99 protein-coding genes (1 of these 99 running past the window's edge) are annotated in these 115,343 nt (G+C 59.4%); 58 read left to right on the forward strand and 41 right to left on the reverse strand.

The genetic code is table 11. The annotated features are described in order from the left end of the window. Nucleotides 1-60: 60 nt before the first annotated feature. The 4 genes from gyrB to dnaA are packed head-to-tail and all read right to left on the reverse strand — an operon-like array spanning nt 61 to nt 6,271. Complete coding sequence (gene gyrB, locus VC35_RS07035; RefSeq protein ID WP_046039531.1) at nt 61-2,478, reverse strand: DNA topoisomerase (ATP-hydrolyzing) subunit B; 2,418 nt, start codon at nt 2,476-2,478, stop codon at nt 61-63. Nucleotides 2,479-2,483: 5 nt separating this feature from the next. Continuing rightward, entirely contained in the window at nt 2,484-3,587 is a 1,104-nt protein-coding gene (gene recF, locus VC35_RS07040) for a DNA replication/repair protein RecF (protein ID WP_046038769.1), read from the reverse strand. Nucleotides 3,588-3,607: 20 nt separating this feature from the next. Next, nucleotides 3,608-4,711: a DNA polymerase III subunit beta gene (gene dnaN, locus VC35_RS07045; protein ID WP_007969885.1), complete on the reverse strand. Its 1,104-nt coding sequence runs from the start codon at nt 4,709-4,711 to the stop codon at nt 3,608-3,610. Between the two features lie 39 nt (nt 4,712-4,750). Continuing rightward, nucleotides 4,751-6,271 (reverse strand): chromosomal replication initiator protein DnaA, encoded by a 1,521-nt coding sequence (gene dnaA, locus VC35_RS07050; protein ID WP_046038773.1) that lies wholly within the window; start codon nt 6,269-6,271, stop codon nt 4,751-4,753. Nucleotides 6,272-6,837: 566 nt separating this feature from the next. Between dnaA and rpmH the strand changes: the two genes are divergently transcribed. From rpmH to glmS, 21 genes are all read left to right on the forward strand, one after another. After that, nucleotides 6,838-6,972: a 50S ribosomal protein L34 gene (rpmH, locus tag VC35_RS28700; RefSeq protein ID WP_003213577.1), complete on the forward strand. Its 135-nt coding sequence runs from the start codon at nt 6,838-6,840 to the stop codon at nt 6,970-6,972. Nucleotides 6,973-6,988: 16 nt separating this feature from the next. After that, on the forward strand, nt 6,989-7,390 hold the full coding sequence (rnpA, locus tag VC35_RS28705; protein ID WP_056727027.1) for a ribonuclease P protein component: 402 nt from the start codon (nt 6,989-6,991) through the stop codon (nt 7,388-7,390). Next, complete coding sequence (gene yidD / locus VC35_RS28710) at nt 7,383-7,628, forward strand: membrane protein insertion efficiency factor YidD (protein ID WP_010207715.1); 246 nt, start codon at nt 7,383-7,385, stop codon at nt 7,626-7,628. The genes rnpA and yidD overlap by 8 nt, the downstream gene beginning before the upstream one ends. Before the next feature lie 2 nt (nt 7,629-7,630). Continuing rightward, nucleotides 7,631-9,310, forward strand: a complete 1,680-nt coding sequence (yidC, locus tag VC35_RS07060; RefSeq protein WP_046038776.1) for a membrane protein insertase YidC — start codon at nt 7,631-7,633, stop codon at nt 9,308-9,310. 79 nt (nt 9,311-9,389) lie between these two features. Then, complete coding sequence (gene mnmE, locus VC35_RS07065) at nt 9,390-10,760, forward strand: tRNA uridine-5-carboxymethylaminomethyl(34) synthesis GTPase MnmE (protein ID WP_046038778.1); 1,371 nt, start codon at nt 9,390-9,392, stop codon at nt 10,758-10,760. Nucleotides 10,761-11,310: 550 nt separating this feature from the next. Continuing rightward, nucleotides 11,311-13,209: a tRNA uridine-5-carboxymethylaminomethyl(34) synthesis enzyme MnmG gene (mnmG, locus tag VC35_RS07070; protein WP_046038780.1), complete on the forward strand. Its 1,899-nt coding sequence runs from the start codon at nt 11,311-11,313 to the stop codon at nt 13,207-13,209. Next, on the forward strand, nt 13,206-13,850 hold the full coding sequence (gene rsmG, locus VC35_RS07075; protein ID WP_046038781.1) for a 16S rRNA (guanine(527)-N(7))-methyltransferase RsmG: 645 nt from the start codon (nt 13,206-13,208) through the stop codon (nt 13,848-13,850). The genes mnmG and rsmG overlap by 4 nt, the downstream gene beginning before the upstream one ends. An 18-nt stretch (nt 13,851-13,868) precedes the next feature. After that, nucleotides 13,869-14,666 carry a ParA family protein gene (locus VC35_RS07080; RefSeq protein WP_046038783.1) on the forward strand — a complete coding sequence of 266 codons (798 nt, stop codon included), beginning with the start codon at nt 13,869-13,871 and terminating at the stop codon, nt 14,664-14,666. 9 nt (nt 14,667-14,675) lie between these two features. Next, nucleotides 14,676-15,548 (forward strand): ParB/RepB/Spo0J family partition protein, encoded by an 873-nt coding sequence (locus VC35_RS07085; protein WP_046038784.1) that lies wholly within the window; start codon nt 14,676-14,678, stop codon nt 15,546-15,548. A 148-nt stretch (nt 15,549-15,696) separates the two neighbouring features. After that, on the forward strand, nt 15,697-16,104 hold the full coding sequence (locus tag VC35_RS07090; protein ID WP_008045685.1) for a F0F1 ATP synthase subunit I: 408 nt from the start codon (nt 15,697-15,699) through the stop codon (nt 16,102-16,104). Between the two features lie 16 nt (nt 16,105-16,120). Beyond that, nucleotides 16,121-16,990, forward strand: coding sequence for a F0F1 ATP synthase subunit A (gene atpB, locus VC35_RS07095; RefSeq protein WP_046038787.1), 870 nt, complete (start codon nt 16,121-16,123; stop codon nt 16,988-16,990). A 133-nt stretch (nt 16,991-17,123) separates the two neighbouring features. Then, on the forward strand, nt 17,124-17,381 hold the full coding sequence (atpE, locus tag VC35_RS07100) for a F0F1 ATP synthase subunit C (RefSeq protein ID WP_003097235.1): 258 nt from the start codon (nt 17,124-17,126) through the stop codon (nt 17,379-17,381). Nucleotides 17,382-17,439: 58 nt separating this feature from the next. Continuing rightward, nucleotides 17,440-17,910, forward strand: a complete 471-nt coding sequence (locus tag VC35_RS07105; protein WP_008064601.1) for a F0F1 ATP synthase subunit B — start codon at nt 17,440-17,442, stop codon at nt 17,908-17,910. 12 nt (nt 17,911-17,922) lie between these two features. Beyond that, nucleotides 17,923-18,459 (forward strand): F0F1 ATP synthase subunit delta, encoded by a 537-nt coding sequence (locus tag VC35_RS07110; protein ID WP_008045680.1) that lies wholly within the window; start codon nt 17,923-17,925, stop codon nt 18,457-18,459. A gap of 21 nt (nt 18,460-18,480) precedes the next feature. Beyond that, a complete protein-coding gene (atpA, locus tag VC35_RS07115) occupies nt 18,481-20,025 on the forward strand; it encodes a F0F1 ATP synthase subunit alpha (RefSeq protein WP_030132553.1) in 1,545 nt (514 codons plus the stop codon). Nucleotides 20,026-20,075: 50 nt separating this feature from the next. Then, entirely contained in the window at nt 20,076-20,936 is an 861-nt protein-coding gene (gene atpG, locus VC35_RS07120; protein WP_008045673.1) for a F0F1 ATP synthase subunit gamma, read from the forward strand. Nucleotides 20,937-20,963: 27 nt separating this feature from the next. Then, nucleotides 20,964-22,343 (forward strand): F0F1 ATP synthase subunit beta, encoded by a 1,380-nt coding sequence (atpD, locus tag VC35_RS07125; protein ID WP_008045671.1) that lies wholly within the window; start codon nt 20,964-20,966, stop codon nt 22,341-22,343. A 45-nt stretch (nt 22,344-22,388) separates the two neighbouring features. Then, a complete protein-coding gene (locus tag VC35_RS07130) occupies nt 22,389-22,814 on the forward strand; it encodes a F0F1 ATP synthase subunit epsilon (RefSeq protein ID WP_007969909.1) in 426 nt (141 codons plus the stop codon). A gap of 113 nt (nt 22,815-22,927) precedes the next feature. Next, entirely contained in the window at nt 22,928-24,295 is a 1,368-nt protein-coding gene (gene glmU, locus VC35_RS07135; RefSeq protein WP_046038797.1) for a bifunctional UDP-N-acetylglucosamine diphosphorylase/glucosamine-1-phosphate N-acetyltransferase GlmU, read from the forward strand. 217 nt (nt 24,296-24,512) lie between these two features. Beyond that, a complete protein-coding gene (locus VC35_RS07140) occupies nt 24,513-25,289 on the forward strand; it encodes a DeoR/GlpR family DNA-binding transcription regulator (RefSeq protein WP_046038798.1) in 777 nt (258 codons plus the stop codon). A 1-nt stretch (nt 25,290) separates the two neighbouring features. Beyond that, a complete protein-coding gene (glmS, locus tag VC35_RS07145; RefSeq protein ID WP_046038800.1) occupies nt 25,291-27,123 on the forward strand; it encodes a glutamine--fructose-6-phosphate transaminase (isomerizing) in 1,833 nt (610 codons plus the stop codon). Nucleotides 27,124-27,169: 46 nt separating this feature from the next. Here glmS and VC35_RS07150 read toward each other — a convergent pair whose 3' ends face one another. The 4 genes from VC35_RS07150 to VC35_RS07165 are packed head-to-tail and all read right to left on the reverse strand — an operon-like array spanning nt 27,170 to nt 31,979. Beyond that, complete coding sequence (locus VC35_RS07150) at nt 27,170-28,195, reverse strand: DUF2955 domain-containing protein (protein ID WP_046038802.1); 1,026 nt, start codon at nt 28,193-28,195, stop codon at nt 27,170-27,172. Next, nucleotides 28,185-29,303, reverse strand: coding sequence for an HlyD family secretion protein (locus VC35_RS07155; protein WP_046038804.1), 1,119 nt, complete (start codon nt 29,301-29,303; stop codon nt 28,185-28,187). Before VC35_RS07155 ends, VC35_RS07150 begins: the two co-directional genes overlap by 11 nt. Continuing rightward, nucleotides 29,296-30,807: an efflux transporter outer membrane subunit gene (locus VC35_RS07160; protein ID WP_046038805.1), complete on the reverse strand. Its 1,512-nt coding sequence runs from the start codon at nt 30,805-30,807 to the stop codon at nt 29,296-29,298. Before VC35_RS07160 ends, VC35_RS07155 begins: the two co-directional genes overlap by 8 nt. Before the next feature lie 14 nt (nt 30,808-30,821). Further along, nucleotides 30,822-31,979 (reverse strand): AI-2E family transporter, encoded by a 1,158-nt coding sequence (locus VC35_RS07165; RefSeq protein ID WP_046038806.1) that lies wholly within the window; start codon nt 31,977-31,979, stop codon nt 30,822-30,824. A gap of 567 nt (nt 31,980-32,546) precedes the next feature. On the opposite strand from VC35_RS07165, the gene VC35_RS07170 reads away from it, so the two are divergent. The 5 genes from VC35_RS07170 to VC35_RS07190 all read left to right on the forward strand — a co-directional run bounded on the left by VC35_RS07170 (nt 32,547) and on the right by VC35_RS07190 (nt 39,698). Next, nucleotides 32,547-33,449 (forward strand): LysR family transcriptional regulator, encoded by a 903-nt coding sequence (locus tag VC35_RS07170; protein WP_046038807.1) that lies wholly within the window; start codon nt 32,547-32,549, stop codon nt 33,447-33,449. 118 nt (nt 33,450-33,567) lie between these two features. Then, nucleotides 33,568-34,194 (forward strand): glutathione S-transferase family protein, encoded by a 627-nt coding sequence (locus tag VC35_RS07175; RefSeq protein ID WP_046038809.1) that lies wholly within the window; start codon nt 33,568-33,570, stop codon nt 34,192-34,194. Nucleotides 34,195-34,257: 63 nt separating this feature from the next. Beyond that, a complete protein-coding gene (locus VC35_RS07180; protein ID WP_046038811.1) occupies nt 34,258-36,288 on the forward strand; it encodes a pyridoxamine 5'-phosphate oxidase family protein in 2,031 nt (676 codons plus the stop codon). 109 nt (nt 36,289-36,397) lie between these two features. Beyond that, the gene (locus tag VC35_RS07185; RefSeq protein WP_046038813.1) at nt 36,398-37,594 is read left to right on the forward strand and encodes a DUF3142 domain-containing protein; all 1,197 of its coding nucleotides are present in this window, start codon (nt 36,398-36,400) and stop codon (nt 37,592-37,594) included. Then, entirely contained in the window at nt 37,581-39,698 is a 2,118-nt protein-coding gene (locus tag VC35_RS07190) for a hypothetical protein (protein ID WP_046038814.1), read from the forward strand. The genes VC35_RS07185 and VC35_RS07190 overlap by 14 nt, the downstream gene beginning before the upstream one ends. Before the next feature lie 3 nt (nt 39,699-39,701). Here the strand turns inward: VC35_RS07190 and VC35_RS07195 are convergent, their stop codons facing one another. After that, nucleotides 39,702-40,331, reverse strand: a complete 630-nt coding sequence (locus VC35_RS07195) for a LysE family translocator (RefSeq protein ID WP_046038815.1) — start codon at nt 40,329-40,331, stop codon at nt 39,702-39,704. 145 nt (nt 40,332-40,476) lie between these two features. On the opposite strand from VC35_RS07195, the gene VC35_RS07200 reads away from it, so the two are divergent. Next, nucleotides 40,477-40,950: an Lrp/AsnC family transcriptional regulator gene (locus VC35_RS07200; protein ID WP_008045644.1), complete on the forward strand. Its 474-nt coding sequence runs from the start codon at nt 40,477-40,479 to the stop codon at nt 40,948-40,950. Between the two features lie 111 nt (nt 40,951-41,061). Here VC35_RS07200 and lpdA read toward each other — a convergent pair whose 3' ends face one another. Continuing rightward, nucleotides 41,062-42,462: a dihydrolipoyl dehydrogenase gene (gene lpdA / locus VC35_RS07205; RefSeq protein WP_046038817.1), complete on the reverse strand. Its 1,401-nt coding sequence runs from the start codon at nt 42,460-42,462 to the stop codon at nt 41,062-41,064. 214 nt (nt 42,463-42,676) lie between these two features. Between lpdA and hflK (VC35_RS07210) the strand changes: the two genes are divergently transcribed. The 5 genes from hflK (VC35_RS07210) (at nt 42,677) to cfaB (ending at nt 50,037) form a co-directional block, all read left to right on the forward strand. Further along, entirely contained in the window at nt 42,677-44,635 is a 1,959-nt protein-coding gene (hflK, locus tag VC35_RS07210) for a protease modulator HflK (RefSeq protein ID WP_046038819.1), read from the forward strand. Next, on the forward strand, nt 44,632-45,672 hold the full coding sequence (gene hflC / locus VC35_RS07215; RefSeq protein WP_046038821.1) for a protease modulator HflC: 1,041 nt from the start codon (nt 44,632-44,634) through the stop codon (nt 45,670-45,672). The genes hflK (VC35_RS07210) and hflC overlap by 4 nt, the downstream gene beginning before the upstream one ends. Beyond that, a complete protein-coding gene (gene hflK / locus VC35_RS07220; protein ID WP_046038822.1) occupies nt 45,669-46,727 on the forward strand; it encodes a protease modulator HflK in 1,059 nt (352 codons plus the stop codon). The genes hflC and hflK (VC35_RS07220) overlap by 4 nt, the downstream gene beginning before the upstream one ends. Next, on the forward strand, nt 46,724-48,634 hold the full coding sequence (locus VC35_RS07225) for a cation-translocating P-type ATPase (RefSeq protein WP_046038824.1): 1,911 nt from the start codon (nt 46,724-46,726) through the stop codon (nt 48,632-48,634). Before hflK (VC35_RS07220) ends, VC35_RS07225 begins: the two co-directional genes overlap by 4 nt. A gap of 218 nt (nt 48,635-48,852) precedes the next feature. Next, the gene (gene cfaB, locus VC35_RS07230) at nt 48,853-50,037 is read left to right on the forward strand and encodes a C17 cyclopropane fatty acid synthase CfaB (RefSeq protein ID WP_046038826.1); all 1,185 of its coding nucleotides are present in this window, start codon (nt 48,853-48,855) and stop codon (nt 50,035-50,037) included. Here cfaB and cls read toward each other — a convergent pair. After that, nucleotides 50,034-51,473, reverse strand: coding sequence for a cardiolipin synthase (cls, locus tag VC35_RS07235; protein WP_046038827.1), 1,440 nt, complete (start codon nt 51,471-51,473; stop codon nt 50,034-50,036). The genes cfaB and cls overlap by 4 nt on opposite strands. Nucleotides 51,474-51,605: 132 nt before the next feature. On the opposite strand from cls, the gene VC35_RS07240 reads away from it, so the two are divergent. Beyond that, entirely contained in the window at nt 51,606-52,127 is a 522-nt protein-coding gene (locus tag VC35_RS07240; protein WP_046038829.1) for a DUF3617 domain-containing protein, read from the forward strand. A 99-nt stretch (nt 52,128-52,226) separates the two neighbouring features. On the opposite strand, the gene VC35_RS07245 is transcribed toward VC35_RS07240, so the two are convergent. From VC35_RS07245 to folE2, 6 genes are all read right to left on the reverse strand, one after another. Further along, nucleotides 52,227-53,108 (reverse strand): His/Gly/Thr/Pro-type tRNA ligase C-terminal domain-containing protein, encoded by an 882-nt coding sequence (locus tag VC35_RS07245; RefSeq protein WP_046038831.1) that lies wholly within the window; start codon nt 53,106-53,108, stop codon nt 52,227-52,229. 120 nt (nt 53,109-53,228) lie between these two features. Further along, the gene (locus VC35_RS07250; RefSeq protein ID WP_046038833.1) at nt 53,229-53,789 is read right to left on the reverse strand and encodes a gamma carbonic anhydrase family protein; all 561 of its coding nucleotides are present in this window, start codon (nt 53,787-53,789) and stop codon (nt 53,229-53,231) included. Further along, entirely contained in the window at nt 53,786-54,661 is an 876-nt protein-coding gene (locus tag VC35_RS07255; RefSeq protein ID WP_046038835.1) for a metal ABC transporter substrate-binding protein, read from the reverse strand. Before VC35_RS07255 ends, VC35_RS07250 begins: the two co-directional genes overlap by 4 nt. A gap of 14 nt (nt 54,662-54,675) precedes the next feature. Then, nucleotides 54,676-55,539, reverse strand: coding sequence for a metal ABC transporter permease (locus tag VC35_RS07260; RefSeq protein WP_046038836.1), 864 nt, complete (start codon nt 55,537-55,539; stop codon nt 54,676-54,678). Further along, complete coding sequence (locus VC35_RS07265) at nt 55,539-56,207, reverse strand: metal ABC transporter ATP-binding protein (protein ID WP_046038838.1); 669 nt, start codon at nt 56,205-56,207, stop codon at nt 55,539-55,541. Before VC35_RS07265 ends, VC35_RS07260 begins: the two co-directional genes overlap by 1 nt. Beyond that, a complete protein-coding gene (gene folE2 / locus VC35_RS07270; protein WP_046038840.1) occupies nt 56,204-57,100 on the reverse strand; it encodes a GTP cyclohydrolase FolE2 in 897 nt (298 codons plus the stop codon). Before folE2 ends, VC35_RS07265 begins: the two co-directional genes overlap by 4 nt. Before the next feature lie 86 nt (nt 57,101-57,186). On the opposite strand from folE2, the gene VC35_RS07275 reads away from it, so the two are divergent. Next, a complete protein-coding gene (locus VC35_RS07275) occupies nt 57,187-58,389 on the forward strand; it encodes an N-acetylmuramoyl-L-alanine amidase (RefSeq protein ID WP_046038842.1) in 1,203 nt (400 codons plus the stop codon). Here VC35_RS07275 and VC35_RS07280 read toward each other — a convergent pair. Next, complete coding sequence (locus VC35_RS07280; protein ID WP_046038844.1) at nt 58,386-58,763, reverse strand: hypothetical protein; 378 nt, start codon at nt 58,761-58,763, stop codon at nt 58,386-58,388. The genes VC35_RS07275 and VC35_RS07280 overlap by 4 nt on opposite strands. A 142-nt stretch (nt 58,764-58,905) precedes the next feature. On the opposite strand from VC35_RS07280, the gene zigA reads away from it, so the two are divergent. Then, nucleotides 58,906-60,111: a zinc metallochaperone GTPase ZigA gene (gene zigA, locus VC35_RS07285; protein WP_046038846.1), complete on the forward strand. Its 1,206-nt coding sequence runs from the start codon at nt 58,906-58,908 to the stop codon at nt 60,109-60,111. A 15-nt stretch (nt 60,112-60,126) separates the two neighbouring features. Here zigA and VC35_RS07290 read toward each other — a convergent pair whose 3' ends face one another. Beyond that, nucleotides 60,127-60,483 (reverse strand): hypothetical protein, encoded by a 357-nt coding sequence (locus VC35_RS07290; protein WP_046038848.1) that lies wholly within the window; start codon nt 60,481-60,483, stop codon nt 60,127-60,129. A 27-nt stretch (nt 60,484-60,510) separates the two neighbouring features. On the opposite strand from VC35_RS07290, the gene VC35_RS07295 reads away from it, so the two are divergent. Further along, on the forward strand, nt 60,511-61,482 hold the full coding sequence (locus VC35_RS07295; protein WP_046038850.1) for a CobW family GTP-binding protein: 972 nt from the start codon (nt 60,511-60,513) through the stop codon (nt 61,480-61,482). A 4-nt stretch (nt 61,483-61,486) separates the two neighbouring features. On the opposite strand, the gene VC35_RS07300 is transcribed toward VC35_RS07295, so the two are convergent. Beyond that, on the reverse strand, nt 61,487-61,900 hold the full coding sequence (locus tag VC35_RS07300; RefSeq protein WP_046038851.1) for a DUF3301 domain-containing protein: 414 nt from the start codon (nt 61,898-61,900) through the stop codon (nt 61,487-61,489). A 119-nt stretch (nt 61,901-62,019) separates the two neighbouring features. On the opposite strand from VC35_RS07300, the gene pdxY reads away from it, so the two are divergent. Next, complete coding sequence (gene pdxY, locus VC35_RS07305) at nt 62,020-62,892, forward strand: pyridoxal kinase PdxY (RefSeq protein WP_046038853.1); 873 nt, start codon at nt 62,020-62,022, stop codon at nt 62,890-62,892. Nucleotides 62,893-63,035: 143 nt separating this feature from the next. Here the strand turns inward: pdxY and VC35_RS07310 are convergent, their stop codons facing one another. Continuing rightward, a complete protein-coding gene (locus VC35_RS07310) occupies nt 63,036-63,518 on the reverse strand; it encodes an acyl-CoA thioesterase (RefSeq protein WP_046038855.1) in 483 nt (160 codons plus the stop codon). A 286-nt stretch (nt 63,519-63,804) separates the two neighbouring features. Here VC35_RS07310 and VC35_RS07315 point away from each other — a divergent pair, with 286 nt between their 5' ends. Continuing rightward, complete coding sequence (locus VC35_RS07315) at nt 63,805-65,568, forward strand: cation:proton antiporter (RefSeq protein WP_046038857.1); 1,764 nt, start codon at nt 63,805-63,807, stop codon at nt 65,566-65,568. 22 nt (nt 65,569-65,590) lie between these two features. Here the strand turns inward: VC35_RS07315 and VC35_RS07320 are convergent, their stop codons facing one another. From VC35_RS07320 to uvrD, 4 genes are all read right to left on the reverse strand, one after another. Continuing rightward, on the reverse strand, nt 65,591-65,998 hold the full coding sequence (locus VC35_RS07320; RefSeq protein ID WP_003187120.1) for an SMI1/KNR4 family protein: 408 nt from the start codon (nt 65,996-65,998) through the stop codon (nt 65,591-65,593). 206 nt (nt 65,999-66,204) lie between these two features. Beyond that, nucleotides 66,205-67,083: a Tim44 domain-containing protein gene (locus VC35_RS07325; protein ID WP_046038859.1), complete on the reverse strand. Its 879-nt coding sequence runs from the start codon at nt 67,081-67,083 to the stop codon at nt 66,205-66,207. A 179-nt stretch (nt 67,084-67,262) separates the two neighbouring features. Further along, a complete protein-coding gene (locus VC35_RS07330) occupies nt 67,263-67,703 on the reverse strand; it encodes an EamA family transporter (RefSeq protein WP_007971691.1) in 441 nt (146 codons plus the stop codon). 148 nt (nt 67,704-67,851) lie between these two features. Further along, complete coding sequence (gene uvrD, locus VC35_RS07335) at nt 67,852-70,035, reverse strand: DNA helicase II (RefSeq protein WP_046038860.1); 2,184 nt, start codon at nt 70,033-70,035, stop codon at nt 67,852-67,854. Between the two features lie 256 nt (nt 70,036-70,291). On the opposite strand from uvrD, the gene VC35_RS07340 reads away from it, so the two are divergent. The 3 genes from VC35_RS07340 to VC35_RS07350 all read left to right on the forward strand — a co-directional run bounded on the left by VC35_RS07340 (nt 70,292) and on the right by VC35_RS07350 (nt 74,654). Further along, entirely contained in the window at nt 70,292-73,162 is a 2,871-nt protein-coding gene (locus VC35_RS07340; protein ID WP_046038862.1) for an EAL domain-containing protein, read from the forward strand. 200 nt (nt 73,163-73,362) lie between these two features. After that, entirely contained in the window at nt 73,363-74,229 is an 867-nt protein-coding gene (hexR, locus tag VC35_RS07345) for a transcriptional regulator HexR (protein ID WP_007954250.1), read from the forward strand. Nucleotides 74,230-74,444: 215 nt separating this feature from the next. After that, complete coding sequence (locus VC35_RS07350; protein WP_046038865.1) at nt 74,445-74,654, forward strand: PA3496 family putative envelope integrity protein; 210 nt, start codon at nt 74,445-74,447, stop codon at nt 74,652-74,654. Here VC35_RS07350 and VC35_RS07355 read toward each other — a convergent pair. Then, nucleotides 74,596-75,558 (reverse strand): LysR family transcriptional regulator, encoded by a 963-nt coding sequence (locus VC35_RS07355; protein ID WP_046038866.1) that lies wholly within the window; start codon nt 75,556-75,558, stop codon nt 74,596-74,598. The two genes, VC35_RS07350 and VC35_RS07355, sit on opposite strands and share 59 nt — an antisense overlap. 191 nt (nt 75,559-75,749) lie before the next feature. Between VC35_RS07355 and VC35_RS07360 the strand changes: the two genes are divergently transcribed. Together VC35_RS07360 and oadA are read left to right on the forward strand one after the other, a co-directional pair. Further along, the gene (locus VC35_RS07360) at nt 75,750-77,165 is read left to right on the forward strand and encodes an acetyl-CoA carboxylase biotin carboxylase subunit (protein WP_046038868.1); all 1,416 of its coding nucleotides are present in this window, start codon (nt 75,750-75,752) and stop codon (nt 77,163-77,165) included. An 11-nt stretch (nt 77,166-77,176) separates the two neighbouring features. After that, complete coding sequence (gene oadA / locus VC35_RS07365; protein ID WP_046038870.1) at nt 77,177-78,985, forward strand: sodium-extruding oxaloacetate decarboxylase subunit alpha; 1,809 nt, start codon at nt 77,177-77,179, stop codon at nt 78,983-78,985. Nucleotides 78,986-79,093: 108 nt separating this feature from the next. Here oadA and VC35_RS07370 read toward each other — a convergent pair whose 3' ends face one another. Genes VC35_RS07370 through VC35_RS07380 form a run of 3 tightly spaced genes read right to left on the reverse strand, consistent with a single transcriptional unit; the run spans nt 79,094 to nt 80,871 of the window. Beyond that, a complete protein-coding gene (locus tag VC35_RS07370; protein WP_046038872.1) occupies nt 79,094-79,774 on the reverse strand; it encodes a GNAT family N-acetyltransferase in 681 nt (226 codons plus the stop codon). 16 nt (nt 79,775-79,790) lie between these two features. After that, nucleotides 79,791-80,237, reverse strand: a complete 447-nt coding sequence (locus VC35_RS07375) for a GNAT family N-acetyltransferase (RefSeq protein ID WP_046038874.1) — start codon at nt 80,235-80,237, stop codon at nt 79,791-79,793. A gap of 10 nt (nt 80,238-80,247) precedes the next feature. Then, nucleotides 80,248-80,871 carry an FMN-binding negative transcriptional regulator gene (locus VC35_RS07380; protein WP_046038875.1) on the reverse strand — a complete coding sequence of 208 codons (624 nt, stop codon included), beginning with the start codon at nt 80,869-80,871 and terminating at the stop codon, nt 80,248-80,250. 92 nt (nt 80,872-80,963) lie between these two features. Here VC35_RS07380 and pdxR point away from each other — a divergent pair, with 92 nt between their 5' ends. After that, complete coding sequence (pdxR, locus tag VC35_RS07385; RefSeq protein ID WP_046038877.1) at nt 80,964-82,517, forward strand: MocR-like pyridoxine biosynthesis transcription factor PdxR; 1,554 nt, start codon at nt 80,964-80,966, stop codon at nt 82,515-82,517. 75 nt (nt 82,518-82,592) lie between these two features. Here the strand turns inward: pdxR and VC35_RS07390 are convergent, their stop codons facing one another. Continuing rightward, nucleotides 82,593-87,191 (reverse strand): DUF6543 domain-containing protein, encoded by a 4,599-nt coding sequence (locus VC35_RS07390; protein WP_046038879.1) that lies wholly within the window; start codon nt 87,189-87,191, stop codon nt 82,593-82,595. A gap of 500 nt (nt 87,192-87,691) precedes the next feature. Here VC35_RS07390 and VC35_RS29485 point away from each other — a divergent pair, with 500 nt between their 5' ends. Further along, nucleotides 87,692-88,150 carry a hypothetical protein gene (locus tag VC35_RS29485; protein ID WP_185754755.1) on the forward strand — a complete coding sequence of 153 codons (459 nt, stop codon included), beginning with the start codon at nt 87,692-87,694 and terminating at the stop codon, nt 88,148-88,150. 50 nt (nt 88,151-88,200) lie between these two features. On the opposite strand, the gene VC35_RS07400 is transcribed toward VC35_RS29485, so the two are convergent. The 6 genes from VC35_RS07400 to VC35_RS07425 form a co-directional block, all read right to left on the reverse strand. Then, a complete protein-coding gene (locus VC35_RS07400) occupies nt 88,201-89,301 on the reverse strand; it encodes a polyamine ABC transporter substrate-binding protein (protein WP_046038883.1) in 1,101 nt (366 codons plus the stop codon). 15 nt (nt 89,302-89,316) lie between these two features. Beyond that, nucleotides 89,317-90,345, reverse strand: coding sequence for a histone deacetylase family protein (locus tag VC35_RS07405; RefSeq protein WP_046038884.1), 1,029 nt, complete (start codon nt 90,343-90,345; stop codon nt 89,317-89,319). 137 nt (nt 90,346-90,482) lie between these two features. Beyond that, nucleotides 90,483-91,481 (reverse strand): AraC family transcriptional regulator, encoded by a 999-nt coding sequence (locus VC35_RS07410; RefSeq protein WP_046038886.1) that lies wholly within the window; start codon nt 91,479-91,481, stop codon nt 90,483-90,485. A gap of 162 nt (nt 91,482-91,643) precedes the next feature. Next, complete coding sequence (locus VC35_RS07415) at nt 91,644-92,648, reverse strand: asparaginase (RefSeq protein ID WP_046038889.1); 1,005 nt, start codon at nt 92,646-92,648, stop codon at nt 91,644-91,646. A gap of 107 nt (nt 92,649-92,755) precedes the next feature. After that, entirely contained in the window at nt 92,756-94,207 is a 1,452-nt protein-coding gene (locus VC35_RS07420; RefSeq protein WP_046038890.1) for an alanine/glycine:cation symporter family protein, read from the reverse strand. 496 nt (nt 94,208-94,703) lie between these two features. Beyond that, a complete protein-coding gene (locus VC35_RS07425; RefSeq protein ID WP_046038891.1) occupies nt 94,704-96,128 on the reverse strand; it encodes an aspartate ammonia-lyase in 1,425 nt (474 codons plus the stop codon). 180 nt (nt 96,129-96,308) lie between these two features. Here VC35_RS07425 and VC35_RS07430 point away from each other — a divergent pair, with 180 nt between their 5' ends. Beyond that, nucleotides 96,309-97,211 carry a LysR substrate-binding domain-containing protein gene (locus VC35_RS07430; RefSeq protein ID WP_046038892.1) on the forward strand — a complete coding sequence of 301 codons (903 nt, stop codon included), beginning with the start codon at nt 96,309-96,311 and terminating at the stop codon, nt 97,209-97,211. Between the two features lie 53 nt (nt 97,212-97,264). Here the strand turns inward: VC35_RS07430 and VC35_RS07435 are convergent, their stop codons facing one another. Then, nucleotides 97,265-97,963 carry a hypothetical protein gene (locus VC35_RS07435; protein WP_185754756.1) on the reverse strand — a complete coding sequence of 233 codons (699 nt, stop codon included), beginning with the start codon at nt 97,961-97,963 and terminating at the stop codon, nt 97,265-97,267. Between the two features lie 451 nt (nt 97,964-98,414). Here VC35_RS07435 and purE point away from each other — a divergent pair, with 451 nt between their 5' ends. The 4 genes from purE to VC35_RS07455 all read left to right on the forward strand — a co-directional run bounded on the left by purE (nt 98,415) and on the right by VC35_RS07455 (nt 100,977). Further along, a complete protein-coding gene (gene purE / locus VC35_RS07440; protein ID WP_046038893.1) occupies nt 98,415-98,906 on the forward strand; it encodes a 5-(carboxyamino)imidazole ribonucleotide mutase in 492 nt (163 codons plus the stop codon). 11 nt (nt 98,907-98,917) lie between these two features. After that, a complete protein-coding gene (locus VC35_RS07445) occupies nt 98,918-100,000 on the forward strand; it encodes a 5-(carboxyamino)imidazole ribonucleotide synthase (RefSeq protein ID WP_046038894.1) in 1,083 nt (360 codons plus the stop codon). Nucleotides 100,001-100,107: 107 nt separating this feature from the next. Further along, nucleotides 100,108-100,353: a GlsB/YeaQ/YmgE family stress response membrane protein gene (locus tag VC35_RS07450; RefSeq protein ID WP_008030708.1), complete on the forward strand. Its 246-nt coding sequence runs from the start codon at nt 100,108-100,110 to the stop codon at nt 100,351-100,353. Between the two features lie 87 nt (nt 100,354-100,440). After that, complete coding sequence (locus tag VC35_RS07455; protein WP_046039535.1) at nt 100,441-100,977, forward strand: DUF3299 domain-containing protein; 537 nt, start codon at nt 100,441-100,443, stop codon at nt 100,975-100,977. Between the two features lie 138 nt (nt 100,978-101,115). Here the strand turns inward: VC35_RS07455 and VC35_RS07460 are convergent, their stop codons facing one another. Together VC35_RS07460 and VC35_RS07465 are read right to left on the reverse strand one after the other, a co-directional pair. After that, the gene (locus tag VC35_RS07460; RefSeq protein WP_046038897.1) at nt 101,116-102,015 is read right to left on the reverse strand and encodes a D-hexose-6-phosphate mutarotase; all 900 of its coding nucleotides are present in this window, start codon (nt 102,013-102,015) and stop codon (nt 101,116-101,118) included. 69 nt (nt 102,016-102,084) lie between these two features. After that, entirely contained in the window at nt 102,085-102,489 is a 405-nt protein-coding gene (locus VC35_RS07465) for an acyl-CoA thioesterase (RefSeq protein ID WP_007942704.1), read from the reverse strand. A 362-nt stretch (nt 102,490-102,851) separates the two neighbouring features. Between VC35_RS07465 and VC35_RS07470 the strand changes: the two genes are divergently transcribed. The 8 genes from VC35_RS07470 (at nt 102,852) to VC35_RS07505 (ending at nt 113,465) form a co-directional block, all read left to right on the forward strand. Then, the gene (locus VC35_RS07470) at nt 102,852-104,150 is read left to right on the forward strand and encodes an MFS transporter (protein WP_046038899.1); all 1,299 of its coding nucleotides are present in this window, start codon (nt 102,852-102,854) and stop codon (nt 104,148-104,150) included. A gap of 169 nt (nt 104,151-104,319) precedes the next feature. Continuing rightward, complete coding sequence (locus VC35_RS07475; RefSeq protein ID WP_007992839.1) at nt 104,320-105,321, forward strand: phosphate ABC transporter substrate-binding protein PstS; 1,002 nt, start codon at nt 104,320-104,322, stop codon at nt 105,319-105,321. A 412-nt stretch (nt 105,322-105,733) separates the two neighbouring features. Then, complete coding sequence (locus VC35_RS07480; RefSeq protein ID WP_185754760.1) at nt 105,734-107,767, forward strand: ABC transporter permease subunit; 2,034 nt, start codon at nt 105,734-105,736, stop codon at nt 107,765-107,767. Between the two features lie 15 nt (nt 107,768-107,782). Further along, nucleotides 107,783-109,453, forward strand: coding sequence for a phosphate ABC transporter permease PstA (gene pstA, locus VC35_RS07485; RefSeq protein ID WP_046038904.1), 1,671 nt, complete (start codon nt 107,783-107,785; stop codon nt 109,451-109,453). Nucleotides 109,454-109,569: 116 nt separating this feature from the next. Next, nucleotides 109,570-110,403, forward strand: a complete 834-nt coding sequence (gene pstB / locus VC35_RS07490) for a phosphate ABC transporter ATP-binding protein PstB (protein WP_007971742.1) — start codon at nt 109,570-109,572, stop codon at nt 110,401-110,403. 109 nt (nt 110,404-110,512) lie between these two features. After that, complete coding sequence (phoU, locus tag VC35_RS07495) at nt 110,513-111,274, forward strand: phosphate signaling complex protein PhoU (RefSeq protein ID WP_046038908.1); 762 nt, start codon at nt 110,513-110,515, stop codon at nt 111,272-111,274. Between the two features lie 169 nt (nt 111,275-111,443). After that, nucleotides 111,444-112,346: a response regulator gene (locus tag VC35_RS07500; RefSeq protein ID WP_046038910.1), complete on the forward strand. Its 903-nt coding sequence runs from the start codon at nt 111,444-111,446 to the stop codon at nt 112,344-112,346. A 222-nt stretch (nt 112,347-112,568) separates the two neighbouring features. After that, nucleotides 112,569-113,465, forward strand: coding sequence for a peptidoglycan DD-metalloendopeptidase family protein (locus VC35_RS07505; RefSeq protein ID WP_046038912.1), 897 nt, complete (start codon nt 112,569-112,571; stop codon nt 113,463-113,465). A gap of 65 nt (nt 113,466-113,530) precedes the next feature. Here VC35_RS07505 and VC35_RS07510 read toward each other — a convergent pair whose 3' ends face one another. Both VC35_RS07510 and phoR read right to left on the reverse strand, forming a co-directional pair. Continuing rightward, nucleotides 113,531-114,871: a hemolysin family protein gene (locus VC35_RS07510; protein WP_046038913.1), complete on the reverse strand. Its 1,341-nt coding sequence runs from the start codon at nt 114,869-114,871 to the stop codon at nt 113,531-113,533. A 124-nt stretch (nt 114,872-114,995) separates the two neighbouring features. Then, nucleotides 114,996-115,343: the final stretch of a phosphate regulon sensor histidine kinase PhoR gene (phoR, locus tag VC35_RS07515; RefSeq protein ID WP_259674430.1), read on the reverse strand. The gene runs 939 nt beyond the window's last position; the window shows 348 of its 1,287 coding nt (coding positions 940-1,287); its start codon lies off the right edge, out of view; the stop codon is at nt 114,996-114,998.

Raw genomic sequence — 115,343 nt, forward strand, 5'->3', positions numbered from 1 at the left:
GGCGCACCAATAAAAAAGGCCAACGCAATGCGTTGGCCTTTTCGTTGGCATCGACCGGGATCAGAAGTCCAGGTTGGACACCGCCAGGGCGTTGCTTTCGATGAAGTCACGACGTGGTTCGACCGCATCACCCATCAGGGTGTTGAAGATCTGGTCCGCGCCAATGGCGTCTTCGATGGTCACTTTGAGCATCCGGCGCTGGCTTGGGTCCATGGTGGTTTCCCACAGCTGATCCGGGTTCATTTCGCCCAGACCTTTGTATCGCTGGATGGTGTGACGCTTGGTGCTTTCAGCCATCAGCCATTCAAGGGCTTCCTTGAACTCGGTCACCGGCTTCTTGCGCTCGCCACGCTGGATGTACGCGCCGTCGTCCAGCAGCGTGCTCAGCTGAGCGCCTAGCGAAACGACAGTCTTGTAATCGTTACTGCCGAAGAAGTCGCGGTTGAAGGTGACGTAGTTCGACAGGCCGTGGGAGATCAGTTCGACCTCTGGCAGCCAGACGTTACGTTCACGATCTTCACGCAGGCTGGCTTTGTAAACCAGGCCGGACTTCTCTACGGTGCGCAAGCGAACTTCGTACTGAGCCAGCCAATCCTGCATTGCTGCGTGATCGGACAGTTGCTCCATGCTCACCGCTGGCAGGTAGATGAAGTGCTCGGTCAGTTCCTGCGGGTACAGGCGCGACAGACGCTTGAGGGTCTTCATCACCAGACGGAAATCAGTCACCAGACGCTCAAGCGCTTCACCGGAGATGCCAGGTGCTTCTTCGTTCAGGTGCAGGCTCGCATCTTCCAGGGCCGACTGCGTCATGTACTCTTCCATGGCCTCGTCGTCTTTGATGTATTGCTCTTGCTTGCCTTTCTTGACCTTGTACAGCGGTGGCTGAGCGATGTAGATGTAGCCGCGTTCGATCAACTCCGGCAACTGACGGAAGAAGAAGGTCAGCAGCAGGGTACGGATGTGCGAACCGTCGACGTCAGCATCGGTCATGATGATGATGTTGTGGTAACGCAGCTTGTCGATGTTGTACTCGTCGCGACCGATGCCGCAGCCCAGCGCGGTGATCAAGGTGCCCACTTCTTGCGAAGAGATCATCTTGTCGAAGCGCGCCTTCTCGACGTTCAGGATCTTGCCCTTCAGCGGCAGGATGGCCTGGGTCCGACGGTTACGCCCCTGCTTGGCGGAACCGCCAGCAGAGTCACCTTCCACGAGATACAGTTCGGAAAGGGCAGGGTCTTTTTCCTGGCAGTCAGCCAGTTTGCCCGGCAGCCCGGCGATATCCAGCGCGCCTTTACGACGGGTCATTTCACGGGCTTTACGCGCCGCTTCACGAGCACGCGCCGCATCGATCATCTTGCCGACGACCAGCTTGGCTTCGTTCGGATTTTCCAGCAGGAAGTCGGAGAAGTACTTGCCCATTTCCTGTTCGACTGCGGTCTTCACTTCGGAAGAAACCAGCTTGTCTTTGGTCTGGGAGCTGAACTTCGGATCCGGTACTTTCACCGAAATGATCGCGGTCAGGCCTTCACGGGCATCGTCACCGGTGGTCGCGACTTTGTGCTTCTTCGCCAGACCTTCGGCTTCGATGTAGGTATTCAGGTTACGCGTCAGTGCGGAACGGAAACCCACCAGGTGAGTACCGCCATCACGCTGTGGAATGTTGTTGGTGAAACACAACAGGTTCTCGTTGAAGCTGTCGTTCCACTGCAGAGCGATTTCCACGCCGATGCCGTCTTCGCGCTGAATGTTGAAGTGAAACACCTGGTTGACCGCAGTCTTGTTGGTGTTCAGGTATTCAACAAACGCTCGCAGGCCGCCTTCGTACTTGAACAACTCTTCCTTGCCGCTGCGTTCATCCTTGAGGACGATGCCGACACCGGAGTTGAGGAAGGACAGTTCACGAATCCGCTTGGCCAGGATGTCCCAGCTGAAGTGGATGTTCTTGAACGTCTCGGCCGATGGCTTGAAGTGAATCTGGGTGCCGGTGGTTTCACTCTCACCAACGATTTTCATTGGCTCTTGTGGAACACCGTGGATGTAAGTCTGTTCCCAGATTTTGCCGCTGCGGCGAACGGTCAGGACCAGTTCTTTGGACAGTGCGTTCACCACCGACACACCTACACCGTGCAGGCCACCGGATACTTTGTAGGAGTTGTCGTCGAACTTACCGCCGGCATGCAGTACGGTCATGATGACCTCGGCTGCCGAAACACCTTCTTCTTTGTGCACGTCTACCGGGATGCCCCGACCGTTGTCACGAACGGTGATGGACTCATCCGGGTGAATGATGATGCTGATGTCGTCGCAGTGGCCGGCGAGAGCTTCGTCGATCGAGTTATCGACCACTTCGAACACCATGTGGTGCAGACCGCTGCCATCGTCGGTGTCACCAATGTACATACCGGGACGTTTGCGTACGGCATCCAGGCCTTTCAGCACTTTAATGCTCGTTGAGTCGTACGTATTTTCTTCGCTCAATGCCTTCACTCCCGATGGTCGTGGGTCTGGGTGATACGGCCCTGTTCCACGTGGAACAGAGCGACTGGCGTTTCCGTCTGCCAGCCTTCCCTCAATAATTCGTGATCTACACAGGTGATAAAGACCTGGCAGCGTAAGTCTTCCAACAAGCGGCAAAGTGCGCGACGGTGGTGCTCGTCCAGCTCGGACGGCAAGTCATCCACCAGATAAATACACTGACCGCGTCGAGCCTGGCTGACCAAGTGACCTTGGGCAATCCGCAACGCGCAAACCACCAACTTCTGCTGGCCACGGGACAAGATGTCCGCGGCGTTATGCGCGCCCAGTCTGAGACGCAAATCAGCACGTTGTGGTCCGGCCTGGGTATGCCCCATTTGCTGGTCCCGCTGAAGAGACCCGGCGAGCACAGCACTCAGTTCACGGTCCTTGTCCCAGCCGCGGTAATAGCTAAGCGTCAAGCCTTCAAGCTCAACCAGATCGCTCAAGGTTTGTTCAAAGACTGGTTTCAAGGCTTTGATATAAGCGCGGCGGTATTCATCTATTTCAGCGCTGGCCTGGCACAGTTCCCTGTCCCAAACCGCTTGCGAAACGGCGTCAAGTGTACCATGCCGCAGCCAAGAGTTTCTCTGGCGCAGGGCCTTCTGCAAGCGCTGCCAGGTTGACATGAAACGCGGTTCCACGTGGAACACACCCCAGTCGAGAAACTGCCGGCGAATCTTCGGCGCACCTTCCAGCAATCGGAAGCTGTCCGGATTGATCAGTTGCAGTGGCAGGATCTCGGCCAGTTGCGCGGCGCTGCGCGCATTCTGCCCATCGATACGGATCTGAAATTCGCCTTGTCGATCCCGAGAAATGCCCAAGGCGCTATGCCCACCCTCCGCCAGTTCAACCTGGCCAAAGACCGTGCACGCCAGTTGTTCGTATTGAATGACCGGCAACAGACGGGTGCTGCGAAACGAACGGGCAAGCCCCAGCAGATGGATGGCTTCCAGAACACTGGTTTTGCCGCTGCCGTTGGCGCCGTAAAGAATATTGATGCGGGAGGAGGGGGAGAAGGTCACCGGGTGCAGATTGCGCACCGCGGTGACCGAGACGCGACTTAAGGACATCTAGCTTCTGCTGAGCATGATTACAGACGCATCGGCATGACAACGTAGGCCGAGTCGTCGTTATCCGATTCCTGCACCAGCGCGCTGCTGTTGGAGTCGGACAGGATCAGACGAACCTGCTCGGTGGTCATCACGCCCAGTACGTCGAGCAGGTAGCTCACGTTGAAGCCGATTTCCAGAGAGCCGCCGTTGTATTCAACGCCCACTTCTTCTTCCGCTTCTTCCTGCTCCGGGTTGTTCGCCTGGATCTTCAGCTGACCGCTGGCCAGTTGCAGACGGATACCACGGTACTTCTCGTTGGACAGAATCGCGGTACGGCTAAACGCTTCGCGCAGAGCCTGGCGATCGCCAAGTACCAGCTTGTCGCCACCTTTAGGCAGCACACGCTCGTAGTCCGGGAATTTGCCGTCGACCAGTTTCGAAGTGAAGGTGAACTCACCGGTGGTGGCGCGGATGTGATGCTGACCCAGCACGATGCTGACATTGCCGTCCGGCTCGGTAAGCAGGCGTGCCAGTTCGAGGATACCTTTGCGCGGCACGATGACCTGGTGACGATCCGGCTGACCGATATCGGCCTGCATCGAGCACATGGCCAGACGGTGACCGTCGGTGGCTACGGCGCGGATCACGCCAGCGGAGACTTCCAGCAGCATGCCGTTGAGGTAGTAACGCACGTCCTGCTGGGCCATGGCGAAGCTGGTGCGCTCGATCAGACGGCGCAGCTTGCTTTGCTCCAGACTGCAGGTCAGCGAACCCGGGCCTTCTTCCACGGTAGGGAAATCGTTGGCCGGCAGTGTCGACAGGGTGAAGCGGCTACGGCCGGCCTTGACCACAAGCTTCTGCTCGTCGACCTTGATGTCGATCAGCGCATCGTTCGGCAGGCTTTTGCAGATGTCCATCAGCTTGCGCGCTGGCACGGTGATGGAACCCGGATCCGCCGGCTCTTCGAGTTGAACACGACCAACCAGCTCGACTTCCAGGTCGGTACCGGTCAGCGACAATTGCTGGCCTTCGACAACCAGCAGCACGTTGGAAAGTACCGGCAAGGTCTGTCGGCGTTCGACGACGCCTGCGACCAGTTGCAGGGGTTTCAACAGGGCTTCGCGTTGAATGGTGAAATGCATGGTCTAGTCCCTTGCCTTAATAAGCTGCGCTGGTGTTCATCAAGTGGTCAGCGTACGCAGCAGGTTCTTGTAGTCCTCGCGGATGTCCGCGTCGGATTCCTTAAGTTCGTTGATCTTGCGGCACGCGTGCAAGACCGTTGTATGGTCGCGACCGCCAAACACATCGCCGATTTCCGGCAGGCTGTGGTTGGTCAGTTCCTTGGACAACGCCATGGCGACCTGACGCGGACGAGCGACCGAACGCGAACGGCGTTTGGACAGCAAGTCGGAGATCTTGATCTTGTAGTACTCGGCGACAGTGCGCTGAATGTTATCCACAGAGACCAGTTTATCCTGCAACGCCAACAAGTCCTTAAGGGATTCGCGAATCAGCTCGATGGTGATATCGCGGCCCATGAAGTGCGAGTGGGCGATCACGCGCTTGAGCGCGCCTTCCAGCTCACGGACGTTGGAGCGAATGCGCTGGGCAATGAAGAACGCGGCGTCGTGAGGCAGTTCGACTTTGGCCTGATCGGCCTTTTTCATCAGGATCGCCACGCGGGTTTCCAGCTCCGGCGGCTCGACCGCTACGGTCAGGCCCCAGCCAAAGCGGGATTTGAGGCGCTCTTCAAGGCCTTCGATTTCCTTCGGGTAGCGGTCACTGGTGAGAATGACCTGCTGGCCACCTTCGAGCAGGGCGTTGAACGTGTGGAAAAACTCTTCCTGGGAACGCTCCTTGCGGGCGAAGAACTGAATGTCATCGATCAGCAACGCATCCACCGAACGGTAGAAGCGTTTGAACTCGTTGATCGCGTTCAGTTGCAGGGCCTTGACCATGTCCGCCACGAAACGCTCGGAATGCAGGTATACGACCTTGGCATTCGGGTTCTTCTTTAATAGATGGTTACCCACAGCGTGCATCAAGTGGGTTTTACCCAGGCCGACGCCACCATAAAGGAAGAGCGGGTTGTAACCGTGCTTGGGGTTGTCAGCCACCTGCCAGGCGGCGGCGCGCGCCAGCTGGTTGGATTTACCTTCAACGAAATTCTCAAAGGTAAAGGTGCGGTTCAGATAACTGGTGTGCTTGAGCGCACCTTCGACCTGCACGGTACGTTGTTCGGCACGAACCGGAGCCTGTTGCGAACTGGCACCGGCCATTGGGTCGAAGCTGTCACGGGAAGGTTCTTCCTCGGTGACCTCAGCCACTTTTTGCGTCGCACGCTTGGTCGACGCTGCAGCAGGTGCCGGCGGCGGACTGGCGGGCGCTTGAGCAGCCTGCGCCTGGGAAGCCGCGGCAGCCAGGGGAGCATTGGGCGCGGCACGGGGTGCCGAACTGCGTTTGCTGCCTATTAATAGGGAAAGCGCAGGCGCCATGCCATTGCCGTGTTCATCGAGCAATTCGAGAACACGCCCCAGGTACTTTTCGTTGACCCAGTCCAGAACAAAACGATTGGGCGCATAGACACGCAACTCGTCGCCTTCGGCTTCGACCTGTAGTGGACGGATCCAAGTGTTGAATTGTTGGGCAGGCAGCTCATCGCGCAGAAGCTCCACGCACTGCTGCCAAAGTTCCACTGACACGGATATCCCCTAAGTTGAAAGCCGGTGAGGCAAAAACAAGCGGCCATTGTAGCGACCAGACGCCGACTTATCCACACGAAGGTGGTTCATCCACCAAGAAGAATCACCCTTTCATACGCAAAAAAGGCGACCAGTGGTCTGTGTATAAGCTCTGTGGATAACCGGGGTTAAGGTCATTGCACAAGTGGGGGCGAAACTCGGTGGATAACCGGCCTGTGGATAAGGTGACCTTTCACACACAGGTTATCCGACAGCGCAGCACAGGCTGAACACTGTTTTCCACTGTAGTTGTCATTCTCTGTACATCAGGTAACACAAGGGCTGAATCGACTTATCCACAGAAGGGTGCGGGCCTAGCTTTTATAAGCTTTACAGAAAAGCTTTAAATACTTTCCTTTCTTATTTTTATATCTACGCAAGGAGCAAACGCTGAAAAGCCTTTGAAGATCTATTTATAAGGAAACGTTGGTTGGAAATTGACCTGAAGGCTTGCTTTCTCTAGAATCCCCGGTCTCTTAAAACGGGGGCCATTCCGGCCCGTTGTGGACGAACCAGGTAACACGACAATGAAACGTACTTTCCAACCAAGCACTATCAAACGCGCTCGTACCCACGGTTTCCGTGCTCGCATGGCTACCAAGAACGGTCGTGCCGTCCTGTCGCGTCGTCGCGCCAAAGGTCGTGCGCGTCTGGCAGTTTGATAATCCGGCACTGGAGGTGAGTCAGGACTTCAGTCGGGAAAAGCGTCTGCTTACCCCCCGGCAATTCAAGGCAGTCTTTGACTCCCCTACCGGCAAGGTTCCGGGGAAAAATCTCCTGCTCCTTGCGCGCAACAACGATCTTGATCACCCCCGTCTCGGGTTGGTTATCGGGAAAAAGAGCGTAAAGCTCTCCGTCGAGCGCAATCGCCTCAAACGTCTGATGCGCGAATCGTTTCGCCTGAACCAGGATTCTCTGGTCGGTTGGGACATTGTTATCGTCGCGCGCAAAGGTTTGGGCGATGTAGAAAACCCCGAATTGATTCAGCATTTCGGCAAACTCTGGAAACGACTGGCTCGCAGTTCGCCGGTACCAGCAGTCAAAACCGAAACTGTAGGGGTAGACAGTCCAGATGCGTAAACTGGCACTCGTTCCGATCCAGTTTTATCGCTATGCCATTAGTCCCCTGATGGCCAGCCACTGTCGTTTCTACCCCAGTTGTTCCTGCTACGCGTTAGAAGCCATCGAAAATCATGGCCTTCTTCGCGGTGGCTGGCTGACCTTTCGTCGTTTAGGTCGCTGTCATCCGTGGAATCCCGGTGGTTATGACCCGGTTCCACCTATCCCTACCTCCCGTTCTTCTTCGATGGCCGAGTAATCATGGATATCAAACGCACGATCCTGATCGTCGCCCTGGCAATCGTGTCCTACGTTATGGTTCTTAAATGGAACCAGGACTATGGCCAGGCTGCCCTGCCGACTCAGAATGTTGCCACCAATACGACTGCATCGGGCCTGCCGGATACGGCATCTGGCTCCAACGCTTCTGCCAGTGACGACATTCCACGTGCTGCAAGCGACACCAGCGCACCTGCCGAAACGCCGGTGGCTGTGAGCAAGGACCTCATCCAGATCAAAACGGATGTACTGGACCTGGCTGTCGACCCACAAGGTGGCGATGTTGCCCAGCTGACCCTGCCGCTGTATCCGCGTCGTCAGGATCACCCGGAAATTCCGTTCCAGCTGTTTGATAACGGCGGCGAACGTACTTATCTGGCGCAAAGTGGTCTGATCGGCACCAACGGTCCGGATGCAAATCCGGCCGGTCGTCCGGTTTATTCCTCGGAGAAGAAGGTTTATCAGCTGGCTGACGGTCAGGACCAATTGGTCGTGGACCTGAAGTTCAGCAAGGACGGCGTCAACTACATCAAGCGTTTCTCCCTGAAACGCGGCCTGTATGACGTAACCGTTTCCTACCTGATCGACAACCAGAGCGCCCAGCCCTGGACCGGTGCGATGTTCGCCCAGTTGAAGCGCGACGCCAGCGCCGATCCTTCGTCGACCACGGCTACCGGCACCGCGACTTACCTGGGCGCCGCCCTGTGGACAAGTTCCGAGCCGTACAAGAAAGTGTCCATGAAGGACATGGACAAGGCGCCGTTGAAAGAAACCGTCACTGGCGGTTGGGTTGCCTGGTTGCAGCACTACTTCGTGACCGCATGGATTCCGGCCAAGGGCGAAAACAACATCGTCCAGACCCGTAAAGACAGCAAAGGCAACTACATCATCGGCTTCACCGGCCCATCGATGAGTGTTGCACCGGGTGCCAAGGCTGAGACCAGCGCTGTTCTGTACGCAGGTCCGAAAAGCCAGGCTGTGCTCAAAGAGTTGTCCCCAGGTCTGGAACTGACGGTCGACTACGGCATTTTGTGGTTCATCGCCCAACCGATCTTCTGGTTGCTGCAACATATCCACGCCATTGTGGGTAACTGGGGCTGGTCGATCATCTTCCTGACCATGCTGATCAAAGGAATCTTCTTCCCGCTGTCGGCTGCCAGCTACAAATCCATGGCGCGCATGCGTGCAGTGGCACCGAAACTGGCTGCGCTGAAAGAGCAACATGGCGATGACCGGCAGAAAATGTCGCAATCCATGATGGAGCTGTACAAGAAAGAGAAGATCAATCCGCTGGGTGGTTGCTTGCCAATCCTCGTGCAGATGCCGGTTTTCCTCTCGCTGTACTGGGTTCTGCTGGAAAGCGTCGAGATGCGTCAGGCTCCATTCATGCTGTGGATTACTGACCTGTCGATCAAGGATCCGTTCTTCATTCTGCCGATCATCATGGGTGCAACCATGTTCATCCAGCAGCAGCTGAACCCGACTCCTCCAGATCCGATGCAGGCCAAGGTGATGAAGCTGATGCCAATCATCTTCACCTTCTTCTTCCTGTGGTTCCCGGCTGGTCTGGTGCTGTACTGGGTAGTGAACAACTGCCTGTCGATCGCCCAACAGTGGTACATCACACGTAAGATCGAAGCGGCTACCAAAGCAGCTGCCTGATTTACACTGTGAATAACCACTCAAAACGCCCCCTAGTGGGGCGTTTTGCTATCTGTCACTTTTGTCTGGATACCGGTTTATGAGCGTTCCTCGTGAAACCATTGCAGCCGTCGCCACCGCTCAAGGTCGTGGCGGTGTAGGCATCGTGCGTATTTCCGGGCCGTTGGCCAGCGTTGCGGCCAAGGCCTTCAGTGGGCGCGAGCTCAAGCCGCGATTTGCTCACTACGGTCCGTTCTTCAGTGAAAACGACGAGGTGCTGGACCAGGGCATTGCCCTGTATTTCCCCGGCCCGAACTCGTTCACTGGCGAAGATGTGCTGGAGCTGCAAGGCCATGGCGGTCCGATTGTTCTGGATATGCTGCTCAAGCGCTGCCTGGAACTGGGTTGCCGTCTCGCCCGACCGGGGGAATTCAGTGAGCGCGCCTTCCTCAACGACAAACTGGACCTCGCCCAGGCCGAAGCCATTGCCGACCTGATTGAAGCCAGTTCCGCCCAGGCTGCGCGAAACGCATTGCGCTCCCTGCAGGGGGCTTTCTCGTCACGTGTGCATAACCTCACCGAACAGCTGATCGGCCTGCGCATCTATGTCGAAGCGGCCATCGATTTTCCGGAAGAGGAAATCGACTTCCTCGCCGATGGCCACGTCTTGAGCATGCTCGACAAAGTGCGCGACGAGTTATCCACCGTCATCCGTGAAGCCGGGCAGGGTGCGTTACTGCGTGATGGCATGACCGTGGTCATTGCCGGTCGTCCGAATGCCGGTAAATCCAGCCTGCTCAATGCATTGGCCGGGCGTGAAGCGGCAATCGTGACCGAAATTGCCGGTACCACCCGTGACGTGCTTCGTGAACATATCCACATCGATGGCATGCCGCTGCACGTCGTGGATACCGCTGGTCTGCGCGATACCGATGATCATGTGGAAAAGATCGGCGTCGAGCGTGCCTTGAAAGCCATCGGCGAAGCAGATCGGGTATTGCTGGTGGTCGATGCCACGGCACCGGAAGCCCTCGATCCTTTTGCACTCTGGCCGGAGTTTCTCGAAATCCGTCCCGATCCCGCGAAAGTCACCCTGATTCGCAACAAGGCCGACCTTACGGGCGAAGCCATTGCCCTGGAGGTCAGCGAGGACGGCCATGTCACCATCAGCCTGAGCGCCAAGTCTGGTGGTGTCGGGCTGGAACTGCTGCGTGATCACCTCAAGGCCTGCATGGGCTATGAACAAACGTCCGAAAGCAGCTTCAGCGCTCGCCGGCGACACCTTGAGGCGCTACGTCATGCCGGTGCTGCCCTCGAGCATGGCCGTGCCCAATTGACCCTGGCCGGTGCTGGCGAGTTGCTGGCCGAGGATTTGCGCCAGGCTCAGCAGTCGCTGGGTGAAATCACCGGTGCTTTCAGCTCTGACGATCTGCTGGGGCGAATTTTCTCCAGCTTCTGTATCGGTAAGTAGCCCTCCTGTTGTTCACAGACAGGCCATTTGTGCCTGTCTGCTCCCTCCTTTTCTGAAAAATACCTCCAGTGCCGAGCGGACTTCGTCTGCTTGAGCGGAATTCCTGTGCCCGAATTTCGAGCAAACGGCGCTTTTCTGTGGATTAAGCCCTGTGAATAACCGTAGCTAAGGTCAGTTGATAACAGGGCTCGAAAACTGGACATAACCGACTCTGTGGATAACAACCCCTTTCATCCACAGGCTTACACTGGTTATCCAAGGGCCTCATTGGCACATGAACACAGGGTTTTGAATCTCTGTACACATTGAAAACAAAGGGCTGTGTGAATCTATCCACAGAAATGAAGGTGCATAGAAATAAACATAAAAACAAAGATTTAATAAATTTCTTTCTTTTTAATTTCTATAACTCCGACTTTTCCACAGCTGGTTAAATTTTGTGCAAAGGGTTCTTTAGGAAGGGCGAAGTCCCTATACTTGTCGACCAGGTCCGAAAACCTGAGCTCAAACTATTCCTGAATTACCTACTTAAGCAGGCACGAGGTGCGTGGTGGATTTCCCTTCCCGTTTTGAAGTGATCGTCATCGGCGGCGGTCATGCCGGTACCGAGGCAGCACTGGCCTCAGCACGTATGGGGGTTAAAACCCTGTTGCTGACGCATAACGTGGAAACCCTCGGTGCCATGAGTTGCAACCCGGCCATTGGCGGGATCGGCAAAAGCCACCTGGTCAAGGAAATCGACGCCCTCGGCGGCGCGATGGCCATGGCTACCGATAAAGGCGGTATCCAGTTTCGCGTGTTGAACAGCCGCAAAGGCCCGGCCGTGCGAGCAACCCGCGCACAGGCAGACCGGGTTCTGTACAAGGCCGCTGTCCGCGAAATCCTGGAGAACCAGCCGAACCTGTGGATATTTCAACAGGCCGCTGACGATCTGATCGTCGAGCAGGAACAAGTCCGTGGTGTTGTCACGCAAATGGGTCTGCGTTTCCTCGCCGATTCCGTGGTGTTGACCACCGGCACGTTCCTCGGTGGACTTATCCACATCGGGTTGCAGAATTTTTCCGGCGGTCGCGCCGGTGATCCGCCATCGATCGCGCTGGCTCACCGTCTGCGTGAACTGCCATTGCGTGTGGGTCGTTTGAAAACCGGTACTCCGCCGCGTATCGACGGCCGGTCTGTGGATTTCTCGGTGATGTCCGAGCAACCAGGTGATACACCGATCCCGGTGATGTCGTTCATGGGGTCCAAAGAGCAGCATCCGAAGCAAGTCAGTTGCTGGATTACCCACACGAATGCGCGCACCCACGAAATCATTGCCGCGAACCTCGATCGTTCGCCGATGTATTCCGCTGCCGGTGAGATCGAAGGCATCGGCCCGCGTTATTGCCCGTCGATCGAAGACAAGATCCATCGCTTCGCCGACAAGGAAAGCCATCAGGTGTTCATCGAACCGGAAGGTTTGACCACCCATGAGCTGTATCCGAACGGGATATCCACAAGCTTGCCGTTCGACGTGCAATTGCAGATCGTTCAATCGATCCGCGGCATGGAAAACGCGCACATCGTGCGTCCTGGCTACGCGATCGAGTACGACTACTTCGATCCACGGGATTTGAAATACAGCCTGGAAACCAAAGTCATCGGCGGCTTGTTCTTCGCCGGGCAAATCAACGGCACAACTGGTTACGAAGAAGCCGGTGCCCAGGGTTTGCTCGCCGGGACCAACGCTGCACTGCGTGCGCAAGGCAAAGACGCCTGGTGCCCGCGTCGCGACGAGGCCTATATCGGCGTTTTGGTCGACGACCTGATTACCCTTGGTACCCAGGAGCCGTACCGGATGTTCACATCCCGCGCCGAATATCGCTTGATCCTGCGTGAAGACAACGCCGACCTGCGCCTGACCGAAAAAGGTCGCGAACTGGGCCTGGTGGATGACGCGCGCTGGGCGGCTTTCTGCAAAAAACGCGAAAGCATCGAACTGGAAGAGCAGCGCCTGAAAAGCACCTGGGTACGCCCGGGCACCGAACAGGGCGATGCCATTGCCGAAAAATTCGGTACGCCACTGACCCACGAATACAACCTGCTGAATCTCTTGAGCCGTCCGGAAATCGACTACGCTGGTCTGATCGCCGTGACCGGTGGGGGCGCAGAAGATCCACAGGTTGCCGAGCAGGTCGAAATCAAGACCAAGTACGCCGGTTACATCGATCGTCAACAGGATGAAATCGCCCGCCTGCGAGCCAGCGAAGACACCAAATTGCCTGTGGATATCGATTACACGAATATTTCCGGACTCTCCAAGGAGATCCAGAGCAAGCTCGGCGCGACCCGTCCCGAAACCTTGGGCCAGGCCTCGCGTATCCCGGGCGTTACGCCGGCAGCCATTTCGCTGTTGATGATTCATTTGAAAAAACGCGGCGCGGGCCGTCAGTTGGAGCAAAGCGCTTGAGTTCGTTGGTCACTTCGCAACACGCAGAAGAGTTATCCACAGGTGCTCGCCAACTCGGTGTCACGCTGACAGAAACCCAGCACGCACAGCTGCTGGGTTACCTGGCCCTGTTGATCAAATGGAACAAGTCTTACAACCTCACCGCCGTGCGTGATCCGGACGAAATGGTTTCCCGTCACTTGCTCGATAGCCTGAGTGTGATGTCGTTCATCGAAAACGGTCGCTGGCTCGACGTCGGCAGTGGCGGCGGCATGCCTGGCATTCCGATGGCGATCCTGTTTCCCGAGTCCCAGGTGACCTGCCTGGACAGCAACGGAAAGAAAACCCGCTTCCTGACCCAGGTCAAACTCGAACTCAAACTGGATAACCTGCAAGTTATCCACAGTCGCGTCGAAGCGTTCCAGCCTGCCCAACCGTTCAACGGGATCATTTCCCGGGCGTTCAGCAGCATGGAAAACTTCAGCAACTGGACTCGCCACCTTGGCGATAGCGAAACACGCTGGCTGGCAATGAAGGGCGTTCATCCGGCCGATGAGCTGGTAGCATTGCCGGCAGACTTCCACCTCGATAGCGAACACGCCCTGGCCGTACCTGGTTGCCAAGGCCAACGCCATCTGCTGATACTGCGCCGCACGGCATGATTGGGAACACAAGCAAGAATGGCTAAGGTATTCGCGATTGCGAACCAAAAGGGTGGCGTGGGCAAAACCACCACCTGCATCAACCTCGCAGCATCCCTGGTCGCGACCAAGCGCCGGGTGCTGTTGATCGACCTTGATCCACAGGGCAACGCCACCATGGGTAGCGGTGTGGATAAACATGGCCTGGAAAACTCGGTCTACGATCTGCTGATCGGCGAATGTGATCTGGCCCAGGCCATGCACTTCTCCGAACACGGTGGTTACCAGCTGTTGCCGGCCAACCGCGACCTCACTGCGGCCGAAGTGGTTCTGCTGGAAATGCAGATGAAGGAAAGCCGTCTGCGCAGCGCGCTGGCGCCGATCCGGGAAAACTACGATTACATTTTGATCGACTGCCCGCCGTCGCTGTCGATGCTGACCTTGAACGCACTGGTTGCCGCCGACGGGGTAATTATCCCCATGCAGTGCGAGTACTTCGCACTCGAAGGCTTGAGCGACCTTGTGGATAACATCAAGCGTATCTCTGAACTGCTGAACCCGAACCTCAAGGTCGAAGGACTGCTGCGTACGATGTACGACCCGCGCCTGAGTCTGATGAACGATGTCTCGGCGCAGCTCAAGGAACACTTCGGCGAGCAGCTCTACGACACCGTCATCCCGCGCAACATCCGCCTGGCCGAAGCGCCAAGCTACGGCATGCCGGCGCTGGCGTACGACAAAGCATCGCGAGGTGCCGTTGCCTACCTGGCATTGGCAGGCGAAATGGTTCGTCGTCAACGCAAAAACTCACGCATCGCCGCTGCTCAGGCAACTTAAGGAATCCCCATGGCCGTCAAGAAACGAGGTCTCGGACGTGGACTGGATGCTCTGTTGAGTGGTCCGACTGTTAGCTCGCTGGAAGATCAAGCGGCGCAAGCCGATCAGCGTGAGCTGCAGCACCTTCCCCTGGATCTGCTCCAGCGCGGCAAGTACCAGCCGCGTCGTGACATGGATCCGCAGGCGCTCGAAGAGCTGGCACAGTCGATCAAGGCCCAGGGCGTCATGCAGCCCATCGTGGTTCGCCCGATCGGTAGCGGTCGCTTCGAGATCATTGCCGGCGAACGTCGCTGGCGCGCCAGCCAGCAAGCCGGGCAGGAAACGATCCCGGCGATGGTTCGCGATGTGCCCGATGAAACCGCGATCGCCATCGCGCTGATCGAGAACATCCAGCGCGAAGACCTGAATCCGATTGAAGAAGCGGTGGCCCTGCAGCGTTTGCAGCAGGAGTTCCAGCTGACCCAGCAACAGGTGGCTGAAGCTGTGGGCAAGTCCCGGGTGACCGTGGCCAACCTGCTGCGCCTGATTTCCTTGCCGGAAGTCATCAAGACCATGTTGTCCCACGGCGACCTGGAAATGGGTCATGCCCGTGCTTTGCTCGGTTTACCGGAAATTCAACAGGTTGAAGGGGCGCGACATGTTGTCGCACGCGGGCTGACCGTGCGCCAAACCGAGGCACTGGTTCGCCAGTGGTTGAGTGGTAAACCGGAGCCTGTTGAAGCGGCAAAACCGGACCCGGATATCGCCCGGCTCGAACAGCGCCTGGCCGAGCGCCTAGGCTCTGCGGTGCAGATCCGCCACGGTAAGAAGGGTAAAGGGCAGTTGGTGATTGGCTACAACTCCCTGGATGAGCTTCAAGGCGTACTTGCACATATCCGCTGAAACATTTCCTCATGTAGCGCGCAGTCGGAAATCACTACCTGACAGTTGAATAGGGGCAGAACCGCCCCTATACTCTGCGCGCATTTTGTCGGCACAAATTATGCCAAGTTAGTGAATTTCGGCAGCCGACCATTGGAGAGTAAAAGTGATGGAAACCCGCACGCCAAACCGCCTGCCCTTCCATCGCCTGGCAGTTTTTCCGGTGTTAATGGCTCAATTTGTCGTGTTGCTGATCGCCGCTTTGGCGCTCTGGTACCGATATGGAGTCGTTGCCGGGTACTCGGGACTCTGCGGAGGCCTGATAGCCTTGCTACCCAATGTTTATTTCGCTCACAGGGCATTTCGGTTTTCCGGCGCCCGAGCAGCCCAGTCCATCGTCCGGTCTTTTTATGCCGGCGAGGCAGGCAAACTGATTTTGACGGCAGTGCTGTTTGCACTGGTGTTTGCAGGTGTGAAGCCACTGGCGCCGATTGCAGTATTCGGTGCCTTCGTGCTGACTCAGTCGGTCAGCTGGTTCGCTCCCCTGCTGATGAGAACAAGACTTTCGAGACCTTAGGGCGTTTGAGGCAACCATGGCAGAAACAACCGCTTCGGGCTATATCCAGCACCACTTGCAGAACCTGACCTTCGGTCAGCTCCCTACCGGCGGCTGGGGCTTTGCCCACACCGCAGCAGAAGCCAAGGAAATGGGATTCTGGGCTTTCCACGTCGATACTCTCGGCTGGTCGGTCGCATTGGGTCTGATTTTCGTTCTCCTTTTCCGCATGGCGGCAAAGAAGGCGACTACCGGTGTTCCTGGTGCTTTGCAGAACTTCGTTGAAGTATTGGTCGAATTCGTCGATGGCAGCGTGAAAGACAGCTTCCATGGCCGTAGCCCAGTGGTTGCACCGCTGGCACTGACCATCTTCGTCTGGGTGTTCATGATGAACGCCGTCGACCTGGTACCGGTCGACTGGATTCCTCAACTGGCCATCCTGATCTCCGGCGACCACCACATCCCGTTCCGTGCCGTGTCGACCACCGACCCGAACGCTACTCTGGCCATGGCCTTCTCGGTGTTCGCGCTGATCATTTTCTACAGCATCAAGATCAAGGGCCTCGGCGGCTTCATCGGTGAGCTGACCCTGCACCCGTTCGGCAGCAAGAACATCTTCCTTCAGGCGCTGCTGATCCCGGTGAACTTCCTGCTGGAGTTCGTGACCCTGATCGCCAAGCCGATCTCCCTGGCTCTGCGTCTGTTCGGCAACATGTATGCCGGCGAGCTGGTCTTCATTCTGATTGCTGTGATGTTCGGCAGCGGTCTGCTCTGGCTTAGTGGCCTGGGCGTTGTTCTGCAGTGGGCGTGGGCTGTGTTCCACATCCTGATCATCACCCTGCAGGCGTTCATCTTCATGATGTTGACCATCGTTTACCTGTCGATGGCGCACGAAGAAAACCATTAAGACCAGTCTCGACTAGTCTGATGTCCTTCCCGGTAAAACGGGAAGGGGCTCCTTACGGGGCATCTGAAACGATTTGTTTTACCGCTTTAATCTAAAAAACCTAAACCATACGACGTAAAAGTCGGGAGGAAAGATGGAAACTGTAGTTGGTCTAACCGCTATCGCTGTTGCACTGTTGATCGGCCTGGGCGCACTGGGTACCGCAATTGGTTTCGGCCTGCTGGGCGGCAAGTTCCTGGAAGGCGCAGCGCGTCAGCCAGAAATGGTTCCAATGCTGCAAGTTAAAATGTTCATCGTTGCCGGTCTGCTCGACGCCGTAACCATGATCGGTGTTGGTATCGCTCTGTTCTTCACCTTTGCGAACCCGTTCGTTGGTCAAATCGCTGGCTAATTACTCGGATCTTCCGGGTAATTTGGTGTGATGGACAACGTAACTGCGAGGTGTTGGCGTGAACATTAATGCGACCCTGATTGGCCAGTCCGTTGCGTTCCTGATTTTTGTACTGTTCTGCATGAAGTTCGTATGGCCTCCGGTCATTGCGGCACTGCACGAACGTCAAAAGAAGATCGCTGATGGTCTGGACGCTGCCAGCCGTGCAGCTCGCGACCTGGAGTTGGCCCAAGAGAAAGCGGGTCAGCAACTGCGCGAAGCGAAAGCTCAGGCAGCTGAAATCATCGAGCAAGCCAAGAAACGCGGTAACCAGATTGTCGAAGAGGCTGTTGAAAAAGCCCGTATCGACGCTGACCGTGTGAAGGTTCAGGCTCAGGCCGAGATCGAACAGGAACTGAACAGTGTCAAAGACGCGCTGCGTGCCCAAGTGGGCTTGCTGGCAGTCGGCGGCGCCGAGAAGATCCTGGGTGCCACAATCGATCAAAACGCGCACGCAGAGCTGGTTAACCAACTGGCTGCTGAAATCTAAGCGAGGGCGATCATGGCAGAACTGACCACGTTGGCCCGACCTTACGCTAAGGCGGCCTTCGAGCACGCTCAGGCCCACCAGCAACTGGCCAATTGGTCAGCCATGCTCGGCCTGGCTGCAGCGGTGTCGGAAGACGACACCATGCAGCGCGTGCTCAAGGCCCCGCGACTGACGAGCGCAGAAAAGGCCGCCACGTTCATTGACGTGTGCGGCGACAAGTTTGATGCCAAGGCACAGAACTTCATCCACGTCGTTGCCGAAAACGACCGTCTCCCGCTGTTGCCGGAGATCGCCGCTCTGTTCGACCTGTACAAGGCCGAACAAGAGAAGTCGGTAGACGTTGAAGTGACCAGTGCTTTCGCATTGAACCAAGAACAGCAAGACAAACTCGCCAAGGTTCTCAGTGCACGACTCAACCGGGAAGTGCGCCTGCAAGTTGCGGAGGACGCTGCCCTTATTGGTGGTGTCGTCATCCGCGCCGGCGACCTGGTTATCGATGGCTCGATTCGCGGCAAAATCGCGAAACTTGCCGAAGCATTGAAATCTTGAGTTTGAAGGGGCAGCAGAGCAATGCAGCAACTCAATCCTTCCGAAATAAGTGAAATTATCAAGGGCCGCATCGACAAGCTCGATGTGACCTCCCAAGCCCGTAACGAAGGCACTGTCGTCAGCGTATCTGACGGTATCGTGCGGATTCACGGTCTGGCCGACGTAATGTACGGCGAGATGATCGAGTTTCCGGGCGGCGTCTTCGGTATGGCCCTCAACCTGGAGCAAGACTCCGTAGGTGCCGTTGTATTGGGCGCATACCAGTCTCTGGCTGAAGGCATGAGCGCCAAGTGCACTGGCCGCATCCTGGAAGTTCCGGTTGGTAAGGAACTGCTGGGTCGCGTAGTCGACGCACTGGGTAACCCTGTTGACGGCAAAGGTCCACTGGGCAACACCGAGACCGACGCGGTCGAGAAAGTTGCTCCAGGCGTGATCTGGCGTAAGTCGGTAGACCAGCCTGTACAGACTGGCTACAAGGCTGTCGATGCCATGATCCCTGTCGGCCGTGGCCAGCGTGAGCTGATCATCGGTGACCGTCAGATCGGTAAAACCGCTCTGGCGATCGACGCGATCATCAACCAGAAGAACAGCGGCATTTTCTGCGTCTACGTAGCAATCGGTCAGAAACAATCGACCATCGCCAACGTGGTTCGCAAGCTGGAAGAAAACGGCGCCCTGGCCAACACGATCATCGTGGCTGCCAGTGCTTCGGAATCTCCTGCGCTGCAATTCCTGGCACCGTACTCCGGTTGCACCATGGGTGAATTCTTCCGCGACCGCGGTGAAGACGCGCTGATCGTTTATGACGATCTGTCCAAGCAAGCAGTGGCTTACCGCCAGATTTCCCTGCTGCTGCGCCGTCCACCAGGCCGTGAAGCTTACCCAGGCGACGTGTTCTATCTCCACTCCCGTCTGCTGGAGCGCGCATCCCGCGTTTCGGAAGAATACGTAGAGAAGTTCACCAACGGCGCAGTGACCGGCAAAACCGGTTCCCTGACCGCACTGCCGATCATCGAAACCCAGGCTGGCGACGTTTCCGCGTTCGTTCCGACCAACGTGATTTCCATCACCGACGGTCAGATCTTCCTGGAATCGGCCATGTTCAACTCGGGCATCCGCCCTGCAGTGAACGCCGGTGTTTCGGTATCCCGTGTGGGTGGTGCCGCTCAGACCAAGATCATCAAGAAGCTGTCCGGTGGTATCCGTACCGCTCTGGCTCAGTACCGTGAACTGGCGGCATTCGCCCAGTTCGCTTCTGACCTGGACGAAGCGACCCGTAAGCAACTTGAGCATGGTCAGCGCGTTACCGAGCTGATGAAGCAGAAGCAATACGCACCAATGTCGATCGCTGACATGGCGCTGTCGCTGTATGCCGCTGAGCGTGGGTTCCTGACTGACGTTGAAATCGCCAAGATCGGCAGCTTCGAGCAAGCGCTGATTGCTTTCTTCAACCGCGATCACGCCGATTTGATGGCGAAGATCAACGTGAAAGGTGACTTCAATGACGAGATCGACGCTGGCATGAAAGCCGGTATCGAGAAGTTCAAGGCCACCCAAACCTGGTAAGCCGCAGCGGGAGCCGCAAGGCTCCCGCTTGCTAACCTGATAGGTGTTACATGGCAGGCGCAAAAGAGATTCGCAGTAAGATTGCGAGCATCAAAAGCACGCAAAAGATTACCAGCGCCATGGAAAAAGTGGCGGTCAGCAAAATGCGCAAGGCACAAATGCGCATGGCTGCTAGCCGTCCTTATGCGGAGCGTATCCGCCAGGTAATTGGGCATCTGGCCAACGCCAACCCGGAATACCGCCACCCGTTCATGATCGACCGCGAAATCAAGCGTGTTGGTTATGTCGTAGTGAGCAGTGACCGTGGTCTGTGCGGCGGCTTGAACACCAACCTGTTCAAGGCCCTGGTCAAGGACATGGCGGTAAACCGCGAAAACGGCGTCGAGATCGATCTGTGTGTCGTTGGTAGCAAGGGTGCGGCCTTTTTCCGTAACTTCGGCGGTAACGTCGTTGCAGCTATCAGCCACCTGGGTGAAGAGCCGTCGATCAATGATCTGATCGGCAGCGTCAAGGTGATGCTGGATGCCTACCTGGACGGCCGTATTGACCGCCTGTCCGTGGTGTCCAACAAGTTCATCAACACCATGACGCAACAGCCTACCGTGGAGCAGTTGATTCCACTGGTGGCGACCCCGGATCAAGACCTCAAGCACCACTGGGACTATCTCTACGAACCGGATGCCAAGGAGCTGCTGGACGGCTTGATGGTCCGTTACGTGGAGTCGCAGGTCTACCAGGCGGTGGTCGAGAACAACGCGGCTGAACAAGCTGCGCGGATGATCGCGATGAAGAACGCTACCGACAACGCCGGTGATTTGATCAGCGATTTGCAGCTGGTCTACAACAAGGCGCGTCAGGCTGCGATCACCCAAGAGATCTCGGAAATCGTCGGCGGCGCTGCCGCGGTTTAACGGTTCAAATATTCAGAGGATCCAGCTATGAGTAGCGGACGTATCGTTCAAATCATCGGCGCCGTTATCGACGTGGAATTTCCACGCGACAGCGTACCGAGCATCTACAACGCGCTGACTGTACAAAGCGCGGCCGGGACCACCCTGGAAGTTCAGCAGCAGCTGGGCGACGGCGTGGTTCGTACCATTGCGATGGGTTCTACCGAAGGCTTGAAGCGCGGTCTGGACGTTGTCGACTCTGGCGCAGCCATCTCCGTACCGGTCGGTAAAGCGACTCTGGGCCGGATCATGGACGTTCTGGGCAACCCGATCGACGAAGCTGGTCCTATCGCTACTGAAGAGCGTTGGGGCATTCACCGTCCAGCGCCTTCGTTCGCTGAACAAGCAGGCGGCAACGACCTGCTGGAAACCGGCATCAAGGTTATCGACCTGGTTTGCCCGTTCGCCAAAGGCGGTAAAGTCGGTCTGTTCGGTGGTGCCGGTGTAGGCAAGACCGTAAACATGATGGAACTGATCCGTAACATCGCCATCGAGCACAGCGGTTATTCCGTGTTCGCCGGTGTGGGTGAGCGTACCCGTGAGGGTAACGACTTCTACCACGAGATGAAGGACTCCAACGTTCTGGACAAAGTGGCACTGGTTTACGGTCAGATGAACGAGCCGCCGGGAAACCGTCTGCGCGTAGCACTGACCGGCCTGACCATGGCCGAGAAGTTCCGTGACGAAGGTAACGACGTTCTGCTGTTCGTCGACAACATCTATCGTTACACCTTGGCCGGTACTGAAGTATCCGCACTGCTGGGCCGTATGCCTTCCGCAGTAGGCTACCAGCCGACCCTGGCTGAAGAGATGGGCGTTCTGCAAGAACGTATCACTTCGACCAAGGAAGGTTCGATCACTTCGATCCAAGCGGTATACGTACCTGCGGATGACTTGACCGACCCGTCGCCAGCGACCACCTTCGCCCACTTGGACGCTACCGTCGTTCTGTCCCGTGACATCGCTTCCCTGGGTATCTACCCAGCGGTCGATCCACTCGACTCGACTTCGCGCCAGCTGGACCCGAACGTAATCGGCCAGGACCACTACGACACCGCTCGCGGCGTTCAGTACGTTCTGCAGCGTTACAAAGAACTGAAGGACATCATTGCGATCCTGGGTATGGACGAGCTGTCGGAAGCCGACAAGCAGTTGGTAAACCGTGCTCGTAAGATCCAGCGCTTCTTGTCGCAGCCGTTCTTCGTGGCTGAAGTCTTCACCGGTGCATCGGGTAAATACGTTTCCCTGAAAGACACCATTGCTGGCTTCAAAGGCATCCTCAACGGTGACTACGACCACCTGCCAGAACAAGCGTTCTACATGGTTGGCGGCATCGAAGAAGCGATCGAAAAAGCCAAGAAACTGTAATCCCGGCGCCCGGCAACGGGCGCTAATTTAGGTTGAGGCAATCAGATGGCTATGACAGTCCATTGCGATATCGTCAGCGCGGAAGGAGAAATCTTTTCCGGTCTGGTCGAGATGGTGATTGCGCACGGTGCACTGGGTGATCTTGGTATCGCCCTGGGTCACGCGCCGCTGATCACTAATCTGAAGCCAGGTCCGATCCGCCTGGTCAAGCAGGGCGGGGAAGAGGAGGTGTATTACATCTCCGGTGGTTTCCTCGAGGTTCAGCCGAACATGGTCAAGGTTCTTGCCGACACCGTGCAACGTGCTGCCGACCTGGATGAAGCCTCCGCTCAGGAAGCCGTCAAGGCTGCCGAGAAGGCCCTGCATGAGCGGGGCGCGGAATTCGATTACGGTTCTGCTGCCGCACGTCTGGCCGAGGCTGCAGCTCAGCTGCGCACCGTCCAGCAGATCCGCAAGAAGTTCGGCCACTAAGGCCGTACTTGTTGTGTGATTGATTAAAAAGGGTAGCCTCGGCTACCCTTTTTTCTTTTCCGATGTTTACAACCTGGTCGCAGCCGCTGACCACCCAGGATTGGTAGCCAGTCATGTCTCTTGAAATCGTTATTCTCGCTGCTGGCCAAGGCACGCGCATGCGTTCCGCTTTGCCGAAAGTCTTGCACCCGATTGCCGGCAACTCCATGCTCGGCCATGTTATCCACAGCGCTCGGCAACTTGATCCACAGCGCATCCACGTCGTGATCGGTCATGGTGCCGATGCCGTACGCGAACGTCTGGCGGCGGATGATCTGAATTTCGTCCTGCAGGATAAACAGTTGGGTACCGGTCACGCCGTTGCTCAAGCAGTGCCGTTCATTCAGTCCGACACCGTGCTGGTGCTCTACGGTGATGTGCCGTTGATCGAAGTCGAGACCCTGCAGCGCCTGCTCAAACAGGTGGGTCCGCAGCAGTTGGGCTTGCTGACCGTCGAACTGGATGACCCGACCGGTTACGGCCGCATTGTTCGTGATGCCGCTGGCAAGGTTGCGGCCATCGTCGAACAGAAAGATGCCAACGAAGCCGAACGCAAGATATCCGAAGGCAATACCGGCATTCTGGCGCTGCCTTTTGCCCGTCTTGGCGACTGGATGAGCCGTCTCTCTAATAACAATGCCCAGGGCGAGTACTACCTGACCGACATCATTGCCATGGCCGTGAGCGATGGTCTGGTGGTGGCCACCGAGCAACCGCACGACGCCATGGAAGTGCAGGGCGCCAACGACCGCAAGCAGCTTTCCGAACTGGAACGGCATTATCAATTGCGCGCCGGTCGTCGTTTGATGGCTCAAGGTGTGACGCTGCGCGACCCGGCACGATTCGATGTACGCGGAGACGTGACGGTAGGCCGCGACGTGCTGATTGACATCAACGTGATCCTCGAAGGCAAGGTCGTCATCGAAGACGACGTGGTGATCGGTCCGAACTGCGTGATCAAGGACAGCACCCTGCGCAAAGGCGTGGTCATCAAGGCCAACAGCCATATCGAAGGTGCCGTTCTGGGTGAAGGCAGCGATGCCGGCCCGTTTGCGCGTCTGCGCCCAGGTACCGTGCTGGAGGCCAGGGCGCATGTGGGTAACTTCGTCGAGTTGAAAAACGCTCACCTTGGCGAAGGCGCCAAGGCCGGTCACCTGACTTATCTGGGCGATGCCGAAGTGGGCGCGCGCACCAACATTGGTGCCGGTACCATTACCTGCAACTATGACGGTGCCAACAAGTGGAAAACCGTGCTGGGTGAAGACGTGTTCATCGGTTCCAACAACTCCTTGGTAGCGCCTGTGGATATCCTGGACGGTGCGACCACGGCGGCCGGTTCGACCATTACCTCGACTGTGGATAAATCCCAGTTGGCTATCGGACGTGGGCGTCAGAAGAACATTGATGGCTGGAAGCGTCCAGAGAAGGTCAAGAAGAGCTGAGTTATCCACATGTGGATGATCGTCTGAAGTTATTCACAGGCTGATCCATTGCATTCGCGGGCAAGCCCGCTCCTACAGGAGTATTCGCCATCCTGTGGGAGCGGGCTTGCCCGCGATGCTTTTATCCACAGCTCTTTTTATCGCATGGCGCTTGACGAAGTTTCGTTGATAGGTTTTGATTGCTTCCGTTATCTTTCGAAACGAAACTTGTCAGCTCATGTCGAAGCGCAACACACCTCAGCGTCGTCACAACATCCTCGCCTTGCTCAATGAGCAGGGCGAAGTCAGTGTGGATGAGTTGGCCAAGCGCTTCGAAACGTCGGAAGTTACGATTCGCAAGGATCTGGCGGCGCTTGAAAGCAATGGCCTGTTGCTGCGTCGTTACGGCGGGGCGATCACCATGCCTCAGGAACTGGTCGCGGACCTTGGTCAGCCGGTTTCCAAGTATAAGCAAGCCATTGCTCGTGCCGCTGTCGGGCGGATTCGCGAGCATGCGCGCATCATTATCGACAGTGGCAGTACCACCGCTTCCATGATCCCGGAACTTGGACAGCAACCCGGCCTGGTGGTGATGACCAACTCGCTACATGTCGCCAATGCCCTGAGCGAACTTGAACACGAACCGGTGCTGTTGATGACCGGTGGTACCTGGGACCCGCATTCCGAGTCCTTTCAGGGGCAGGTTGCCGAGCAGGTACTACGCTCCTACGACTTCGACCAGCTGTTTATCGGCGCCGATGGCATCGATCTGGTTCGAGGTACAACCACCTTCAACGAACTGCTCGGGCTGAGCCGGGTCATGGCCGAAGTCGCCCGCGAAGTAGTCGTGATGGTGGAGGCCGACAAGATCGGCCGCAAGATTCCCAACCTGGAGCTGCCCTGGAGCAGTGTCCATACCCTTATTACCGATGAACGCCTGCCACTTGAGGCTCGCGATCAGATTCAGGCCCGCGGCATCACTTTGATTTGCGCGGCTGTCAGTCAGGAGAAATAGCATGTGTGGAATTGTCGGCGCAGTCGCAGAACGTAACATCACCGCCATCCTCGTCGAAGGCCTGAAGCGCCTCGAATACCGTGGGTATGACAGCGCTGGTGTGGCGGTCTACACCAACGATGAAAAACTCGAGCGCCTGCGTCGTCCGGGCAAGGTCAGTGAGCTGGAGCAGGCACTGACCACCGAGCCGCTGGTCGGTCGTCTGGGCATCGCCCACACGCGCTGGGCCACCCATGGCGCACCGTGCGAGCGCAATGCTCACCCGCATTTCTCCGGTGACTTGGCAGTAGTGCACAACGGCATCATCGAAAACCACGAAGCCCTGCGTGAACAACTCAAGGCTTTGGGCTACGTGTTCACTTCGGACACCGACACTGAAGTCATCGCCCACCTGCTGAACCACAAACTCAAGGATCTGCGCGACCTGACCGTAGCCCTCAAGGCGACCGTTAAAGAGTTGCACGGTGCTTACGGCCTGGCAGTGATCAGCTCGAAGCAACCTGATCGTCTGGTCGCAGCCCGCAGCGGCAGTCCGCTGGTGATCGGCCTGGGCCTGGGGGAAAACTTCCTGGCATCCGACCAGTTGGCCCTGCGTCAGGTCACCGACCGCTTCATGTACCTGGAAGAAGGCGATATCGCCGAAATCCGCCGCGACAGCGTGCAGATCTGGGACGTTGACGGCAAGGCTGTCGAGCGCGAAGCCGTGCAGTATCGCGACGGTGCCGAAGCCGCTGAAAAGGGCGAGTTCCGCCATTTCATGCTCAAGGAAATCCACGAGCAACCATCCGTGGTGCAGCGCACGCTGGAAGGTCGCCTGAGCCAGAACCAGGTCCTGGTACAGGCATTCGGCCCACAGGCGGCCGAACTGTTCGCCAAAGTGCGTAACGTACAGATCGTCGCGTGCGGCACCAGCTACCACGCCGGCATGGTCGCGCGTTACTGGCTCGAAGAGCTGGCCGGCATTCCTTGCCAGGTCGAAGTCGCCAGCGAATTCCGCTACCGCAAGGTGGTGGTGCAGCCGGACACCTTGTTCGTGACCATTTCCCAGTCCGGTGAAACCGCCGACACCCTGGCCGCGTTGCGCAACGCCAAGGAACTGGGCTACCTCGCCAGCCTGGCGATCTGCAACGTTGGCATCAGCTCGCTGGTGCGTGAGTCCGATCTGACCCTGTTGACCCAGGCCGGTCGAGAAATCGGTGTGGCATCGACCAAAGCCTTCACCACGCAATTGGTTGGCCTGTTGTTGCTGACGCTTTCCCTGGGCCAGGTTCGTGGCACCTTGGCCAAAGGTGTCGAAGCGACGCTGGTCGAAGAACTGCGTCGTTTGCCGACCCGTCTGGGCGAAGCGCTGGCCATGGACAGCACCGTGGAAAAAATCTCCGAGCTGTTCGCCGAGAAACACCACACGCTGTTCCTCGGCCGTGGCGCGCAGTTCCCGGTGGCGATGGAAGGGGCGCTCAAGCTCAAGGAAATCTCCTATATCCACGCCGAAGCCTACCCGGCCGGTGAGCTGAAACACGGCCCGTTGGCGCTTGTGGATAACGACATGCCAGTGGTGACCGTGGCGCCGAACAACGAACTGCTGGAGAAGCTGAAGTCCAACCTCCAGGAAGTCCGCGCCCGCGGTGGCCAGTTGATCGTCTTCGCTGACGAGAAGGCCGGCATGACCAACGGTGAAGGCACCCACGTGGTGCACATGCCGCACATCCACGACATCCTGTCGCCGATTCTCTACACCATCCCGCTGCAACTGCTGTCGTACTACGTCGCCGTGCTCAAAGGCACCGACGTTGACCAGCCTCGCAACCTGGCGAAGTCGGTCACTGTGGAATAAGTTATCCACAGATGAAAAACCCCCTTTTCAGGGGGTTTTTCTGTTTCTAGGCGGTCGTAATTCGACGCTGGCGCCGCGTGTCCAGCAGATGGACCATGACGCAGGCGTACAAGGTCACCAGGATGAACAGGCCCATGCGGATGGCGAAGGCGGTGTAGACATCCTTGCCCGCTGCACTGTCCTGCACCGATTGGCCCAGCAGAATGATCAGGGTCGCCAGGCTGTTGAGCCAGAAACTCGGTGGTTGTCGGGTCCGGGCCAGTCCATAGAGTTTTCTGGACGCCAGCAAACCGAACAGCAACATCCACAGAAAGAACATCCACAGGTTGACGAACAGGCTCAGCGCGCACCAGAAAAGAATCGCCATCAGGCCACCGAGCAGAGTCGAGCCGAGCAATTCCTGGCCGGCGGTGCGGGCGCTGGTCGCGCAGCTTTGTTGGCCGAGGCTGACGGCTTTCATGATGATCGGCAGGTAACTGGCCGGGTCGATCATGGCCAGCAGGAACGTCGGCAGCACCACCAGCGTGGCCCGTAGCGCCAGCCAACCGCTTTCGGTTGGAGTAAGGCTCGGGTCGGGTTTGGCCGCGGGGGCACTGGCGGGGTCGGGAAACAGCCAATGGCTGATGGTCAGCGTGGTGACGGCCAGGAACAAGCCTTTGACCAGGGCCACGATCACCTCAAGCGCCAGGTCGAATTCGGCGGTTCCGGCCGAACTGATCAAGGTCAGGCCCACCACCAGGAAAGTCGCTACCAGAGGGTTGCCGCCGCGCAGGCCATAACCGAAGGCCAGGAACAGGCACAGTCCGACCAGCAACACGCCACTGAACGGGTAGTAACGCAGCAGAGGAATGAGCAGCAGGCCGGTCCCGGTGGTCAGCATCAGGATCAGGATCAGACCCAGGCTGGCCTTGAACGGCAACGGTCGGTTCATCGCCGCCAGCATCATCAGCGCCAGCATCGGCGAGAGGAACGGGATGGGCAGGGCCAGACCAAAGCTCGCCGCCAGGCACAGCGCCGTGCCGAAGCTCAGGCGCAGGGCGCGCTGAACCCGGGGCGGGCGCTCAATACGCATAGGACAGCCAGCTCATCACGCGCAGGAACAGGCGACCCAGGATATTCAGCGGGTTACTTTCACTCGGGAACGCCATGACTTCGGCCTGCCCGCCGGACCGAATGCCTTGCGGGCCGGTCAACTCACCGGGCTCGAATTCGATGATGACCGGAAAGCGCTGGGCAGGGCGTAGCCAATCGCGGCTGTTCTCCACTTTCGGCAGGCTGCCCGGCTGGGTGGTCTGGCCGATATCAACGCCATAGCCAACGCTGCGCACATGGCCTTTGAAAATCTCCCCCGGCAGGGCGTCGAGGACGATGGATACCGGCGTCCCGGGCTGGACACTGCCCAGATTGTTTTCGGTCATGTCGGCGCTGATCCACACATCGTGGATGGCGATCAGAGTCATCACCGGAGCACCAGCGGCGGCGAACTGGCCGACATCGGTGCGCAGATCGGTGATCAGGCCGGCCGAGCGCGCGTGGACCTTCGTATTGCTCAAGTCCAGCTCGGCTTTTTCAAGGTTACTGGCGGCACTGAGCAACTGGGCGTTTTCGCCTTCGTTACCGCCCTGTTGTTCGCGCGCACGTTGCACTTCGGCCTTGGCCGCGGCAACCTGGCTGATGGATTCTGACAGGGTGGCGCGGGATATCTCCAGGCGGCGCAGCGAGATGGTGCCCGGGTCTTCGCTGTACAGGCGTTCAAGCCGCTGGATGTCCTGGCGTGCCTTGAGCTCGTTGGCCTGGGACGCGCGCAGGGACGCTTGTTTGGAATCGACGCCGGCTGTGTTGGCGCCCACCTGGCGACGGGTCGACTCAAGGTCGGCGCGAGCGCGATCGACGGCAATCTGGTACTGCTCCGGATTGACTTCAAACAGCAATTCGCCGGCCTTGACGTCCTGGTTGTTGCGCACATGCACCTTGGTCACCCGACCGGATACCTCGGCGGCCACCGGTACAATGAAGGCCTGCACCCGTGCCTGTTGCGTGTAGGGCGTGTAACGGTCGGCCATCAGGTACCAGACCAGACTCAGGATGATCAGCAGCACCACCCAATTGATCGCTTTTTTCGCAGGGTCGGCGGCGGGTGCCGGGGCTTTCTCGTCGGCCGGTAGTTGGCTGTCAGTCATGGGCACTTTCCTTCGGTTCGTCGAGCAGATCGCCCCAATCGGTCCGTTCTTGCATTTGTTTGCGGGTGGCCGGGTCGACCATCGGCTGGTCGCTGTACCAACCTCCGCCCAAAGCCTTGTAGAGGGCGATCAGGCTGTTGACGGCGGTGCCACGGTTGACCAGGTAGATATCCTGCTGGGCAAACAGGGCCCGCTGGGCATCCAGCACGCGCTGGAAATCCGAATAGCCTTCCCGGTATTGGGCGTTGGCCAGGGTCACCGAACGTTCGGCGGCCACCGATGCATCGCTGAGGATAAGGTCGCGCTCCAGCGCCTTGATCAAGCCAGTCGCGGCATCGTCGGCCTCACGGGCCGCCTGGCGCACACTGTCCTGGTAGATAACGATCAATTGCTGCAAGCGAGCGTCCTGCACGCGAACGTTGTTGGTGATTCGGCCGTGGTCGAAGATGTCCCAGCGCAGACTGGGGCCGGCCACGAAGTCGAGGGTATTGGGCGCAGCGTTGAGCGAGCTGGCGGACCAGACGATGCTGCCCAGCAGGCTGATGGAGGGGTACAGGTCGGACTCGGCCACACCGATCAATGCCGACTGCGCCGCCACTTGCAGTTCGGCAGCACGAACATCGGGGCGCCGTACCAGCAGGTTGGCCGGCACATCCTGCAAGACCGCAGTATCGAGCAGCGGCACTAAGCCGGTGTTGCGATTGAGGTCAGGGATCGAGCCGGGTGGCTGGCCGATCAGGGTGGACAACGCATTGCGCAGGCTCGCCACCTGGCTCTCGAACTCCGGGATGGTGCTCAGGGTACCCAGGTACTGGGTCTTGGCTTGTTGCAGGTCGAGTTCGGCTTCGGCCCCACTGTTGAACAGGCGCTCGGTGATCTCGTAGCTGCGTTTTTGCAATTTTGCGTTACTGCGGGCGATGGCCAGGCGCGCCTCGGCGGTGCGCAAGGCGTAGTAGTTTTGCGCCAGTTGCGCGTGCAACAGCACCAAGGCATTTTCATAGTTGGCCTGGGCGGCAAACCAGGAGGCGTCGGCCGACTCGATGGCACGACTGAAACGCCCCCAGAAATCCAGCTCCCAGCCGATATCGAAGCCGACGCTGTGTTGCCAGAAATGCGTGTCCTGAGGGTTGGCGCCGCCCGATTGTCGACGGTTCAGGTACAGGCTGTCGGCGCTGGCCTGCTGCAATTGCGGGTAGCGGCCGGCCAGTGCGATGCCCAATTGTGCGCGGGACTCCATGACCCGCAGGCCAGCGACGTGCAGGTCTGGGTTGTGGGCATCGGCTTCGGTCATCAAATGGTCCAGCACCGGGTCGTTGAACACGCGCCACCATTGGCGGCTGTCAGGTTGCGCGTGTTGTTGGCCGGCGATCTCCAGGGCCGGGCTGTTCCAGTGGTCGACCCAGGGCTGGGCCGGCGACTGGAAATCCGGGCCCAGTTGCACGCAGCCCCCCAGAACGACGGTGCCACAGAGCAGGAGCCGGCTGATGCGAGCAGGGCGTGGCATCAAGCGCAAACTCCTCAAACAGGACGCTGGTCGTTCATTGCCTCTGTCTTCGGTGTCTCGTTCAACGCCTCGATCTCGGGTGTCTCGTTCATTGCCTCGACAGTCGGTTGGTCCTGGACCCACTGCCAGAACAGCTGGTAGCCCACCGCCAGCGCAACCGGCCCGATGAACAAACCGATGAAGCCGCCGCTTACCATGCCGCCCAGGGCGCCAATCAGAATCACCGGCATGGGTACATCGACGCCACGACCCAGCATCAACGGCTTGAGGACGTTGTCGGCCATCCCGGCGATCAGGCTGTAGATGCCAAACACGACAGTGCCCAAGGTGGTGCCGTCGGTGGCGAAGACATAGGCGATCACCGGGATGGTCACCAGAAGTACCGGCAATTGCATGATCCCCATCAGCAGCGCCACCATGGCCAGCAGCCCGGCACCGGGAACGCCCATGAGCACGAAGCCCACGCCAACCAGCAACATCTGAATGAACGCGATGCCCACCACGCCCTGGGCGACCGCGCGGATGGTTGCAGTGCAGAGTTCGGTAATGCGAGGGCCACGCTCTGGACCGGAAAGGCGCGAGGTGATGGCCATGGCGCTTCTTTCGCCGTTTTCGCCATAGGCCATGAGCACGCCGGCAATGATCAGGGCGCCGATGAACAACAGAAAGCCCACGCCAACGTCGGCCATTTTGCCCAACAAGGTCAGGCCGACAGACTTGATATAGGGCATCACCTTCATCACCACGCTGCTCATGTCGGTGGCAGCCTGCATCCAGTAGCCGTAGAGCGGTTTGCCAATGAGCGGCAGGGAAGCGATTTTTTCGCTGGGGAGCGGAATCTGCATCGTATCGGACTTGAGGATCGCCAGGGTGCCCTGGACCGATTCACTGATCGAGGTGCCCAGCAGGTAGATCGGCACCATCAGCAAAGCCAGGGCGACCACCACGATCAGGGTGGCGGCACGACCGTCCTTGTTGACCAGTTTGCGCTTGATGAGCCCATGCAGCGGATACAGGGTGATGGCCAGAATCATTGCCCAGAGCATGAGGTTGAGGAAAGGGTGGAAAATCTGGAAGCAGAACAGTACCAGCACCGTAATCAACCCGGCACGAATCAGCACGTCGAGCAAACCACCGGACAGTGCTCTAGCAGAAATGTTAGTGCGCAACATTGTCGAACTCCTTGCTGTGTCACACAGGTTAGCCAGGCCGTTGAAGTTCAACTCTCCCCTACTTAGTGAATCCATAAAGCAAATCGACGGACAGCCGTCAAAGCGTTAAAAACCCATAACGCCTTACTTTAAGTAGAGAAAACTTCAACGAGGTACCTACCAAAAACCCAATAGGTAACAGGGTGGTTTGTAGTATAGGAGCAGTCGTATATTCCGCCTGTTTATACCGGCTGGAATTCTGCTGCAGTTGATGGAGTCCGCTGCGAGCCATTGCCTGAAGCGGTTTGGAATCTGAACCAATGGCTCTCTTTTCTCTACCGGGCATTAGCCGTTGCAGCGGGCTGATCAGGATAATTGCCAACTGTCGCACCCGTCGCAAGAAAATAATCCTCATTAATTATCAATAATTAAGGTTTGTGACACGCTTGGTTTTTACGGTGCAGACGCTAGAGTGCAGTAGCCCAATGATCTATCTGATGGTCGCGCGCCCAACTATGTTGTTGAACATTTGCGATTAAAATTCCGGTCTTCGGTTGCGATTTATCTATCTGAAATGAGGACAGGCCCATGGACCGCTTCCAGGAAATGCAGGTCTTCGCTGCTGTCGCCAAGGAGCAGGGATTTTCGGCGGCGGCGCGGGGTTTGGGTCTGTCGGCGGCCAGCGTTACCCGGGCGGTAGCGGCGCTTGAGAAGCGAATTGGCACACAACTGCTCACGCGTACGACGCGAAGTGTGTACTTGAGTGAGGCCGGCCAGCGATATCTGGAGGACTGTCGGAGAATTCTCGCCGAGGTGCAGGAAGCCGAGGACTCTGCTGCGGGCAGCCATATCTATCCCCGTGGGCAACTGACCATCACCGCACCGGTCTTGTTTGGCGAGCTGTTTGTCACGCCGTTGATGGTGAATTATCTGACGCAATTCCCCGAGGTCTGCATCAATGCGCTGCTGGTGGACCGGGTGGTGAGCGTGGTCGAGGAGGGCGTCGATGTGGCCATCCGCATCGGCGAACTCCCCGACAGCAACCAGCATGCGATCCGCGTGGGCGAGGTGCGGCGGGTGATCTGCGCCTCGCCACAGTTTCTGGCCAGCCATGGTCGGCCCAGGCATCCCCGGGAACTGGCCCAGGCGCCGATTATCGCGACCTCGGCTATCGGCCAACTCAGGAGTTGGCCATTCATTGAAGACGGCGAAACCCTGAGTGTCCGGGCTGAACCGCGACTGGTGGTGACGGCCAATCAGGCGGCCATCACGGCAGCCTGTCTGGGGTTGGGATTCACGCGAGTACTGTCTTATCAAGTGGCGAGCAAGGTGGCCGCCGGCGAGCTGGAAATCATTCTGGCCGACTTCGAGTTGCCGCCGTTGCCTATCCATGTGGTCTATCAGGGCGGGCGCAAAGCGCCGGCTCGGGTGCGCAGTTTTGTCGATTTCGCGGTGAAGACCCTGCGCGAGCATCCGGCGCTCAAGCGTTGAATTATTTCAGTCACTGAAATAATGGATTGCGTTGGCTGGTGATTCTGTTGGTTTTGATGTGAGTAGAAGATACGACCACCTTTCTCCTGAACAGCAGCACTCACCCGAGGTCTCGACCATGCAAGCGATCAAGCTCTACAACTTCCCACGTTCCGGCCACGCCCATCGTGTCGAGTTGATGCTGGCCCTGCTGAAACTGCCGACCGAATTGATCTTCGTTGACCTCGCCAAGGGCGAACACAAGCAACCGGCGTTCCTCGCGCTCAATGCGTTCGGTCAGGTGCCGGTGATTGATGATCAGGGCGTGGTGTTGGCCGACTCCAACGCGATTCTGGTTTACCTGGCGCAAAAGTATGGCAATGGTCGCTGGCTGCCGGCTGATCCGGTAGGGGCCGCCAAGGTCCAGCGCTGGTTGTCGGTGGCTGCCGGTCCGATTGCCTTCGGCCCTGCCCGGGCAAGATTGATCACCGTGTTTGGCGCGTCTTACAACGCTGCGGAAGTGATTGCCTATGCCCATACCGTGCTCAAAGTGATCGATCACGAACTGGCCAATACGCCGTATCTGGCCGGCACTGAGCCGACGATTGCCGATGTCGCCGCCTACAGCTACATCGCCCACGCGCCTGAGGGCAATGTGTCGCTGGACGAGTACGCCAACATTCGCGCCTGGCTGGCCCGCATCGAAGCCTTGCCAGGTTTTGTCGGCATGCCGCGCACCGTCGCCGGTCTGCAAAAAACTGCCTGATGCTGGTGGCCCGGTGTTGTCGGGCCACCCCGTACTGCGCCAGTGGCGCAAGGGAGAAACCGTATGGACCGTTCACCCTGGCATGCCGGCGAGAAACAACTGCAGGCACATGTGGGCGTTGCCGAACGAATGGAGGCGTTCGGTCGTAAGGTGATTCGCAGCGAGATGCCGGACCAGCACCGCACCTTCTATCAGCAATTGCCGTTCATGCTGTACGCAGCGGTGGATGCCGACGATCATCCCTGGGCCAGCATCCTTGAAGGTCAGCCCGGTTTCGCACACTCGCCAGAACCTGGCTTGCTGCAATTTCGCAGCCTGCCGGCCTTTGATGATCCCGCGCAGTTGAGCGATGGCTCGGCCATTGGCCTGTTGGGCATCGAGTTGCATACCCGCCGCCGCAACCGCATCAATGGGCATGTCCGTGCCATGACCGCGGGCGGTTTCGCGGTGACGGTGGACCAGTCCTTCGGCAATTGCCCGCAGTACATTCAGTTGCGCCAGTTTCGCTCGGTGCCGCTGGCCGATCCCTCGACGCGTGTCTCCCAGCATTTCAACGAACTGGATGACGCGGCCAAAGCCATGATCGCTGAGTCGGACACGTTCTTCGTTGCCAGTTATGTGGATGTCGATGGCAAGCGTTCGGTGGATGTTTCTCACCGTGGCGGTCAGGCCGGTTTCGTACAGGTGGAAGGCAATCGCCTGACCATTCCGGATTTCGCCGGCAACCTGCATTTCAACACCCTAGGCAACCTGCTGCTCAATCCCCGGGCCGGGTTGTTGTTCATCGATTTCAATACCGGTGATTTGCTGCAGCTCCGTGGGCGCACCGAAATCATCCTTGATGGTCCTCAGGTCGAGGCGTTCCAGGGAGCCGAGCGCCTGTGGACAATCGATGTCGAGCAGGTGGTCCGTCGCCCGGCTGCCCTGTCGTTGCGCTGGCGCTTCGACGGTGTTTCACCTACCAGCTTGCTCACCGGCACATGGGAGCAGGCCAAGGCGCGTTTGCAGGCCAAGGCCTTGGGCGATCAATGGCGGCCGTTGCGGGTGACGCGGATTGAAGCGCAAAGCCACAGCATTCGCTCGATTTACCTGGAGCCTGCCGATGAAGCAGGGTTGCCACTGTTCCAGGCCGGGCAGCATCTACCCCTGCGCTTCAACATTGACGGCGATGTGCACATCCGCACGTACAGTTTGTCGAGTGCACCGTCCGATGATTTTTTCCGCATCAGCGTGAAGCGTGACGGAAGGGTGTCTACGCATTTGCATGAGCAGATTCGTGTCGGCGACTTATTGGAAGCGCGGGCGCCGCAAGGGCATTTCACCGTGGCGCCCCATGAGCGTCGGCCATTGGTGTTGCTGGCGGCCGGAGTCGGCATCACGCCGTTGTTGTCGATGCTGCGGGAGGTGGTTTACCAGGGATTGCGCACCCGCCGTATCCGGCCGACATGGTTCATCCAGAGTTCGCGCACGCTGGCCGAGCAGCCGTTTCACCGGGAGCTGGATCGCTTGCTTGAGGATGCCGGGGACGCGGTGCGGGTGGTGCGTTTGCTCAGTCAACCGGAAGCCGAGGCGATACAAGGAGAGGACTTCGACCTCAGTGGACGGATCGACGTCGCGCTGCTCAAGAATCTGCTGACAGTCGAGGACTACGATCAGCTGGATTTTGTCGTCTGTGGTCCCGGGAGTTTTACCCAGGCGCTGTACGACGGCTTGCGCGAGTTGGACATTCGCGATTCGCGGATTCACGCCGAAACCTTCGGCCCGTCCACCTTGCGCCGGCGACCGGACCCCGATGCGGTGGTGATCGAGCAACCGCCAGCCGCAACCACGTCCGTGCCCGTAGTGTTCCAGCGTTCGGCCAAGGAAGCGCGCTGGCAGCCAGACGGCGGCAGCTTGCTGGAGTTGGCGGAAAGCCGTGGCCTGCGCCCGGAATTCAGTTGTCGTGGCGGCTCCTGCGGCACCTGCAAGACGCGCTTGATCAGCGGTCAGGTGCATTACCCACTGCCGCCAGCCGAGGTGCCGGATGACGGACAGGTGCTGATTTGCTGTGCGATTCCGGCGCAGGGGGCACAGCCGTTGGTACTCGATATCTGAAGATCATTGCAGGCGAACATTGCCCGTCGGTCGATGGCTGGGTAGGGTAGTGAGCAGAACGAAAAAGGGCCGCAGAGGCCCTTTCTGCATTTCAGGAACAGGCGTTTCAATGGTTTTTTTCACTCGCTCGATGGTCTTGCTGATGGCGCTGGTGCTCACCACCGGTTGCGAAAGACAGGATGCACCGCCGCTGGATCAACAGCTTTACGTCTGGCAGCGGCAGTGGACGCCGGCCCACGACGCAGCCCTCCGGGACAGCCGCACCGATTTTTCGACGTTGCGGGTGCTGGCCTTGCAGGCTTTCCCCAACGCCGGCTGGAGTCGGGCGCGGATTGACCCGGCACTGCTCAAGCGTGATGGCCGGCCGGTGATTGCGGTGATTCGCCTGGATGGGCAGCTCAAGGCGCTGGATCAGGATGAGGTTACGGCGCAAATCCGGCAGGTGATCAGCGATTGGCAGGGAAAGGAGGTGAACCTCGCCGGTGTGGAAATCGACCACGACGCCGGTAACGCCCGGCTACCGGCGTATCGCCAATTTCTCGCGCATTTGCGTAAAGCACTACCGGCTTCGCTGCCCCTGAGTATTACCGCATTGCCGTCCTGGCTCGACAGTCGTGAACTGCCGGCGCTGTTATCAACAGTCGACAGCAGTGTGTTGCAGGTGCACGCGGTGAGCGATCCGCGTCGCGGCTTGTTTGATGCCGATCAGGCTCGGCAATGGGCGAAGGCCTGGAGCCGCGTCACGACTAAACCTTTCTATCTGGCGCTGCCGGCTTATGGCGTGGCGTTGCTGCCGTCGGCGGGCGGCGCGCCTGTTGTGGAAAGCGAAGTGACGCTGGAGCGCGAAGGCTTGCGCCGGGAATTACTTGCCGATCCGTCGTCGTTGCGCACCCTCGGCACCGAGTTGCGGGCCGATCCACCGAAACATCTGGCGGGCCTGATCTGGTTTCGCCTGCCATTGGCCAACGACCGTCGGGCCTGGAGCTTGACCACCTTGCGCGCCGTGGCGCGTGGTGATGTCCTCGACAGTCAATTGAAACTGAAACTCTCGGCCGACAATGGCCTCTATGACATCGGCATCAGCAACCAGGGCAACCTCGACCGCGCCTGGCCCGAACACCTGACACTGGCGGTCAGCGGTTGTGAGGGGGCTGATGCCTTGGCCGGTTATGCGTTGCAACAGCGTCCGGATCTGCTTACCTTCACCCGCCTGCGCGATGGCCGAATACCGGCCGGCGGACAGCGTGCCATTGGTTGGGCTCGCTGCGCACACATTGATCAAGGAGGTTCGAATGTTCACCCGTAACTGGCCGCGTCATTTGCTTTGCCTGAGCCTCAGCCTGCCGCTGGGTTCGGCGCTGGCCTGCGGCCCGGACTTCCCCATGCGCCTGCTGGATAACCGAGGCCAGTCGCTGGCGGAACTGCCGGAAGGCAACTTCAGCTTTGAAATCAGCCGCCTCGGCCACGCCATCAACGGGTTGAAGAACGTTACTGCTGGCGCCGACAACAGCGATGAACCTGACCTTGTAGCGCTGCGCGATCAAGCCGAGCAGGTGGGGCTTTCCGCCGAGCAACAGCTGTTGGTGAAACACCTGCGCAGCCTGACGGATCCCCGTCAGGTTGAAACCGAAGGGGCGCAACTGCCGCTTGAGCACAGGCTGTATCTGGCGGGTGCCGTGGCATTTGGCGCGGGTGATCCTGCCTTGGCCGCCGGGTATTTCAAGAAAGTGCTGGCCCTACCCGCCGAGCAACGGGCTTCGCGCAGCACCTGGGCGGCTTACTCGTTGGGTCGCGCATTGTTCGCCATGAGCGCCGAAGCCGATGCGGCTCCGGATCTGCTCGAACAATCCGCCAAGGCCTTCGAGCAAGCCCGGCAACTGAGCATCGACGGCTTCAGCGATCCACTGGAACTGGGTGTCGCCAGCCTCGGTGAAGAAGCCCGGGTGGTGCGCACCGCCGGCGACTGGAACCGCGCCATCGAGTTGTACGCCACGCAAAATCTGCACGGCTCCGCGGTGGGGTACGAATCGCTGAAGCTGTTGATGGCGGACCTGATGACGCTGCCGGAGGATCAAGTGGCCGAGTTGCTCAAGGGCCAGCCAGTGCAGCAACTGGTGACCGCATCGCTGATCAGCCGGTTGGGTTGGTCGTTCGGCGATCAACCGCCCAACGAACAAAAAATGATCAAGCTGCTGCAAAACAGTACCCGTGGCAGTCTCGAAAACGCCGACCGCCTGGCGGCGATGAATTATCAACAGGGTGATTACGCCAGCGCCAAGGCTTTCCTCGAGCATGCTGGCGATGGCGGTTTGGCCTGGTGGTTGCGGGCAAAACTGGCGGTGCGCGAGGGCGATAAGAGTGCGGCCGCCGCAGCCTATGCCAAAGCGGCCCAGGCCTTCCCGCAGAATGAGTCCTGGGGCGAGCGCCGAACCCCGGACTATGATTACGAAACGCTCCAGCCCAAATGCCGGGTCGAGGGTGAAAGCGCGATCCTGGCCCTGCAACGCGGGGATTACCTGCAAGCCTTCGATCAGCTGTATCGCAGCCAAAGCATTTACTGGTTCGACGCCGCCACCGTTGCCGAGCGCGTGTTGACCCTCGAAGAACTCAAGCACTACGTCGACACTCAAGTACCGGCACCGCCGCCGCTCAGTCAGCTGGACCGCGACAACTACGTGCCCTTGCCGGTGGCGGCGAGCCTGCGCAATCTGCTGGGTCGGCGTTTGTTGCGCGAGGGGCATTACGAGCAAGCGCCGGCATACTTCGACAATGACGGCTTGCGGCACAAGGCGAGATTGTATGGCGAGCAACGTCTGGCGGCTGATTCAGCCTGGTGGCCGACCCGTCGCGCCGCTGCGCTGTTCAATGCGGCCTGGACGGCCCGCGAGTGGGGTATGGACATTCTGGGCTACGAGATGGCGCCGGACTACGCCACCTTCGGCGGTAACTTCACCCTGGTAAACGACGAACTCAAGGTCGGTCCATTGGTGGCCGAGGACGAAGTGAAGCGCCAGCAGGCCAGCGCTGCCCAGCCAGATCAGCGTTATCACTATCGTTTTGTGGCCACGGCGCTGGCGAGCAAGGCGGCGGATAACTTGCCTCACACCAGTCAGGCGTTTGCGGCGGTGCTGTGCGAGGCCTCGGGGTGGAACAGCAGCCTCGAGGAGCAAAGTGCGATTTATCAGCGTTATGTCAAAGAAGGGCCTTACGTGGAATGGGCCGCCGATTTCGGCCACCAGTGCCCGTACCCCGACTTCGAGAACGCCGACAAACGCTACGTGACCCAAGTCACCGATGCTGCGCGTTCGGCTTTGCGACCGTACAAGACGCCGTTACAGATCGGTAGCGTAGTGGTGTTCGCGGCAGCCGCGCTATTGATGTTCAAACGTCGCAGCCGCAAGGCGCAGTGAGGTTCAAGCCTGTTGCACAAAGGTCAGCCGCACGGCGAAACCGATCAACAGGCTGCCGAACAACCATTGTTGCAGGCGCTGGGCTGAGGGGCTGCGTTGCAGCCAACGGCCGAGTGCCGCGCCGATCAAAGCGTAGGCGCTGTCGAACAGCAAACCGACGCCGACCAGCACCACGCCCAACGTCGCAAATTGCCCGAGCACCGGCCCGGCCTGTGGGTTGATGAATTGCGGCAGCAGCACCGAGCAGAACAGCAGTGCCTTGGGGTTGAGCAGGTTGGTCAGCAGTCCGCGTCGGATGGCTGTACCCCAGCGCGTTTTTTCGCCGGTTGCGTCGGCGCTGGTGAGGCTTGGCAGCATCGTAGTTCGCAGGCACTGAATGCCGATCCACAGCAGATACGCGGCGCCGGCCAGGCGCACCACGTCGAAGGTCCAGGGCGCCGCCTTGAACAGTGCCGCCAGCCCCAGCGCCGCCAATGCCACATGACAACCCCGGGCGATGCCCAGGCCCACGGCCGTGGCCAGCGCGGCGCTTTTGCCTTGGCGGGCACCGGTCTGCAACAGCAGGATCATGTCGGGCCCCGGCAACAGGTAGACCACTGCCAGTGCCATGAAAAACAGCCAGAGACCTTGCATGTTGCACCCCGTTCGTTGTCGATTTGGTCGTACCAGTCTAGGGCTGGAGGGCGGGGCAGGTGCTTGCGTTGTCAGCTTCTATCGGGTCGTGTATTGGCATAATCTGCCACTTAATCAAGATTGAACCATCAGGATCTGCCAAACCATGAAACTCGACGCCTACGACCGCAAGATTCTCGCCGCGCTGCAACGGGATGGCCGCCTGAGCAACGTGCAACTGGCAGACGAGATCGGCCTGTCGGCATCGCCATGCTTGCGTCGGGTTCGGATGCTTGAAGAGGCGGGGGTGATTCGCGGCTACCAGGCCAATCTTGATCGCGATGAAGTGGGATTGGGGCTGACGGTGTTTGTCGGGGTCAAGGTCGAGCGTCATAACGATGAACAAGCCGAAGCCTTTCGCCTGGCGGTAACGGCATTGCCCGAGGTGATTTCGGCGTTTCTGGTGTCAGGGGAGTCGGATTTTCTGCTGCAGGTGGTGGTGCCGGACTTGCGCGCCTATGACCGGTTTCTCACCGGGCGATTGCTGAAGCTGCCGGGGGTGAGTGACATCCGCAGCAACTTTGCGATTCATACGGTGAAGGCCCCGGGGTCGTTGCCGCTGGAGCATTTGCCGCTTTAGACCGAGTCGCCTGCCTTCGCGAGCAAGCCCGCTCCCACAGGTACAGCGCAAACCTTGTGGGAGCGAGCCTGCTCGCGAAGGCGGTGGCCCCGTCACCGCCAGTCCTTTGGATTACATCTGCGTCGCCATCCCTTCCACATCCATCGCCGCCTGGCGCAAGGCCTCGGAGCGGGTCGGGTGTGGGTGGCAGGTCAGGGCGATGTCTTCGGCCGAGGCGCTGAACTCCATGGCCACGCAGTATTCGCCAATCATTTCACTGACGCTCGGGCCGACCAGATGCACGCCGAGGACTTCGTCCGTGCGCTCATCGGCCAGCACTTTGGCGAAGCCTTCGGTTTCGTGATTGATCTTCGCCCGGCTGTTGGCGGTGAAGGGAAACTTGCCGACCTTGTACGCCCGGCCTTCCGCCTTGAGTTGCTCTTCGGTCTTGCCGACGCTGGCCAGTTCCGGTTTGGTGTAGACGACACTGGGAATCAGGTTGTAATTGACCTCGCCCGCCTTGCCGACGATCTGCTCGACGCAGGCCATGGCTTCGTCCTCGGCCTTGTGGGCGAGCATGGGACCTGAGGTTACGTCTCCAATCACCCAGACCCCGGCGGCTTCGGTGCGATGTCCTTTATTGGCGAGCATGCCGCGCTTGTCGGTGGCGAGGCCGACGTTCTCCAGGCCCAGGCCCTGTGTATAAGGTCGGCGCCCGATGGCCACCAGCACATAATCGGCTTCCAGCAACTCTGCGGCACCACCAGCGGCAGGCTCGATGCTGAGCTGAACGCCATTGGCGGAGCTGGTGGCGCTGGTCACTTTGGAACTCAATTTGAAACTCAAGCCTTGCTTGCTCAGTGAGCGTTGCAGGGTTTTGCCGGCTTCGATGTCCACGCCGGGGCAGATCCGGTCGAGAAACTCGACCACCGTGACCTGCGCCCCAAGGCGTCGCCAGACCGAACCCAGTTCCAAGCCGATCACGCCAGCGCCGATCACCACCAGATGCTTGGGCACCTCGGTCAGTGCCAGGGCGCCGGTGGAGTCGAGGATGCGTTTGTTATCGATGTCTACACCGGGCAGGGGCGTGGGCTCGGAACCAGTGGCGATGATGATGTCCCTGGCGCTCAACTCGGTCATGCCGCCGGCGCTATCGGTCACCGTGACTTTGCCCGGCCCGTCGATATGGCCCCAGCCTTTGATCCAGTCGACCTTGTTCTTGCGGAAAAGAAACTCGATGCCTTTGGTCAGCCCGGTAACGCTTTCATTCTTTTGCTTCATCATCTGGGCGAGGTTGAGGCTGGGTTTGACGTCGATCCCCAGGTTGGCGAATTCCGCACCCATGGCGGCGTCGTACAGTTCGGAGGCATGCAGCAACGCCTTGGATGGCATGCAGCCGACGTTCAGGCAGGTGCCGCCGAGTGTGGCGCGTCCTTCTACGCAGGCAGCTTTCAGACCCAGTTGTCCGGCGCGGATCGCCGCGTTGTAACCACCGGGGCCTCCGCCGAGTATCACGACGTCATAAGTGCTCATGGATGTACTCCTGGATCGAAAGGGGAAAGGATGGGTAAAAGTAGTTCCTGGATAAAATTACGAACGTAATATGTGCATTGTGCCTCATTTCGGTCAAGGCTTCAGGTAAGCGACAGGATGGGCATCTTTAGATAGCGCGCTTGAATACGGAAATTTCACCATTTTCGTTATATCGTAACGAATTGTCCTGTAAGCGAAGACACTCTGGGGTGGTATGCAAGTCGATCTCGATGTTGATGAAACGCCGTTAGCCGGGTTGCCGCGCTTTCAGCAGGCGTTCATTCAAGGGCGGCGTTTGCGCCAGTTCGCCATCGGCGCGGGCGTATTCGCGACGGTGGGTGTGCTGCTGGCGTTTTTTGCCGGACTGTTTTCGTCGCAAACACTGTGGCCAGCGTTGTTGCTGAACCTGAGCGCGGCGTCTGTGGTGTTGATGGCGGGTACGCAATCGGCCTGGTGGGTAGCCCAGTGGCGTGCCCGCGCCATGAATCCCGAAGTCCCGGTGGTTGTTATCGACGAATCTGTCGTGCCTTCGGGGTGGTATGAACGCTTGCTGGACCGGATCGGCCGGCAATCGCAGCACTTGCTCGGGCAAATCGGCGCGCCGACGTTGTGGCTTGGCGGCTGGGCATTATTGGCGGTATTGGGCGTGGAACAGGCCTGGAACCTCACGTTGCCCCCGGCAGCGTTGGGCCTGTCGGCCACTGTCGGGGCAGCGTGCTTCTTGCTGCTGGCGTTCGGCCTGTTGGTGATGGAGCGCCATCTGGCGCAGGAGAACACCACGCAATGGCCCGAAGCCGCTACGTTGGCGCAATTGATCCGTGTGGCGATCATCAGCTTGGTGCTCGGTGCTTTTTGTCTGTTGTTTGCCGATGAAACCTCGGTATGGCCCGTACGCCTGGCGGTGTTGATCGGACTGCTGCCGGGGCTGGTGGCGGCAGAACTGTTACTACGCGCGGTGTTGTCATTGTTCAGCCCGCGCCGCGACCGCCTTGAGCCAGAGCTGTTGGCGCGTAGCTTTATTGCTGACATGCTGCGCTGGCCACCACAGCCATTGCTGGCGTTGCAGCACGAATTGCATAACCGCTTCGGCATCGATCTGCGGCAGATCTGGGCTTTCACTTACATGCGTCGGGCGTTCCTGCCGGTGTTGGCGGTGGTGTCGCTCGTTGGCTGGTCGCTGACCGGCATTCACGAAATTGCCCTGCAAGGGCGTGGCATCTACGAACGATTCGGTAAGCCAGTGGAGGTGTTCGGCCCAGGTTTGCATATGGGTTTGCCTTGGCCTTTGGGCCGGGTGTTGAGTGTCGAGAATGGCGTGGTTCACGAGTTGGCCACCAGTGTTGGCGAAACCACAGCCCCCATTCAGGCCGACCCCGCCGAAGGCCCGGCCCCGGCAATTGCCAATCGCCTGTGGGACGCCAGCCATGTGAACGACAAATCCCAGGTGATCGCCAGCAGCCGAGCCGACAGGCAGAGCTTTCAGATCGTCAACATGGACGTGCGCTTCGTCTATCGCATCGGCCTGAGCGATGAGGCAGCGTTGGCTGCGACCTATAACAGTGCCGATGTGCCGATGTTGATTCGCAGCACCGCCAGCCGAATCCTGGTTCACGACTTCGCCTCGCGTACCCTCGACGGATTGCTTGGCGAGGACAGGGTAGGGCTGGCCGAAGAAATCGGCCGCGCCGTCCAGGCTGACTTGAAAAAACTCGACAGCGGCGTAGAGATTCTCGCCACGGTGGTCGAGGCGATTCACCCGCCGGCTGGTGCAGCCAATGCCTATCACGGCGTGCAAGCGGCGCAGATTGGCGCGCAAGCCTTGATCGCCCGTGAACGCGGCGCCGCCGCCGAGGCCACCAACCAGGCGCAGTTGCAGGCCAGCATCGCCCGCGATCAGGCGACGGCCAGTGCCCGTGAAATAAACGCTGGCGCCCAGGCCGCAGACCTGAAATTCAACGCCGAGCGGAAAGCCTATGCCAGCGCTGGCCAGGCCTTCGTGCTGGAGCAGTATTTCAGTCAGTTGTCCCAGGGTTTGGCCAACGCCAGATTGCTGGTGCTCGATCATCGTCTGGGCGGCAGCAGCAATGCGCCGACCATCGACCTCCGTACTTTTACGCTGCCGGTTGACCCTGCGCCGTCGCGTAAAACCGCTCAGCCAGGAGCTGCCAATTGAGCCAGTCCCATTCCCACGATCACGATGACCACGCCGGCCACGATCACGGCCATGGCGGGCATCACCACCACGGCCATCACCATCATCACGGCGATCCGCAGGAGGCCGGTCCATTCCCATGGCGTCGGATGGGGTGGGCGGCATTGCTGGTGGCATTTGCGGTCGCTGCCGCAAGCCTGGTGCAGGTGCGCTCAGGTGAAGCCACAGTGATCACGCGCTTCGGCAATCCATCGCGAGTCTTGCTGGAGCCGGGACTGGGTTGGCGCTGGCCGGCACCGTTCGAGGCGGCGATCCCGGTGGACCTGCGACTGCGCACCACGTCCAGCGGTTTGCAGGATGTGGGCACGCGGGACGGTTTGCGCATCATCGTTCAGGCCTACGTGGCGTGGCAGGTGCAGGGCGATCCGGACAATGTGCAACGTTTCATGCGCGCGGTGCAGAACCAGCCCGATGAAGCCGCGCGGCAGATTCGCACCTTTGTCGGCTCCGCACTGGAAACCACCGCCAGCAGTTTTGATCTGGCGAGCCTGGTCAATACCGATGCCAGCCAGGTGCGCATTGCCGATTTCGAAGCACAACTGCGCAAGCAAATCGATCAGCAGCTGCTCACCACTTATGGCGTGCGCGTGTTGCAAGTCGGTATCGAACGATTGACGCTGCCTTCGGTGACGCTCACGGCGACCGTCGACCGGATGCGCGCCGAGCGTGAAACCATTGCAACTGAGCGCACGGCCATCGGCAAGCGTGAGGCCGCGCAAATTCGTTCCGCCGCTGAGCGTGATGCGCGAATTGTGCAGGCCGATGCCACGGTGAAAGCGGCGGATATCGAAGCGCAATCGCGCGTGGAAGCGGCGCAGATTTACGGTCGCGCCTATGCGGGATCGCCGCAGCTTTACAACCTGCTGCGCTCGCTCGACACCTTGGGCACGGTGGTAACGCCCGGGACCAAGCTGATCCTGCGCACCGATGCCGCACCGTTCCGGGTGTTGGTTGACGGTCCGCCGAGCCTCGACAACAAGTCCGGATCGCAGCCATGAATTTGGTTCCACGTGGAACAAATGAGTTGAGCAGCCCCTGGATTCAGGCCGGGCGCTTGGCATTTCTGGCATTGTACGCGGTGACGGTGTTGGCGGCATTGGCGTGGGCGTTTTCCAATGTGCGGCAGATCGATCCGCAGAATCGTGCGGTGGTTTTGCATTTCGGTGCGCTGGATCGCATTCAGAATGCCGGGCTGTTGTTGGCCTGGCCGCAACCGTTTGAGCAGGTGATTTTGTTGCCGGCGGCGGATCGGGTGATCGAGCGTCGAGTGGATGGACTGTTGCGCAGTGGTGCCGCAATACAGGCAGATCGCGTGGCCAGTTTTGCCACGCCCATCAGCGATGCCCTCGCAGGCTCCGGCTACCTGTTAACGGGTGATGCCGGTGTGGTGCAACTGGATGTGCGGGTTTTCTACAAAGTCACCGAGCCCTATGCGTTCGTGCTTCAAGGCGAACATGTGTTGCCGGCACTGGATCGATTGGTCACCCGCAGCGCTGTGGCACTCACCGCCGCACGGGATTTGGACACCATCCTGGTCGCCCGGCCAGAGCTGATCGGCGCTGACAGTCAGGCGGCTGAAAGACGCGAACGCTTGCGTGGCGATCTGGTGCAGGGCATCAACCAGCGTCTTGCCGAACTCACGGCGACGGGGCAGGGATTGGGGATCGAGGTGGCGCGGGTCGATGTGCAATCAAGTCTGCCAAGCCCGGCGGTCAATGCCTTCAATGCGGTCCTGACAGCCAGTCAGCAGGCGGACAAAGCCGTGGCCAATGCGCGTACCGAAGCCGAAAAGCTGACGCAAACTGCCAACGAGCAAGCCGACAGAACACTACAAGTTGCCCATGCTCAGGCCAGTGAACGACTGGCCAAAGCATCCACCGACACGGCCACTGTGTTGAGCCTGGCCAAGGCACAGCAGCAAGGTACTGACCCGCAAATGCTGCTGCGCATTTATCGCGAGCGGATACCGAAAATCCTCGGCCAGGCCGGCTCCGTCACGACGGTCGACCCCAAAGACGATTCCCGCCTGATCATTCAGGGAGCTGCACAATGACCGCTCAAACCGCCGTCGCACCGAGCCTGTTGTCTTCGGCCGAACAGCTCCGCGCCGCGCGCCAGTTGACCCTGGCCATGCTCGCATTGGGCCTGCTCGCGCTGGGACTGATCTGGCGTTGGCTGGCGCCAGAGCAAACCGGTGTCAGTCAGCTACTGCTGGGCTTTGCCTCGCTGCTGGTTGCCATACCGGTCATGCGCTCGGCCTGGTACAGCCTGCGCTATCCAAGCCTGCACGGCATCACCGATCAATTGATTGCCCTGGCCATGCTGGGTGCCTGGGCCACCGGGGATCTGCTGACGGCGGCCCTGTTGCCGATCATCATGATCTTCGGTCACGTGCTGGAGGAGCGCAGCGTGATCGGTTCCCAGGAGGCGATTCATGCCCTCGGCAAACTGACCCGCAGCCATGCACGCAAGGTTCAGGCGGACGGCTCGATCATTGAAGTCGACAACGGCACGCTCAAGGCTGGCGACTTTGTCGAGGTGCGGGCGGGGGACCGGGTGCCGGCGGATGGTCGGGTGTTATCCGGCCAGGCCAGCCTGGACACCGCCTCCATTACCGGCGAATCGGTACCGATGGAGGCGGGCGTCGGTATGTCGGTGTTTGGTGGCGCGATCAACCTCGACGGTCTGCTGCGAATCGAAGTGACCCGCACCGGCCAGGAATCGACCCTCGGCAAAGTCATCGCCCTGATGCAAAACGCCGAGCGCTCGAAACCGCCGATCACTCGTTTGCTTGAGCGTTACGCGGGCAGCTATATGGTGCTGGTGTTGCTGCTGGCCGCCGTGACCTGGTTCATCACCAACAACGCTCAAGCGATGCTCGCGGTGTTGGTGGCGGCCTGTCCTTGTGCGTTGGTGTTGTCGGCACCGGCCACGGCGATTGCCGGGGTAGCGGTAGCGGCACGCCACGGGATATTGATCCGCAGTTCTGCGTTCCTTGAAGAGTTGGCGGACCTTACTTCGCTGGTGGTCGACAAGACCGGGACGCTGACCTTCGGCACCTTGCGCCTGCAATCCATCGACAGTCCGTTGGAGGATCGCAGCCATGTCCTGAAGCTCGCCGCCAGCCTCGGCTCGGCCAGCAGTCACCCGGTCAGCCGTGCGCTTGCGGGGTTGGTGACCCAGGAGCATTTCCTGCTGCTTTCTGACATTCATGAGCGCCAGGGTTTGGGCGTGGTGGCAATGACCGAGCAGGGCGAAGCGGCGCTCGGCCGGCCGGAGTTGTTTGCGCAACTGGGCATCAGTACAACGGAGGTTCCCGATCATGACGGCCCTATTGCAGGGCTGGCGCTCAACGGTGAATTCCTCGCCTGGCTGTTGTTGGCCGACAGCGTCAAACCCGAGGCGCAATTTGCCTTGGGTGAGTTGCGCGACCTCGGATTGGGTCGCCAGTTGTTGCTCACCGGTGACCGGCACAGCGTTGCGCAAACGCTCGCTCGGGATGTCGGAATCAGTGACGTCGAAGCGCAAGCCCTGCCCGAAGACAAGCTGAACCGTGTGCTCAAGGAAATCGACAGCGGCTTCCGGCCAATGGTGGTCGGCGATGGCATCAACGACTCCCTGGCCCTCAAGGCTGGCGTGGTCGGTGTGGCCATGGGCGCGGGCGGTGCGGACATCGCCCTGGCATCTGCAGACATCGTGCTGATCGGCAGTGATCTGCGCCGCCTCGGCACCTGCGTGCGCCTGAGTCGTCAGTGCCGCCAGACGTTGCAGGTCAATGTGATTATCGGATTGGGCTGGACCTTGGCGATCGTGGCCTTCGCCGCGTTCGGCTGGCTTGGCGCTGCCGGGGCGATGATTGCGGCGCTGCTGCATAATCTCAGCACCTTGTTGGTGTTGGGCAATGCCGGTCGTTTGCTGCGGTTCCAGGAACCGTTGCTCAAGCTCAAGGACGAAACCTGAAGGCGAATGCTCTAAACCGGGTAATCACTTGGCTTAATCTTTTTAGAACTGTGCGCCCGGTTCGTAGTCATTGGAGATGAGGGCACATCATTTTGTGCGTTCGCGGCGGCAGGTGTAGGCGTCGCGAATCATTGAAATCGGCTATTAATTCGATAGCCAGCTATTTTTCAAAGATGGTCTACCCTCTGTTTAGACGTCTGAAACAAGGGGGCTTCTCCATGCTCGCGCATCTTCCACCGGCCTTACAGAATCTGCAATTACCGCTTCGCCTGAGACTCTGGGACGGCCATGAACTTAATCTGGGACCGGCGCCCAGCGTCACGATTGTGGTCAAGGACCCACAAATGGTCACCCAGTTTACCCATCCAAGCCTGGACGCCCTCGGTGCTGCTTTTGTCGAAGGCAAACTGGAACTCGAAGGCTCCATCAGCGAAGTGATCCGTGTCTGCGATGAATGGAGCCAGGCGTTGCTGGACGAAAACGACGACAATCAGCCCGTTCGTAGCGCCCACGACAAAGAGACAGACGCCAAGGCGATCTCCTACCACTACGACCTTTCCAACGAGTTCTATCAGCTGTGGCTCGACAGCGACATGGCGTATTCCTGCGCTTACTTCGAGACCGGCAGCGAAAGCCTTGAGCAGGCCCAGCAAGCCAAGTTCCGTCATCTGTGCCGCAAGCTGCGCTTGCAGCCTGGTGAATATCTGCTGGATGTGGGCTGCGGGTGGGGCGGACTAGCGCGTTTTGCGGCGCGGGAATTTGGCGCGAGAGTGTTTGGTATCACCCTCAGCAAGGAGCAGTTGGCCCTGGCCCGGGAACGCGTAAAAGCGGAGGGCCTGGAGGACCTGGTCGAACTGCAACTGCTCGACTATCGCGATCTGCCACAGGATGGCCGTTTCGACAAAGTGGTCAGCGTCGGCATGTTTGAACACGTTGGCCACGCCAACCTGGCCGAATACTGCAATACCTTGTTCGGCGCGGTGAAAGAGGGTGGCTTGGTGATGAACCACGGGATCACCGCCAAATACACTGATGGCCGTCCGGTAGGACGTGGTGCCGGAGATTTCATCGGGAAATATGTGTTCCCCAATGGCGAGCTGCCGCACCTGTCGATGATATCTGCCGAGATCAGTGAGGCGGGGCTTGAAATCGTCGACGTCGAGAGCTTGCGCCTGCACTACGCACGCACACTCGATCACTGGAGCGAACGCCTGGAAGACAACCTCGAAGCGGCCTCCAGACTCGTACCGGAACAAGTTCTGCGCATCTGGCGGCTGTACCTGGCCGGTTGCGCCTACGCGTTTGCCCGCGGCTGGATCAACCTGCACCAGATTCTCGCAGTGAAGGCCCACGCCGATGGCAGTCATGAACTGCCATGGACCCGTGACGATATCTACCTCTAGAGAATCGGCGAAATAAGCCGTGCGACCCGCATGCCGACCTGCTGCAGGCGATGGGTCTCCCGGCCTTCTCCTTTGGCGATTTCGTGGGCGTTGGCGAAGTCATCGTTGAGCATCTGTTCCACCTCGGTGGCAAAGGCGCTGTCGACGGTCAGCAACATCACTTCGAAATTCAGCCGGAACGAACGGTTGTCCAGGTTGGCGCTGCCGATGGCGCTGATTTCACGGTCGATCAACACCACTTTCTGGTGTAGGAATCCGGGCTCGTAACGGAACACCCGCACACCGGCGCGCACGGCTTCGAAAGCGTAGAGGCTGGAGGCGGCGTAGACGATTCGATGGTCGGGCCGAGACGGCAACAGCAGGCGCACATCCACACCGCGCAGTACCGCCAGGCGCAACGCTGCGAACACGGCTTCATCGGGGATGAAGTACGGGCTGGTGATCCAGACCCGTTCCGTTGCCGCATGGATCGCTTCGACAAAGAACAGAGAACAGGTTTCGTAGGGGTCTGCCGGCCCGCTGGCGAGCAACTGGCACAGCACGCCGTCTTCCGGATAAACCTCGGGCAGGATCAGTGGCGGCAGGGCATGAGCCACCCAGAACCAGTCTTCAGCGAAAGATTCCTGCATGCACGCCACCACTGGTCCGCGCACTTGCACGTGGGTATCGCGCCAAGGGGCCAGGGGCGGTTTCTCGCCCATGTATTCATCACCGACGTTGTGCCCGCCGACGAAGCCGAGAATGCCGTCCACCACCACGATCTTGCGATGGTTGCGGAAGTTCACCTGAAAGCGATTGAACCAGCCACTACGGGGGCCAAAAGCCTTGACCTCGACCCCGCCATCACGCAAGGCCTGCACATAGCCGTTGGGCAGGGAGTGGCTGCCGATGCGGTCATACAACAGGTAGATCGCCACGCCTTCGGCGGCTTTCTTCAACAGCAAAGTCTGCAGCCGTTGGCCGAGGCGGTCGTCGTGGACGATGAAAAACTGGATCAGCACGGCTTCTTTCGCCTGGCTGATGGCATCGAAAATGGCGTCGAATGTCGATTGGCCGTTGATCAACAGCCGCGTCTGGTTATTGGCCAGGCAGGGCATGTGTCCAAGCTTGGGCATCGCTCTGAGTGAGGCGTAGGCAGAAGAAGCGCGGGCGGTGAGGGCTTCTTCTACCCAGGGTCGCCAGTTGAGTTCGGAAACAGCCTTGCGCATCTCCTCGTTGGCCTGCCGCCGGGCCTTGATGTAGCCATCAAAGGTGCTGCGGCCGAACATCAAGTACGGAATCAGCGTGAAGTAAGGGATAAAAAACAGCGACAGGGCCCAGGCGATCGAGCCTTGGGCGGTACGGACGGTCAACACGGCGTGTATGGCCGCGATCAAGCCCAGCGAGTGCAACAGGGCGATGGTATAACCGAAAATATGCGGTCCGAAATAATCCATGGGGGCTGCCTTGCTCCTGAAGATTCAGTGCTTAACAGACCATGTTCCGTGCAGAATGTCGCTAATTAATTCGCCCATGAACCGAAGCCAGCGGCTGACGTCTAACGGCCACTACTGATCAGGAGTTACTCGATGAACGTTCGTCTGCTGGGTTTGGCCATGGCACTGGGTTTGGCGCTTCCTGTGGCGGCTCACGCGCAAATGCTGCAACCAGGATTGTGGGAGCTGACCACGAGCAACATGAAGGTCGACGAGCAGAATATGCCGGACCTGCAATTGATCCTCGGTCAACTCCAGAGCCAGATGACCCCTGAGCAGCGTGCATTGCTGGAAAAACAGGGCATCACCGTGGGGGGTAAAGGGATCCGGGCGTGCCTGACCCCGGAACAGGTCAAGACCGACAACATTCCGCTGACCGATCCGCAGTCGGGCTGCAAACAGGAAATTACCGACCGCTCCGGCAATCAGTGGAAATTCCGCTTCAGTTGCCCGAGAGCCCAGGGTGCCGGCGTGGCGACGTTCCTCAGTGATCGCGAGTTCACCACCAAGGTCAACGGGACGTTCAACGCCACCGGCCTTCAGCAGAAGGGCAGCCTTGAATCCCGCGCCGTCTGGCTGGGGCAGGATTGCGGCACTGTGAAGCCAAGAGCTTAAAAAAGCTTCGCGAGCAGGCTCGCTCCCACATTGGTTTTGTGAACACCACAGATCCAGTGTGGGAGCGGGCTTGTTCGCGAAGGCGTCCTTCCAGCCTCCCTAGATCATCCCCGGCCGACTCAACCACTCACACGCAGCCTCGACAGCCATCCGGCCAAAATCCTCCCCCGTGCGACTGCGCACACTGACGAACCCCCCAGCCTGTTCTTTTTCACCAACCACAACCAGGTACGGCACGGTCTGGCTGTGCTGGCGAATCTTGTAGCGGACTTTTTCGTTTCGCAGGTCGGCCTTGGCGCGCACGCCTTTTTGGCGCAAGGATTCGGTCACCGCTTGTGCATAAGTCGCCTGGCGGTCATCCATGCTCACGACAACCACGTGAGGTGGAACGCGCCAGTGTTGCAGTTCCTGATGGCTGGACCAGCAGGTGCCATAGATCCGTTGTTGCACCGTGCCGCTGATGTGATCAAGGGCAAACGCCTGCAAGACTTTTGTGGTGGGGACGTGCGGTCCATGGCTCTGGTACTCGGTGTCCCCCAGACGGTACAGCGGCACTGCTTCGCGCACCGGCCGTCGACGGATCGAGTGATTGGTCGCTGCCAGTGACTGCATGCGCGCTTCGATGAGAGGCAGGTCTGCCGGGGTCAGCGGTTGCTCGACTGTAAACTCGTAAAAGAAACCGTCACCCAATTCCTTTCCCGCACGCATTTGTGCATGAGGGTGGAGTTGCTTGACCGCCATGGCCAGCATCAATGCACAGGAGCGGCGCAGGATCTCCAGGCCGTCCGGCTCCCGGGGGGTGACAATGCTGACCCGGGAATCCGCCTCGATCATGTATTCGCAGTCCACCAGTACACCATTGACTCGGCCCGCTACGGCCGCACTGGCCAGTTCGGCGCCGATACTGGCGGCCACCTCGTGCACGGACAGTGGCTGATCGTATTCACGCAATGAACCATCGGGCAGGGTGATCTGGATCATGGTCGGCGTACTCACGTGCTTCTAACGAGCGTTATCGCATAAACCGTAGGGGCAAACATTAAGACGTTTGTCGTGCCAGGCAATTTGTCCTGACACGATGGCTGTTTTTGGCCACCCGCTTCAGAACTCGTTTTGCAGGGCTTTGTAGCCGCGCACCAGGTCGACGTTGGTGCGCGCCACGTCTTCGGAAAACTCCGAGGCACTGACGCTCACCGGCGGGTATTGCGAGAGGTCGGTGTTGGGGCCGATCCGCGTGGTGGAGGGCACGTAGAAGGCCTCAGGCAGGTCACGACCGTCGACCACAGAGTTGTGCCGCACCACGCAACCGTCACCGACCGCGCAGTTGAACAGCACGCTGTTGAAGCCAATGAACACTCGATTGCCCACGGTGCAGGGGCCATGCACGATCGAGCGGTGGGCGATGGAACTGAACTCGCCAATGGTCACCGCCGCACCGGATTTGGAGTGGATCACCACGCCGTCCTGGATGTTCGAGTTGGCGCCGATGGTGATCGGCTGCATGTCGCCCGAGTCATCGACTTCGTCAGCACGGATCACGGCATAGGGCCCGATGAACACGTTCTCGCCGATCACCACTTTGCCGCAAATGATCGCCGTCTTGTCGACGTAGGCCGACTCGGCAATCAGCGGTAAATCTCCGGAAGGATTCTTGCGGATCATGGCTTGCTCAACGCGTTGTACAGGGTGTTGAGGTTGTACTCGAACAACCCGGTGAAGGTACTGGCCGGACCACTCGCCGCCAAGGCATCGGAGTACAGGGTGCCGCCAATCTGCGCGCCGCTTTCATCCGCGATCTGCTTGAGCAGGCGGGCGTCCTTGATGTTTTCCATGAACACGGCTTTGACCTTGGCCTGACGAATCTGGGTGATCAGTGCAGCCACTTCGGCGGCTGAAGGTTCGCGCTCGGTGGACAGGCCTTGAGGCGCCATGAACTCGATGCCGTAGGCTTGGCCGAGATAACCGAAGGCGTCATGGGAGGTCACGATCTTGCGGTTGCCCGGTGGCAGTGAACCGAGTTTGGCCTTGGCTTCGGCGAGCAAGGCATAGACCTGTTTCAGATACGCCTGGCTGTTGCGCTTATAGTCGGCGGTATTCGCCGGGTCAGCGGCGATCAGCGCCTTGGTGATGTTGGCGATGTACAGCTCGGTGTTCGCCAGGTTATGCCAGGCATGCGGGTCGGGAACGGTTTCGCCGTCTTCATCCAGGCTGCGCGGAATGACGCCGTGGCTCGCGCTGATGACCGGCGCCTTGGTCTCGGTACTCGTCACCAGGCGATCCAGCCAGGGCTCGAAACCCAGGCCGTTCTTAATGATGAGCCTGGCCTTGAGCAGCGCTTTAGCGTCGTCCGGTGTCGGCTCGTAGGTATGGGCATCCGCGTCCGGGCCGACCATGTTGGTGATCTGGATATGATCCTTGCCGACCTGCCGGGTCATGTCGGCAAGGATGCTGAAGCTGGTGACCACCTGAAGTTTTTCGGCGGCAGACAGTGACATCGACACCATCAAGCTGAACAGCACGAGTAAAGCGCGCATCGGGTAACACCTCATTAGGATGTGAGCAAAGGCGGGCGGCGCAGCAAGCCGTGCACCGGCCCGAACACCACGGACAGCAGATACCCACCGCCGGCCACCAGCACGATTGCCGGGCCACTGGGCAGCGAGTAATAGAACGAGATGAGTAAACCGAGCCACACCGAGAGGCTGCCGAGCAGGGCGGCGACGACGATCAGCACCGGCAGGCGGCGACTCCAGAAACGCGCCGCGGCGGCAGGCAACATCATCAGGCCGACCACCATCAACGCGCCGATCGCCTGGAAACCGATGACCAGATTCAACACCACCAGCGTCAGGAACACGCCGTGGGCCAGTGGGCCGAGTCGGCTGACGGTTTGCAGAAAAAGCGGGTCGAGGGTGTCGAGCAGCAGTGGCTTGTAGATCAGCACCATGGCAATCAGGCTCAGGCCCGAGACCCAAAGCATGCCGGTCAAGGTCGGTCCGTCGACCGCCAGCGCCGAGCCAAACAGCAGGTGCAACAGGTCCAGGCGTTTGCCGGCGATGCCGAGAATCAGCACGCCACCGGCCAGGGAAATCGGGTAGATCGCCGCGAGGCTGGCGTCCTCTCGCAGACCGGTGCGTCGCGTAACCCAGGCTGCAAGGCCGGCCATGCTCAGGCCGGCACCGAGGCCACCGATGGTCAGCGCAGGGAGGCTCAACCCGGCAAACCAGAAACCCAGGGCCGCACCAGGAAGGATGCCGTGCGCGACCGCATCGCCGATCAGGCTCATGCGTCTGAGGATCAGAAACACCCCAAGGGGCGCCGTACTGCACGCCAGGAGCAAACCTCCGAGCAGCGCCCGACGCATGAAGACGAACTCGAGGAACGGTTGCCAAAGATGCGCGGCAGCGATCATTAGGCCACCTGCGCTTGTGGTGGTTGGCCGATCAGTTCGGCGCTAGGGCCGAATGCGCAACCACTGCTTTTGATCAGCAACGTGTGTGGGATGTGCTCGCGGACAGCGGCGAGGTCATGGCACACGACCACCTGTGTCCGGCCTTCGAGGTGCCAATCGTGTATGTGCTTCCAGAGCAATGCCTGGCCGAGTTCATCGAGGGCCGCGTGGGGTTCGTCGAGCAACAGCAAGGGGGCATCGGTCAGGCTCAATCGGGCGAGCAGGGCGCGTTGCAATTCGCCGCCGGAGAGGGCCATCAAGGGTCGATCTTCCAGGCCGTTCAGGCACCAGTTTTCGAGGACGGTGTTCAGTCGTTGGCTACGGATCTGCGGTGACTGTTTGTTGCCCCAGAAGCCGGCGGCCACCAATGCCTGAAGGCTGATCGGAAATTGCCTGTCCAGGTGTTGTTGCTGGGGCAGGAACGACACACCGCCCTTGAGAGGAACACCCAGTCGCACCTTTCCGGCCAACGGTTTTTGCAAGCCGGCGATGACCTTCAACAAGCTGCTTTTCCCGGAACCGTTCGCACCGATGATGGCGGTCAGGCTGCCCTTCGACAGTTCGAAGTCCAGCGCGGGCGTGAGTGGCTGCCCCGGTGCGCCCCAGCGCAAAGCGTGGCAAGCAATCATGCGGCCTCCCAGTTGAAACGGCTTTCGGCTACGGCGTCGTGGGCGTGCAGGCTTTCGGCGTGAGTGACTCGAATGTGGAAGGCGTTGATGCCTGTGGAGCGCTTGAGGGCCAAATTCAAACGGCGTGCGGCGTCTTCGCAGAACATCAGGTTCTGACCATTGGCCAGGGCGAAGGCCTGTTCGTCGGCGCGTTTTACCGCTGTTTGTACGGCGGTGCCGAGTGCGGCTTCGGCGTCGTTTATGACGGCGATCAGAGGTAACTCGTCCAAAAAATCAGCCAGCCGTACACGCAACTTTGCACTGCTGCGTTGGCTGTGAGGTGTAGCGACTATGCCGTTCGTGGAGCCGAGCCAGGCTAAAACGTCGGCGTGTTGCAGGGGCTTGTTGGCGAAGTCATCGACGAACTGCTGCTGAATCAACTGTCGAGAAAGGGCCGCGGAACACGGGCAAGTTGAGGAATAAGGCACGTCTATTTTTAGTTCCACGTGGAACATTGCGTTTTTCAAACGCGCTTCGATGCGGACTGGATAGCTTTTCCAGCCGGCCAGTGGACTGATCAGCGCCGGCCTTTTCAGCAACAAATCGGCATGAATGGTTAGGTGTGCGCTGCTGGATAGCCCTTCATGACTCTCAAGAAAGCGCTGCAAAACCCGCCGCAATAAAACCGGTGAAAGGCTTTCCTGCTCCAGCAATTCAAGCGCCAGATAGAGCCGTGACATGTGAATGCCGCGCGCGTTGCCATCGTCGAGGCTCACGCCGGCATCGGCCTTTGCATTCAGTCGTTGGCCATCAAACAAAACGGGAAGAGCAATGCCGCACATGCCCACCCACTCCAGTGGCAGGGCTTGGCGTGAGGCCTGCGCGGCGATATCCGGCAGAGTCAGCGCATTCATGAGCAGGTCCATCGTGGGAGTTAATTTGTCATGTTATAGTATAACAACAAACTCGACGATGCCTTTTTCATGAACAGGCCTTCATCATGCACAGACGCCAATTGCTCAACCTGATTCTGGCCAGTGCGGCCTTCGCTTTACCCTTCGGCGCGGCGGCTACGCAAATTCGTAATGCACGGCTCTGGCGCTCGGACGGGAAGCTCAGGCTGGTGTTCGATCTGAGCAGACCCGTGCAGTACAAGACCTTCTCATTGAGTGCCCCGGAGCGGCTGATCATCGACCTCAGTGGCGCCGGCCTCGGCGGCGATTTCAGTCAGCTGGCCCTGGGCGATGGCGTGATCCGTTCGATTCGATCCGGGCATTTCGGCAGGGGCGATACGCGGATCGTCCTCGACCTCCGTGAGCCGGTACTGCTCAACAGCTTCCTGTTGCCGCCCCAGGATGGGCAGGGACACCGGCTGGTGCTAGATCTGAAAACCAGCGCGCCGTTGCCATCGCCGTCTCCTGTAGCGCCAGCAGTGGCCACGGCCAAGGCCCATCCCATGCGCGACATCATCGTGGTGGTCGATCCCGGCCATGGTGGCAAGGATCCGGGGGCGATCGGGGCCAAGGGCGAGCGTGAGAAAGACGTGGTGCTGTCCATCGCTCAGTTGCTGGCCAAACGTCTGAAACGCGAAAAAGGCTTCGACGTGAAACTGGTGCGCAATGACGATTTCTTCGTGCCGTTGCGCAAGCGCGTGGACATCGCCCGCAAGCACAATGCCGACATGTTCATCTCGGTGCATGCCGATGCGGCACCGCGTCTCACGGCATCAGGCGCGTCGGTGTACTGCCTGTCCGAAGGAGGGGCGACCTCCGCCACGGCGCGCTTCATGGCGCAACGAGAGAACGGCGCGGACCTGCTGGGCGCGACGAGCCTGCTCAATCTCAAGGACAAGGATCCGATGCTCGCCGGTGTCATTCTCGATATGTCGATGAACGCCACCCTCGCCGCCAGCCTGGCGCTGGGCAATACCGTGCTCGGTAGCCTGGCGGGCATCACCACCTTGCATCAGAAGCGTGTAGAGCAGGCCGGATTCGCGGTGTTGAAGTCGCCGGATGTGCCGTCGATCCTGGTGGAAACCGGCTTCATCTCCAATGCCCGCGACAGTCAGCGGCTGGTGACCGCACGCCATCAGCAGGCGGTGGCTGACGGCTTGTTCGAAGGGTTACAGCGCTACTTTCAGAAAAATCCGCCAATCAACAGCTACCTCGCCTGGCAGCAGGAGCAGAAAAACAAGCCGGCCTAACAGCCAGCGATCCGGCTGCAGGTGAACCTGGCGCTGCTTCCGCCGGAGCTGGAAAACCGGTTGATCGTGGTCCAGCCGACGCGCCGGTTGTAGCCGACCCAGGCCTCGCCATCGGAAGCGATACCGGTGAAAAACGTTAGCTGGCCGTAGCGACTGTTGGTCTGCGCCCAATAGCGTTTTCCGGCCGTTTCGAAACCCCGCAGATAGAGGGTGCTACCGGCGGTGTTGACGCTGTAGGCGTTGCCATCTGCATCCACGCAGGCCAGCAGATTGGCGCTGCGGGTGCATTTGGCCAGGCTCGGGATCTGGGCCGTCGCGTCGGCCGCCATCAGCAGGGAAAGCATGATCAATGCAGGTTTAAGGGCGTTGCGCATGGGCTTTCTCACGAGGGGAGCGGTGTTCAGCATCCTGTCCTTTTCCCTGCCGGGCAAGAGGGGATGGTTTATTTGTGTTGTTACAGTATAGCATTGTGTAGGCCCGACACAGCGACCGGGCATCCCTGTGAGGAATATGCAGATGTCCAATCGACTCCCCGTGACCGTTCTCTCCGGCTTTCTAGGCGCCGGAAAAAGTACACTTCTTAATTACATACTACGTAATCGCGATGGATTGCGGGTTGCAGTCATCGTCAACGATATGAGCGAAATCAACGTCGATGGCACCGAAGTCCAGCGCGATGTCAGCCTTAATCGCGCTGAAGAACGGTTGGTGGAGATGAGTAACGGGTGTATTTGCTGTACGTTACGTGAAGACTTGCTGGAGGAGGTGAGTCAACTCGCCAGGGACGGTCGCTTCGACTATCTGCTGATCGAGTCCACCGGTATTTCCGAACCGCTGCCGGTGGCGGAAACCTTCACTTTCCGCGATGAAGACGGCCAGAGCCTCAACGACATCGCCCGTCTCGACACCATGGTCACGGTGGTCGATGGCATGAACTTCCTGCTCGATTACCAGGCTGCCGAAAGCCTGGCTTCCCGAGGAGAAACCCTTGGGGAGGAAGACGAACGTTCGATTACCGATCTGTTGATCGAGCAGGTCGAGTTCGCCGATGTGATTTTGCTCAGCAAGATCGACTTGATCAGCAAACACCAGCGCGAAGAATTGATCGCCATTCTTGAGCGGCTCAACGCCCGGGCGGAAATCATTCCGATGGCGATGGGAGAAATCCCCTTGAACAAGATTCTCAACACCGGTCGTTTTGACTTCGAAAAGGCTGCCCAGGCGCCGGGATGGTTGCAGGAGTTGCGCGGCGAACACGTGCCGGAAACCGAAGAATACGGAATCGCTTCCAGTGCTTACCGGGCTCGCCGGCCGTTCCATCCACAGCGTTTCTTCAACTTCATCGACGGTCCTTGGGACAACGGCAAGCTGCTGCGCTCCAAGGGCTTCTTCTGGCTGGCGAGCAAGCACATGGACGCCGGCAGCTGGTCTCAGGCCGGTGGATTGATGCGCTATGGCTTTGCCGGGCGCTGGTGGCGTTTCGTACCGAAAAACCAATGGCCCCAGGACGAAGAAAGTACCACCGGGATCATGAAAAACTGGACTGCTGACAGCGGGGACTGTCGCCAGGAACTGGTGTTCATCGGCCAGAACATCGACTTCACGCAACTCACGGCCGAGCTGGACGCATGCCTGCTGACCGATGAGGAAATGGCGCTGGGGGTAGAGGGCTGGCGTTTGCTGCCTGATCCATTCGGCCCTTGGTATGAAGAGGCTGCCTGATCCACTATTGGCGCTTCAAGGCTTGAGCCAGGTGCCCTGGCTCTGGGCCTCGCAGTACGGCTGCAAATACGCCGCGTCGGTGGCAACGCCGTAATAGTGAATATCCTGTCGGTAGGGCATATTGGCAACTTGGGCGTTGCTGCAGATACCAAATGCGCCGCCGGGACATTGATCGACATACTGCACATCGACTTTCTGCCCCGCCAGTTTCGGTTGGCAGAAACCATCGGCGAAGAGTTTTGGCGGGATGTTGCGGTTCTGCTGGCAAACCTGGACATCAAGTCGCTCGCCCTGGCTGTGAACCACACAAGCCTGGGCCAGCGCCTCGCCTGAAACGAGTGCCAGGAGCAACGACAAGCCGATCAACCGCATCCACCACCTCCTCAGAAATCATCAACCATGCTGCAGAATATCCCCACTCATGTCATTGCCGGCCCCTTGGGCGCCGGCAAGACCAGCCTGATCAAGCACCTGCTGGCCCAGCGCCCGGCTGGCGAGCGGTGGGCGGTGTTGATCAACGAGTTTGGCCAGATCGGTCTCGACGCTGCACTACTGACCCGGGACGCCGATGGTATCGCACTGGGGGAAGTGGCCGGGGGCTGCTTGTGTTGCGTCAACGGTGCGCCGTTTCAGATTGGTCTTGGGCGCTTATTGCGCAAGGCGCAACCGGATCGATTGTTCATCGAGCCCTCCGGGTTGGGGCATCCGGCGCAGTTGCTCAGACAATTGAGCGAAGCACCGTGGCAAGGTGTGTTGGCTGTCCAGCCTTGTGTGCTGGTGTTGGATGCCCAGTCGCTCGCCGCTGGCAAACCGCTGCCGGATGTTCAACAGCAAGCGCTGGGCCATGCGGGACTGCTGCTGTTGAACAAGTCTGAAGGTCTCGACGAAGACAGTCGCCAGCGGATCGCCGGGCAATTGCCGCCGCTCCCCCTGTGCTGGACGCAACAGGCGGCTTTACCCTTGAGCGAGCTGCCGGGGCTGAATGCCAAAGCGCGGGCAGGTGTGGATAACTTCATCTTGCCCAAGGGATTGGCGCAGCTGCCGGCGGTCTGGAGCGATCCCGCATTGCCCATTTGCTTGAGTCAGGAACAGGACGGAGGCTGGAGCATCGGATGGCGTTGGCACCCAAGCCAGGTGTTTGATGCCACTCTGGTTGGCCGGTGGCTTGAATGCCTTGCCTGGAGGCGGGCAAAGCTGGTTATCCACAGTACCCACGGCTGGATCTCGGCGAACGCGGTGGATAACTCGGCGCTGGACTGGCAGCCCAGTGAATGGCGGCAGGATTCGCGTATCGAGCTGATTTTCAGTGAGGCGCAGAATGCAGAACGGCTGCAGCGTGAGCTGGCAGCGTGCCGATCCGGATCGGGTTAACGGCTCAAGGCCGCCACTTGGTATGGTCCTGACGCCACTGGCTCAGCTCGATCACTTCCGCACGAGGCTTCGCCACGTCGACCACCGGTTCGGTTTCGTCGAACGGGACCGGGTAGGGCGCCAGCTCAATCTGTGCGCTGTGAGCGCCGAACTGGGTGATGGTGCCGTTGTGGCGGGTTTCGCCGGTCACGGTGAATTCGAAGTTATACACACGGGCCAGGCGTCGCCGACCACTGGCATCCTTGATGAACGCGATTCTTTTCAAGGCCACGTTGCCGTCGAGCAATTCGATCCCGAGCTTGCCGCAATGCTGTTTTACCCGCTCCAGCGCGCGCTCGCGCAAGCCGTGGTTGTGCCATAGCCATGCGCCGGCAGTGGCGAACAGCATCAGCACGAATATATTTCCAAGGGTCAGCATCAACAGGGTGCTCCAACAAGATAGTGTCAGCTTAACTGCGTCGCTGGTCTGTCGTACAGGCTGTGTTTAGTCGCATACTGCGCGGCTAGAATTTCAATCGTTTTACGGAAATCCACCGCATGAAACGTACACCGCATTTGCTCGCTATCCAGTCCCACGTGGTATTCGGTCACGCCGGCAACAGTGCCGCGGTTTTCCCGATGCAACGGGTCGGGGTGAATGTCTGGCCGCTCAACACTGTGCAGTTCTCCAATCACACCCAGTACGGCCAGTGGGCCGGTGAAGTGCTGGCGCCGCACCAGATCCCCGACCTGGTCGAAGGCATTGCGGCGATTGGCGAACTGGGCAACTGCGATGCGGTGCTCTCCGGTTACCTCGGCAGTGCGGCCCAGGGCCGGGCGATCCTGACGGGTGTGGCGCGGATCAAGTCGATGAATCCCAAGGCGCTGTACCTGTGTGACCCGGTCATGGGGCATCCGGAGAAGGGCTGCAGTGTTCCGGCGGAAGTCAGTGATTTTCTGTTGGAAGAGGCCGCCGCCGTGGCGGACTTCATGTGCCCGAACCAGCTGGAGCTGGACAGCTTCTCCGGGCGCAAGCCGCAATCGCTGTTCGATTGCCTGGCAATGGCGCGTGCATTGCTGGTGCGTGGCCCGAAAGCAGTACTGGTCAAGCACCTGGACTACCCAGGCAAGTCGGCAGAGGTCTTCGAGATGCTGCTGGTGACGGCCGAAGGCAGCTGGCATTTGCAGCGCCCGTTGCTGGCGTTCCCGCGTCAGCCGGTAGGCGTGGGCGATCTGACGTCCGGCCTGTTCCTGGCCCGTGTGCTGTTGGGCGACAGCCTGGTGGCCGCGTTCGAGTTCACGGCGTCGGCGGTGCATGAGGTGCTGCTGGAAACCCAGGCCTGTGCCAGCTACGAGTTGGAACTGGTACGGGCTCAGGACCGGATTGCTCATCCGCGGGTGCGGTTCGAAGCGACCTCGATCAGTCTCTGATTGAGCGTTGAACCCATTCGCGAGCAAGCCCGCTCCCACACTGGATCTATGCAACACCAAAGATCAAATGTGGGAGCGGGCTTGCTCCGGGCGGTGATCCGACGAAGGCTATCTAGAGAACACCATCAACCTGCCTGAACGACTCAGACGTCGCCCTTGATCTCCTGATAGCGCTTTTCCGACTCCTGACGAATCTGCCGGCGCTGCTGGGCCTGCATGTAACGACGCTTGTCTTCGCTATTCTGCGGTTGCAGCGGTGGTACGGAGGCAGGTTTGCGCTGGTCATCCACCGCGACCATGGTGAAGAAACAACTGTTGGTGTGACGCACCGAGCGTTCGCGGATGTTCTCGGTCACTACTTTGATGCCCACCTCCATGGAGGTATTGCCGGTGTAGTTGACCGAGGCGAGAAAGGTCACCAGTTCGCCGACATGGATCGGCTCACGGAAAATGACCTGGTCCACCGACAGGGTCACCACATAGCGGCCGGCATAACGGCTGGCGCAGGCGTAGGCCACTTCGTCGAGGTATTTGAGCAGGGTGCCACCGTGGACATTGCCAGAGAAGTTGGCCATGTCGGGGGTCATCAATACCGTCATCGACAGCTGGGCGTTTCCGGGTTCCATAGCATTCTCACGGGTCAAGGCCAGGTTTGAGGGATGCACCTCTGCGGGTGCCTCGGCGGTTTTTTCAAACCAACAGTTATCGGGACGCCGGGTATAGGGTCGCCGTCACGCCGGATCGATCTGTTTCCATATATTGCACCGCCTTTCTGCCAGAAGTCGCGGTGTTACCCTGCAAAAAGCCCTGCCTCAAGGGCATTTCCTACGTGCAATTCCGATTTTTGTTCTGCTCGATCTGACTTTTCCTGCGTTCGGGGATCGAGCAATGCCACAAAGGGAGTCTCACGCCATGCATGCCATCAGTTTCATTCAGGATCTGGCAGTGATCATGTTGATCGCAGGTGTGGTCACCGTGGTTTTCCATCGCCTGAAACAACCGGTGGTGCTGGGGTACATCGTCGCCGGATTCATCATTGGTCCGCACACCCCGCCATTCGGCCTGATCCATGACGAAGAAACCATCAAGACCCTGGCCGAACTCGGTGTGATATTCCTGATGTTCTGCCTGGGCCTGGAATTCAGCCTGCGCAAGTTGTTCAAGGTCGGTGCCACGGCATTCATCGCGGCATTCCTGGAAATCGTGCTGATGATTTGGATCGGCTACGAGATTGGTCGCTGGTTCGACTGGAACACCATGGATTCTCTGTTCCTCGGCGCGATCCTGGCGATTTCCTCGACCACCATCATCGTCAAGGCGCTCAATGATCTGAAGCTGAAGAACGAGCGATTTGCCCAGTTGATTTTCGGAGTGCTGATCGTCGAGGACATTCTGGGCATCGGCATCATCGCGCTGCTGTCCAGCATCGCGGTCAGCGGTACGGTCAGCTCCGGCGAAGTGTTTTCCACGGTCGGCAAACTGTCGCTGTTCATGATCGTCGCGTTGGTCATCGGCATCCTGATGGTGCCGCGGCTGCTGGCCTACGTCGCCAGATTCGAAAGCAACGAAATGCTGCTGATCACGGTGCTGGGCCTGTGTTTTGGTTTCTGCCTGCTGGTAGTCAAGCTTGAATACAGCATGGTCCTCGGGGCATTCCTGATCGGCGCGATCATGGCTGAATCCCGGCAACTGCTGAAAATTGAACGACTGATTGAACCGGTTCGCGATCTTTTCAGCGCGATTTTCTTTGTGGCCATCGGGCTGATGCTCGATCCGGCGATCCTGCTTCAGTACGCCTGGCCAATCGCCGTAATCACCGTAGCCGTGGTGCTCGGCAAGATGTTGTCCTGCGGCCTTGGTGCATTTATCGCCGGCAATGACGGACGCACCTCGCTGCGGGTCGGGATGGGTCTTTCACAGATTGGCGAATTCTCTTTCATCATCGCGGCACTGGGAATGACGTTGCAGGTCACCAGCAACTTTCTGTACCCCGTGGCTGTGGCGGTTTCGGTGATCACGACCTTGCTGACGCCGTATCTGATTCGCGCGGCCGATCCATTGTCGATCAAGCTCGCCGGCGCCATGCCAGAACGCTTGGGACGGGTGTTGGGGATGTACGGCGAATGGTTGCGCAGCATCCAGCCTCAGGGTGAAGGCGCGTTGCTGGCATCCATGATTCGGCGGATCTTGCTGCAGGTGGGAGTCAATCTGGCGCTCGTGATCGCGATCTTCTTCTTGGGCGCGTACTTCGCCGAACGCATGTCGACTTACCTGCAAGGCTGGATCAGCGATCCGAGTTGGCAAAAGGCGTTGATCTGGGGTGGGGCGCTGTTGTTGTCGCTGCCTTTTTTGATTGCGGCGTACCGCAAGCTAAAGGCACTGTCGATGTTGCTGGCGGAAATGGGTGTGAAGCCGGAGATGGCTGGGCGCCACACGCAGCGAGTGCGCCGGGTGATCGCCGAAGTGATCCCGATCCTGTCACTGCTGGTGATCTTTTTGCTGTTGGCAGCCTTGTCGGCCAGTATTCTGCCGACCAACAAGTTGCTGGTGCTGATCGCCGTGGTCGCGGCCGCCGTGGCGGCGCTGCTGTGGCGTTGGTTCATTCGTGTGCATACGCGGATGCAGGTGGCGTTGCTGGAAACCCTCGACAATCACAAGGAGTCGTCCGGGCATTGACCACCCAGCGGCGTTGACTGGATCAGCTTTCCAGCCAGACGTCCCGCGCCCAGTGCCACACCGACTCCCAGGTCTCTTCGGCGATCAGTTCTTCTTCGGCCTGCCAAAGCACCACGGTGCCGTCTTCTTCGACGCAATAGTAGTCATCACCGTCCTGGCAGATCGGGATCAGGCTGCGATCGACGCCGGCGTCCCAGGCGTTGGCGGCAACGTCGGGCAGGTAGGTGTGGGATTGCGGGTCGGTCACGGTGACCGGTTCCAGGCTGCCGTAGACCACGTCGCTGACGGTCAGCAGAAACTCTCTGAATACGAATGGAATGTCGATGAACAGTTGTTCTTCGATTTCGACCAGAAGGTCTTCGTCGGGCAGTTCCAAGGGGACCGGTACCGGTTCGTTGGCTTCACGCAGTTGTTCGATGATTTCTTCCACGTCCGGGATCCTCTTGCTTGTATGGCGCGGTTTATATGGGGCGGTTTATACAGTAGCTTGCTATAGATGCAACCGCGAAATAGAAAACCCCGGCTGAGGCCGGGGTTTTGTTTACTGCAAGTGAAGTTCTGTCCGGAACGTGCCTGCGCGTCGATCATACGGCGTTAAAAACAGGCTCGGCACCTTCCGAATAGAACTACGCGGGATCAGCCGTTCTGGCGGATACCAGCTACCAGCCAAGGCTGGTTTTCGCCCTGTGCACGTTCCATGTTCCAGCTTTCGCTGAAGACTTCGCCCTGGTCGAAACGCGAGGTTTTCGACACGCCAGTGAACGTCAGGGTGGCGATGGTCTTGTCGGCGCGATCGTCCACACCGTCCAGCTGTACATTGAGGTTATCAATGTAGGTGGACTGGAAACCGTCGCCCAGGTCAGCACGCTCACGCTTGAGGAACTCCAGCATTTGCGGGGTCACGAACTCGGCGATCTTGTCCATTTCGTTGGCGTCCCAGTGCTGTTGCAGGGACTGGAAGTGATTGCGCGCCGCTTCGACGAAGTTTGTTTCGTTGAACCAGGCTGGCGCGTTGATCACCGGGCGAGCGGCAACAGGCGCTGCCGAGCCACCGAAGATCGAACCGCCGGCAGGCTTTTGTTCGAACCCCTCACGTTGCATCGGCGCGTGGCCGGCCGGAGCGTAATGCTCCTGCTGTTTGCGACGACGGGCGGCGATAAAGCGGAAGACCAGGAACGCAATGACGGCCATGATCAGGATGTCGAAGAACTGCATGCCCTGGAAGCCATCACCCATGAACATGGAGGCAAGCAGGCCACCGGCCGCGATACCGGCCAGAGGGCCGAGCCAGCGCGAAGCGCCACCGGCCTTGGCAGCGGCGCCAGCGGCACCGGCAGCACCAGCGGTCGCCGCAGCGCCGCCCATGCCTGGAGAAGAGGGAGCCATCTGGCTGGTCTGGTGAGTCGGCGCAGCGCCTGCGCTTTTGCCACCACCGAAGCGCTTGGCGGCATTGACATCGAGACTCATCGTCAGGCCGATGCACAACGCCATGGCGATGCTAAGAAAACGTTTCATAAAGGGAATTCCCATTTGTGGAAGGCACGCGCGCCATGTTGCACAGCTGAAGTGTTACTGGCTAGCGGCAGAGTGTTTCGGGCTTTTGCCTGACAGGTCATGTTCAGCTCCAGTCAGTGCAAGAGGGCCTTTTGACTTTGATCTGTCAGATGAGTGGACAGGGCTTGTAGGATGCTTGCCTAGCGTCGGAGGGCAAGCATGACCACCCCGGCCGTGATCAGGCCGATTCCGCCCCATTGGCGCAGGTCGAGTTTTTCGCCCAGCAGGACAACGCCAAGAACAGCCACCAGCACCACGCTGAGTTTGTCCACTGGGGCAACCAGTGACGCCGGGCCGACCTTGAGTGCGCGGAAATAGCAGATCCACGATGCACCGGTGGCAAGGCCCGATAACAGCAGGAACAGGTAGCTCTTCGCAGAGATCGATCCCAATGACTGATATTGGCCCGTGGCGTACAAAATCAAGGCCAGGCTGACCAACACCACTATCGTACGTAGCAGGGTGGCGAAGTCGGAATTGACGTTTTCGATGCCGACTTTCGCGAAAATGGCGGTCATTGCCGCGAATGCCGCCGATAACAGGGCCCAGAATGTCCAGGAGGAAAAGAAGCCTGAGCCCATCACATCGCACCTTTATATTCAGATATCGGCCTGGGGCCTGTGGGAGTGAGCTTGCTCCGGGCGGCGCTCCGACGATGACGGACTGACAGCCAGAAACAATGTCGACTGATTTACCGCTATCGCGAGCAAGCTCGCTCCCACAGAAAAGCTAGATTGCTTCCAGCTTCGCATACCCCAGCATCAGCCACTTACTGCCTTCGCTGAAGTTCACCTGCACCCGGGCCTGAGCCCCGGCACCTTCGAAGTTGAGGATCACGCCGTCACCGAAGATCGAGTGGCGCACAGTCTGGCCCAGGCTGAAGCCGGTTTCCGGAATCTCGCTGCCGCTGAACAGGTTGCTGCCACTCATCGACTGGTTGCCACCGAACGGACGGCTGACGCTATTGGATAGCCGAACCTCCTGAATCAGGCCTTTCGGAACTTCGCGTACGAAGCGCGAGACCTTATTGTAGGTCTCGCTGCCATAAAGGCGTCGGGTTTCAGCGTAGGTCATCACCAGGTTCTGCATGGCCCGGGTGATGCCTACGTAGGCCAGACGACGTTCTTCCTCAAGGCGACCGGGTTCTTCCAGGCTCATCTTGTGCGGGAACAGGCCTTCTTCCATGCCCACCAGGAACACGTAAGGGAATTCCAGGCCCTTGGCGCTGTGCAGGGTCATCAGTTGAATGCTGTCTTCGTGCTCGTCGGCCTGAGTGTCGCCGGCTTCCAGCGATGCGTGACCGAGGAACGCTGCCAATGGCGTCAGGTCTTCGTCCTCTTCGCTGTTTTCGAAGTTGCGCGCGGCGCTGACCAGTTCCTCAAGGTTTTCTACCCGGGCCTGGCCTTTCTCGCCTTTTTCCGCTTCGTGATAGGCGATCAGCCCCGACTGCTCGATGACAGTCTGGGTCATCAGGTGCAGTGGCATTTCCATGCACTTGGCGGCGAGGTTCTCGATCAGCTCGATAAATGCGCCAAGGGCGCCGGCCGCACGACCGGTCAGGCCTTTGTTGGCCACCAGTTGGCGCATCGCTTCCCACATCGACACATCGCTGTGGCGCGCGTGGTCGCGGATCGCTTCGACGGTTTTCTCGCCGATGCCACGGGCCGGCACGTTGATCACCCGCTCGAGCGCGGCATCGTTACCGCGGCCTTCGAGCAAGCGCAGGTAAGCCATGGCGTTCTTGATTTCAGCACGTTCGAAGAAGCGCTGACCGCCATAGATGCGGTAGGGAATGCGCTCGCGCAGCAAGGCTTCTTCCAAAACCCGCGATTGGGCGTTGGAGCGGTACAGAATCGCGATATCGCTACGTGACAAGCCGGTTTTCAGCGCACTTTCGATGGTTTCGACAACGTAGCGTGCTTCGTCGTGCTCGTTGAAGGCGGCGTACAGGTTGATCGCTTCGCCTTCGCCGCCGTCTGTCCACAGCTCTTTGCCCAGGCGCCCGGTGTTATTGGCGATCAAGGCGTTGGCAGCCTTCAGGATGCCGGCGGTGGAGCGATAGTTTTGCTCCAGGCGAATGGTTTCGGCGTCCGGGAAGTCTTCGGAATACTGGTAGATGTTCTCGATTTTCGCGCCGCGCCAGCCGTAGATCGACTGGTCATCGTCGCCTACGACCATCAGGCTGTCGCCACCCTTGGCCAGCAGGCGCAACCAGGCGTATTGCACGGCGTTGGTGTCCTGGAACTCGTCCACCAGGATGTGCCGGAAGCGCTTTTGATAGTGAGCGAGCAGGCCTGGGTGATCGCGCCACAGATCGAGGGCGCGCAGCAGCAATTCGGAGAAATCGATGACGCCCGCACGCAGGCAGGCAGCCTCGTAGGCTTCATAGATGCCGCGCATGGTCGCCAGGAACAGGTCGCCGCTGGCCTGGATGTGTTGCGGGCGCAGGCCTTCGTCTTTCTGGCCGTTGATGAACCATTGGGCCTGACGGGCCGGCCAGCGCTGTTCGTCCAGGCCGAGCTCGCGGATCACCCGCTTGACCAACCGCTGCTGGTCATCGCTGTCGAGAATCTGGAAGGTCTGGCTCAGGCCCGCTTCCTGCCAGTGTGCCCGCAACAAGCGGTGCGCCAGGCCGTGGAAGGTGCCGACCCACATGCCGGCCGGGTTGATACCCATCAACTGCTCGATGCGCTGGCGCATCTCGGCAGCAGCCTTGTTGGTGAAGGTCACCGACAGGATGGAGTGGGGAGACGCGTTTTCGACCTGGATCAACCAGGCGATACGGTGCACCAGCACTCGGGTTTTACCGGAACCAGCACCGGCCAGGACCAACTGACGACCCACGGGGGCTGCTACGGCCTGGCGTTGGGCATCGTTGAGGGAGTTCAGCAGAAGGGAGAGATCATCGCGCATCGGGGCATTCTAGGGGGCCGCGACACACCGGGCAAACCCCGCTTCGCTTTAACCGATGAAAGTTATGCGAAGGACGACCGGTCAGTCATCGGCTGCAGGCGTTGGCGGAGCGTGACTTCAGCATTTTCAGTGGCGTCGGCGGCCGAAAAATTTGGCGATTTATTGATCAGCAACAGTTTGGTCCGGGCAATTGCTTGTGTATGCTCCGAGCAGTTTCGGGCACATGCTCATCATTATAAGAACAAGAACATCGCCTATGACCCTCAGCTTCGACCTGTCGGGCCCCACTGTGGAGCCCCGGGTGATCCGTAAACAGTACGCCATGGAAATGGCGGTCGAACGCACTCGCCTGTTGTATCAAGGCTCGCTGCTGCCCACGTTATTCATGCTGATCAATGGCCTGGTCTGTGCCGGTTTGCTCTGGAGCCCGCAGCGCTATTTCCTGGTCAGTGTCTGGCTGGTGTGGTTGTTGTCTTTGGTGGCATTGCGGGTGATTCAGGTCGCAGCCTTCGATTCGGCCATTCCCAACCGTCAGGCCCATCCCATTTGGCGACGGATGTTTTTGCTGGGCTCCGGTCTCACCGGTCTGACCCTGGCCGGTGCCGGCATCGCCCTGGTTCCCGCCGATAACTTCATTCAGCAAGCCTGGGTTTTCGGTCTCATCGGTGCTGCGGCGCTCTCGGCCAGCGTGGCTTATGCGGTCAGCTTGCCGGCCTTTCTGTCATTCACCTTGCCCTGCCTGTTGCCAGCCATCGCCTATATGTTTTGGGGAGCTGACGAACAGCAGCACGGTTGGGGCTGGTTCGGGTTGATTCTGCTCGGTGCATTGAGCGTGGTTGCCTGGCAGGTCAATCGATTGATCGATCGGGGCTTGATGCGGCGCTTTCAGAACCAGGCACTGATCGAGCATCTGCAGCAGGCGCAAAGCTGCAGTGATCAGCTCAATCAGAAACTGGCCAAGGAGATAGAACAGCGTCGACGTGCCGAGGACGAGTTGCGAGAGATCCAGGTCGACCTGGAAAACCGTGTCGCTCAGCGCAGCCTGGAGCTGGACGCCGCCAACCAGGCGTTGAGCAAGAGTGAGGCGCGTCTGGCGCTGGCATTGAAGGCCAGCGAGTTGGGGTTGTGGGACTGGAACCTGCAAACCGACGAAGTCCATCACACGCAGATTCAGGAACTGTTCGGCCTGGAACCGGAGCAGGTCACGGCAATACTGCGTCACCTCAAGCCGCGCCTTCATCCCGAGGATCTTCCTGCGCTGAAAAGGGCGCTGGTCGAGCATTTGAAGGGCCGCACCGAGGACTATCAAATCGAGTATCGCGTACGGCATGGCGACGGCCACTGGGTCTGGATCGAAGACCGCGGGCGGGCGGTCGAGCGTACCGAAAACGGCCGGGTGATTCGCATGGTCGGCACTCGCCGCGACATCAGCGTCAGCAAAGGCCTGGAAGAGCAGCAACAACTGGCGGCGACCGTGTTCGAGGCGGCCAGCGAAGGGATCGTGATTTTCGATCCGAACTATGCCCTGATCGCGATCAATCAAGCCTTCAGTCGGGTGACCGGCTATGACATCGAGGACATGATCGGGCGCAATGTCATTGAGTTGCCATGCAGTCGCGATGCGCGTCGGCATTACGCCGCAATACATCAGGCGCTGGAGCAGCAAGGAAGCTGGCAGGGCGAATTGGTGGAAACCCGCAAGAACGGCGAGATGTATCCGCAATGGCTGCAACTGAATGCTGTGCGCGATACCCGGGGAAATGTGAGCCATATTGTGGGCTTCTTCGCCGATCTCTCAGCCCGTCGAGAATCCGAAGAGCGCATGCGCTATCTGACCCATTACGACGAACTTACCGGTCTGGCCAACCGCGCGATGTTCCGCGAACGACTCAGCGAGGCTCATCAACGAGTGCGACAGGGCGGTTATCGCAGCCTGGCGTTGCTGCACATCAATCTCGATCGGTTCAAGCAACTCAACGACAGCCTGGGACATGAAGTCGCCGACCAGTTGTTGCAGAAAATGGCCCGGCGACTGGTGAATGCGTTACCTGAAGCAGACACCATCGCGCGCCTTTCTGGTGATGAGTTTGCCGTGCTGTTCAATTCCTACGGCAACCTTTCGAGCCTGGCCCGGGTGGCGACTCGTCTGGCGAACAAATTACGTTTGCCGGTGACCATTGACGGGCATGAGCTGGTGGTCAGCGCGTCGATGGGCATCAGCCTGTTGCCGGACAGCGCGCGGGAAATATCGGCATTGGTCAATCAGTCGAACATGGCGATGCAGCACGCCAAACACCTGGGTGGCGATAATTTCCAGTTTTACACCGACAGTTTGCAAGCCAGCACGCTGGAGCGTTTGCAACTGGAAAACCACCTGCGCAAAGCCATCGAAGACAAACAGTTGAAGGTGTTTTACCAACCGAAACTGTGCCTTGCCACTGGCAGGTTGAATGCCGCCGAAGCCTTGGTGCGTTGGGATCATCCGACCATGGGCCGCGTGCCGCCGGGGGATTTCATCGGCCTGGCCGAAGAAACCGGATTGATCGGCCCGATCGGTGAGTTCGTGTTGCGGCAGGCCTGCTGGCAAGCCTGTGAGTGGCAACGGCAGGGGCTCGAAGCGATTCGGGTGTCGGTCAATCTCTCGGTGCATCAATTGCGCCAGGGCAAGCTGGTCAGTCTAGTGCGCCAAGTCCTGGAGGAAACCGGGCTGGCACCGCACTATCTGGAGTTGGAGCTCACCGAAAGCCAGTTGTTGGACAGCGTCGAGCACATCATCGCGACGTTCCAGCAGTTGCGTGATCTCGGGGTGAAACTGGCCATTGACGATTTTGGCACCGGTTATTCATCGCTGAGCTATCTCAAGCGGATCCCGGTGGATTACGTGAAGATTGATCAGGCGTTTATCCGTGGCTTGGGTGAAGGCAGTGAAGACGCGGCGATTACCCGGGCAATCATTGCCATGGCTCACGGCTTGAAGCTGAAGGTCGTGGCGGAAGGAGTGGAGCGCGCAGAACAGCTTGAGTTCCTGAAAACCGAGCGCTGCGATGAAGTACAGGGCTATTTGATCAGCCGCCCGGTCGAGGCCGAGACGTTGGCCGGCTTGCTGCACGCGCAAGCCGCAAGCTGACGAGGATACATAAGGCGCTTTTGTCCATTAAAACGCGCACTCGGCGCACCAGGACGGGCGCCATGGCTGCTACATGAAGCGCGGGCACCTGAAATCGAGGGATTCGGTAACGCATTGAGCAGGCAAAAAGCCAATTCATGTAGTATAACTACAAGCGTGCTACATCCCCGGCACCTGCCAATAACAAAGAGTCCAGCCCTTTGAACCTGCTGCAACACATCGCCCAGTCTCGCCACCTGTTACGCAAGTCGGAGCTCAAGGTCGCCGACCATGTGCTGCTTGATCCTGCGGCCGTGATGCACAGCTCCATGGCCGACCTGGCCCACAGCGTGGGCATCAGTGAACCGACCATCGTGCGTTTTTGCCGTGCCATCGGTTGTTCCGGCTTTCAGGACCTGAAGCTGAAGCTGGCCCAGAGCCTGGCGGCAGGTGCGAGTTTTGGTCAGTTTGCGATCCATGAGGATGACTCGGTCGCCGACTACAGCCTGAAAATTTTCGACACCACCCTGCACACGCTGATGGAGGTTCGCGAGAAGCTCGATCCGCTGGAACTGCAGCGGGCGGTGACGCTGATGTCCCAAGCCCAGCGTGTCGAGTTCTACGGCTTCGGCGCCTCCGGTGCGGTAGCGGCGGACGCCCAGCACAAGTTCTTCCGCTTGCTGCTCACCGCTGCGGCGTATTCCGACCCGCACATGCAGGCGATGTCGGCCGTGACACTCAAGCCAACCGACGTGGCGATCTGCATTTCCCAGTCCGGGCGTTCCAAGGACCTGCTGATCACCGCCAACCTGGTGCGCGAAAGTGGTGCCTCGTTGATCACCCTGTGCCCGAGCCAGACGCCGTTGGCCGAGTTGTCTACGGTCAATCTGGCGATCGATGTGCATGAAGACACTGAAATATATACGCCGCTGACTTCGCGTATCGCCCACCTGGTGGTGATCGACGTGCTGGCGATGGGCGTGGCCATGGCCCGTGGCCCGAGCCTGGTCAACCACCTCAAGAGCGTCAAGCGCAGCCTGCGCAGCTTGCGCTTGTCGCCCAAGTCGGTGAAGGCGTTGGACGATTGATTTCAAGGCTGGCACCGACCCTGTGGCGAGGGAGCTTGCTCCCGCTCGGCTGCGCAGCAGTCGCAAAATCCTAGGGTCGCTTCGCAACCCAGCGGGAGCAAGCTCCCTCGCCACGGCACCCAACAAACTTTCATCAGTCTGTAACGCCCAAGCCGCCAAACCGTCATCCCCCGCGCCTAGATTGAAACTCCCGTACTCGCCTTGGGAGACTCGAAATGGCCATGCCCTACGAAGAACGCAACAGCGCTGTCAAAACCCGCCGTCAGCAAGAAGATCAGCGCCGCATGGAATTCCGCCGCGCCATCGAAGATCGCTGCGAACGCCGTCAGCTACTGGCCGAAATTGGCGATTTTCCGGAGTTGGAACTCAATTTCTGGCAGGCATCTCCCTCGGCGTCCCGTCGAAACGCTCAACCAGCGCGCTGATCTGAATCCGTTCGCTGCGGATAAACGCCAGGAAGGCGTGAGCCACCGGTGACAGGCGTTTCGCCTTGGCCTGCACCAGGCACCAACTGCGAAACAGTGGAAGCTCTTCGACCGGTAGCTCGATCAGTCCACCGGTAGCCAGCTCAAGGCTCAGGGCGTGGCGCGTCAACAGCGCAACGCCCAGGCCTGCCAGCACACATTCACGCTGTGCTTCGGCAGACGAGACCTCCTGGGTCTGGTTGAAGTGCACGCGCTTCTCTTTGAAGTATTCTTCGCACGCCAGCCGCGTCCCGGAGCCCTGCTCACGCAGCAGCAGTGTGTAGGGCTCGAGATCCTGCAGGCGCAGCGGCCCCATATGACACAACGGGTGATCCGGTGGCGCCACGGCGACGATCGGGTTGTTCAGGAACGGCAGGAATTCCAGGCCCATGTCCTGAGGCACCATGGACATGATCACCAGGTCATCGCGGTTGTCCGACAGACGCCGAATGACCTGACCGCGATTGACCACCGTCAGTTGCAGGTTCACTTCCGGGTGCTGGCGTTTGAATGCGGCAAACAGATGCGGCACGAAATATTTGGCGCTGGATTCAATCGCCAGTTTCAGTTGCCCCTGCAACGAGCCCTGCATGTCCGACAGCTGCATGTCGAGGTTTTCCAGGCGCCCGAAAATATCCCGACTGGCCCGCTGTAACGCTTCAGCGGCTTCGGTCATGTAGAGTTTCTTGCCGACGTAATCGAACAAAGGCTGGCCAATCAGCTCTTCAAGTTGACGAATCTGTAGGCTGACGGCAGGTTGTGTGAGCGACATTTCCTCGGCCGCGCGGCTGTAGGACCGCAAATCACAGACCTCGTTGAAGATCTGCAATTGCCGCAAAGTCATACGCATCAATGACTTACGCATTATCTGGTCGCTCTCGTCGCTGGCTGGTGAATCAACTATAAGTCTTTACTTATGCACGACCCAATTTTTATTCATTTTTGTTAATCCCTTGTGGGCGCTAGTGTGGACCTGCGACCAAATTGAAACATTTGGTCACGCGTCGACCTGGGTCTAGCAGGTCGTGGGTACCACCGGCTCAAGGGAAACTCCAAGTGATAACAAAGATCCTGATCGCCAACCGTGGTGAGATTGCCGTACGAATCGTACGTGCCTGCGCCGAAATGGGCATTCGCTCGGTCGCGATCTACTCCGATGCCGACCGTCATGCCTTGCACGTCAAGCGTGCGGACGAGGCCCACAGCATTGGTGCCGAACCGCTGGCCGGTTACCTGAACCCGCGCAAGCTGGTGAACCTGGCGGTGGAAACCGGTTGCGATGCACTGCACCCCGGCTATGGCTTCCTTTCGGAAAACGCCGAGCTGGCGGAGATCTGCGCCGAACGCGGGATCAAATTCATTGGCCCGTCGGCTGAAGTCATTCGCCGCATGGGCGACAAGACCGAAGCCCGCCGCAGCATGATCAAGGCCGGCGTACCGGTGACCCCAGGCACCGAAGGCAACGTGTCGGGCATCGAAGAAGCCCTGACCGAAGGCGATCGCATCGGTTACCCGGTGATGCTCAAGGCTACTTCCGGTGGTGGCGGCCGCGGCATTCGTCGCTGCAACAGTCGTGAAGAACTCGAACAGGCTTTCCCGCGGGTCATTTCCGAAGCCACCAAGGCGTTCGGTTCGGCGGAAGTGTTCCTGGAAAAATGCATCGTCAATCCAAAGCACATCGAAGCACAGATTCTTGGCGACAGCTTCGGCAACGTGGTGCACCTGTTCGAGCGTGACTGCTCGATCCAGCGCCGTAACCAGAAGCTGATCGAGATTGCCCCGAGCCCGCAACTGACCCCTGAACAGCGCGCCTATATCGGCGACCTGTCGGTGCGCGCAGCCAAGGCCGTGGGCTACGAGAACGCCGGCACCGTGGAGTTCCTGCTCGCCGAGGGCGAGGTGTACTTCATGGAGATGAACACCCGGGTGCAGGTGGAACACACCATCACCGAAGAAATCACGGGCATCGACATTGTCCGCGAGCAGATTCGCATTGCGTCCGGCCTGCCGCTTTCGGTGAAACAGGAAGACATCCAGCACCGTGGTTTCGCCCTGCAATTCCGGATCAACGCCGAAGACCCGAAGAACAACTTCCTGCCGAGCTTCGGCAAGATCACCCGTTATTACGCACCCGGCGGTCCCGGCGTACGTACCGACACGGCGATCTATACCGGCTACACCATCCCGCCGTACTACGACTCCATGTGCCTGAAACTGGTGGTGTGGGCGCTGACCTGGGAAGAGGCGATGGACCGTGGCTTGCGCGCCCTCGACGACATGCGTCTGCAAGGGGTCAAGACCACCGCCGCGTACTACCAGGAAATCCTGCGTAACCCGGAATTCCGTAGCGGCCAGTTCAACACCAGCTTCGTTGAAAGCCACCCTGAACTGACCAACTACTCGATCAAGCGCAAACCCGAAGAGCTGGCCCTGGCCATCGCCGCCGCCATCGCCGCCCACGCAGGCCTGTGAGGAATAGAACAATGAGCAAGCAAATCCACGTTACCGACACGATCCTGCGCGACGCCCACCAATCGCTGCTCGCGACCCGCATGCGCACCGAAGACATGCTGCCGATCTGCGACAAGCTCGACAAAGTCGGCTACTGGTCGCTGGAGTGCTGGGGCGGCGCGACGTTCGACGCCTGCGTACGCTTCCTGAAAGAAGATCCGTGGGAGCGTCTGCGCCAACTGCGTGCCGCGCTGCCTAACACTCGCCTGCAAATGCTGTTGCGCGGTCAGAACCTGCTGGGCTACCGCCACTACAGCGACGACGTGGTCAAGGCCTTCGTCGCCAAGGCAGCGGTCAACGGCATCGACGTGTTCCGCATCTTCGACGCCATGAACGACGTGCGTAACCTGCGCGTGGCCATCGAAGCGGTGAAAGCCGCCGGCAAACATGCCCAGGGCACCATCGCCTACACCACCAGCCCGGTGCACACCATTGAGGCCTTCGTGAACCAGGCCAAGCAAATGGAAGCCATGGGTTGCGACTCGGTGGCGATCAAGGACATGGCTGGCCTGCTGACCCCGTACGCCACCGGCGAACTGGTCAAGGCTCTGAAAGCCGAGCAATCGCTGCCAGTGTTCATTCACTCCCACGACACCGCTGGCCTGGCTGCGATGTGCCAAATGAAGGCCATCGAAAACGGTGCCGATCACATCGACACCGCGATCTCCAGCTTCGCCTGGGGCACCAGCCACCCGGGCACCGAGTCGATGGTCGCCGCCCTTAAAGGCAGCGAGTTCGACACCGGCCTGAACCTGGAACTGCTGCAAGAGATCGGTCTGTACTTCTACGCCGTGCGCAAGAAGTACCATCAGTTCGAAAGCGAATTCACCGCCGTCGACACCCGTGTTCAAGTCAACCAGGTACCGGGCGGGATGATTTCCAACCTGGCCAACCAATTGAAAGAGCAGGGCGCACTCAATCGCATGAGCGAAGTGCTGGCCGAAATCCCGCGGGTTCGTGAAGACCTCGGCTTCCCGCCGCTGGTGACCCCGACTTCGCAGATCGTCGGCACCCAGGCGTTCTTCAACGTGCTGGCCGGCGAGCGCTACAAGACCATCACCAATGAAGTGAAGCTGTACCTGCAAGGTGGCTACGGCAAGGCGCCGGGCACCGTGAATGAACAACTGCGCCGCCAGGCCATCGGCAGCGAAGAAGTGATCGACGTTCGCCCGGCCGATCTGCTCAAGCCGGAAATGGCCAAGCTGCGTGCCGACATCGGCGCATTGGCCAAGTCTGAAGAAGACGTGCTGACCTTCGCCATGTTCCCGGACATCGGTCGCAAGTTCCTCGAAGAGCGTGCTGCGGGCACCCTGACGCCGGAAGTGCTGTTGCCGATTCCTGACGCCGGCGGCGTCGCCTCGGCTGGCGGCGAAGGCGTGCCAACCGAATTCGTCATCGACGTTCACGGCGAAACCTACCGCGTCGACATCACCGGTGTCGGCGTCAAGGCCGAAGGCAAGCGTCACTTCTACCTGTCCATCGACGGCATGCCGGAAGAGGTGGTGTTCGAGCCGCTCAACGAATTCGTCGGCGGCGGCGGCAGCAAGCGCAAGCAAGCCACTGCACCGGGTCACGTCAGCACCACCATGCCGGGCAACATCGTCGACGTGCTGGTCAAGGAAGGCGACACCGTAAAGGCCGGCCAGGCCGTGTTGATCACCGAAGCGATGAAGATGGAAACCGAAGTCCAGGCAGCCATCGCCGGTAAAGTCACCGCCATTCATGTGGCCAAGGGCGACCGGGTGAACCCGGGCGAGATCCTGATCGAGATCGAAGGCTGAGTTAACAGCCTCGATACAACGCTTTATACCTCGGGGGAGCATGTGCTCCCCTTTTTTTCGCCCGAAATTCAAATCGCAGTCTTCGCCGAAGGCTGCGGTTTTCTGGATTCAGGACTGTTGCGTTCTGCACTCCACCAACCCTTTAACCTGACCCGAGACGGTCTGGTTCTCATCGCTCAGCCACTTCTCGAACCCGGCGCCAATCACCGGCCATTCCGAGTCCAGGATCGAGTACCACGCGGTGTCCCGATTTTGCCCTTTGACCACCATGTGCTGGCGGAACACTCCCTCAAAACTGAAGCCCAGGCGCTCGGCCGCGTATTTGGAGCGGGCGTTGGCGTTGTTGCATTTCCATTCCAGGCGGCGGTAGCCCAGGGCAAAGGATTCCTTGGCCAACAGGTAAACCGCCTCGGTGCTTTTCGGCGAGCGCTGCATCGGCGCGCCGAAGGTGACGTGGCCGATTTCGATGCGGCCCTGGGCCGGGACGATGGACATCAGGCTGAGAAGGCCCTGGACCTCGCCGCTGGCGCGGTCGATCACGCTGAAGAAATACGGGTCGCTGCTGGCCGCGTGGTTGTTCAGCCAGTCGTTGAAGACGCTGCGCTCCGGGAAGGGGCCGTAAGGCAGGTAGTCCCAGAGTTTCGGGTCGGCACCGGGGCCTTGCAGGGCGTTGAACAGGTCGTCGCCGTGGCGCGCCGGGTCGAGTTTTTCCAGGCGGATGTAACGCCCTTCGATCAGTTGGGTCGTGGGGGCCGGGACGCCTTTCCAGTCGGCGAGTGAAATCGACATGCTGTTCTCCTTGAACCTAGATGGCTTTGCGAAACTGGATGAAACCCGGGCGTTCAGCGATGCGCTCGTAGAGCTGGATCGCGGTGGCGTTGGTTTCGTGGGTCAGCCAGTGGACCTTGTTGCAACCGTCGGCCTTGGCCGTGGCGTAGACGAACTCGATCAACTGGCGGCCGACGCCGGTGCCACGGGTTTCCGGGACCACCAGCAAGTCTTGCAGATAGCAGGAGTTTTCGATGGCCCAGTTCGAACGATGGTAGATGAAATGCACCATACCCACCGCTTTGCCGTCGGCCCAGGCGAGGGCGGCGTGGGTTGGCTCGCTCGGGTCAAGCATGCGCTGCCAGGTGTTATGGGTAACGGCCTCCGGCAATTCGGTTTTGTAGAAGCGCAGGTAGGCCTGCCACAGCGGCAACCAGGCCGCGTGATCACCGGCGGTGACTTGGCGAATGTCGATTTGACTCATGGTGACTTCCTTAGCGCATCAATTGGGCGAGGGTTTGGTCGTTGAAGTCGGGGCTGGCGGCCAGGCCTTCGCGCACGCCGGCGATATCGGCGGGGCTGCGGTTCTGGCTGAGCTTGCGCTTGCCTTCCAGTCGGTCGATGGGAATGGCGAAACCGACAATGGCCTTGAGCATGCCGTCGATGTAATCGGCGGGGGCATCGGCCACTGACCACGGTTGGGCGCGGCCAGCTTCATGGCGATCGGTGAGGGTGCTGACGATGTCGAGCAGCCGCCCGCCATCGCTGAAGGTTTCGGCTCGGCCATAGGCGTGTACGGCGACGTAGTTCCAGGTTGGCACGACTTTGCCGTGTTCGGCCTTGCTCGGGTAGAAACCAGGGCTGACGTAGGCGTCGGCACCGGCAAAAATCAGCAGGGCTTCGGCGCCGTCGCGCAGGTCTTTCCACTGTGGATTGGCTTTGGCCAGATGCCCGTACAACGTGCCGTTCGAGCCTTGTTCGCAATGCAGCAGCACCGGTACATGGCTGGCTTGCAGGCCGCTTTCACCGTGGGTCACCAATATGGCGAGACGGGTGGCGAGGATCAGTTCATGCAGTTGGGACAACTCGTCGATGGCAAAAGCACGTGGCGTGTACATGGAGATATTTTCCTTGGCGAATGCCTGCATCCTAGGCAGGCTATTGGTCTGTTGTAAGAGCCATTAATGACAAATTTCATGGGTCCATTGCGATGACTAGCGAACCACTGTCCCTGACCTTCAACCCCGCAGGTATCGAACTTGATCGTCGCCAGGGGCTGAGTCGTCAGCTCTACCAGGCATTGCGCACGCGTGTGTTGGACGGGCGACTGACCAGCGGTACGCGTCTGCCTGCCAGTCGTGATCTGGCAGCAGCGTTGGCAATTTCCCGTAACAGCGTGGTGCGCGCCTACGATCAGTTGTACGCCGAAGGGTTTATCGAAGGGCGAGTAGGCGACGGGACTTATGTCGCGCAATTGCCCCAGGCAACCGTGCCGGCAAAAAAACTATCCACAAAAGTGTCCACAGGGTTTTCAACAGGGTTACCCACAGCCTTATCCACAAATTGGCTCGATTTACCTGTGGATTCATCCAGTAAAGTTATCCACAACGACCCGTTGACCCGGGTCAAAAACAACCATTTGGCCACACCGCCGAGCGGTCCGCCCCGGGCATTTCGGGTCGGTGTTCCGGCGTTCGATCTGTTTCCATTCGAGGTCTGGGCCAAGCTGAATGCGGCTTTCTGGCGCAAACCGGATTTTCAACAGTTGTGCTACGGCGACCCGGCCGGCGATGCACGCTTGCGCGGGATGATCGCCGCGTATTTGCGCAGCTCCCGTGGCATGCAGTGCACAGCTGAACAAATTCTGATCACCAGTGGCGCGCAGCAGGGAATCAGCCTTTGTGCACAGTTGCTGGTGGAGCCCGGTGACGGGGTGGCGATTGAAAATCCGGGGTATCGGGCGGCCGGCCATGCCTTCGCCGTGGCGGGCGCTCGGCTGCACGGGGTAACGGTGGACAGCGAGGGCATCAATTGCAGCGAACTGTCAGCACTCGATGATTGTCGGCTGGCCTACGTCACGCCGTCCCACCAGTATCCCACCGGCGTGGTCATGAGCCTGGCGCGACGCTTGGAGCTGCTGGCCTGGGCCGAGCGCACCCAAGGCTGGATCGTCGAGGATGACTACGATGGCGAGTACCGCTACAGCGGCGCGCCACTGGCGCCTTTGGCTGCGCTCGATCGTCACGGGCGGGTGTTGTATGTCGGCACGTTCGGCAAGGTCGCGTTTCCGGCGTTGCGTCTTGGTTATCTGGTGCTGCCGCCGGGGCTGGTGCAGGCCTTTGCGCAGCGACGTGCGGTGGACGTGCGGCACTCCGAAGTCAGCACCCAAGCGGTGATGGCCGAGTTCATGGCGGCTGGGCATTTTCAGCGGCACATAAGGCGCATGCGGCGTGCGGCGCTGAGTCGGCGCAACACCTTGCTCAATGGTTGGCCGCAGGATATTCCAGGCGTCGGCAAGCTGCCCACCGTTGCCGCGGGACTGCACATGACCGTGCCGGTCGACAGCGTGGCCCGTGAACGCGAGCTGATCGAGTTGGCGAGCAGTGTCGATGTCGAGGTCAACGGCTTGAGCAGTTATTGGCTGCCGGAGTCCGCAACCCCGATGGATCAACGCGCCGGTCTGGTGCTGGGTTTTGCCGCAGTGCCCGAAAAGGCCATTGAGGCGGCGCTGCAACGGTTGCGGGCGGTGTGGCGTGCCGGCTGAAGCGCGCGGATTGGCGGTCCACGCGCTTATGGGCTTCCCGGTGTTGAACCAGGAGGCCAATTGGCGCTCCCGGGTTTACGAGAAGAACAGCGCACGAGCCAGTTGCGGGCTGATCTGGCTGCGATAGATGGCGATCACTTGTGGGTTGGTGGTGGCCGAGCGAGGGTCGTATGTGCCGGTCAGCAGTCGCTGATCCCGCAGTTTCAGATGTGCAGCGGTGAAGGCGTCGACCGGTGCGTCATGGCTGGCATAGTGGAAATGCGCATACCACAGCACTTGCTGGTTTCGACGCTCGCGAATTTCATATTCCTGCATGTAATCCTTGCGTAGGCCTTTGAGTCGGCGTCGATCACCGCTGCGCACAATGTAGACTTCATTTTTGCTTCGCAGCCACTGGACGCGGGTGGCCGTGGGTGGTTGCTGTTTGGTCATATCGATGCGTATCCGTTGACCCTCGGCGTACAGTCGATCATGTGCCTGGTTCAACTCCGCAGCCAGCTCTGTCGCGGCAACTTCGGGTTCATCGGTGCTGTTGGAGCTGATCAGGGATTGCTCCAGGGTCCTGGCACTCTGGTCGAAATGGTCGGCTTTTTGCTGGAACAGTTCCTCGACTTCAACCGGGATGCGACCGGGCTTTTTGGCACTCGCTTCGTTTTGCTGGATAAAGCTTTCCAGACCATCGAGCAGTGTCCGGCCATGGGCAATTTGAGTGTCGAGTGCCGGTGCTGGAATCGTCGGACGGCGACGTCTGGCCGGAACCCGTTCAAGCCAGACCCCGGGTGTTTTTTCGTGAAAGGTGGCGATGACTTTGCCGGTCATGGGCGCGCGCACATCAAGCAGAATCGGCTCTCCCGGTGCAGCGGAACGTACTTCGCCCACGACTGTGCCATTGAAGCGTGTTTTCACCACTCGTTTGCGCGATGCAGGTACAGGCCTGGAGGGTCCGGGGCGGGGTTCCTTGGGTGGTTCCTCTCGTAGCAACTGTGCCAGGTAGCCCTCGGTGTCCTGCTGGAATTCGCTGACCCGTTTGCGCAAGTGCTTGAGCGGTTGTTCCTGTACTGCATCCTTGTGGTTGACGGTGAAGTCTTCGAAGGACTGATCGATGGCCTCGAACTGTTCAAGCATGCCGCTGAGGGCCTCGATGCGTTCACCTGCCACCCAGGTGCTTTCTTGCAGCATCAGCTCTTGCGAGGTCTGGATAACCAGATTGGTCGTGTCGAGCAGGCGTGCGAATTCGTTTCGGGCTTCGGTCAACGCAACGCTGTCACCTTCTTTGAGGCATACCTCGCGGGCTAGCGAAACCTGAAGCGCCTTGAGATCGTTCAAGCTGTAAGTCGGCAGTTTGGCTCTGTAGGTGCTGACCATTTCCGCAGCACTTCTACCCAGTCGACTCATCTCTTGGAATCGTGATTGAGCAAACTCGATTTTGCCGATCATGCCCTCGGTCAGGTCGATCATTTTTTGATAGGTCGCATGGTCGCCAGCCCCGCCTGCCGTTTCTTCAGCTTCCAGCAGCGCCAGGGTCTCCTGCAGGGTTTGGGTGAAGACTGGACTTTTTTGATCGAGCCATGTCTGGTTGAAATACAGCTGGGTGCCGAGCATCTCGACCATATCGGTGCGGAAACTGGAAACCGTATCGAGCAGGTTCAGCGATTTCAATTGTTCAATGGGGGCCGCGTATTGGTCGGTGCGCCGATCGAGTTTCTCGAGGAACTGCTGTTGAATGGCAGGCCGCGTCTCGTCGCTGGCGGCCTTCATTTGGTTGTAGGCATCCGTCAGTTCTGTGCGTGCGCTTTCGCGCTCGTTTTTGAATTCTGCCAACTGTTGTTTGAGCTCGGTGACGCGCTGGCGATTCTGTTGTTTCAATGCCTTGCGTCGACTCGACAAACCACCGCCCCGCAGACGCAGGCGTGTATCGACGAACCAATCACCCCGCTGATTGCTGATCAATGCAGGGCCGCTGCGTAGAGGCTGTTGCCGTGAGTCGATAATCGATACCTCACCGGTTTCCTCAACCGCCACTTCGAACCAGCGCTCACCGACCGGGGCGTAGTACCTGGTCCCGTGGCGATAGAGGTGGCGGTAGACACCGTTGTTGCTGTCGGGTGGGGTGAGTGGTTCGGGTCTGGTGATGTTGAAGCGGTCCAGGGTTTTCGCCAGGCTCAGGGCGGCACCTGTCAGCACGGATATTCGATGCTGTGAAGAAGCAGCTTCGCCGACGATATCGGGCACCTGAACAACGACAACAGGGGGGGATGCCGGTTTTTCCTCAACCTCGGTCGCTACCGTTGGCGAGGGCCTTTCCTCGATTCTGCGGGCAGTCGCATGGTGCGTACTGGCGTGATGGGCGAGCACCATGGCCAGGGTCAACAGCAGGTCGGTCATCGCTGTTTTCTGCTGTTGTCGGTCACCGTTCTCGCCGGTGTCCACGGTTTGTTGCAGGTCATCCAGTACCTGCCAGATCCAGGCGGCCGTGCCGACGGTGCGGCCGAGAAAGGGCAGCGCCGCGTTTAGAATCATCCACGCCGCTTGCTTGAAAGTCGCCCAGCGATTCTGCGCATTGGACACCGATTGCCGTTGCGCCAGTTCGACCAGCGCGTTGACGTTGGCCTTGAACAAGTTGGCCAGGTAATCAGACGCGACGACTCCGGTCCCCAGGGAAAGCGTGCCGCCCATCTGCAGCGGGGTCAGTGGGTCAGCCAGGAGTTGCGAGAGGGACCAGACCGAAGGCCGGTCACCGGTGAACACATAGTTCGCGTAGTTGGCGCGTACGCCATCCGGCAACCAGGCGAGCACCGATTGACGCAGTGTCGGCGTGTGTTTGATGGCATAGATCAGGTTGGCCGCTGTCGGGTACTGGCTCAATGGCTGGTCGAGCAGTGGTCGGTAGAGCAGGCAAGGGCCTTTGTCCATCTGCCGTGGGCCGATCACGAACATGTTGGTCACTTCGTCTGCAGAGGCATTGAGGCGCCAGCCGGGATTGAACGCCAGTGGGCGAATGACAACTTCCTGGCCATCCACCCAGCGGTTGGCATCAAGCACTTGGACCACGGCCGCGACATAACGGTAACCCCGTTCATCAATCCCGCCCTGTGCGCGAATCTTTTGCTGCAATGCCAGAAGCGGTAGCTCGACTCGTAAGTGGCTGGTGAACAGATTCTGGCGCCGCAGGCTCTCAAGTTGGTCGTCGAGCAGCTTGTTTTTGATCAGAGTCGGGTAGGTCTGGCCGATGTCGACGCTGGTGATCAACGCCTCCAGGTAACTCACCGTCAACCATGCCGGCAGTGCTGTGGCGCTGGTGCTGCGCACGGTTTTGTTGCCCAGCGGCAGGGCAATCAGGTTTTGCAGTGCCAGGTCGACCAGGCTCAGCGTGGTGCGCTCGGGCTCGACCAGCGGCACGAAGGCGCCCCAGACCACCACGCTATCGACCACGATCTCGATGTCCGCCAGATTCAGCTGTGCGGCATCGGCGTGCTCTTTGAGCATGGCATCGCGCAGCTGATCCAGGGCGAACTCGCGGATTGGCTTGATCCCGTCCTGAAACGACTGACCAGCGTTCTGATTCTGTACTTGTGCCAGATCCATCAGGTGACGGCTGTAAGCGGTGAGATCGCTGGACGAAGCGCTGGCCATCCAGTCCGGCAATGCTTGCTCAACCCGATTGAATCGAGAGGGTTTTTGTTTGTCCTTTGGGTCGAGTTCGTTCGTTGAGCGACTGATGTGCGGTGCCAGGTCGGGATTCACTGCAGCGGTATCGTTCGCCAGGGCGCCAATCGAGTCCGCCTGCAGGGCAATCAGGTTGCACGCCAGATGGTCAAAGTAATTGCCCTCCGGCTCGATCAGGCGCCATTGCAGGGCGCTTCGGGGTGCCGGTCCATCGGTGTACGTCAGCAAGGATTCGCCCAGTTCCTGCAACGAGTCGTATGTCTGAAATCCGTGGGTAATGGTGTGAGTAATGATGAGGTTGTGGGTGCTTTGGGTTCCGATCAGTACCGCCATGTCGAGGATGTTGAGGTGAGTCGAGACGCCGCCGCTCAAGCCGTCGAGGTCTATCAGGCATGCCCGCGAATGATAGGGGTCGTGAGGCCCGCGCGTGCTTTTGTCCGGGTCAGCGAACAGGTTGCGGGCCATAGCGTAACGGTCAGTGTCCCAGTTCGTGTTCGATTCGATGTTCCACAGTTCGCGCAGTGAGTTGGACAAGCTTTTCCACCGTGGCGCGGACGCTCGGGTGTACTGGTTCCAGTAGTCGACCTGTTGCTCTTGAAACGCGACAAACAGCAGCGGCGCCAACTCGTTGAGCAGCCGTCCGATGGCATCGATTCTGACGGGCAGTTGCGCCGGAGTCGGTTTCAGCGGTTGCAGCGTCAGGTAGTGCTCGCCATCGAGGTAGACCACGGGGGTGGCCTCTACACCATGGCGTACCAGCGCGTCGGTCAACGATTCAAAGCGGCGTGGTCCTGGGACGACACGCTGGTCATGAAAGCTCCAGGTCGGGGTAACCACCATGGCCAGGCGCGGGTCGATGTGCAGGTCCGGGTAGAGCGCTCTCAGGGCCGGTTGCAATGCATGGGTGGCGACCTCCCTGATCGAGGGGCCTGCCACCAATTGGGTAAGCAAGGCGTCCTGATCGGCTGAGAGATCGGGTGCGGAAGGAGAGGTGGAAGTATCGGGCATGGGTCACATCCTTTGTGGGGGCTGGCACTGTTGAGCGTTCGGTGTGCGATCCCCTGCAAGGTAGTGACGGGCAGGACGGCGTTGGCGGTAAATAAATATTGTGGGCAAAAAAAGACGTGCGCAAACGCAGGTCTTGATAACGACGGGGGCCGCGGATCGCCAGGTCGATCAATTCCGTGGCGTCCTTGTTCGGGTTCGGGTTCGGGTAACCCACTACGTCGTGGCCAGACGTACATAGTTAAACGTCGAAGTTGTGGTTGTGGTTGTGGTTGTGGTTGTAGTTGTAACAAAGTTATATGAAACACTTTCAGGATTGACCGGGCGCATCAATGCGCATAAATAATTATTGCGTAACGGAGGAAGTACTTGCGCTAGCGAAATCGATAATTGCTGTCGTATCTCCTTGTTGCCGTTTTTTAAGTTTATTTATCATTCGACCCTATGAAGTCATGACCTGAATTCTGGCGTTTTTTTGCTTGGGCTCATCAAGGAATATTTCTATGAAACATTTACACGCAAAGTGCCTGAAAGCAGCACTGGAAGCAACGAGGTGCCAGGGCCTGCGGCAGGTAACGGGCGACCACTTTACTGCAACGATTGATGGTGCTGCCTTTAACGCCGACGACGTTCAAGGTTTTATCAGTTTTGGTGTAAAGATTGTGGTGGGAGTCATTAATGAGGGAAATAATCGGCGATATATATCCGTGGCGGCGGATGAAGATCTTGGTGACGGAGAGCATGATGTAAGTCTCGATGGAAAAGTCACCATCGGCTATATGATAGAAAATGCCGGGGAGCCGACTCTGGAATATCCTGCGGAGTCTGGTCGAGCTCATATTTGTTGTGAAGGTAATCGGCAGGAATTCTCTGGCTCTTTCAATGTAACATTGATTGACGAATCGCCTTACAAAGAAATTGAAGCAACTTTCAAAGTGACCAATTTGCATCGCCTGGCCTGAGTTTGAACAATAAAACCTCCTGCCAGCAACGGCAGGAGGTTTTTCTGATCTCAAGTCCCGGACTTGATCTTGGTCCAGGCCCGGGTCCGCGCACGTTCGGCATCGCGCGGCAGCGGTTGCAGGGTGTAGAGCGTGCCCATCGCCGCATCGGTCGGGTACAGGTTGGGATTGTTGCGAATCGCCGGGTCGACCAGTTCCGTGGCGTCCTTGTTCGGGTTCGGGTAGCCGACGAAGTCACTGACCGGCGCAATCACCTGCGGCTGCAGCAGGTAGTTGATGAAGGTGTAGGCGTCTTCGGGATTTTTCGCCCCCTTCGGAATCGCCAGCATGTCGAACCAGATCGGCGCGCCTTCCTTCGGCAAACGCATGTCGACGACTACACCGTTCTTGGCTTCCTTGGCGCGGTTGGCGGCTTGCGAGAAGCTGCCGGAATAACCGACTGCGACACAGATGTCGCCGTTGGCAATGTCGGCCATGTACTTGGACGAGTGGAAGTAGGTGATATACGGACGAATCTTCATCAGCAGTGCTTCAGCCTTGTCGTAGTCCGCAGGCTTCTTGCTGTTGGGGTCCAGGCCGAGGTGTTGCAGGGCCAGCGGCAAGATCTCCGAGGGAGAGTCGAGCAGGGCGACGCCGCACTGCTTGAGCTTGCTGATGTTCTCTTCCTTGAAGATCAGGTCCCAGCTGTCTACGGGGGCGTCGGCGCCCAAGGCGGCCTTGACCTTGTCCGGGTTGAAGCCGATGAGGATGGTCCCGTACATGTACGGCACGGCGAACTTGTTGCCCGGGTCGTTGGCCTCGATCAGCTTCATCAGCTTGGGATCGAGGTGGTTCCAGTTCGGCAGCTTGCTGCGGTCCAGGGGCTGGAATACCCCGGCTTCGATTTGCTTGGCGAGGAACACGTTGGACGGCACCACCACGTCGTAGCCGGAGTTGCCGGTCAGCAGCTTGGCCTCCAGCGCTTCGTTGGTGTCGAAGATGTCGTAGACCAGTTTGGACTGGGCGTTCTGGGCCTTGAAGTCTTCCAGGGCCTTGGGCGTGATGTAGTCGAACCAGTTGTAGACGCGCAAGGTTCGCTCTTCAGCGTGTGCAGTGCCACTGATTAGCGTGGCGCACAGGGCTGGAAAAATAAAACGCTTAAGATTTTTCATTCTTCTACTTCCTCATTAAGCGCTTTCAAAACCTTCGAGAACGTTCACGGCATTGATGCCGATTTCTTCCACGGCATAGCCGCCTTCCATGACGAACAGCGTGGGTTTGCCGAGCGCCGCGATGCGCTTGCCCATGGCCAGGTAATCCGGGCTGTCGAGTTTGAATTGCGAGATCGGATCGTCCTTGAAGGTATCGACGCCCAGGGACACCACGATGATGTCGGCGCCGTAGCTTTCGATCTCTTTGCAGGCTTGTTCCAGCGCTGCGCTCCAGGTGTCCCAGCCTGAACCGGCGGCCAGCGGATAGTTGAAGTTGAACCCTTCGCCAGCGCCTTCGCCGCGTTCATCTTCATAGCCGAGGAAGAACGGGAACTCGGCTTCCGGGTGACCGTGGATCGAGGTGAACAGCACGTCGCCGCGCTCGTAGAAAATCGACTGGGTGCCGTTGCCGTGGTGGTAGTCGACGTCGAGGATCGCGACTTTTTTGTGGCCCTGATCGAGGAACGCCTGGGCGGCGATGGCGGCGTTGTTGAGGTAGCAATAACCACCCATCAAATCGCTGGCGGCGTGGTGTCCCGGTGGACGGCACAGGGCGAAAGCAGAACGGGCGCCGCGCTGGATTTCCGCTTGGGCGGTGAGGGCAACTTGTGCTGCGCTGTACGCCGCTTGCCAGGTGCCGGCAGTGATCGGGGCGCCGCCGTCGAAGCTGTAATAACCGAGCTGGCCGTGCAGGCTGGTGGGTTTGACCTGGCGTAAGGTGCGGGACGGCCAGGTGTAGGGCAGCAGGTCACCGTCGGTGTTGAATTCGGTCCAGCGTGTCCAGGCACCCTTGAAGAAATCGAGGTAGTCGCGACTGTGAATGCGCGCGATGGGCTCCAGGCCGAAATTCTTTGGCGCTTCGACTGGACCAAGGTTCTGGTTCTGCACGCGTTGCAGCACATGATCGGCGCGCGATGGCATCTCGAAGCACGGCTTGAGCTGGCCGTCGATGAGTTCGCAGCGGCCATGGTGCAGGTGGTGATCGTCAGAGTAGATCGTCAGCATTTCTTGTTCTCCGCAGGGCTGATTCGGTTGCCCCCAGTGTTGCGGCGCACGGCGAATCGGAGAACGGCAGGAAAGGCCAAAAGGGGATCGATATGGCCAAAACATTTGACCGAAATTCGCCCCTTGCTCCCGCAGGATTATCCGTGTGGCCGAAACTGGCTGGGCGCCACACCACTCCAGCGCACAAACGCATGGCGAAAACTCGCGGTCTCGCTGAAGCCCAACGCCTCGGCAATCTGATAGATCGGCAATTGATCTTCGCAAAGCATTTGCTTGGCCTGCTCGAAGCGCAGTTCGTCGAGCAGTTCCTGATAGCTGCAACCCATGTCCTTGAGATGCCGGCGCAAGGTCCGCGCCGAACAGTTCATTTGCTCGGCCAGCCCCTCTAGCCCGGGCGCGGCATTCAATTGCGCGCTGAGCAATTGGCGGATCCGTCCCAGCCAGGCTTGGCGTCCGGTGAACTCGATATTCTGTTTGCGGCAGCGTTCGGCCATGGCTTGATGGGTGATGACATCGGCCAGTGGCAGTGGCTGGTCGAGCCAGCGCTTGTCGAAGGCGAAGGCGTTGTTCCTCGCGCTGAAGTGCACTGGGCAGTTGAAGTGTTCGGCGTAGGTCGCTTCGTAGTCGGGCGCGGCATGTTCGAAGCGTGCGCCGAGCAAGGGCAGGGAATGGCCGAGCAGATCGTCGCAGGTGACTTTCAGCGACACCAGGCAGAACTCGGCGTTGAACACCGCCATGGCCGGGCTCTCGCGGTAATCGGCGGCGGCGAACCAGATGCGCTCGCCATCGTCTTCCAGGCTCAGTTCGAAAAGTGTTCCCAGCAGCGCCGGATAGCGCATTGCCAGACGCAAAGCGTCACCGAAGGTGGCACTGGTGAGCAGGGCGTAACCGAGCATGCCGTAGCAGGAAACGTGCATCCGCCGACCCAGTTCCAGGCCGATGTCACGCTTGAGGGCAACGGCGTTGGCACAGACCTGCATTTCCTGATTGGTGGTGATGCGCGTGTCGGCACGGTTCAGATCCGCCGCACTGATGCCGCTACCGGCCAGCAGCGCTTCGCTGGACAAGCCTTGTGCCTTGAAGGCATCGAGCACCAGGGAGACCGCGTTGAGCGTGGTGAGGTGGGAGTGGAGCATGAGGACTTCCAGCCTTGGGATGGCTGGAGCGCAGCAAGTTGTATGCCGGGTGATGCCCCCTGTGGGAGCGAGCCTGCTCGCGATAGCGATCTACCATTCACATTGATGTGACTGATCCACCGTTATCGCGAGCAGGCTCGCTCCTACAAGTGTGGTGTGGTGTCAGCTCAGTTCGCCGCACAGGTCGAGTTCGACAAGCCGACGGACTTCGCCCGTTTCAAGCCCCGCACCCAACAACCCATGCAATTTGCCGAACGCCGCTTCACGGGTCATGCCGCCACCGGACAACACGCCCACACCGCGCAAGCGACTGCCGGCTTCATAGACGTCCAGTTCAACCCCGCCTTCGTGGCATTGCGTGACGGCTGCCACGACCACGCCGTTGTCCCGCGCACGTGCGAGGCTGGCGAGAAACCCGGGGTTGTCGCTCGGGCCGGTGCCGCTGCCGTAGCACTCCAGCACCAGGCCCTGAATGCCGCTGTCGAGCAAACCATCCAGCACCTCGGCGCTGATGCCGGGAAACAGCGGCAGCACCGCGACGTTCGCCAATTGTTTGGGCTGGTTGTAATTCAGCTGCGACGGAACCGAAGTCGCCTTCACTCCGCCGCCATGACGCTCCAGGCGCTTGAACGGATGCCGACCAAAACTGCGCACTTTGGCGCAACGGGTCGGGTCCAGCAGTTCGCCGTGGAAGTACAGATGCACGCCCGGCGCCAGGCCCTGGCCCAGTGCAACCAGCGCACCGCCGAGGTTTTCCCAGGCGTCGCTGTCAGTGACGCCGGCCGGCAGCATCGAGCCGGTGAAGCACACGCGGGCATGCAGGCCGAGCAACTGGAAACTCATGGCGGCCGCGCTGTAGGCCAGGGTGTCGGTGCCATGCAGGATCAGCACGCTGTCGCAGCCCTGAACATCCACCGCATCGACCACTGCTTCACGCAACTGCTGCCAGTACGTCGGCGTCATGTTGGCGCTGTCGATAAGCGGCGACATCTCGCGAAAGCGCCATTGCGGCACCACCAGTTCAGGCTGGCTGTGCAGATAGTCGCGCATTCGCGCTTCGAAGCCCGACGCCGGAGCCAGGCCGTTGGCACTGGCCTGCATGCCGATGGTGCCGCCGGTGTAGAGCACCATCACGTGCTGGGCGGCAGGGTAGGTCGACGAATTCATGAGGATTCTCCGAAAGGAAGAGTTCCTGTGGGAGCGAGCAAGCTCGCTCCCACAGTTTTTCGAACTTTAACTGACGGGCGCTGGGGGCGCGCCTGTCATTTCACCTGTCAGCGTTGCGCTGCGGGTACACCTTGCGGCTCAACTTCAGCCTTGCCGACTGCGGCAGGCGGGTTGGCCGGCCACGCCTGGCGATCCAGGTCCAGATCCGGGAACTTGGCGGAGTCGAACACCGGAGTCTTGATGCCAGCGGCGCGCTGGTCATCGTAGTCACGCAGGATGCGCATGCCGACCTTGAACAGCAGGAACAGCGCGATCAGGTTGACGAACGCGAGCATGGTCATGGTGATGTCGGCGAAGGCAAATACGGTGCCGAGGTTTTCGATGGCGCCCCAAAAAATCAGCACCAGTACCAGCGCGCGATAGCCCATCAGTGCCTTGCGGTTTTCACCGATCAAAAAGCGCAGGTTGCTCTCGCCCAGGTAGTAGTTGTAGAGGATCGAGGTGAACACGAACAACGCCAGGGCCACGGAGATGAACATCCGGCCCCAGTCACCGACTACGGCGGCCAGCGAGTTCTGGGTCAGGGCAATGCCGTCGCCTTCGAAGCCCGGGGTGTAGAAGCCGGAGAGCAGGATCAGCAGCGCGGTGCAGGTGCAGATCACGAAGGTATCGAGGAACACGCTGAACGCCTGAACCACACCTTGTGCCACCGGGTGCTCGACCGCCGCGACAGCCGCCACGTTCGGCGCACTGCCCAGGCCTGCTTCGTTGGCGAACACACCACGCTTCACGCCCATGACGATGGCGCTGCCGATCAGGCCGCCGAAGGCCTGATCCAGACCGAAGGCGCTCTTGACGATGGTCATCAGCATGCCCGGCACATGGTCGAACTGCAGCACGATCACGTAGAGGGTCACGCCGATGTACACCAGGGTTTTCACCGGCACCAACAGGTCGGCGACCTTGGCGATGCGCTTGATCCCGCCGATGAACACCAGACCCAAAAGCACAGCCAGACCGATGCCGGTGTAAGTGGTGTCGAGGCCGAACGCGTTGTTCAACGAGTGCGTCACGGCGTGGGCTTGCAGGCCGTTGAAGGCGAAGCCGAACGTCACCAGCAACAGGAACGCCATCAGCATGCCCAACCAGCGTTTTTGCAAACCATGCTGGATGTAATAGGACGGGCCGCCACGGAACTGGCCTTCGGAATCGCAACGCTTGTAGAGCTGGCCGAGGGAGCATTCGAAGAAGCTGCTGGACATGCCGACCAGCGCGGTCACCCACATCCAGAACACAGCACCCGGGCCACCGAGGGTCACGGCAATGCCGACCCCGGCGATGTTGCCCGCACCGACGCGGCCGGCGAGGCTGAGCATCAGGGCCTGGAACGAACTGAGTTGCCCGGCGCTGCTTTTGAGGCTGTCGCGGAACACCGCGAACATGTGGAAGAAGTGACGCAATTGAACGAAACGCGAGCGGATCGTGAAGTAGCTACCGAGCCCGACAATGAGCACGATCAGTACTTTCCCTGAGAGGAAGTCGTTAATGACTTCGAGCATGGATTATTCCTCGCTGTTTTTTGTGTAGGCAAATGCTCGCCGGGCAGACACATCGAGTTACACCCCTTGGCGCACGGCACAATGGGCGGTTCGACGTTCGTCCCGGTTTCATATCGCGGGTTTGTTATTAGTTCGGGTTTCGCATGGGTTGTGGCCTCGCTACCGACGACCGCTCATGCGAAGAGGGGCGGCACTATACCGATGACAGTGCCGTTCGTCTGCACGGTTGTGGTGCATTCGGTGAAGCGAAGCCTTTGAAACACCTGACATTTTTTTGTCAGGCTCTTGTGGGAGCGAGCCTGCGCGCGATGCGGTCACCACGGTTTACAGCTACACCGCGTAATCGTTCATCGCGAGCAGGCTCGCGCCCACAGAAGACGTTTGTCCTTTTAAACAGTTAAAAAAAAGGGCCTGGAGACTAATCTCCAAGCCCTCAAAAGGTGAGAGGTGTCTAGTCCCTCGACCTGGTGAGCGGTGCTACAGGTAACGCGTCGGGTTATGCCTTCAAAGGCACCAGACGCGGAGCAATCATGTTTTCCGGGCGCAGGATGTCGGCGAGCATGGCTTCGTCGAGCAAACCTTCTTCGCGCACCAGTTCCAGCACGCCGCGGCCGCTTTCAAGGGCAAGGCCGGCGATGCGGGTGGCGTTTTTGTAGCCGATGTACGGGTTCAGTGCGGTGACCAGGCCGATCGAGTGCTCGACCAGTTCACGGCAGCGTGCTTCGTTGGCGGTGATGCCGACGATGCAGTGCTCGCGCAGCATGTCCATGGCGCGTTGCAGCAGGCGGATCGAGTCGAAGATCTTGAAAGCGATCAGCGGCTCCATCACGTTCAGTTGCAGCTGGCCGCCTTCGGCCGCGATGGTCAGGGCCAGGTCGTTACCGATGATCTGGAACGCCACCTGGTTGACCGCTTCCGGAATAACCGGGTTGACCTTGCCTGGCATGATCGAACTGCCTGGCTGACGTGCCGGCAGGTTGATCTCGTTGATGCCGGTGCGTGGGCCGCTGGACAGCAGGCGCAGGTCGTTGCAGATCTTCGACAGCTTGACCGCGGTACGCTTGAGCATGCCGGAGAACAGCACGAAGGCGCCCATGTCGGAGGTGGCTTCGATCAGGTCGGCGGCCGGTACCAGCGGTTGACCGCTGATCACTGCCAGACGCTGAACGGCCAGGTGCTGGTAACGCGGGTCGGCGTTGATGCCGGTACCGATCGCGGTGCCGCCCAGGTTCACTTCGGTCAGCACTTCCGGAGCCAGGGTTTTCAGGCGTGCCAGGTCTTCGCCCAGGGTGGTGGCGAACGCACGGAATTCCTGACCCAGGGTCATCGGAACGGCGTCTTGCAGCTGGGTACGCCCCATCTTCAGGACGTGGTTGAATTCTTCACCCTTGGCCGCGAATGCCTGAATCAGGCTGTCGAGGCTGGCCAGCAGGGCGTCGTGACCCAGCAACAGACCCAGGCGGATAGCCGTTGGGTAGGCGTCGTTGGTCGACTGCGCCATGTTGACGTCGTCGTTCGGGTGCAGGTACTGGTATTCGCCTTTCTGGTGGCCCATGGCCTCCAGAGCGATGTTGGCGATGACTTCGTTGGCATTCATGTTGGTCGAAGTGCCAGCGCCGCCTTGAATCATGTCCACCACGAACTCTTCGTGGAAGTCGCCGCGGATCAAACGTGCACAGGCTTCGCTGATGGCGGCGTGCTTGGCTTCGCTCAGGTGACCCAACTCACGGTTGGCGTCTGCGGCGGCCTGTTTAACCATGGCCAGACCGACAACCAGTTTCGGGTAGTGCGAAATCGGAACGCCCGAAAGGCGGAAGTTATTCACCGCTCGCAGGGTCTGGATACCGTAATACGCTTGAGCCGGTACTTCGAGGGCGCCAAGCAGGTCATTTTCTGTGCGGAATGATGCAGCGGAGGACATGATAGAAATCATCTCAATATGGACCCGGTCTGTGCCGGAACGCTGCGAATGCTAGGCCTGTGGAGAATTTTGGGCCAATGCTGTTAAACACTAGGCTATGCATATTCGGCATAATGCCCGTGTGACGCCGGCTTGACGGCGAACGTGTGACCTAAATTGGTGCGTGTCCGGGAGGGCGTGATGAATCTGGAAAGCAAATGGCTGGAGGACTTCAGTGCCCTGGCCGCCACCCGCAGTTTCTCCCAGGCCGCCGAGCGGCGCTTCGTGACGCAGCCGGCGTTCAGTCGGCGAATCCGCAGCCTGGAGGCGGCGCTGGGACTAACCTTGGTCAACCGTTCGCGTACGCCGGTGGAGCTGACGGCGGCAGGGCAATTGTTTCTGGTCACCGCGCGCACCGTGGTCGAACAGCTCGGCGAAGTGCTGCGCCATCTGCATCACCTGGAAGGCGGACAGGGCGAAGTGATGCAGGTCGCTGCCGCGCACTCCCTGGCACTGGGTTTCTTTCCGCGCTGGATCGCGCAGTTGCGCAACGAGGGCCTGAACATCGCCACGCGGCTGGTGGCGACCAACGTCGGCGACGCCGTGCACGCCTTGCGCGAAGGCGGCTGCGATCTGATGTTGGCGTTCTACGACCCGGACGCGGCCATGCAGATGGACCCGGAAATCTTCCCCTCGCTGCACCTTGGCCACACCGAGATGCTGCCGGTGTGTGCCGCCGACGCCGACGGCAAACCGCTGTTCGATCTGGAAGGCGAAGGCAGCGTGCCGCTACTGGCGTACAGCGCCGGTGCGTTTCTCGGCCGTTCGGTGAACATGCTGCTGCGTCAACGGGCGCTGCGCTTCACCACGATTTACGAAACCGCCATGGCCGACAGCCTGAAAAGCATGGCCCTTGAAGGCCTGGGCATCGCCTGGGTGCCGCAATTGAGTGTGCGCGCCGAATTGGCGCGGGGTGAGTTGGTGGTCTGCGGCGGCCCGCAATGGCACGTGCCGCTGGAGATTCGTCTGTACCGCTGTGCGCTGGTACGCAAGGCGAACGTGCGGTTGTTGTGGCGCAAGTTGGAGGGTGGGGCGGGTGCCTAATGGTGTGCGCTGGAGCCAGTTCGCGGGCTCCAGTTTTATTACTGTCGGGTCGATTAAGGAGCATCGCTCAGGAAGGCACTGATCCTTTGACGGTTTGCATTGGTATAAACATGACAGGCGCTGGTCAAATAAGTTGGGGCCGGCATCATGTAACTATCGCACCACCAACCACTCCTATACAGCAATTCGCCGTTTTCATGACTGGCATCGAGCATATGCCCAATTTCATGTCCGACATATAATTCACGGATCAGTGAAGCAATACCGAATTGTTGACCGGCGCCAGCGATGCCTGCTGCTTGGTTGTTAAGTTGGTTTTTTGTAACTAAAAGAAATTTTGTTGTTTTGTTGTAAGGTAAGTTTTTTTCGTTTCTATATTTTAGAGCTAACACTTTCCATTTGTTAGCAGTGGCTTGATGGTCTTCGTTTTCATAAACAAAATTGGTATAGGGTTGCAAATTTCGAATAAATTGAATGGACACCCGGCGCCCGGTAAAGCCTTCGATTTCCTTGATCAAGGGAAGGAAAAACTTCTCAAAAATCTGTGACTGTGGTTCTTTTACATCATCGTGGATGAACGTATTGATAAATATCGTATGCTTGCTCACGTTGGGCGCCTCAAATGGTTGCAACGCTGGCTTATCTTTTTCTGAGGGCCAATGCGTATCATCAATGGGGATGGTCGCCTGTGTAGAGCTGGTAATAAATAAAATTGCGAAAAGCATTGGTTTTAATTTGGTTGATATATTCATGTGTGATTTTACTGATTCTATAGTTAGGTAGAATTGTGTGGCCTCAATTGGCTGTGGGGATTAATAATTCAAAATAACTTGGTTGTGCACTGCTGATATGTGTCGGAAGGTGTTGTGCGGGGGGCTGGTTTGCAGTTGGTTGGTTTGTGTGGTTGGTTGTTAATTGAGTGCGCCCTGGTATTTGTTGTCAGTGCTACATTTTTGACTAACACTGAGTGAATTAACGCAGTTGTGCGGATTGACTTTTGAGTCAGTAAAACAAGGCTTTTTGTCCAGAACCCAATATCGACAGATGGTCACAACAGGGGCTGTTTATCTGCTTCATTGAGGTATACTGCGCGGCCTTCGGCCGGTTACGACCGGCCATAATTCGTACAATCAAGCCACGCATCCTGCGTGGCTTGTTGTTTTTTGACGCGCCTGCGGGCGCCAAGAGAGAAGAGGCACGACGATGAGTGCACTGGTTGGCGTGATCATGGGCTCCAAGTCCGATTGGTCCACCCTTAGCCACACCGCCGATATGCTGGAAAAGCTCGGCATCCCCTACGAGGTGAAAGTGGTCTCTGCCCACCGTACTCCGGACCTGCTGTTCCAGTACGCTGAAGAAGCCGAGGCGCGTGGCATCGAGGTGATCATCGCCGGTGCCGGTGGTGCGGCCCACTTGCCAGGTATGTGTGCGGCCAAGACCCACCTGCCGGTGCTGGGCGTACCAGTACAATCCGCAATGCTCTCGGGCGTTGATTCGCTGCTTTCTATTGTACAGATGCCCGCGGGCATTCCGGTTGCCACCCTGGCCATCGGCAAGGCGGGCGCGATCAACGCAGCGCTGTTGTCGGCGAGTATCCTTGGCGCCAAGCACCCGCAGTTCCACGCGGTGCTGAAAACCTTCCGTGCTGAGCAGACAGACAGCGTCCTGGACAATCCAGACCCACGCATCGCCTGAGGTTGTTGACGATGAAGATCGGTGTAATCGGTGGCGGCCAGTTGGGTCGCATGTTGGCACTGGCGGGCACTCCGCTGGGCATGAATTTCGCTTTCCTGGACCCAGCTCCGGATGCTTGCGCAGCCGCGTTGGGCGAACACCTGCGAGCCGATTACGGCGATCAGGATCACTTGCGTCAGCTGGCCGATGAAGTCGATCTGGTGACCTTCGAGTTCGAAAGCGTTCCGGCCGAGACCGTGGCTTTCCTGTCGCAATTCGTCCCGGTCTACCCGAGCGCCGAAGCGCTGCGCATCGCCCGCGATCGCTGGTTCGAGAAGAGCATGTTCAAGGACCTGGGGATTCCTACCCCGGCGTTCGCCGACATTCAGTCCCAGGCTGATCTGGACGCCGCCGTGGCTTCCATCGGTCTGCCAGCGGTGCTGAAGACCCGTACCCTGGGTTACGACGGCAAGGGTCAGAAAGTCCTGCGCACGCCAGAAGATGTGGTTGGCACCTTTGCCGAACTGGGCAGCGTGGCCTGCCTGCTGGAAGGCTTCGTGCCGTTCACCGGTGAAGTCTCGCTGATCGCCGTGCGTGCCCGCGACGGTGAAACCCGCTTCTATCCGCTGGTACACAACACCCACGAAAGCGGCATTCTCAAGTTGTCCGTGGCCAGCACCGATCACCCGTTGCAAGCCCTGGCCGAAGACTACTCCAGCCGTGTGCTCAAGCAGCTGGATTACGTCGGCGTGATGGCGTTCGAGTTCTTTGAAGTCGACGGTGGCCTCAAGGCCAACGAAATCGCCCCGCGGGTACACAACTCAGGGCACTGGACTACCGAAGGCGCCGAGTGCAGCCAGTTCGAAAACCACCTGCGGGCCGTTGCCGGCCTGCCGTTGGGTTCGACTGCCAAGGTTGGCGAGAGCGCGATGCTCAACTTCATTGGCAAAGTGCCAGAGTCCGAGAAGGTCCTGACCATCGCCGATTGCCATCTGCATCACTATGGCAAGGCGTTCAAGGTCGGCCGCAAGGTCGGTCATGCCAACCTTCGTTGTGCAGACCGCGAGACGCTGGCGGCCCAGATTCTCAAGGTGCAAGCACTGATCGCCGAATAGTTTTTTATGTGCAACGGTGGAACCTTCGGGGTGCGCCGTTCTCTCATGGCAGGTTGCGAAAGTCTGACTAGGCTTTCCAATAGCTACTTCATTGAGAGGAGAATGCCATGGGAATTATCGGAACCATCTTTATCGGCTTGATTGTCGGCCTGCTGGCTCGGTTCCTGAAACCTGGCGATGACAGCATGGGCTGGATCATGACGATCCTGCTCGGTATCGGAGGTTCGCTGGCGGCCACTTACGGCGGCCAAGCCCTGGGCATCTATCAGGCTGGTCAAGGTGCAGGTTTCATCGGTGCGCTGGTGGGCGCCGTTGTGTTGCTGGTGATCTACGGGTTGATCAAAAAGAACTGATCCAGGCGACAAAGCCCTCTCCGCCAAACCGGCCGGGAGGGCTAGAATGCTCGGCGTTTCCTGTTCTTCCCTTTGCCGAGCACCTTCATGCGCCGTCTTTTGTTGACTCTTGTTTTACTGGGTTCGGGCCTTGCCCATGCCGGCGAACTGCCGGAAACCGACTGGCTCGAACTGATGCCAAAGTCGGACCAGAAGGCCCTCGAGGCCATGCCTGAAATCGACCACAACTCCCCTGAATCCAATGGCACTTTCACCGACAAGGGTGGGATGAAGCAGGCCAAAGGCTTGCCGGCGGTGATGTACTCGACCAAGACCGTTGCGTCGATGAACGACAAGAACATCCGCATTGGCGGTTACCCCGTGCCGCTGGAGTCCGATGCCAAGGGCCGCAGTACGTTGTTCTTCCTGGTCCCGTACCCGGGCGCGTGTATCCACGTGCCCCCGCCACCGCCCAACCAACTGGTGCTGGTGCGCTATCCAAAGGGCCTGAAACTGAACGATATCTACACGCCGCTGTGGGTCACCGGCACGCTGAAAGTCGAGAAGGTCAGCAATGACCTGGCCGATGCGGCGTATGCGCTGGATGCGCAGAATGTCAGGGTAGTGAAAGAGTCGGATTTGTAACGCGCCGTCAGATGGCATGGCACAAAAAACTGTGGGAGCGAGCTTGCTCGCGATGAGGTCATAACATTCAACATTTATGTTGCCTGTTACACCGCCATCGCGAGCAAGCCCGCTCCCACATTTGTTATGTGGTGTTGCTTAGAGCTGCTTGCTACCGACGCTCACACCCAGGGTATGGCTCGCCCCTGGTTTCAGGTTCACCACATCGCCCATCACGTTCGCCGTCTCGATGCACAGCATGCGCTGCCAGCCATCGTCGGCCATGTCGCTGAACGCGGTGGCGCGGTCGATCCATGGGTTCCAGATCACCGCGGTGCGCGAGCCAATGCTGGTCAGTTCGATGCGTCGCTCCCAAGCTGGATCGACGATGCTCAACTGCGACGGGACGTCCAGGTAGATGCGATCTGTCTCGCCGGTAAAACGCAAATCACCGGTCTGGGTAACGGTTTTCCAGTTGTCCAGCGTTTCGATGTAGCTCAGGCCATCCACACCTTCGACATGCACTTCGCGCACATCGCTGACGGCAAAGTAACTGTGCAGCGCCTGACTGATGCTGACGGTTTGAGCGCCCCGGTTGTGGCTGATCAGATGGATGTGCAATTGCTCGTCGAGGCGAATGCTCAACGTCAAATCCACCTGGTGCGGCCAGCCGGGAAAGCCGCCTTCGGGGTAGGGCAGGAGGAATTCGACCTTCAGGCTTTCGCCTTCGGCTTCGATGCCACCCAGCTCCCAATCCATCGCTCGCACGAAGCCGTGAGCCGACGGCGCTTCATTGCTGGTGCGCATCGCCTGAACGCTTTGCGGGTTGCGCGCAAAGTTGCCGAACCACGGCCAGCACACCGGCACGCCGGCACGGATGCTCTTGCCGGTCTTGAACACGGCCTCGTCGTTGAGCCAGATCAGCGGCGGCTGGCCGGCCAGTTGATAGCTGAGGATGTGCGCGCCTTGTTGGGCCACCAGCAATTCGGCCTGACCGTGGCGTATGCGCCAGCAGTTCAGTTCATCCAGTTTTACGGCTTCAACATTGGGCGTGCTCATGGGACAGCTCTCGATCAGTAACGTGGACGACTATCGACCGCAAAACGGCTACCAGGTTTAGAAGTTCTTTCAACGAGCCCGCGGGGGAACCGAACGGGTGCGCCCGCTGCCGTCGATGGCAACGAACACAAACACCGCTTCGGTCACTTTACGCCACTCGCTGGACAGTGGATCGTCGCTCCAGACCTCGACCATCATCTTGATCGAGCTGCGGCCGATTTCCAGGGCCTGGGTATAAAAGGAGAGCTGAGCGCCCACCGCCACCGGAACCAGAAAGGCCATGCGGTCGATTGCAACGGTGGCAACGCGCCCACCGGCGACCTTGCTGGCCATCGCGGTGCCTGCCAAATCCATCTGCGCCACCAGCCAGCCGCCGAAAATATCGCCAAAGCCGTTGGTTTCGCGTGGGAGCGCGGTGATTTGCAGGGCCAGGTCGCCTTGCGGGATCGGATCTTCTTGTTCGAGTTCTATCATGCCGGGGGTGCCTCTGACCCGTGACTCTTCGTTGGTATTGCTGGTGGTAGCCGTCTTCGGGAAAAACGATTCAGCACCGAACATACTACGTTCGTCACGTTTTCCATAAGGCGCCTAAAGGGAAACTCTGCGAAATCGCCTATGAACCTGACAGGCGCTTTCGCACAGCAACCCCTCAAAAACCGGAGCAGCTTTGAGTATATCGGTCGGTAGACTCCGCGACGACCGTCCGGTTCTCATTTTGACCGTCAAAAACGCACCTCTATGTGCTTTTTCGAACAATTTGCTATCGTGCCGGACCTGCCCAAACCTCAGCCAGCGTTGTTGAGGTTGCAGATCCGACTATAAGAGAAGCCCTTGCCATGACCACAGCGCCCTCGAGCATCGCGCAGCCAGACCAACCCGCACGTCCGCTGACCCGCAACGACTACAAGACTCTATCGCTGTCTGCCCTGGGCGGCGCGCTGGAGTTCTACGATTTCATCATCTTCGTGTTCTTCGCCACGGTGGTGGGCAAGCTGTTCTTCCCGGCGGACATGCCTGAGTGGCTACGCCTGATGCAGACCTTCGGCATCTTCGCCGCCGGCTATCTGGCGCGGCCGCTGGGCGGCATCGTGATGGCGCACTTCGGCGACCTGCTGGGCCGCAAGAAAATGTTCACCCTGAGCATTTTCATGATGGCCGTGCCGACCTTGATCATGGGTTTGCTGCCGACTTATGCGCAGATCGGCATGTGGGCGCCGATCCTGTTGCTGTTGATGCGGGTGATCCAGGGTGCGGCCATTGGCGGTGAAGTGCCGGGGGCGTGGGTCTTCGTTTCCGAACACGTTCCGCAACGACATGTCGGCTACGCCTGCGGCACCCTGACCAGCGGCCTGACGGCGGGCATCCTGCTCGGTTCGCTGGTCGCCACGGCGATCAACAGCCTCTATACCCCGGTGGAAGTAGCGGATTACGCCTGGCGGATTCCGTTCCTGCTGGGTGGCGTGTTCGGTCTGTTTTCGGTGTACCTGCGTCGCTGGTTGCACGAAACCCCGGTGTTCGCAGAACTGCAACAGCGCAAGGCCTTGGCCGAAGAGGTACCGCTGCGGGCGGTGCTGCGTGACCATCGTGGCGCCATCGCCATTTCGATGCTGCTGACCTGGCTGTTGTCGGCCGCCATCGTGGTATTGATCCTGATGACCCCGACTGTGTTGCAGACGGTCTACCACTTCTCGCCAACCACGTCCCTGCAGGCGAACAGCGTGGCGATCGTGTTCCTGAGCTTTGGTTGCATCATTGCCGGCGCACTGGCCGATCGCTTCGGTGCGGGACGAGTGTTCGTGATCGGCTGTGCCGCGCTGCTGGCCAGTTCCTGGACCTTCTATCACAGCCTGGCCGATCATCCCGACTGGCTGTTCCCGATGTATGCCCTGACCGGTCTGCTGGTCGGCACCATCGGCGCGGTGCCGTATGTGATGGTCAAGGCGTTCCCGCCAGTGGTGCGTTTCAGCGGACTGTCGTTCTCGTACAACGTCGCCTACGCGATTTTCGGCGGCCTGACGCCGATGATCGTCAGCCTGTTGCTCAAGGAGAGTGCGATGGGGCCTGCTTATTATGTGGCGGTGCTGTGTGGGGTCGGGATTCTGGTAGGTGCATATCTCTGGAAGAAGGGCCGCTGATAGCGAGCGATCACAGCACTCCTCACATCTACAGTTACAACTGAAAGGCCAGCCTTCCGAGCGGAGTGCTGGCCTTTCATCCAATTGTCATATTTCAGCCATAGAGTGTTCACACGGCCTGCTGATACTTGGCCCCGACTTAACACACCCTATCTGCTAGGAGTAAGGCATGAAACTGAAGCGTTTGATGGCGGCAATGACTTTTGTCGCTGCTGGCGTTGCGACTGCCAACGCGGTTGCCGCTGTTGACCCTGCTATCCCGAGCTACACCAAGACCACTGGTGTGTCGGGCAACCTGTCCAGCGTTGGTTCCGATACCCTGGCCAACCTCATGACCCTCTGGGCTGAGAACTACAAAAAAGAATACCCGAACGTAAACATCCAGATTCAGGCCGCTGGCTCCGCCACTGCGCCACCTGCGCTGACTGAAGGCACCTCCAACCTGGGCCCGATGAGCCGCAAGATGAAGGACACCGAACTGGCTGCCTTCGAGCAGAAGTACGGCTACAAGCCAACCGCTATCCCGGTTGCCGTGGACGCCCTGGCTGTATTCGTACACAAGGACAACCCGATCCAGCACCTGACCATGGAACAGGTCGACGCGATCTTCTCGTCCACTCGTCTGTGCGGCGCTAAAACCGAAGTCAAAACCTGGGGTGACCTGGGCGTGACCGGCGACCTGGCCAACAAGCCGGTTCAACTGTTCGGTCGTAACTCGGTATCCGGCACCTACGGCTACTTCAAGGAAGAAGCCCTGTGCAAAGGCGACTACAAGCCTAACGTGAACGAACAGCCAGGTTCGGCTTCGGTCGTGCAGTCGATCAGCTCCTCGCTGAACGGCATCGGTTACTCGGGCATCGGTTACAAGACCGCTAGCGTGAAAACCGTTGCTCTGTCGAAGAAAGGCAGCACCGAGTTCATCGAAGACACCGAAGAAAACGCCCTGAACGGCAAGTACCCGCTGTCCCGCTTCCTGTACGTGTACGTCAACAAAGCCCCGAACAAGCCTCTGGCCCCGCTGGAAGCCGAGTTCGTGAAACTGGTTCTGTCGAAACAGGGCCAGGAAGTTGTAGTGAAAGACGGTTACATCCCACTGCCGGCCAAAGTAGCTGCCAAAGCTCTGGCTGACCTGGGTCTGGCGGAAGGCGGCGCTGAAGTCGCAAAAAAGTAACAAACTGAGTCTAGAGTGAACCCCTCTGGACTCACATGGGGGCGGCAGGAGCCGCCCCCATACACCTCAAATTCTCTATCCGCTGCTGGTTACCGCCAGCGGCGGATTTGTTGCGTCACTGCACTGTCATCTTTCTGTCATACAGGATCGCTAGGGTGTGCGAATGAATGATCTGGCCAATTCCAACATGACTACTAATCCCCCCAAGCGAATTGATTTCAATACGCCTGAGTTGCAACGCAAGCGCCGCATTCGCGCGCTCAAAGATCGCCTGACCCGCTGGTACGTCCTCGTTGGCGGCCTCGCTGTACTGGGTGCGATCACCTTGATCTTCTTCTTCCTTGCCTACGTCGTCGCTCCCCTGTTCCAGGGTGCCAGCCTGACCGCCAAGGACGCCATCACGCCAGCCTGGATGCAAGACGCCGGCAAGCCGCTGATGATCTCCCTGGAAGAACAGAACCAGGTTGCGATGCGGGTTTCCGACAAGGGCCAGGCATTGTTCTTCGACATCGACAGTGGCGCCGAACTCAAGCGCGTCGATCTGTCGATCCCGGCCGGCATCACCGTGACCTCCATCGGTGAAGACCAGCCAGGTCACCCGCTGGTGGCGGTGGGTCTGTCCAACGGCCAGGCCCTGGTGTTCCGTCACACATATAAAGTCAGCTACCCGGAAGGCAAGAAAACCATCACCCCGGCCGTCGAGTACCCGTACGGCGAAGCGCCGATCGCGGTCAACGAAGCCGGTGGTGCGCTGGAGCACGTCAGCCTCAACGCCAACGATTCGACCCTGATGCTGGTCGGCTCCACCGGTTCGCAACTCAATGTCCTGTCGCTGACCAGCGAAGAGAACATGATGACCGGCGAAGTCACTAACGAGCAGAAGCGCATCGAACTGCCGCAAATGACCGAGCCGGTGAAGAATATTTTCGTCGACCCGCGTCAGCAGTGGCTGTACGTGATCAACGGACGCGCCCAGGCCGACGTGTTCAGCCTGCGCGACAAAAGCCTCAACGGCCGCTACAAACTGGTGGAAAACGGCGAAACCGAAGTCACCGCCAGCACCCAGCTGGTGGGCGGCATCTCGCTGATCATCGGTGACTCCAAGGGTGGTCTGGCCCAGTGGTTCATGGCTCGCGACCCCGATGGCGAGCAACGTCTGAAGCAGATTCGCACCTTCCAGATGGGCACCACGCCTATCGTTGAAATCACTGCCGAAGAACGCCGCAAGGGCTTCGTTGCCCTCGACGCTTCCGGCAAGCTTGGCGTGTTCCACAGTACCGCCCACCGCACCTTGCTGGTGGAACCGGTCGCTGAAGGCCAGGGCATTTTCGGTCTATCGCCTCGTGCCAACCGCCTGATCGTGGAAGCTGGCGGCAAGTTGCACCCGCTGCTTCTCGACAACCCGCACCCGGAAGTCTCGTGGAGCGCGCTGTGGAGCAAGGTCTGGTACGAGAACTACGACGAGCCTAAATACGTCTGGCAATCGACCGCCGCCAACACCGACTTCGAACCCAAGCTGAGCCTGTCGCCGCTGACATTCGGTACCCTGAAAGCCGCGTTCTACGCCATGCTGCTGGCCGCACCACTGGCCGTTGCCGCTGCGATCTACACCGCGTACTTCATGGCTCCGGGCATGCGCCGCAAGGTCAAGCCGGTGATCGAGTTGATGGAAGCAATGCCGACGGTGATCCTCGGTTTCTTCGCCGGTCTGTTCCTCGCACCGTATGTGGAAGGGCATTTGCCGGGCATCTTCAGCCTGCTGATGCTGCTGCCGATCGGTATTCTGGTCGCCGGTTTTACCTTCAGCCGCCTGCCTGAGTCGATCCGCCTGAAAGTCCCGGATGGCTGGGAAAGTGCGCTGCTGATTCCGGTGATCCTGTTTGTGGGCTGGCTGTCGCTGTACATGAGCCCGTTCATGGAAAACTGGTTCTTCGGTGGCGACATGCGCATGTGGATCTCCCACGACCTGGGCATCACCTACGACCAGCGCAACGCCCTGGTGGTCGGCCTGGCCATGGGCTTCGCGGTGATCCCGAACATCTACTCCATCGCCGAAGACGCCGTGTTCAGCGTGCCTCGCGGCCTGACCCTGGGCTCCCTGGCCCTCGGTGCCACGCCGTGGCAGACCATGACCCGCGTGGTGATCCTCACCGCGAGCCCGGGCATCTTCTCGGCGCTGATGATCGGCATGGGCCGTGCGGTCGGTGAAACCATGATCGTGTTGATGGCTACCGGTAACACCCCGGTCATGGAAATGAACCTGTTCGAAGGCCTGCGCACCCTGGCGGCCAACGTTGCAGTGGAAATGCCCGAATCGGAAGTCGGCGGCAGCCACTACCGCGTGCTGTTCCTCTCGGCGCTGGTGCTGCTGTTGTTCACCTTCGTCATGAACACCCTCGCGGAACTGATTCGTCAGCGTCTGCGCAAGAAATACTCGTCGCTTTAAGAAAGGTAGAAGTCTGTGAAACAGAACTCCCTGAAAGGATGGTTCAAGAGCGGCGCCCCCGGCGTCTGGATCAGCGGTGGCGCGGTGTCCATCGCGGTCATCATGACCATTGGCCTGCTGGCAGTGATTGCCGTGCGCGGCCTGGGTCACTTCTGGCCGGCGGATCTGATCCATGCCAGCTACGACGTGCCGGGCCAGGGCCAGCACCTGGTCATTGGCGAAGTGGTGCAGAAAGAAGAAGTGCCACGTGCCCGCCTGAAGAGCGCCGGCCTGCCGGTGCCTGACGAAGGCCCTGAGTTCATGACCCGCGAGCTGATCAAGGTCGGCAACCGTGACCTGAACGGCAACGACTTCACCTGGATCGTCGGTGAGTGGCTGACCAAACAGACGACGCCGCCGGAGCTGATGGCCATCGAGCGTCGCGAGTGGGGCAATTTCTACGGCTACCTGGTCAACGTCAAACAGGATGGCAAGGTTGTCGCTGAAGGCGAAGCCGCATGGCCTGAGTTGCAGGCCCGTGTCGACCGCGTCAACAAGCTGGCTGCACAGCTCAAGAACCTGGAAAAAACCGACATCGGCGCGATCAACGCCGGTCTCGAGCGCATCCGTCTGCACGGTCGCAAGCTGGAGCTCGATGGCAAGCTCGACGCCACCGCACAAGCGGACATGGAATCGGAGCGCGCCGAACTCAATGCTCGCTATCAGGATGTTGAAGCGCGCCTGACCGATCTGCATGCGCAGTTCAACCGTGACAGCCTGACCGCCCGCGATGCGAACGGTAAGGAAATCGAAATCGGCATTGGCAAAGTGGTGCACGCCTATCAGCCGAACGCCATGAGCACGACCACCAAGATCGGTTTCTACTTCAGCAAGGTCTGGGAGTTCCTGAGCGACGACCCGCGTGAAGCGAACACCGAAGGCGGGATCTTCCCGGCCATCTTCGGCACCGTGATGATGACCCTGATCATGGCGATGATCGTGACCCCGTTCGGCGTGCTGGCGGCGGTGTACCTGCGTGAATACGCCAAGCAGAATGCGCTGACCCGGGTGATCCGCATCGCGGTGAACAACCTGGCGGGCGTTCCGGCGATCGTTTACGGCGTGTTCGGCCTGGGCTTCTTCGTCTACGTGCTGGGTGGCTCGCTCGACCGTCTGTTCTTCCCGGAAGCACTGCCGGCACCGACCTTCGGTACGCCGGGTCTGCTCTGGGCTTCGCTGACCCTGGCGCTGCTGGCGGTGCCGGTGGTGATCGTGGCCACCGAAGAAGGCCTGGCGCGGATTCCTCGCACTGTGCGTGAAGGCTCGTTGGCCCTCGGCGCGACCAAGGCTGAAACCTTGTGGAAGATCGTGCTGCCGATGGCCAGCCCGGCAATGATGACCGGCATGATCCTCGCCGTGGCCCGCGCCGCGGGTGAAGTGGCGCCGCTGATGCTGGTGGGTGTGGTGAAACTGGCGCCGTCGCTGCCGGTGGACGGTAACTACCCGTACCTGCACCTGGACCAGAAGATCATGCACCTGGGCTTCCACATCTATGACGTCGGCTTCCAGAGCCCGAACGTCGAAGCCGCACGACCGCTGGTGTACGCAACGGCGCTGCTGCTGGTGCTGGTGATCGCGACATTGAACCTGTCGGCGGTGTACATCCGTAACCACCTGCGCGAGAAGTACAAGGCGTTGGATAGCTGATTTCTTATGTGGGAGCGAGCCTGCTCGCGAAGCTTTTGGCGCCAGTGATGGCCCCTTCGCGAGCAGGCTCGCTCCCACAAAAACCGAACCGAATTTGTTAGCACAGGGAGCCTCCCATGCAGCACGAAGCACATACCCACGGCATCAACATGTCGGCCCTGGGTCGCGACAAACAGAGCCTGAACCTCGAGCAGGAAACCGTAGCCATTGAAGTACCGGGCCTGAGCCTGTTCTACGGCGAAAAACAAGCGCTGTACGATGTCAGCATGAACATCCCGAAACAGCGCGTGACCGCCTTCATCGGCCCGTCCGGCTGCGGCAAGTCCACGTTGCTGCGTACCTTCAACCGCATGAACGACCTGGTTGACGGCTGCCGCGTTGAAGGCGAGATCAACCTGTACGGCAACAACATCTACCGCAAGGGTGAAGACGTGGCCGAGCTGCGTCGTCGCGTCGGCATGGTGTTCCAGAAGCCCAACCCGTTCCCGAAAACCATCTACGAAAACGTGGTTTACGGCCTGCGCATCCAGGGCATCAACAAGAAGCGTGTGCTCGACGAAGCCGTTGAGTGGGCGTTGAAAGGCGCGGCACTGTGGGACGAGGTCAAGGACCGTCTGCACGAGTCGGCACTGGGCCTGTCCGGTGGTCAGCAGCAGCGTCTGGTGATCGCCCGCACCATCGCCGTTGAGCCGGAAGTCCTGCTGCTCGACGAACCGTGCTCGGCACTCGACCCGATCTCCACGCTGAAAGTCGAAGAACTGATCTACGAACTGAAATCCAAGTTCACCATCGTGATCGTGACCCACAACATGCAACAGGCGGCGCGGGTGTCCGACTACACCGCGTTCATGTACATGGGCAAGCTGGTTGAGTTTGGCGACACCGATACCCTGTTCACCAACCCGGCGAAGAAGCAGACCGAAGACTACATCACCGGTCGCTATGGCTAGCAGCAGCCACAAGCCGCAAGTTTCAAGCGGCAAGTCAGGGCGGTTCGGGTACAACACATCAGCTTGCAGCTTGTAGCTTGCAGCTCACAGCTTTTGCGGAGCAGACAACATGATTTCTAAGGAAGGCCTTACACACCACATCTCCCAGCAGTTCAACGCCGAACTGGAGGAAGTGCGCAGCCACCTCCTGGCCATGGGCGGGCTGGTCGAGAAACAGGTCAACGACGCGGTCACCGCGCTGATCGAGGCCGACTCCGGCCTGGCCCAGCAGGTGCGTGAGATCGACGACCAGATCAATCAGATGGAACGCAACATCGACGAAGAATGCCTGCGCATTCTGGCCCGTCGTCAGCCGGCGGCTTCCGACCTGCGCCTGATCATCAGCATTTCCAAGTCGGTGATCGACCTGGAGCGCATCGGTGACGAAGCGACCAAGATCGCCCGTCGCGCCATCCAGCTTTGCGAAGAAGGTGAAGCGCCGCGCGGTTACGTCGAAGTGCGCCACATCGGTGACCAGGTGCGCAACATGGTCCGCGACGCATTGGACGCCTTTGCCCGTTTCGACGCCGAACTGGCCTTGTCGGTGGCGCAGTACGACAAGATCATCGACCGCGAATACAAGACCGCCCTGCGTGAGCTGGCCACCTACATGATGGAAGACCCGCGTTCCATTTCGCGGGTTCTGAGCATTATCTGGGTGTTGCGTTCGCTGGAGCGTATCGGCGACCACGCGCGCAATATCTCGGAGCTGGTGATCTACCTTGTACGCGGCACCGACGTGCGACACCTGGGTCTCAAGCGCATGAAGGAAGAAGTCGAAGGAACCAGTGGCGAAAGCGCTAATGTTCCGGGCAAAACTGACGATAAGTAAGGTTGCCCAAGTAAAGCGCCCGGCCTTTTGGCCGGGCGTTTTTGTTTGTGGCTTACAAATTCGAAAAGCAGCACCCCGCGAACGAAAAGTCCGGCGTGACTGAAGGTTTTTTGGCAATGTGCCATCAGCAAGGCGGTATGCTGGCCGGGATTTTTTAAAGGGGTTTTGGATGAGTAAGGTCAGTGTGTTGGTCGTGGACGACGCGTCGTTCATTCGTGACCTGGTGAAGAAGTGCCTGCGCAATTATTTTCCGGGCATGCGGATCGAAGACGCGATCAACGGCAGAAAGGCCCAGGCCATGCTGGCCAAGGAAGCCTTCGACCTGGTCCTTTGCGACTGGGAAATGCCGGAAATGTCCGGCCTGGAACTGCTGACCTGGTGCCGCGAGCAAGACAACCTCAAGGCCATGCCTTTCGTGATGGTGACCAGCCGTGGCGACAAGGAGAACGTTGTCCAGGCGATCCAGGCCGGAGTTTCCGGTTACGTCAGCAAGCCGTTCACCAACGAGCAACTGATCACCAAGGTCAAGCAGGCGCTGCACAAGGTTGGCAAACTCGATGCCTTGATCAACGTCGCCGCGACCAAAACCAGCCCTGCCTTCGCTAACGACTCCCTTGCCGCCTTGACCGGTGGCAAGGCCCCCGTCGTCACGCCAACGGCCGCACCCGCACCGTCCAAAGGCTTGCTCAACAGTCCGCCGGTCAAGGCGCCTGCGGCCTCTTCGGCACCCACCAGTGGCCGTGGCCAGGGTCAACTGCGTTTGCCAAACGGTATCGCGCAATGCGTGATCAAGGCCTTGAGCCTCAAGGAAGCCCTGTTGGTGGTCAAGCGCACCGAGACCCTTCCGCAGATCCTCGACAGCGCCGTGCTGGACCTGGAGCAGGGCGATAACGCCGAAGTCGCCCGCCTCAATGGCTACCTGCACGCTGTCGTGGCTCACGAACCGAAGCCCGACAGCGATTGGCTGCAACTGACCTTCCGTTTTGTCGACCAGGATGCACAGAAGCTCGATTACATCTCGCGCCTGATTGCGCGTGGTACGGCGCAGAAGCACTTCATTCCTGGCGCTTGATATAGCGTCGCCTGACAGTCCGCTTTCGCGAGAAGGCTCGGTCCCACATTTGTAATGCGTTCTCTTGTGGGAGCGAGCTTGCTCCGGGCGGCGATCCGACGATGGGGTCATCACGGTTACCGCACATCTGCTGAACACCTTTTCTGAAACATCTGCCGACTACCCGGGTCCATTGCAGCTGCTAGGCTCCATCCCAGATCTCACTCGACAGAATCCTTGCTCATGTTCACGCGCCTGCTGCTTTTATGTGGCCTGTTCATGGTCGCCAACTCGGCCATGGCCATGACCATCTACAAATCCAAAGATGTCTATGGCGTGGTGTCCTACAGCGACCGCCCCAGCAAAGGCGCCCATGTGTTCGTTTTTCGCGATGGCATGGTCGAGCACCTTGAGCGTCAGGTGCGCCTCATCATCATGAAGAAGAACGGCGTGCACAGCGTGTACGTGCGCAATGACCTGTATGCACCGGTAGAAGTCGAATTGAGTTTTGCCGGGGTGAAGAACGCCAGCGGTGTGCCGGGCGGGACGATTCGGCGCGTGATACCGCTACGCAGCAGCGTTCGCCTGGCGCAGTTCACGGCGACTAAAGGTGGAAAGCCGATAGCGTACGTCCCGAAGTTCAATTACTCCCTGGGCGACCCCTCAGGACCCACGGTGGGCTATCGGTACCCGTTGCCCTGGCGTGGCGGACCGTTCCGGATAAGCCAGGGCGCCAATGGCCCCTACAGCCACTTCGGGCCCAAGAGCCGTTACGCCATAGACATCGCGATGCCTGAGGGCACGCCGATCATTGCTGCGCGAGGCGGGGTGGTGGTGAAAACCGAGAACAGACAGAGCGGACGCGGCACCGACGCATCCGGCAATTTCGTGCGGGTGCTGCACGATGACGGGACCATGGGTGTTTACCTGCACCTGAAGAAAGGCTCGGTCTGCGTTCGGGAAGGTCAGCGGGTAACGGTAGGGAATGCGCTGGCGTTGTCCGGTAACACCGGCAACAGCACCGGGCCGCATTTGCACTTCGTGGTGCAACGCAATACCGGGCTGGGGCTGGTATCGATTCCGTATCAGTTCAACCAGCCGGTCAGCGCGCTGCCCAACTTTGCGTTGGGCAAGCAGTGATCACGGCGCAGAGGGTGCAAGAGGCTTTTGTGGCGAGGGAGCTTGTCGGATCGCCACAACTGCAATCAATCCAGCATCAACACCTTGGCCAGAACGATCTTCGGCCCTTTCATCTTCTTGATGATGATCCGCAGGCCTTCGACTTCCAGCACTTCTTCCTCTTCGGGAACCCGCTTTAGGCTCTCGTAGACCAGCCCGGCAAGGGTTTCGGCTTCGACGTGGTCGAGGTCGATGCCCAGCAGTCGCTCAACCTTGAACAGCGGCGTATCGCCCCGCACCAGCAGTTTGCCCGGCTGATACGCGAGGATCCCGCGTTCGGCCTTGCGGTGTTCGTCCTGGATGTCGCCCACCAGCACTTCCAGCACGTCTTCCATGGTCAGGTAGCCGATGATGTTGCCGTCGGCCTCTTCGACCACGGCGAAGTGCGAGCCGCCCTTGCGGAACTGTTCCAGCAACTGCGACAGCGGCATGTGCCGCGACACCCGCTCCAGCGGGCGGGTCAGTTCGGCGAGGTTGAACGACTCGGGAATGTGGTCCAGAGCCGCCAGTTCCAGCAGCAGATCCTTGATGTGCAGCAGGCCGACGAACTCCTGGCGCTCGCTGTCGTACACCGGGTAGCGGCTGAACTTGTGGCGACGGAACATCGCCAGGATCTGCTTGAGCGGCGCGTTGAACTCCAGGGTCACCAGGTCTTCGCGAGAGTTGGCCCAGTCGACCACTTCCAGTTCGCCCATTTCCACCGCCGAGGCCAAGACACGCATGCCTTGGTCGCTCGGGTCCTGGCCACGGCTGGAGTGCAGGATCAGTTTAAGTTCTTCACGGCTGTAATGGTGTTCGTGATGCGGGCCGGGCTCACCTTGGCCTGCAATGCGCAGGATGGTGTTGGCGCTGGCGTTGAGCAGGTAGATGGCCGGGTACATGGCCCAGTAGAACAGGTACAGCGGCACGGCGGTCCACAGCGACAGCAACTCGGGTTTGCGGATCGCCCAGGATTTCGGGGCCAGTTCGCCGACCACGATGTGCAGGTACGAAATGATGAAAAAGGCGGTGAAGAACGATATGCCTTTGACCACTTCGTCCGATTGGACGCCCACCGCGCTGAGCAGCGGTTCGAGAATGAGTGCGAACGCCGGCTCACCGACCCAGCCAAGGCCCAGGGAGGCTAGGGTGATACCCAGCTGGCAGGCAGACAGGTATGCGTCGAGCTTGCTGTGTACGGTGCGCAGGATGTGCCCGCGCCAGCCATGTTTATCAGCGATGGCCTCGACCCGGGTCGAGCGCAATTTGACCATGGCAAACTCCGCCGCAACGAAAAAACCGTTGAGCAAAACCAGGATCAGAGCAAAAAGAATCATGCCGAAGTCGGCGAAAATTGTAGCGAGGGTCAAGCCAGGGGAAGGGTCCATGATGGAGTTTTGCGGGTTCCGTGAATTCGAGAAGGAAAGAAAAAACTGCGCCTGAAAAGCAGGCGCAAGTCAGCCAATGTAGCGGCTGACCGGCCAGTTGCCTAGTGGTGCGTGCTGGCCGGTATCAATCGGCGGTGCTGATAACCCGTGATTTGGTGACCTGAGCCGGGGCAAAGTGGCAGGTAAAGGTGCTGCCGTGGCCCGGTACGCTGCTGATTTCCATCCGTGCCCGATGTCGTAACAAGACGTGTTTGACGATCGCCAGTCCCAGGCCGGTGCCCCCGGTGTTGGAGTTGCGGCTGGAGTCGACGCGGTAAAAACGTTCGGTCAGGCGCGGCAGGTGTTTGGCATCGATGCCGATCCCGGAGTCCTGCACGCTCAGGTGCGCCCCTTGGTCATCGCCCCACCAGCGAATGCGGATATTGCCTTCGGCCGGGGTGTATTTCACCGCGTTGAACACCAGGTTGGAAAA

This window comes from Pseudomonas fluorescens, from assembly GCF_000967965.1.
Lineage (GTDB): Bacteria > Pseudomonadota > Gammaproteobacteria > Pseudomonadales > Pseudomonadaceae > Aquipseudomonas > Aquipseudomonas grandcourensis.

Coding starts and splice junctions, on each gene's coding strand:
- recF (WP_046038769.1), bottom strand. CDS start 3,587: ATGTCCTTAAGTCGCGTCTCGGTCACCGCGGTGCGCAATCTGCACCCG.
- dnaN (WP_007969885.1), bottom strand. CDS start 4,711: ATGCATTTCACCATTCAACGCGAAGCCCTGTTGAAACCCCTGCAACTG.
- rpmH (WP_003213577.1), top strand. CDS start 6,838: ATGAAACGTACTTTCCAACCAAGCACTATCAAACGCGCTCGTACCCAC.
- yidD (WP_010207715.1), top strand. CDS start 7,383: ATGCGTAAACTGGCACTCGTTCCGATCCAGTTTTATCGCTATGCCATT.
- yidC (WP_046038776.1), top strand. CDS start 7,631: ATGGATATCAAACGCACGATCCTGATCGTCGCCCTGGCAATCGTGTCC.
- mnmE (WP_046038778.1), top strand. CDS start 9,390: ATGAGCGTTCCTCGTGAAACCATTGCAGCCGTCGCCACCGCTCAAGGT.
- VC35_RS07080 (WP_046038783.1), top strand. CDS start 13,869: ATGGCTAAGGTATTCGCGATTGCGAACCAAAAGGGTGGCGTGGGCAAA.
- VC35_RS07085 (WP_046038784.1), top strand. CDS start 14,676: ATGGCCGTCAAGAAACGAGGTCTCGGACGTGGACTGGATGCTCTGTTG.
- VC35_RS07090 (WP_008045685.1), top strand. CDS start 15,697: ATGGAAACCCGCACGCCAAACCGCCTGCCCTTCCATCGCCTGGCAGTT.
- atpB (WP_046038787.1), top strand. CDS start 16,121: ATGGCAGAAACAACCGCTTCGGGCTATATCCAGCACCACTTGCAGAAC.
- atpE (WP_003097235.1), top strand. CDS start 17,124: ATGGAAACTGTAGTTGGTCTAACCGCTATCGCTGTTGCACTGTTGATC.
- VC35_RS07110 (WP_008045680.1), top strand. CDS start 17,923: ATGGCAGAACTGACCACGTTGGCCCGACCTTACGCTAAGGCGGCCTTC.
- atpA (WP_030132553.1), top strand. CDS start 18,481: ATGCAGCAACTCAATCCTTCCGAAATAAGTGAAATTATCAAGGGCCGC.
- atpG (WP_008045673.1), top strand. CDS start 20,076: ATGGCAGGCGCAAAAGAGATTCGCAGTAAGATTGCGAGCATCAAAAGC.
- atpD (WP_008045671.1), top strand. CDS start 20,964: ATGAGTAGCGGACGTATCGTTCAAATCATCGGCGCCGTTATCGACGTG.
- VC35_RS07130 (WP_007969909.1), top strand. CDS start 22,389: ATGGCTATGACAGTCCATTGCGATATCGTCAGCGCGGAAGGAGAAATC.
- glmU (WP_046038797.1), top strand. CDS start 22,928: ATGTCTCTTGAAATCGTTATTCTCGCTGCTGGCCAAGGCACGCGCATG.
- VC35_RS07140 (WP_046038798.1), top strand. CDS start 24,513: ATGTCGAAGCGCAACACACCTCAGCGTCGTCACAACATCCTCGCCTTG.
- glmS (WP_046038800.1), top strand. CDS start 25,291: ATGTGTGGAATTGTCGGCGCAGTCGCAGAACGTAACATCACCGCCATC.
- VC35_RS07150 (WP_046038802.1), bottom strand. CDS start 28,195: ATGCGTATTGAGCGCCCGCCCCGGGTTCAGCGCGCCCTGCGCCTGAGC.
- VC35_RS07155 (WP_046038804.1), bottom strand. CDS start 29,303: ATGACTGACAGCCAACTACCGGCCGACGAGAAAGCCCCGGCACCCGCC.
- VC35_RS07160 (WP_046038805.1), bottom strand. CDS start 30,807: ATGCCACGCCCTGCTCGCATCAGCCGGCTCCTGCTCTGTGGCACCGTC.
- VC35_RS07165 (WP_046038806.1), bottom strand. CDS start 31,979: ATGTTGCGCACTAACATTTCTGCTAGAGCACTGTCCGGTGGTTTGCTC.
- VC35_RS07170 (WP_046038807.1), top strand. CDS start 32,547: ATGGACCGCTTCCAGGAAATGCAGGTCTTCGCTGCTGTCGCCAAGGAG.
- VC35_RS07175 (WP_046038809.1), top strand. CDS start 33,568: ATGCAAGCGATCAAGCTCTACAACTTCCCACGTTCCGGCCACGCCCAT.
- VC35_RS07180 (WP_046038811.1), top strand. CDS start 34,258: ATGGACCGTTCACCCTGGCATGCCGGCGAGAAACAACTGCAGGCACAT.
- VC35_RS07185 (WP_046038813.1), top strand. CDS start 36,398: ATGGTTTTTTTCACTCGCTCGATGGTCTTGCTGATGGCGCTGGTGCTC.
- VC35_RS07190 (WP_046038814.1), top strand. CDS start 37,581: ATGTTCACCCGTAACTGGCCGCGTCATTTGCTTTGCCTGAGCCTCAGC.
- VC35_RS07195 (WP_046038815.1), bottom strand. CDS start 40,331: ATGCAAGGTCTCTGGCTGTTTTTCATGGCACTGGCAGTGGTCTACCTG.
- VC35_RS07200 (WP_008045644.1), top strand. CDS start 40,477: ATGAAACTCGACGCCTACGACCGCAAGATTCTCGCCGCGCTGCAACGG.
- lpdA (WP_046038817.1), bottom strand. CDS start 42,462: ATGAGCACTTATGACGTCGTGATACTCGGCGGAGGCCCCGGTGGTTAC.
- hflK (WP_046038819.1), top strand. CDS start 42,677: ATGCAAGTCGATCTCGATGTTGATGAAACGCCGTTAGCCGGGTTGCCG.
- hflK (WP_046038822.1), top strand. CDS start 45,669: ATGAATTTGGTTCCACGTGGAACAAATGAGTTGAGCAGCCCCTGGATT.
- VC35_RS07225 (WP_046038824.1), top strand. CDS start 46,724: ATGACCGCTCAAACCGCCGTCGCACCGAGCCTGTTGTCTTCGGCCGAA.
- cfaB (WP_046038826.1), top strand. CDS start 48,853: ATGCTCGCGCATCTTCCACCGGCCTTACAGAATCTGCAATTACCGCTT.
- cls (WP_046038827.1), bottom strand. CDS start 51,473: ATGGATTATTTCGGACCGCATATTTTCGGTTATACCATCGCCCTGTTG.
- VC35_RS07240 (WP_046038829.1), top strand. CDS start 51,606: ATGAACGTTCGTCTGCTGGGTTTGGCCATGGCACTGGGTTTGGCGCTT.
- VC35_RS07245 (WP_046038831.1), bottom strand. CDS start 53,108: ATGATCCAGATCACCCTGCCCGATGGTTCATTGCGTGAATACGATCAG.
- VC35_RS07250 (WP_046038833.1), bottom strand. CDS start 53,789: ATGATCCGCAAGAATCCTTCCGGAGATTTACCGCTGATTGCCGAGTCG.
- VC35_RS07255 (WP_046038835.1), bottom strand. CDS start 54,661: ATGCGCGCTTTACTCGTGCTGTTCAGCTTGATGGTGTCGATGTCACTG.
- VC35_RS07260 (WP_046038836.1), bottom strand. CDS start 55,539: ATGATCGCTGCCGCGCATCTTTGGCAACCGTTCCTCGAGTTCGTCTTC.
- VC35_RS07265 (WP_046038838.1), bottom strand. CDS start 56,207: ATGATTGCTTGCCACGCTTTGCGCTGGGGCGCACCGGGGCAGCCACTC.
- folE2 (WP_046038840.1), bottom strand. CDS start 57,100: ATGAATGCGCTGACTCTGCCGGATATCGCCGCGCAGGCCTCACGCCAA.
- VC35_RS07275 (WP_046038842.1), top strand. CDS start 57,187: ATGCACAGACGCCAATTGCTCAACCTGATTCTGGCCAGTGCGGCCTTC.
- VC35_RS07280 (WP_046038844.1), bottom strand. CDS start 58,763: ATGCGCAACGCCCTTAAACCTGCATTGATCATGCTTTCCCTGCTGATG.
- zigA (WP_046038846.1), top strand. CDS start 58,906: ATGTCCAATCGACTCCCCGTGACCGTTCTCTCCGGCTTTCTAGGCGCC.
- VC35_RS07290 (WP_046038848.1), bottom strand. CDS start 60,483: ATGCGGTTGATCGGCTTGTCGTTGCTCCTGGCACTCGTTTCAGGCGAG.
- VC35_RS07295 (WP_046038850.1), top strand. CDS start 60,511: ATGCTGCAGAATATCCCCACTCATGTCATTGCCGGCCCCTTGGGCGCC.
- VC35_RS07300 (WP_046038851.1), bottom strand. CDS start 61,900: ATGCTGACCCTTGGAAATATATTCGTGCTGATGCTGTTCGCCACTGCC.
- pdxY (WP_046038853.1), top strand. CDS start 62,020: ATGAAACGTACACCGCATTTGCTCGCTATCCAGTCCCACGTGGTATTC.
- VC35_RS07310 (WP_046038855.1), bottom strand. CDS start 63,518: ATGGAACCCGGAAACGCCCAGCTGTCGATGACGGTATTGATGACCCCC.
- VC35_RS07315 (WP_046038857.1), top strand. CDS start 63,805: ATGCATGCCATCAGTTTCATTCAGGATCTGGCAGTGATCATGTTGATC.
- VC35_RS07325 (WP_046038859.1), bottom strand. CDS start 67,083: ATGAAACGTTTTCTTAGCATCGCCATGGCGTTGTGCATCGGCCTGACG.
- VC35_RS07330 (WP_007971691.1), bottom strand. CDS start 67,703: ATGGGCTCAGGCTTCTTTTCCTCCTGGACATTCTGGGCCCTGTTATCG.
- uvrD (WP_046038860.1), bottom strand. CDS start 70,035: ATGCGCGATGATCTCTCCCTTCTGCTGAACTCCCTCAACGATGCCCAA.
- VC35_RS07340 (WP_046038862.1), top strand. CDS start 70,292: ATGACCCTCAGCTTCGACCTGTCGGGCCCCACTGTGGAGCCCCGGGTG.
- VC35_RS07350 (WP_046038865.1), top strand. CDS start 74,445: ATGGCCATGCCCTACGAAGAACGCAACAGCGCTGTCAAAACCCGCCGT.
- VC35_RS07355 (WP_046038866.1), bottom strand. CDS start 75,558: ATGCGTAAGTCATTGATGCGTATGACTTTGCGGCAATTGCAGATCTTC.
- oadA (WP_046038870.1), top strand. CDS start 77,177: ATGAGCAAGCAAATCCACGTTACCGACACGATCCTGCGCGACGCCCAC.
- VC35_RS07370 (WP_046038872.1), bottom strand. CDS start 79,774: ATGTCGATTTCACTCGCCGACTGGAAAGGCGTCCCGGCCCCCACGACC.
- VC35_RS07375 (WP_046038874.1), bottom strand. CDS start 80,237: ATGAGTCAAATCGACATTCGCCAAGTCACCGCCGGTGATCACGCGGCC.
- VC35_RS07380 (WP_046038875.1), bottom strand. CDS start 80,871: ATGTACACGCCACGTGCTTTTGCCATCGACGAGTTGTCCCAACTGCAT.
- pdxR (WP_046038877.1), top strand. CDS start 80,964: ATGACTAGCGAACCACTGTCCCTGACCTTCAACCCCGCAGGTATCGAA.
- VC35_RS07390 (WP_046038879.1), bottom strand. CDS start 87,191: ATGCCCGATACTTCCACCTCTCCTTCCGCACCCGATCTCTCAGCCGAT.
- VC35_RS29485 (WP_185754755.1), top strand. CDS start 87,692: ATGAAACATTTACACGCAAAGTGCCTGAAAGCAGCACTGGAAGCAACG.
- VC35_RS07400 (WP_046038883.1), bottom strand. CDS start 89,301: ATGAAAAATCTTAAGCGTTTTATTTTTCCAGCCCTGTGCGCCACGCTA.
- VC35_RS07405 (WP_046038884.1), bottom strand. CDS start 90,345: ATGCTGACGATCTACTCTGACGATCACCACCTGCACCATGGCCGCTGC.
- VC35_RS07410 (WP_046038886.1), bottom strand. CDS start 91,481: ATGCTCCACTCCCACCTCACCACGCTCAACGCGGTCTCCCTGGTGCTC.
- VC35_RS07415 (WP_046038889.1), bottom strand. CDS start 92,648: ATGAATTCGTCGACCTACCCTGCCGCCCAGCACGTGATGGTGCTCTAC.
- VC35_RS07420 (WP_046038890.1), bottom strand. CDS start 94,207: ATGCTCGAAGTCATTAACGACTTCCTCTCAGGGAAAGTACTGATCGTG.
- VC35_RS07425 (WP_046038891.1), bottom strand. CDS start 96,128: ATGTCCTCCGCTGCATCATTCCGCACAGAAAATGACCTGCTTGGCGCC.
- VC35_RS07430 (WP_046038892.1), top strand. CDS start 96,309: ATGAATCTGGAAAGCAAATGGCTGGAGGACTTCAGTGCCCTGGCCGCC.
- VC35_RS07435 (WP_185754756.1), bottom strand. CDS start 97,963: ATGAATATATCAACCAAATTAAAACCAATGCTTTTCGCAATTTTATTT.
- purE (WP_046038893.1), top strand. CDS start 98,415: ATGAGTGCACTGGTTGGCGTGATCATGGGCTCCAAGTCCGATTGGTCC.
- VC35_RS07445 (WP_046038894.1), top strand. CDS start 98,918: ATGAAGATCGGTGTAATCGGTGGCGGCCAGTTGGGTCGCATGTTGGCA.
- VC35_RS07450 (WP_008030708.1), top strand. CDS start 100,108: ATGGGAATTATCGGAACCATCTTTATCGGCTTGATTGTCGGCCTGCTG.
- VC35_RS07455 (WP_046039535.1), top strand. CDS start 100,441: ATGCGCCGTCTTTTGTTGACTCTTGTTTTACTGGGTTCGGGCCTTGCC.
- VC35_RS07460 (WP_046038897.1), bottom strand. CDS start 102,015: ATGAGCACGCCCAATGTTGAAGCCGTAAAACTGGATGAACTGAACTGC.
- VC35_RS07465 (WP_007942704.1), bottom strand. CDS start 102,489: ATGATAGAACTCGAACAAGAAGATCCGATCCCGCAAGGCGACCTGGCC.
- VC35_RS07470 (WP_046038899.1), top strand. CDS start 102,852: ATGACCACAGCGCCCTCGAGCATCGCGCAGCCAGACCAACCCGCACGT.
- VC35_RS07475 (WP_007992839.1), top strand. CDS start 104,320: ATGAAACTGAAGCGTTTGATGGCGGCAATGACTTTTGTCGCTGCTGGC.
- VC35_RS07480 (WP_185754760.1), top strand. CDS start 105,734: ATGCAAGACGCCGGCAAGCCGCTGATGATCTCCCTGGAAGAACAGAAC.
- pstB (WP_007971742.1), top strand. CDS start 109,570: ATGCAGCACGAAGCACATACCCACGGCATCAACATGTCGGCCCTGGGT.
- phoU (WP_046038908.1), top strand. CDS start 110,513: ATGATTTCTAAGGAAGGCCTTACACACCACATCTCCCAGCAGTTCAAC.
- VC35_RS07500 (WP_046038910.1), top strand. CDS start 111,444: ATGAGTAAGGTCAGTGTGTTGGTCGTGGACGACGCGTCGTTCATTCGT.
- VC35_RS07505 (WP_046038912.1), top strand. CDS start 112,569: ATGTTCACGCGCCTGCTGCTTTTATGTGGCCTGTTCATGGTCGCCAAC.
- VC35_RS07510 (WP_046038913.1), bottom strand. CDS start 114,871: ATGGACCCTTCCCCTGGCTTGACCCTCGCTACAATTTTCGCCGACTTC.